At 63.8% G+C, this 112,151-nt stretch carries 102 protein-coding genes and 2 pseudogenes (2 of these 104 cut by a window edge); 35 read left to right on the plus strand and 69 right to left on the minus strand.

Features of this window, described 5'->3' with window-relative positions; translation table 11 throughout:
* On the plus strand, positions 1–57 hold the 3' portion of the coding sequence (locus tag TMS3_RS05920; protein ID WP_025164335.1) for a DksA/TraR family C4-type zinc finger protein. Its footprint begins 210 nt before the window's first position; 57 of the gene's 267 nt are visible here — the last part of the coding sequence; its start codon lies beyond the left edge, outside the window; its stop codon occupies positions 55–57.
* Positions 58–219: 162 nt separating this feature from the next.
* On the opposite strand, the gene TMS3_RS05925 is transcribed toward TMS3_RS05920, so the two are convergent.
* Entirely contained in the window at positions 220–555 is a 336-nt protein-coding gene (locus tag TMS3_RS05925) for a hypothetical protein (RefSeq protein WP_025164336.1), read from the minus strand.
* A gap of 250 nt (positions 556–805) precedes the next feature.
* On the opposite strand from TMS3_RS05925, the gene TMS3_RS05930 reads away from it, so the two are divergent.
* Complete coding sequence (locus TMS3_RS05930; RefSeq protein ID WP_025164337.1) at positions 806–1,252, plus strand: hemerythrin domain-containing protein; 447 nt, start codon at positions 806–808, stop codon at positions 1,250–1,252.
* 123 nt (positions 1,253–1,375) lie between these two features.
* Here TMS3_RS05930 and ureC read toward each other — a convergent pair whose 3' ends face one another.
* From ureC to TMS3_RS05990, 12 genes are all read right to left on the minus strand, one after another.
* Positions 1,376–3,076, minus strand: a complete 1,701-nt coding sequence (gene ureC, locus TMS3_RS05935; protein WP_025164338.1) for an urease subunit alpha — start codon at positions 3,074–3,076, stop codon at positions 1,376–1,378.
* 124 nt (positions 3,077–3,200) lie between these two features.
* Positions 3,201–3,506 carry an urease subunit beta gene (locus tag TMS3_RS05940; RefSeq protein WP_025164339.1) on the minus strand — a complete coding sequence of 102 codons (306 nt, stop codon included), beginning with the start codon at positions 3,504–3,506 and terminating at the stop codon, positions 3,201–3,203.
* Positions 3,503–4,039: a GNAT family N-acetyltransferase gene (locus TMS3_RS05945; RefSeq protein ID WP_025164340.1), complete on the minus strand. Its 537-nt coding sequence runs from the start codon at positions 4,037–4,039 to the stop codon at positions 3,503–3,505. The genes TMS3_RS05940 and TMS3_RS05945 overlap by 4 nt, the downstream gene beginning before the upstream one ends.
* Positions 4,040–4,055: 16 nt before the next feature.
* A complete protein-coding gene (locus tag TMS3_RS05950) occupies positions 4,056–4,574 on the minus strand; it encodes a GNAT family N-acetyltransferase (protein ID WP_029866146.1) in 519 nt (172 codons plus the stop codon).
* 2 nt (positions 4,575–4,576) lie between these two features.
* Positions 4,577–4,879, minus strand: coding sequence for an urease subunit gamma (gene ureA / locus TMS3_RS05955; RefSeq protein WP_025164342.1), 303 nt, complete (start codon positions 4,877–4,879; stop codon positions 4,577–4,579).
* On the minus strand, positions 4,879–5,724 hold the full coding sequence (locus TMS3_RS05960; protein ID WP_025164343.1) for an urease accessory protein UreD: 846 nt from the start codon (positions 5,722–5,724) through the stop codon (positions 4,879–4,881). Before TMS3_RS05960 ends, ureA begins: the two co-directional genes overlap by 1 nt.
* 210 nt (positions 5,725–5,934) lie before the next feature.
* The gene (gene urtE, locus TMS3_RS05965) at positions 5,935–6,633 is read right to left on the minus strand and encodes an urea ABC transporter ATP-binding subunit UrtE (protein ID WP_025164344.1); all 699 of its coding nucleotides are present in this window, start codon (positions 6,631–6,633) and stop codon (positions 5,935–5,937) included.
* 137 nt (positions 6,634–6,770) lie between these two features.
* Entirely contained in the window at positions 6,771–7,622 is an 852-nt protein-coding gene (urtD, locus tag TMS3_RS05970) for an urea ABC transporter ATP-binding protein UrtD (protein ID WP_025164345.1), read from the minus strand.
* On the minus strand, positions 7,619–8,716 hold the full coding sequence (urtC, locus tag TMS3_RS05975) for an urea ABC transporter permease subunit UrtC (protein ID WP_407691604.1): 1,098 nt from the start codon (positions 8,714–8,716) through the stop codon (positions 7,619–7,621). Before urtC ends, urtD begins: the two co-directional genes overlap by 4 nt.
* 5 nt (positions 8,717–8,721) lie before the next feature.
* Positions 8,722–10,293: an urea ABC transporter permease subunit UrtB gene (gene urtB, locus TMS3_RS05980; protein ID WP_025164347.1), complete on the minus strand. Its 1,572-nt coding sequence runs from the start codon at positions 10,291–10,293 to the stop codon at positions 8,722–8,724.
* A gap of 147 nt (positions 10,294–10,440) precedes the next feature.
* Positions 10,441–11,709 carry an urea ABC transporter substrate-binding protein gene (gene urtA, locus TMS3_RS05985; RefSeq protein ID WP_025164348.1) on the minus strand — a complete coding sequence of 423 codons (1,269 nt, stop codon included), beginning with the start codon at positions 11,707–11,709 and terminating at the stop codon, positions 10,441–10,443.
* 358 nt (positions 11,710–12,067) lie between these two features.
* On the minus strand, positions 12,068–12,664 hold the full coding sequence (locus tag TMS3_RS05990) for a MarC family protein (RefSeq protein ID WP_025164349.1): 597 nt from the start codon (positions 12,662–12,664) through the stop codon (positions 12,068–12,070).
* Positions 12,665–12,904: 240 nt separating this feature from the next.
* Here TMS3_RS05990 and TMS3_RS05995 point away from each other — a divergent pair, with 240 nt between their 5' ends.
* Together TMS3_RS05995 and TMS3_RS06000 are read left to right on the plus strand one after the other, a co-directional pair.
* Positions 12,905–13,174: a ubiquitin family protein gene (locus tag TMS3_RS05995; protein WP_025164350.1), complete on the plus strand. Its 270-nt coding sequence runs from the start codon at positions 12,905–12,907 to the stop codon at positions 13,172–13,174.
* 17 nt (positions 13,175–13,191) lie between these two features.
* Positions 13,192–14,268, plus strand: a complete 1,077-nt coding sequence (locus TMS3_RS06000; RefSeq protein ID WP_025164351.1) for a WD40/YVTN/BNR-like repeat-containing protein — start codon at positions 13,192–13,194, stop codon at positions 14,266–14,268.
* A gap of 6 nt (positions 14,269–14,274) precedes the next feature.
* Here TMS3_RS06000 and TMS3_RS06005 read toward each other — a convergent pair whose 3' ends face one another.
* The 13 genes from TMS3_RS06005 to TMS3_RS06065 form a co-directional block, all read right to left on the minus strand.
* A complete protein-coding gene (locus TMS3_RS06005; RefSeq protein WP_025164352.1) occupies positions 14,275–17,055 on the minus strand; it encodes a hybrid sensor histidine kinase/response regulator in 2,781 nt (926 codons plus the stop codon).
* 101 nt (positions 17,056–17,156) lie between these two features.
* Positions 17,157–18,446, minus strand: coding sequence for a phosphoribosylamine--glycine ligase (purD, locus tag TMS3_RS06010; protein WP_025164353.1), 1,290 nt, complete (start codon positions 18,444–18,446; stop codon positions 17,157–17,159).
* A 262-nt stretch (positions 18,447–18,708) separates the two neighbouring features.
* Positions 18,709–20,316 carry a bifunctional phosphoribosylaminoimidazolecarboxamide formyltransferase/IMP cyclohydrolase gene (purH, locus tag TMS3_RS06015; protein WP_025164354.1) on the minus strand — a complete coding sequence of 536 codons (1,608 nt, stop codon included), beginning with the start codon at positions 20,314–20,316 and terminating at the stop codon, positions 18,709–18,711.
* A gap of 77 nt (positions 20,317–20,393) precedes the next feature.
* Entirely contained in the window at positions 20,394–20,714 is a 321-nt protein-coding gene (fis, locus tag TMS3_RS06020; protein ID WP_025164355.1) for a DNA-binding transcriptional regulator Fis, read from the minus strand.
* Positions 20,711–21,709, minus strand: a complete 999-nt coding sequence (gene dusB / locus TMS3_RS06025) for a tRNA dihydrouridine synthase DusB (protein WP_025164356.1) — start codon at positions 21,707–21,709, stop codon at positions 20,711–20,713. The genes fis and dusB overlap by 4 nt, the downstream gene beginning before the upstream one ends.
* 181 nt (positions 21,710–21,890) lie before the next feature.
* Positions 21,891–23,273, minus strand: coding sequence for a DUF3426 domain-containing protein (locus TMS3_RS06030; protein ID WP_025164357.1), 1,383 nt, complete (start codon positions 23,271–23,273; stop codon positions 21,891–21,893).
* A gap of 90 nt (positions 23,274–23,363) precedes the next feature.
* Positions 23,364–24,242: a 50S ribosomal protein L11 methyltransferase gene (gene prmA / locus TMS3_RS06035; RefSeq protein ID WP_025164358.1), complete on the minus strand. Its 879-nt coding sequence runs from the start codon at positions 24,240–24,242 to the stop codon at positions 23,364–23,366.
* A 168-nt stretch (positions 24,243–24,410) separates the two neighbouring features.
* Positions 24,411–25,760, minus strand: a complete 1,350-nt coding sequence (gene accC / locus TMS3_RS06040) for an acetyl-CoA carboxylase biotin carboxylase subunit (protein ID WP_025164359.1) — start codon at positions 25,758–25,760, stop codon at positions 24,411–24,413.
* Between the two features lie 17 nt (positions 25,761–25,777).
* Positions 25,778–26,236: an acetyl-CoA carboxylase biotin carboxyl carrier protein gene (accB, locus tag TMS3_RS06045; RefSeq protein WP_025164360.1), complete on the minus strand. Its 459-nt coding sequence runs from the start codon at positions 26,234–26,236 to the stop codon at positions 25,778–25,780.
* Positions 26,237–26,258: 22 nt separating this feature from the next.
* Positions 26,259–26,708 carry a type II 3-dehydroquinate dehydratase gene (gene aroQ / locus TMS3_RS06050; RefSeq protein WP_025164361.1) on the minus strand — a complete coding sequence of 150 codons (450 nt, stop codon included), beginning with the start codon at positions 26,706–26,708 and terminating at the stop codon, positions 26,259–26,261.
* Positions 26,709–26,882: 174 nt separating this feature from the next.
* Positions 26,883–28,661: a protein-disulfide reductase DsbD gene (locus TMS3_RS06055; protein ID WP_025164362.1), complete on the minus strand. Its 1,779-nt coding sequence runs from the start codon at positions 28,659–28,661 to the stop codon at positions 26,883–26,885.
* Between the two features lie 114 nt (positions 28,662–28,775).
* The gene (locus TMS3_RS06060) at positions 28,776–30,740 is read right to left on the minus strand and encodes a methyl-accepting chemotaxis protein (RefSeq protein ID WP_025164363.1); all 1,965 of its coding nucleotides are present in this window, start codon (positions 30,738–30,740) and stop codon (positions 28,776–28,778) included.
* 137 nt (positions 30,741–30,877) lie between these two features.
* Positions 30,878–32,494, minus strand: a complete 1,617-nt coding sequence (locus TMS3_RS06065) for a response regulator (protein WP_025164364.1) — start codon at positions 32,492–32,494, stop codon at positions 30,878–30,880.
* Positions 32,495–32,772: 278 nt separating this feature from the next.
* On the opposite strand from TMS3_RS06065, the gene TMS3_RS06070 reads away from it, so the two are divergent.
* The 4 genes from TMS3_RS06070 to speA all read left to right on the plus strand — a co-directional run bounded on the left by TMS3_RS06070 (position 32,773) and on the right by speA (position 37,099).
* Entirely contained in the window at positions 32,773–33,840 is a 1,068-nt protein-coding gene (locus TMS3_RS06070; RefSeq protein ID WP_025164365.1) for a DUF2333 family protein, read from the plus strand.
* Positions 33,841–33,843: 3 nt separating this feature from the next.
* Complete coding sequence (locus tag TMS3_RS06075; protein WP_025164366.1) at positions 33,844–34,371, plus strand: NUDIX hydrolase; 528 nt, start codon at positions 33,844–33,846, stop codon at positions 34,369–34,371.
* Between the two features lie 256 nt (positions 34,372–34,627).
* On the plus strand, positions 34,628–34,999 hold the full coding sequence (locus TMS3_RS06080; RefSeq protein WP_025164367.1) for a translation initiation factor Sui1: 372 nt from the start codon (positions 34,628–34,630) through the stop codon (positions 34,997–34,999).
* 189 nt (positions 35,000–35,188) lie between these two features.
* Positions 35,189–37,099 carry an arginine decarboxylase gene (gene speA, locus TMS3_RS06085; protein WP_025164368.1) on the plus strand — a complete coding sequence of 637 codons (1,911 nt, stop codon included), beginning with the start codon at positions 35,189–35,191 and terminating at the stop codon, positions 37,097–37,099.
* A gap of 132 nt (positions 37,100–37,231) precedes the next feature.
* On the opposite strand, the gene TMS3_RS06090 is transcribed toward speA, so the two are convergent.
* Both TMS3_RS06090 and TMS3_RS06095 read right to left on the minus strand, forming a co-directional pair.
* Positions 37,232–37,687: a DUF2214 family protein gene (locus TMS3_RS06090; RefSeq protein ID WP_025164369.1), complete on the minus strand. Its 456-nt coding sequence runs from the start codon at positions 37,685–37,687 to the stop codon at positions 37,232–37,234.
* 57 nt (positions 37,688–37,744) lie between these two features.
* Positions 37,745–39,118, minus strand: coding sequence for an MATE family efflux transporter (locus TMS3_RS06095; protein WP_025164370.1), 1,374 nt, complete (start codon positions 39,116–39,118; stop codon positions 37,745–37,747).
* A 193-nt stretch (positions 39,119–39,311) separates the two neighbouring features.
* Here TMS3_RS06095 and TMS3_RS06100 point away from each other — a divergent pair, with 193 nt between their 5' ends.
* From TMS3_RS06100 to TMS3_RS06110, 3 genes are all read left to right on the plus strand, one after another.
* Positions 39,312–39,776 (plus strand): aminoacyl-tRNA deacylase, encoded by a 465-nt coding sequence (locus TMS3_RS06100; protein ID WP_025164371.1) that lies wholly within the window; start codon positions 39,312–39,314, stop codon positions 39,774–39,776.
* 103 nt (positions 39,777–39,879) lie between these two features.
* Entirely contained in the window at positions 39,880–44,784 is a 4,905-nt protein-coding gene (locus TMS3_RS06105; protein WP_025164372.1) for an alpha-2-macroglobulin family protein, read from the plus strand.
* 190 nt (positions 44,785–44,974) lie between these two features.
* On the plus strand, positions 44,975–45,505 hold the full coding sequence (locus tag TMS3_RS06110) for an REP-associated tyrosine transposase (protein WP_025164373.1): 531 nt from the start codon (positions 44,975–44,977) through the stop codon (positions 45,503–45,505).
* A gap of 127 nt (positions 45,506–45,632) precedes the next feature.
* On the opposite strand, the gene TMS3_RS06115 is transcribed toward TMS3_RS06110, so the two are convergent.
* The gene (locus tag TMS3_RS06115; RefSeq protein WP_025164374.1) at positions 45,633–45,926 is read right to left on the minus strand and encodes a hypothetical protein; all 294 of its coding nucleotides are present in this window, start codon (positions 45,924–45,926) and stop codon (positions 45,633–45,635) included.
* Between the two features lie 412 nt (positions 45,927–46,338).
* Complete coding sequence (locus tag TMS3_RS06120) at positions 46,339–46,641, minus strand: hypothetical protein (protein ID WP_025164375.1); 303 nt, start codon at positions 46,639–46,641, stop codon at positions 46,339–46,341.
* 1,343 nt (positions 46,642–47,984) lie between these two features.
* On the opposite strand from TMS3_RS06120, the gene pbpC reads away from it, so the two are divergent.
* Positions 47,985–50,321, plus strand: coding sequence for a peptidoglycan glycosyltransferase PbpC (pbpC, locus tag TMS3_RS06125; RefSeq protein WP_029866147.1), 2,337 nt, complete (start codon positions 47,985–47,987; stop codon positions 50,319–50,321).
* 130 nt (positions 50,322–50,451) lie between these two features.
* On the opposite strand, the gene TMS3_RS06130 is transcribed toward pbpC, so the two are convergent.
* Positions 50,452–50,775 (minus strand): AzlD domain-containing protein, encoded by a 324-nt coding sequence (locus tag TMS3_RS06130; protein ID WP_025164378.1) that lies wholly within the window; start codon positions 50,773–50,775, stop codon positions 50,452–50,454.
* Between the two features lie 2 nt (positions 50,776–50,777).
* Positions 50,778–51,512 carry an AzlC family ABC transporter permease gene (locus tag TMS3_RS06135; protein WP_025164379.1) on the minus strand — a complete coding sequence of 245 codons (735 nt, stop codon included), beginning with the start codon at positions 51,510–51,512 and terminating at the stop codon, positions 50,778–50,780.
* Positions 51,513–51,817: 305 nt separating this feature from the next.
* On the opposite strand from TMS3_RS06135, the gene TMS3_RS06140 reads away from it, so the two are divergent.
* The 7 genes and pseudogenes from TMS3_RS06140 to TMS3_RS25910 all read left to right on the plus strand — a co-directional run bounded on the left by TMS3_RS06140 (position 51,818) and on the right by TMS3_RS25910 (position 58,871).
* Positions 51,818–52,711: an EamA family transporter gene (locus TMS3_RS06140; RefSeq protein ID WP_025164380.1), complete on the plus strand. Its 894-nt coding sequence runs from the start codon at positions 51,818–51,820 to the stop codon at positions 52,709–52,711.
* 155 nt (positions 52,712–52,866) lie between these two features.
* Positions 52,867–53,790, plus strand: a complete 924-nt coding sequence (gene osmF, locus TMS3_RS06145; protein ID WP_025164381.1) for a glycine betaine ABC transporter substrate-binding protein OsmF — start codon at positions 52,867–52,869, stop codon at positions 53,788–53,790.
* A gap of 12 nt (positions 53,791–53,802) precedes the next feature.
* On the plus strand, positions 53,803–54,969 hold the full coding sequence (locus tag TMS3_RS06150) for an ABC transporter permease (RefSeq protein ID WP_025164382.1): 1,167 nt from the start codon (positions 53,803–53,805) through the stop codon (positions 54,967–54,969).
* Between the two features lie 32 nt (positions 54,970–55,001).
* Positions 55,002–55,955 (plus strand): ABC transporter ATP-binding protein, encoded by a 954-nt coding sequence (locus tag TMS3_RS06155; RefSeq protein ID WP_235576609.1) that lies wholly within the window; start codon positions 55,002–55,004, stop codon positions 55,953–55,955.
* A gap of 17 nt (positions 55,956–55,972) precedes the next feature.
* A complete protein-coding gene (locus TMS3_RS06160) occupies positions 55,973–56,704 on the plus strand; it encodes an ABC transporter permease (RefSeq protein ID WP_025164384.1) in 732 nt (243 codons plus the stop codon).
* A 280-nt stretch (positions 56,705–56,984) separates the two neighbouring features.
* Positions 56,985–58,004: pseudogene (locus TMS3_RS25905) on the plus strand (cache domain-containing protein); the annotation flags it as partial.
* A gap of 138 nt (positions 58,005–58,142) precedes the next feature.
* Positions 58,143–58,871 (plus strand): methyl-accepting chemotaxis protein, encoded by a 729-nt coding sequence (locus TMS3_RS25910; RefSeq protein WP_407691605.1) that lies wholly within the window; start codon positions 58,143–58,145, stop codon positions 58,869–58,871.
* Between the two features lie 119 nt (positions 58,872–58,990).
* Here the strand turns inward: TMS3_RS25910 and TMS3_RS06170 are convergent, their stop codons facing one another.
* From TMS3_RS06170 to TMS3_RS06220, 11 genes are all read right to left on the minus strand, one after another.
* Complete coding sequence (locus tag TMS3_RS06170) at positions 58,991–60,115, minus strand: GGDEF domain-containing protein (protein ID WP_025164386.1); 1,125 nt, start codon at positions 60,113–60,115, stop codon at positions 58,991–58,993.
* 128 nt (positions 60,116–60,243) lie between these two features.
* Complete coding sequence (locus tag TMS3_RS06175) at positions 60,244–61,374, minus strand: GGDEF domain-containing protein (protein ID WP_025164387.1); 1,131 nt, start codon at positions 61,372–61,374, stop codon at positions 60,244–60,246.
* A 116-nt stretch (positions 61,375–61,490) separates the two neighbouring features.
* Positions 61,491–62,342 carry a universal stress protein gene (locus TMS3_RS06180; RefSeq protein WP_025164388.1) on the minus strand — a complete coding sequence of 284 codons (852 nt, stop codon included), beginning with the start codon at positions 62,340–62,342 and terminating at the stop codon, positions 61,491–61,493.
* Between the two features lie 264 nt (positions 62,343–62,606).
* Positions 62,607–64,094, minus strand: a complete 1,488-nt coding sequence (locus TMS3_RS06185) for a SulP family inorganic anion transporter (protein ID WP_025164389.1) — start codon at positions 64,092–64,094, stop codon at positions 62,607–62,609.
* A gap of 259 nt (positions 64,095–64,353) precedes the next feature.
* Positions 64,354–64,803 carry a DMT family transporter gene (locus TMS3_RS06190; RefSeq protein WP_025164390.1) on the minus strand — a complete coding sequence of 150 codons (450 nt, stop codon included), beginning with the start codon at positions 64,801–64,803 and terminating at the stop codon, positions 64,354–64,356.
* 95 nt (positions 64,804–64,898) lie between these two features.
* Entirely contained in the window at positions 64,899–65,471 is a 573-nt protein-coding gene (locus tag TMS3_RS06195; RefSeq protein WP_025164391.1) for a DUF4136 domain-containing protein, read from the minus strand.
* Between the two features lie 56 nt (positions 65,472–65,527).
* Entirely contained in the window at positions 65,528–66,124 is a 597-nt protein-coding gene (locus TMS3_RS06200; protein WP_025164392.1) for a DUF4136 domain-containing protein, read from the minus strand.
* 273 nt (positions 66,125–66,397) lie between these two features.
* On the minus strand, positions 66,398–67,147 hold the full coding sequence (locus TMS3_RS06205; RefSeq protein ID WP_025164393.1) for a methyltransferase: 750 nt from the start codon (positions 67,145–67,147) through the stop codon (positions 66,398–66,400).
* Between the two features lie 142 nt (positions 67,148–67,289).
* A complete protein-coding gene (locus tag TMS3_RS06210) occupies positions 67,290–67,595 on the minus strand; it encodes a nucleotide pyrophosphohydrolase (protein WP_025164394.1) in 306 nt (101 codons plus the stop codon).
* Between the two features lie 103 nt (positions 67,596–67,698).
* Entirely contained in the window at positions 67,699–68,553 is an 855-nt protein-coding gene (locus TMS3_RS06215; RefSeq protein ID WP_025164395.1) for a MaoC family dehydratase, read from the minus strand.
* 62 nt (positions 68,554–68,615) lie between these two features.
* On the minus strand, positions 68,616–69,968 hold the full coding sequence (locus TMS3_RS06220; RefSeq protein ID WP_025164396.1) for a 3-oxoacyl-ACP reductase: 1,353 nt from the start codon (positions 69,966–69,968) through the stop codon (positions 68,616–68,618).
* Positions 69,969–70,258: 290 nt separating this feature from the next.
* On the opposite strand from TMS3_RS06220, the gene TMS3_RS06225 reads away from it, so the two are divergent.
* The gene (locus TMS3_RS06225) at positions 70,259–71,536 is read left to right on the plus strand and encodes an acetyl-CoA C-acetyltransferase (RefSeq protein WP_025164397.1); all 1,278 of its coding nucleotides are present in this window, start codon (positions 70,259–70,261) and stop codon (positions 71,534–71,536) included.
* An 89-nt stretch (positions 71,537–71,625) separates the two neighbouring features.
* Here the strand turns inward: TMS3_RS06225 and TMS3_RS06230 are convergent, their stop codons facing one another.
* The 5 genes from TMS3_RS06230 to TMS3_RS06245 form a co-directional block, all read right to left on the minus strand.
* A complete protein-coding gene (locus tag TMS3_RS06230; RefSeq protein WP_029866149.1) occupies positions 71,626–72,642 on the minus strand; it encodes an ABC transporter substrate-binding protein in 1,017 nt (338 codons plus the stop codon).
* A gap of 338 nt (positions 72,643–72,980) precedes the next feature.
* Entirely contained in the window at positions 72,981–74,345 is a 1,365-nt protein-coding gene (locus TMS3_RS06235; protein WP_025164399.1) for a purine-cytosine permease family protein, read from the minus strand.
* A 5-nt stretch (positions 74,346–74,350) separates the two neighbouring features.
* A complete protein-coding gene (locus TMS3_RS06240) occupies positions 74,351–75,025 on the minus strand; it encodes an isochorismatase family cysteine hydrolase (protein WP_025164400.1) in 675 nt (224 codons plus the stop codon).
* A 127-nt stretch (positions 75,026–75,152) separates the two neighbouring features.
* Positions 75,153–75,308 (minus strand): hypothetical protein, encoded by a 156-nt coding sequence (locus tag TMS3_RS25435; RefSeq protein ID WP_200929600.1) that lies wholly within the window; start codon positions 75,306–75,308, stop codon positions 75,153–75,155.
* 67 nt (positions 75,309–75,375) lie between these two features.
* A complete protein-coding gene (locus TMS3_RS06245; RefSeq protein WP_025164401.1) occupies positions 75,376–76,419 on the minus strand; it encodes an LLM class flavin-dependent oxidoreductase in 1,044 nt (347 codons plus the stop codon).
* A 212-nt stretch (positions 76,420–76,631) separates the two neighbouring features.
* Here TMS3_RS06245 and TMS3_RS25915 point away from each other — a divergent pair.
* Together TMS3_RS25915 and TMS3_RS25920 are read left to right on the plus strand one after the other, a co-directional pair.
* A pseudogene (locus TMS3_RS25915) lies at positions 76,632–77,723 on the plus strand (HAMP domain-containing protein); the annotation flags it as partial.
* A gap of 126 nt (positions 77,724–77,849) precedes the next feature.
* Entirely contained in the window at positions 77,850–78,578 is a 729-nt protein-coding gene (locus TMS3_RS25920) for a methyl-accepting chemotaxis protein (RefSeq protein ID WP_407691606.1), read from the plus strand.
* Between the two features lie 265 nt (positions 78,579–78,843).
* Here TMS3_RS25920 and TMS3_RS06255 read toward each other — a convergent pair whose 3' ends face one another.
* Positions 78,844–79,329, minus strand: coding sequence for a flavin reductase family protein (locus TMS3_RS06255; protein ID WP_025164403.1), 486 nt, complete (start codon positions 79,327–79,329; stop codon positions 78,844–78,846).
* Between the two features lie 432 nt (positions 79,330–79,761).
* Between TMS3_RS06255 and TMS3_RS06260 the strand changes: the two genes are divergently transcribed.
* Positions 79,762–80,205: a hypothetical protein gene (locus TMS3_RS06260; protein WP_025164404.1), complete on the plus strand. Its 444-nt coding sequence runs from the start codon at positions 79,762–79,764 to the stop codon at positions 80,203–80,205.
* 257 nt (positions 80,206–80,462) lie between these two features.
* Here the strand turns inward: TMS3_RS06260 and TMS3_RS06265 are convergent, their stop codons facing one another.
* The 5 genes from TMS3_RS06265 to ribBA all read right to left on the minus strand — a co-directional run bounded on the left by TMS3_RS06265 (position 80,463) and on the right by ribBA (position 85,872).
* Positions 80,463–81,614, minus strand: a complete 1,152-nt coding sequence (locus tag TMS3_RS06265; protein WP_025164405.1) for an ABC transporter ATP-binding protein — start codon at positions 81,612–81,614, stop codon at positions 80,463–80,465.
* Positions 81,615–81,631: 17 nt separating this feature from the next.
* Entirely contained in the window at positions 81,632–82,441 is an 810-nt protein-coding gene (locus tag TMS3_RS06270) for an ABC transporter permease (RefSeq protein WP_025164406.1), read from the minus strand.
* Between the two features lie 6 nt (positions 82,442–82,447).
* Positions 82,448–83,299, minus strand: a complete 852-nt coding sequence (locus tag TMS3_RS06275; protein WP_025164407.1) for an ABC transporter permease — start codon at positions 83,297–83,299, stop codon at positions 82,448–82,450.
* A gap of 64 nt (positions 83,300–83,363) precedes the next feature.
* Positions 83,364–84,389, minus strand: coding sequence for an ABC transporter substrate-binding protein (locus TMS3_RS06280; RefSeq protein ID WP_025164408.1), 1,026 nt, complete (start codon positions 84,387–84,389; stop codon positions 83,364–83,366).
* A 373-nt stretch (positions 84,390–84,762) separates the two neighbouring features.
* The gene (gene ribBA, locus TMS3_RS06285; protein ID WP_025164409.1) at positions 84,763–85,872 is read right to left on the minus strand and encodes a bifunctional 3,4-dihydroxy-2-butanone-4-phosphate synthase/GTP cyclohydrolase II; all 1,110 of its coding nucleotides are present in this window, start codon (positions 85,870–85,872) and stop codon (positions 84,763–84,765) included.
* A 94-nt stretch (positions 85,873–85,966) separates the two neighbouring features.
* On the opposite strand from ribBA, the gene TMS3_RS06290 reads away from it, so the two are divergent.
* Positions 85,967–86,260 (plus strand): DUF1330 domain-containing protein, encoded by a 294-nt coding sequence (locus TMS3_RS06290; RefSeq protein WP_025164410.1) that lies wholly within the window; start codon positions 85,967–85,969, stop codon positions 86,258–86,260.
* A gap of 153 nt (positions 86,261–86,413) precedes the next feature.
* On the opposite strand, the gene TMS3_RS06295 is transcribed toward TMS3_RS06290, so the two are convergent.
* The 8 genes from TMS3_RS06295 to TMS3_RS06330 form a co-directional block, all read right to left on the minus strand.
* Entirely contained in the window at positions 86,414–86,977 is a 564-nt protein-coding gene (locus tag TMS3_RS06295) for an NUDIX hydrolase (RefSeq protein ID WP_025164411.1), read from the minus strand.
* Positions 86,978–86,981: 4 nt separating this feature from the next.
* Positions 86,982–87,734: a GntR family transcriptional regulator gene (locus TMS3_RS06300; protein WP_025164412.1), complete on the minus strand. Its 753-nt coding sequence runs from the start codon at positions 87,732–87,734 to the stop codon at positions 86,982–86,984.
* Positions 87,735–87,825: 91 nt separating this feature from the next.
* Positions 87,826–88,218, minus strand: a complete 393-nt coding sequence (locus TMS3_RS06305) for a carboxymuconolactone decarboxylase family protein (RefSeq protein WP_025164413.1) — start codon at positions 88,216–88,218, stop codon at positions 87,826–87,828.
* A gap of 23 nt (positions 88,219–88,241) precedes the next feature.
* Positions 88,242–89,693, minus strand: coding sequence for an NAD-dependent succinate-semialdehyde dehydrogenase (locus TMS3_RS06310; protein WP_025164414.1), 1,452 nt, complete (start codon positions 89,691–89,693; stop codon positions 88,242–88,244).
* A 224-nt stretch (positions 89,694–89,917) separates the two neighbouring features.
* Complete coding sequence (locus TMS3_RS06315; protein ID WP_025164415.1) at positions 89,918–90,403, minus strand: flavin reductase family protein; 486 nt, start codon at positions 90,401–90,403, stop codon at positions 89,918–89,920.
* Between the two features lie 34 nt (positions 90,404–90,437).
* The gene (locus tag TMS3_RS06320) at positions 90,438–91,919 is read right to left on the minus strand and encodes an aldehyde dehydrogenase (protein WP_025164416.1); all 1,482 of its coding nucleotides are present in this window, start codon (positions 91,917–91,919) and stop codon (positions 90,438–90,440) included.
* Positions 91,916–92,749, minus strand: a complete 834-nt coding sequence (locus TMS3_RS06325; protein ID WP_025164417.1) for an alpha/beta fold hydrolase — start codon at positions 92,747–92,749, stop codon at positions 91,916–91,918. The genes TMS3_RS06320 and TMS3_RS06325 overlap by 4 nt, the downstream gene beginning before the upstream one ends.
* 25 nt (positions 92,750–92,774) lie before the next feature.
* Positions 92,775–93,365: an amino acid synthesis family protein gene (locus TMS3_RS06330; protein WP_025164418.1), complete on the minus strand. Its 591-nt coding sequence runs from the start codon at positions 93,363–93,365 to the stop codon at positions 92,775–92,777.
* Positions 93,366–93,746: 381 nt separating this feature from the next.
* Here TMS3_RS06330 and TMS3_RS06335 point away from each other — a divergent pair, with 381 nt between their 5' ends.
* On the plus strand, positions 93,747–95,318 hold the full coding sequence (locus TMS3_RS06335) for a BCCT family transporter (RefSeq protein ID WP_025164419.1): 1,572 nt from the start codon (positions 93,747–93,749) through the stop codon (positions 95,316–95,318).
* A gap of 116 nt (positions 95,319–95,434) precedes the next feature.
* Here the strand turns inward: TMS3_RS06335 and ada are convergent, their stop codons facing one another.
* The 3 genes from ada to TMS3_RS06350 all read right to left on the minus strand — a co-directional run bounded on the left by ada (position 95,435) and on the right by TMS3_RS06350 (position 97,654).
* Positions 95,435–96,478, minus strand: a complete 1,044-nt coding sequence (ada, locus tag TMS3_RS06340; protein ID WP_025164420.1) for a bifunctional DNA-binding transcriptional regulator/O6-methylguanine-DNA methyltransferase Ada — start codon at positions 96,476–96,478, stop codon at positions 95,435–95,437.
* Positions 96,479–96,624: 146 nt separating this feature from the next.
* Positions 96,625–96,906, minus strand: coding sequence for a DUF2218 domain-containing protein (locus TMS3_RS06345; protein ID WP_025164421.1), 282 nt, complete (start codon positions 96,904–96,906; stop codon positions 96,625–96,627).
* Between the two features lie 106 nt (positions 96,907–97,012).
* Entirely contained in the window at positions 97,013–97,654 is a 642-nt protein-coding gene (locus TMS3_RS06350; RefSeq protein ID WP_025164422.1) for an NAD(P)-dependent oxidoreductase, read from the minus strand.
* 101 nt (positions 97,655–97,755) lie between these two features.
* Between TMS3_RS06350 and TMS3_RS06355 the strand changes: the two genes are divergently transcribed.
* Together TMS3_RS06355 and TMS3_RS06360 are read left to right on the plus strand one after the other, a co-directional pair.
* A complete protein-coding gene (locus tag TMS3_RS06355) occupies positions 97,756–98,646 on the plus strand; it encodes a LysR family transcriptional regulator (protein WP_025164423.1) in 891 nt (296 codons plus the stop codon).
* Positions 98,647–98,754: 108 nt separating this feature from the next.
* Positions 98,755–99,642 (plus strand): PA4780 family RIO1-like protein kinase, encoded by an 888-nt coding sequence (locus TMS3_RS06360; protein WP_025164424.1) that lies wholly within the window; start codon positions 98,755–98,757, stop codon positions 99,640–99,642.
* 91 nt (positions 99,643–99,733) lie between these two features.
* Here TMS3_RS06360 and ypfJ read toward each other — a convergent pair whose 3' ends face one another.
* Positions 99,734–100,609 (minus strand): KPN_02809 family neutral zinc metallopeptidase, encoded by an 876-nt coding sequence (ypfJ, locus tag TMS3_RS06365; protein WP_025164425.1) that lies wholly within the window; start codon positions 100,607–100,609, stop codon positions 99,734–99,736.
* 84 nt (positions 100,610–100,693) lie between these two features.
* Complete coding sequence (locus TMS3_RS06370; protein WP_025164426.1) at positions 100,694–101,128, minus strand: DUF411 domain-containing protein; 435 nt, start codon at positions 101,126–101,128, stop codon at positions 100,694–100,696.
* A 133-nt stretch (positions 101,129–101,261) separates the two neighbouring features.
* Between TMS3_RS06370 and TMS3_RS06375 the strand changes: the two genes are divergently transcribed.
* From TMS3_RS06375 to TMS3_RS06410, 8 genes are all read left to right on the plus strand, one after another.
* Positions 101,262–101,663 carry a DUF4345 domain-containing protein gene (locus tag TMS3_RS06375; RefSeq protein WP_025164427.1) on the plus strand — a complete coding sequence of 134 codons (402 nt, stop codon included), beginning with the start codon at positions 101,262–101,264 and terminating at the stop codon, positions 101,661–101,663.
* A gap of 123 nt (positions 101,664–101,786) precedes the next feature.
* A complete protein-coding gene (locus tag TMS3_RS06380; protein ID WP_025164428.1) occupies positions 101,787–103,064 on the plus strand; it encodes a cation:proton antiporter in 1,278 nt (425 codons plus the stop codon).
* Between the two features lie 447 nt (positions 103,065–103,511).
* Positions 103,512–104,375, plus strand: a complete 864-nt coding sequence (locus TMS3_RS06385) for a LysR family transcriptional regulator (protein ID WP_025164429.1) — start codon at positions 103,512–103,514, stop codon at positions 104,373–104,375.
* A gap of 260 nt (positions 104,376–104,635) precedes the next feature.
* Positions 104,636–105,532, plus strand: a complete 897-nt coding sequence (locus tag TMS3_RS06390; RefSeq protein WP_029866153.1) for a LysR family transcriptional regulator — start codon at positions 104,636–104,638, stop codon at positions 105,530–105,532.
* A 151-nt stretch (positions 105,533–105,683) separates the two neighbouring features.
* A complete protein-coding gene (gene speB / locus TMS3_RS06395) occupies positions 105,684–106,661 on the plus strand; it encodes an agmatinase (RefSeq protein WP_025164430.1) in 978 nt (325 codons plus the stop codon).
* Positions 106,662–106,717: 56 nt separating this feature from the next.
* Positions 106,718–107,737 (plus strand): TRAP transporter substrate-binding protein DctP, encoded by a 1,020-nt coding sequence (gene dctP / locus TMS3_RS06400; protein WP_025164431.1) that lies wholly within the window; start codon positions 106,718–106,720, stop codon positions 107,735–107,737.
* An 82-nt stretch (positions 107,738–107,819) separates the two neighbouring features.
* Positions 107,820–108,476: a TRAP transporter small permease gene (locus tag TMS3_RS06405; protein ID WP_025164432.1), complete on the plus strand. Its 657-nt coding sequence runs from the start codon at positions 107,820–107,822 to the stop codon at positions 108,474–108,476.
* Entirely contained in the window at positions 108,476–109,756 is a 1,281-nt protein-coding gene (locus TMS3_RS06410; RefSeq protein WP_025164433.1) for a TRAP transporter large permease, read from the plus strand. Before TMS3_RS06405 ends, TMS3_RS06410 begins: the two co-directional genes overlap by 1 nt.
* 201 nt (positions 109,757–109,957) lie before the next feature.
* On the opposite strand, the gene trmA is transcribed toward TMS3_RS06410, so the two are convergent.
* Together trmA and TMS3_RS06420 are read right to left on the minus strand one after the other, a co-directional pair.
* Positions 109,958–111,046, minus strand: a complete 1,089-nt coding sequence (gene trmA, locus TMS3_RS06415) for a tRNA (uridine(54)-C5)-methyltransferase TrmA (protein WP_025164434.1) — start codon at positions 111,044–111,046, stop codon at positions 109,958–109,960.
* A gap of 153 nt (positions 111,047–111,199) precedes the next feature.
* Positions 111,200–112,151: the 3' portion of an NCS2 family permease gene (locus tag TMS3_RS06420; RefSeq protein WP_025164435.1), read on the minus strand. Its footprint extends 341 nt past the window's final position; 952 of the gene's 1,293 nt are visible here — the last part of the coding sequence; its start codon lies beyond the right edge, outside the window; the stop codon is at positions 111,200–111,202.

A 112,151-nucleotide genomic window follows, 5' to 3' on the forward strand; every position in this document is an offset into this window, starting at 1 on the left:
CAGAAGGCGGGCGGCGGTTACAACCGGCGAGGCAGCAAGGATAGCCAGTTGCGCTGAGCGAGAAGCTGGGTTTCCACCATCCACAAGAGCCTTCGACTACTTCGCCACGCAACCCTGAACGGATTGCGGCGGTGACTGAACGTGAGGGCGGAGCTGCGATATCTCGGTTTGCTGCAAGGCTGCCAGACCGACTGTTTGGAGACGGTCTGGCAAGACCGCTTACTGAACGCTGTTCAGCTTCACCACGTCGCCGGAAACCGTGGTGGTGTAACCGGTCAGGACCCATGCCCAGAACCAGTTTTCCTGAACCTGAGTATTGATCAGCGCATCGCCGCCCTTGGCCTTGATGGCTGCGTTTTGTGCACGGACGAAGCGGTTGTTCTGCTGAATAGGGATCACGCCGAACAACAACAGGCCGGTAGCGCTGGCCTGGCTGTGGCCGACTACGGTGTATTGCTCGTTGTCCAGATTCTGGGTTTTCATCGGGGTACCCGTGCAGCCGGTGATGGCCAGGGCGAACAACAGGGTAGCGATGACTTTGCTAGCGTATTTCAAAGGTATTACTCCATAGGGTGCGATCCTGAGCGTCATTTCTCAGGGGGCAGCAATGTAACGGCTGCGATTTCAAAATGGAATCATTGCGCTGAAAACCTGCAGGCTGGCTGGGCTCTCTTGATATTCGACAGGTAGTCATTGACCTCTGCGACCTGTGTCTTCTCGTTCGATTCATCCAAGTGGGGCACTTCGCCGGTCCGAGCGGGTCACATCACTCACAACGTTTCTTGCCAAGGAAGAGGTTTATTCCATGACTATTTTTGAAGCCTTGCGCTTAAGCCACGAGACGCAGCGTGAGCTGTCGACAAAACTGATCGATACCAGTGGCGATACCTCAGAGCGTCAAGCGCTGTTTACTCTGCTGAAGTCGGAGTTGGCGGCGCACTCGGTTGCCGAAGAGCGGAATTTCTATATTCCGTTGATGCAGGACGACCTCGGCGTGGACCTGTCGCGCCATGCGATTGCCGAGCACCATGAAATGGACGAGATGATTGAAGAGCTCGAGGAAACCGAGCTCAGCAGCCCGAGCTGGCTGGCTCAAGCCAAGAAGTTGTCGGAAAAGGTGCATCACCATCTGCAGGAAGAGGAACAGAAATTCTTTCAGATGGCCGGCAAGCTGTTGAGCGATACGCAGAAAGAGCAATTATCCGGCGCCTACCTGCGCGACTATGAGTCACTTAAGCAAGCCGACGCTTAAGGGCTAATGCGTCTGCCCAGCCGCCTTTGTTTTACAGGGCTTGGCCAATCTGCACGCCTCCACGCTCTGTGTGAAAGCCTGCGCAGGCTGCTGGTGCGTGAAGCGCAGCAACGAACTGTCGCATCAGAACAGAAAATAGCGCTGCGCCAGCGGCAGCACCTCGGCAGGCTCACACCACAGTAGTTGGCCATCGGCCTTGACCTGATAGTTCTGCGGGTCGACCTCGATATTGGGCAGGTAGTCGTTGTGGATCAGGTCGCTTTTCTGCACCGCGCGGCAACCTTTGACCACGCCGATTTGCTTCTTCAAACCCAGCTGTTCGGGAATGCCGGCGTCCAGCGCCGCCTGGCTGATGAAGGTCAGGCTGCTGGCGTGCAGCGAGCCGCCGTAGCTGGCGAACATCGGCCGATAATGCACCGGCTGCGGCGTGGGAATCGAGGCGTTGGCGTCGCCCATCAGGCTGGCGGCAATCGATCCCCCTTTCAGAATCAGACTCGGCTTGACCCCGAAGAAGGCTGGACGCCAGAGCACCAGATCGGCCCATTTACCCACCTCGATCGAGCCCACCTCATGGCTGATGCCGTGGGTGATCGCCGGGTTGATGGTGTACTTGGCGATGTAGCGTTTGGCGCGGAAGTTGTCATTGCCGGCACCGTCCTCGGGCAGGGCGCCGCGTTGCTGCTTCATCTTGTCGGCGGTCTGCCAGGTGCGGGTAATCACCTCGCCAACGCGACCCATGGCCTGGCTGTCGGAGCTGATCATGGAGAAGGCGCCGAGGTCATGCAGGATGTCTTCGGCGGCGATGGTCTCGCGGCGGATGCGGCTCTCGGCGAAGGCCACGTCCTCGGCGATACTCGGGTCCAGGTGATGGCAGACCATCAGCATGTCCAGGTGTTCGTCGATGGTGTTTCGGGTGAACGGCCGGGTCGGGTTGGTCGAGCTGGGCAGCACGTTGGCGAAGCCACAGGCTTTGATGATGTCTGGCGCATGACCGCCGCCGGCGCCCTCGGTGTGATAGGTGTGGATGGTGCGGCCCTTGAAGGCGGCCAGGGTGGTTTCGACGAAGCCGGATTCGTTGAGGGTGTCGGTGTGGATCGCCACCTGCACGTCGTACTGGTCGGCCACGTTCAGGCAGTTGTCGATAGCGGCCGGGGTGGTGCCCCAGTCTTCGTGCAGTTTCAAGCCAATCGCCCCGGCCTTGACCTGCTCGATCAGCGGTTCCGGCAGCGAGGCGTTGCCCTTGCCGGTAAAGCCCAGGTTCATCGGGAAGGCGTCGGCGGCCTGCAGCATGCGCATCATGTGCCAGGGGCCGGGGGTGCAGGTGGTGGCGTTGGTGCCGGTGGCTGGACCGGTGCCGCCGCCGATCATGGTGGTCACCCCGCTCATCAACGCTTCTTCAATCTGCTGCGGGCAGATGAAGTGGATATGGCTGTCGATGCCGCCCGCGGTGAGGATCATGCCCTCGCCGGCGATCACCTCGGTGCCGGCGCCTATGGCGATGCTCACGTCGGGCTGGATATCCGGGTTGCCGGCCTTGCCGATGGCGGCGATGCGCCCGTCCTTGAGGCCGACATCGGCCTTGACCACGCCCCAGTGATCGAGGATCAGCGCGTTGCTGATCAGGGTATCGACCACCTCCGCCGCGCACAGCTGGCTCTGGCCCATGCCGTCGCGAATCACCTTGCCGCCGCCGAATTTCACTTCCTCACCGTAGGTGGTGAAATCCTGCTCCACCTCGATCCACAGTTCGGTGTCGGCCAGGCGCACCCTGTCGCCGACGGTGGGGCCGAACATGTCGGCATAGGCTTGGCGGGATATTTTCATCGGCACTCCTCGAATTTGATCCTTCCCATGCTCTGCGTGGGAATGCGGCTGGCGACGCTCTGCGTCGCAGGGACGCGGCGCGCCCCGTCATGGGTTCCCTCGCGGAGCATGGGAACCAGCGGCGTTACAGATTGCCCATCACGCGCCCAGCGAAGCCGAACACCCGGCGCTGACCGGCGAGGTCGACCAGTTCGACTTCGCGGCTCTGCCCCGGTTCGAAGCGCACGGCAGTGCCAGCGGGAATATTCAGGCGCATGCCACGGCTACTCGCCCGGTCGAAGCTCAGGGCATCGTTGGTCTCGAAGAAATGAAAGTGCGAGCCGATCTGGATCGGTCGGTCGCCGCTGTTGGCAACCGTGAGGGTCAGGGTGCGCCGTCCGGCGTTGAGCTCGATCTCACCGGGCTGGATCTGGTATTCGCCGGGAATCATACGCTCGCTCCGTGCAGGCTCTTGAAGTAGATGGCGGTCGAGTGATAGTCGTCGTTCGGGCCGCTGGTGTAGTCCGGGATCTCGCCCACCCGCGTGTAGCCCTGCGCGCGGTAGAACGCCTCCGCCGGGGCGCCGGCCTGGATATCGAGATGCAGCAGGCCGCGTTGGTGTTGGCGCGCCCCTTGTTCCAGGGCGGTCATCAGCTGCTGACCGAGGCCGTGGCGTTGTGCCTGTTGCTGCACCAGCAATTTCTGCACTTGCGCACGATGGCGACCGTCGAGCTTCTGGCACAGCGCCAATTGCACGCTGGCCTGCACCTGTTCGTCCCTGACCACCACCCAGAGCAACAGGTTGCCCTGCTCAACGTCGCTGAGCACCTCGTCGAAATAGCTCCGTGCTTGCGCGGCATCCAGGTCGGCCTTGAACCCTAAAGACCAGCCCTGGCCCACGGCATCGAGCAGCAGTTCGATCAAGCCGGGGCGGTAATGGGCGAAGCTTTCGGCGGTGACGCGACGCAGTTGGGCAGTGTTCATGGTGATGTCACTCCGTTCAGGCGATTGGCGGCTCCGCGCCCGGATTGAGGGTCAGTTGCATAAGGGTCAGGTCGAGCCAGTGGCCGAACTTGCAGCCGACCTGGGGCATCTGCCCGCTGATGATGAAGCCCAGGCGTTCGTGCAGGCGGATCGACGCGGCGTTACCGCTTTCGATGGCGGCGACCATCATGTGCAACCCGGCGGCTTGCGCTCGTTCGATCAGCGCTTGCATCAGCAGTGGACCGAGGCCCTGGCCGCGTTGGTCGCTGCGCACATACACCGAATGCTCGACCGTGTGGCGAAAGCCCTCGATGCTTCGCCAGGTGCCGTAGCTGGCATAGCCCAATACTTCGCCTGCGGCGTTACGTGCTACCAGCACCGGGAAGCCGGCGGCGTTGCGCTCGGCCAGCCAGGCTTGGCGGTTGGCCAGGTTGACCAGGGTTTCGTTCCAGATCGCCGTGGTGTTGAGCACGGCATCGTTATAGATCACCAGGATGCCGGGCAGGTCGGCTGGGGTCGCGTCTTGAATAGTCATGTTCAGGCTATCGGTTGGTGGACGGTGACCAGCTTGGTGCCGTCGGGGAAAGTGGCCTCGACCTGGATCTCCGGGATCATCTCCGCGATGCCGTCCATCACCTGCTCGCGGCTCAGCAATGTCGTGCCGTAGTGCATCAATGCCGCTACCGTCTGGCCGTCGCGGGCGCCCTCGAGCAGGGCCGCGGAGATATAGGCCATGGCCTCCGGGTAGTTGAGCTTCACCCCGCGGGCGAGGCGGCGTTCGGCGACCAGACCAGCGGTGAAGATCAGCAGTTTGTCTTTCTCGCGGGGGGTGAGGTCCATCAGGTACTCCAAATTCGTGGGGGTAGCGCGGTGCGCCCGAGCAGGGCGGGGCGCAGCAGGCGCCACAGCTCGATCAACCAGGCGCGCGCGTGCAGGGCTTCAGTGGCCAGACAGCGAGCCACCAGCAGGCCGGGCAGTTGGCTCAGGTCGCCGCGTACCTGACCTTGCACAGCAGCAGGCAGTTCGCGGCAACGCTGCAGCAGTTCGTGGTCGATTTCGCCGCTGAACAGCAGGGTGGCGAACACCGGCTGGCCATTCAGGCCGATCGGCGAGTCGAGCAGACCATCGTCTCCGGTTATCCGCTGGCGTTCGTGCCAGAGCAGCTGGCCGTCGCGGCGGATATTCAGCTGCGCCTGAAAGTGGCCCTGGTCGAAGCGTTCGCCACTGGCTGGGCGGCCGAGGGCGACCATGTCCCAGTAGCACAGGCGCGCATCGCCGAGCAGCTGGATCTCGGTGTGCAGCTCAGCCTGGGCGCCGCAGTAGACGATGGTCTCCTGCGGCAGCCACTCCAGGGTGGCGCCGGCTTCGACGCGCAGCGTCAGTTGCTGATGGGCCGGACCGGCGGCACGGTACCACTTGGCGGCGCCAGGGCTGGTCAATTGCGCCCAGGCGTGCTCGCCGACTGTCGCGCTGATCTCCAGGCGGTCGCCGCCGGCGATGCCGCCCGGTGGGTGCACGATGATGTGCTGACAGACTTCGGGGCCTTCGCCGTAGAGGTGCTTCTGCACCCGCAACGGGCCCTGGTGGCGGCGCAGCACCGGGCGCGTGCTGTCACCGCAGCGGGCATAGGCGAGCTCTAGCTCGGCATGCCAGCTGGGGGTGAACAGGGCGGCAGGTGCGTTCATGGGCGGTCCGGAATCAGCGTCATGGCTGGGACAGAGCAATTGCCGTGCCTCTTGCGCCAGGGCAGTGCGCGTGCTCGCGGCGGCAGAGGTTTGCTGTCGTATGCGGCGGGTGCAAGCACCTCAGGCTTTGCTCGGTTTTGGTGCGAGGCAGCGTGCGCTTGGCTTGGTTTGCCTGCTGCTGGTGCGGGGGGGGCACCCATCCTGCATCTATCAGATGGCCACCAGCCCGCGCACCCCATCGACGTGCATGCTGTCACCACGGCCCTGCTGGATGATCTCGCCGCGGCTCATCACCAGGTACTGGTCGGCCAGCTCGGCGGCGAAGTCGTAGAACTGTTCGACCAGCAGGATGGCCATGTCGCCACGCTGGGCGAGCTGCTTGATAACCGCACCGATCTCCTTGATCACCGAGGGCTGGATGCCTTCGGTGGGCTCGTCGAGGATCAGCAGTTGCGGGTTGCTGGCCAAGGCGCGGCCGATGGCCAGCTGTTGTTGCTGGCCGCCGGACAGGTCGCCACCGCGGCGCTGTTGCATCTCCTGCAGCACCGGGAACAGCTCGTAGATAAACGTCGGCACCTGCTTGGCCTGTTGGGCGCTGAAGCGCGACAGTCCCATCAACAGGTTTTCCTCCACCGTCAGCCGCGGGAAAATCTCCCGCCCTTGCGGCACGTAGGCGATGCCGCTGTGCACGCGCTGGTGTGGTTTGAAATGGCCGATGCTCTGGCCTTGCCATTTAATTGCGCCCTGCTTGGCCGGAATTAGGCCCATCAGGCATTTCAGCAGGGTGGTCTTGCCCACCCCGTTGCGCCCAAGCAGGCAGGTGACTTCGCCGACCTTGGCGTCGAACGACAGGCCACGGAGGATATGGCTGCCGCCGTAGTACTGGTGGAGCTGTTCAACTTGCAGCATGGTTCTGTCCTTGTAGAGCGGGCCCTGATCGTTCCCACGCTCTGCGTGGGCATGCATCTGGCGGCGCTCTGCGTTGCTGGGACGCAGAGCGTCCCGGTAGGGGTTGCCACGCCGGAGCGTGGCAACCATCAGCGTAATCAGCGGCCCAGGTAGACTTCGATCACCCGCTCGTTGGTCTGCACCTCTTCCAGCGCGCCTTCGGCCAGCACGCTGCCCTGGTGCAAGACCGTGACGTGGTCGGCGATGCTGCCGACGAAGCCCATGTCGTGTTCCACCACCATCAGCGAGTGCCGGCGTGCCAGCGACTTGAACAGCTCGGCGGTGAACTCGGTTTCGGCGTCGGTCATGCCCGCCACCGGCTCGTCGAGCAGCAGTAGTTGCGGGTCCTGCATCAGCAGCATGCCGATCTCCAGAAACTGCTTCTGGCCATGCGAGAGCAGGCCGGCCTGACGATTGCGCGCGGCCTCCAGCTTGATGGTGTGCAGCACCTCGTCGATGCGTTCCTTCTGCGCGCTGCTCAGTGTGGCGCGCAGGCTGGCCCACACCGATTTGTTGGTCTTCTGCGCCAGTTCGAGGTTCTCGAACACCGTCAGCGCCTCGAACACCGTGGGCTTCTGGAACTTGCGGCCGATGCCGGACTGGGCGATTTCGACTTCGCTCATCTGCGTCAGGTCGAGGGTTTCGCCGAAGTAGGCGACGCCGCTGTCGGGGCGGGTCTTGCCGGTGATCACGTCCATCAGGGTGGTCTTGCCGGCGCCATTGGGGCCGATGATGCAACGCAGCTCGCCAACGCCGATATACAGGTTGAGGTTGTTCAGCGCCTTGAAGCCGTCGAAGCTGACGTTGATGTCTTCCAGGGTCAGGATGGTGCCGTGACGCACATTGAGGCCCTGGACGGCGGCCTGACTGGCGCCAATGGCGTCGCGGGCGCTGCCGGCTGGGTCGAAGGCGGGTTCCAGCATCAAGTCAGGGGTTGGCGTGGCTCTCATTGCGCCTTCCTTTTAAGTAGGCCGATCACGCCCGCCGGCAGCAGCAGGGTGACCAGGATGAACAGCAAGCCGAGGGCGAACAGCCAGTACTCCGGGAAGGCCACGGTGAACCAGCTCTTCATGCCGTTGACCAGGCCAGCACCGAGTAGCGGGCCGATCAGGGTGCCGCGTCCGCCGAGGGCGACCCAGATGGCGGCTTCGATGGAGTTGGTCGGCGACATCTCGCTGGGGTTGATGATGCCCACCTGCGGCACATAGAGCGCCCCGGCGAGGCCACAGAGCACCGCGCTCAAGACCCAGATGAACAGCTTGTAACCGCGCGGATCGTAGCCACAGAACATCAGGCGGTTCTCTGCGTCGCGCAGCGCGGTGAGTACGCGACCGAATTTGCTGCGCGCCAGTTTCCAGCCCAGGTACAGGCTGCCGAGCAGTAGCGTGACGGTGGCGAGGAACAACACGGCGCGGGTGCCCTGAGCGGTGATGTCGAAGCCGAGGATGCGCTTGAAGTCGGTGAAGCCGTTGTTGCCGCCGAAACCGGTTTCGTTGCGAAAGAACAGCAGCATGGCGGCGAACGTCAGCGCCTGGGTCATGATCGAGAAGTACACGCCCTTGATTCGTGAGCGGAAGGCGAAGAAGCCAAACACCAAGGCCAGCAGACCGGGCGCCAGCACCACCAGGCACAGGGTCCAGAGGAAGCTCTGGGTGCCGCTCCAGTACCAGGGCAGTTGGCTCCAGGAGAGGAACTGCATGAAGGCCGGCAGGCCCTCGCCGGCGCTCTGGCGCATCAGGTACATGCCCATGGCGTAGCCGCCGAGGGCGAAGAACAGGCCGTGGCCGAGCGACAGCAGGCCGGCGTAACCCCAGACCAGATCCAGGGCCAGGGCGACGATGGCATAGCAGAGGATCTTGCCGACCAGGGTCAGGGTATAGGCCGACACCTGCCAGCTGTTGTCTGCCGGCAGCAGGTGCAACAGCGGCAGGGCCAGCAGCACGGCGAGCGCGATCAGGCCGAGGCCGAGCGACAGTTGCGGGCCGAGCCTGGCGCTGGCGCGCGCCAGCAGGGTCTTGTTCAGAGGCGTGGGATTGAGGGGCATAGTCATCAGTCGATCACCCGTCCTTTCAGTGCGAATAGACCTTGCGGGCGTTTCTGAATGAACAGAATGATCAGCGCGAGGATGAGGATCTTGCCCAGCACGGCGCCGATCTGCGGCTCGAGGATCTTGTTGGCGATGCCCAGGCCGAAGGCCGCCATCACGCTGCCGGCCAACTGACCGACGCCACCGAGCACCACCACCAGGAAGGAGTCGATGATGTAGCTCTGGCCGAGATCCGGGCCGACGTTGCCGATCTGACTCAGGGCCACGCCGCCGAGGCCGGCGATACCCGAGCCGAGACCGAAGGCGAGCATGTCCACCCGTCCGGTCGGCACCCCGCAGCAGGCCGCCATGTTGCGGTTCTGGGTGACCGCACGGACATTCAGACCGAGGCGGGTCTTGTTCAGCAACAGCCAGGTCAAGGCCACCACGAACAGGGCGAAGCCGATGATCACGATGCGGTTGTAAGGCAGCACCAGGTTGGGCAGTACCTGAATGCCGCCGGACAGCCAGTAAGGGTTGGCCACCTCGACGTTCTGCGCACCGAACAGCATGCGCACCAGTTGGATCAGCATCAGGCTGATGCCCCAGGTGGCCAGCAGGGTTTCCAGCGGTCGGCCATACAGGTGGCGGATCACCGTGCGCTCCAGGGCCATACCGATGGCGGCGGTGACGAAGAAGGCCACCGGCAGCGCCAGCAATGGGTACAGCGCCAGGTAGTCCGGTGCCAGGCGCTGCAGGCCGAGCTGCACCAGGTAGGTGGCGTAGGCGCCGAGCATCAACATCTCGCCATGGGCCATGTTGATCACCCCGAGCAGGCCGAAGGTGATCGCCAGACCGAGCGCGGCGAGCAACAGGATCGAGCCCAGGCTCATGCCGCTGAAGGCCTGGCCGAGCAGTTCGCCGAGCAACAGGCGGCGTTTGACCTGGGCCAGGCTGGTTTCGGCGGCGGTGCGCACCCCTGCATCGGGTTCCACGTCGGGCGCGAGCAGGGTTTCCAGGCGGGTGCGGGCCAGCGGTTGGCCGGTCTCGCCGAGCAGGCGCACTGCCGCCAGACGCACCGCCGGGTCCTTGTCGACCAGTTGCAGGTTGGCCAGGGCCAGGCTCAGCGCCTCGCGCACTGCCTCATCCTGCTCGTCGGCGACGCGCGCGTTGAGCAGGGCCAGCTGGGCCGGCTTGGCTTTTTTCTGCAGCAGTTGCGCAGCCGTCAAGCGCAGGGCCGGATCATCGGCGAGCAGCTGGTGGCTGGCCAGGGCCGTGGCGATCAGGCCGCGCAGGCGGTTATTCAGGCGTAGTTTGCGCGGGCTGCCGATGGGCTCGGCGTCGCCTTCGACGGCCTGGTAGGCACCGGCGCTCTCGATGAATGGGGTCTTGTTGCGGTCGGCGACCACCCGGCCCTGGTGCAAGGCCTCGAGCAGTGGCAGACGTGCGGCATCGGGCGTGGCGGCCCAGCGTTCCAGCAGCTTGGCTTGTTGGCTGGAGCTGGCCGCGGCGAAATCGCTGGCGTCGCCGGCCTGGCTGGTGAGCGGCAGCGACAACGCCAGAAACAGGAGAAAGCGGTACAGGGCAGTGGGCATAGGTAGGTCCTAAGTATCCCGATCGTGGTGCGGGACGCCGTAGGAGCGAGCTTGCTCGCGATCGCGGTCGATCAGCATGACCGCGTCGAGATGATAGTCAGCAAGCTGACTCCTACAGGATTGCGTCAGGGGCGAGCCCCCGTCAGATCAGTTGCTCTTCACCGCGTAGTCCGGCTTCTGCTCGTTGCCCTCGATGTACGGGCTCCACGGCTGGGCGCGGAGCGGACTGTCGGTGGCCCAGACCACGTCGAACTGACCGTCTTCCTGGACTTCACCGATCATCACCGGCTTGTGCAGGTGGTGGTTGGTCGCATCCATGGTCAGGGTGAAGCCGCTCGGCGCGGCAAAGGTCTGCCCGGCCATGGCCTCGCGGACCTTGTCGACCTCGGTGGTGCCGGCCTTTTCGACCGCCTGGGCCCACATGTTGATGCCGACGTAGGTGGCTTCCATCGGGTCGTTGGTCACGGCCTTATCGGCGCCCGGCAGGCCCTTGGCCTTGGCATAGGCCTTCCACTTGGCGACGAACGTGCTGTTGACCGGGCTGTCCACCGACTGGAAGTAGTTCCAGGCGGCGAGTTGGCCGACCAGGGGCTTGGTGTCGATACCGCGCAATTCTTCCTCGCCGACCGAGAAGGCCACCACCGGCACGTCGGTGGCGTCGATGCCCTGGTTGGCCAGTTCCTTGTAGAACGGCACGTTGGAGTCGCCATTGACCGTGGAGATCACCGCGGTCTTGCCGCCGGCGGAGAACTTCTTGATATCGGCGACGATGGTTTGATAGTCGCTGTGACCGAAGGGGGTATAGACCTCTTCGATGTCCTGGTCGGCCACGCCCTTGCTGTGCAGGAAGGACCGCAGGATCTTGTTGGTGGTGCGCGGGTAGACGTAGTCGGTGCCGAGCAGGAAGTAGCGCTTGGCGGCGCCGCCGTCCTCGCTCATCAGGTACTCGACCGCCGGGATGGCCTGCTGATTCGGTGCAGCGCCGGTGTAGAACACGTTCGGCGAGAGCTCTTCACCTTCGTACTGCACCGGGTAGAACAGCAGGCCGTTGAGTTCTTCATAGACCGGCAGCACCGACTTGCGCGACACGCTGGTCCAGCAACCGAAGGTCACCGCTACCTTGTCCTGGGTCAGCAACTGGCGGCCTTTCTCGGCGAACAGCGGCCAGTTGGATGCGGGGTCGACCACCACCGGCTCCAGCTGTTTACCGAGCACGCCGCCCTTGGCGTTGATCTCGTCGATGGTCATCAGCGCCATGTCTTTCAGCGAAGTTTCCGAGATGGCCATGGTGCCGGATAGCGAGTGCAGCACGCCGACCTTGATGGTTTCGGCGGCCTGCAGGCTGAACGGGAACAAGCCGCTGACGATCAGCGCGCTGGCGGCGAGTGAGGATTTCAGAAAGGGACGGCGTTTCATCGATAGGGCTCCATGCGCAACTGTTGGGTGGGACCTAGGAGCCTGTTGGGCTTAACCGTTCGTAGCGAGGGGAAGTCGGGTGAGGCAGTTTTGCTGCTTTTCCGCGGCGAATAGCCGGTTATTCAATGAGGGAAAGCAGCAAAAATGACCAAGTCCGGTTTTTCCGCAGTAGAACAGCGTTAAGTCCGACAGGCTCCTGGAGGTCGCCAGTCCAGTGGCAGCATCCGTGCCAAGCGGCGCAAAGCCTCGAGCTAGAAGGGTTCGCCGGGTTTTTCGGCGGGCTTGCGCAGAGCCCGCCTGCGCGGCTTTGGTGCGGATGTGTCGCTGCAGGCGGTCGATAGGCCTGCTCTGCACCGCTTCAGAGCGCGAGGTAGTTCTTCACCCCGGTGAAGATGATCTGTGCCGCCAGGGCGCAGACGAACAGGCCCATCAAGCGGCTGACGATCTGCAGCCCCTGGTCACCGAGCAGGCGTTCGAACTGGTTGGACAGGTACAGCACCACGCCGACGGTGAGGCTGGCCAGGGCGATGCCGACCACCGCCAGCAGTTTGTCGTCCCAGTGTGGCTGGCCAGCGCCCATCAACAGCAGCGCCCCGATGGTGCCGGGGCCGACCGTCAGCGGGATAGTCAGCGGCACTATGGTCACGTCCTGCTGCACGTTGTCGGTTTGCACCGCCGACTTGCCCTGAGCCATGCCCAGCGCCGAGATAAACAACACGCTGCCGGCGCCGATACGGAAGGCGTCGATGGTGATACCGAACAGGGTGAAGATGTGCCTGCCGAACAGGTACAACAGCAGGCTGGCGATCAGTACGCCGACCGCGACCTTCCAGGCCAGGCGCTTGCGCTCCTTGACCGTGTAACCGCGGCTCAGGCCGATAAAACAGGACAACACGAAGAACGGGCTGTAGAGCACCAGCAACTTCAAATACAGACTGAACAGCTCGGACGCCATGGGAGACTCATCTCAGAAAAAGTTGGGCTGAGTGTAGGTGCAGGCCTGGCATGTGCGTCGTGGCTGCTCCTGGGTGGACGCGCATGATCCGGGATTGTCGGGCCGATCGCCAGTGTCTGCGCCGCAAAAGCAGCGACCAGTGGCGCGACCGCTGGGCGGGAGAGACGAGCTCACTGGGCGAGATCGTCTATACCTGTTGCGCTAACGCTTGTTTACCTTCGGTGCCAGTCAGGAGCGGCGATGGCGCGCATCAGTTTCACCCCCAACCTGCAACGCCACCTCGATGTGGCAGCGCTCCGGGTCAGCGGCACCACGGTCGAGGCGGTGCTGCTGGAGGTCTTCGCGGTCAACCCACGGCTGCGCAGCTACCTGCTGGACGATCAGGGGCGACTGCGCCAGCACGTGCTGATCTTCGTCGACGCCGAGCAGATAGTCGACCGCCAACGACTGAGCGACAGGGTCACCGCCAACAGTGACATCTACGTGGTGCAGGCGCTTGCCGGCGGCTGAGAAACCAGGAGATGACTATGTCCGAGTTACTTTATGTGGCGACGCGCAAGGGCTTGCTGAGCTTTACCCAGGGCCAGGGGGGCTGGCACATCGCGCGTACGGATTTTCTCGGTGAGCCGGTGAGCATGGTCTTGCTCGATCGGCGTGATGGTTACCTATATGCCGCCCTGCATCTGGGGCATTTCGGGCCCAAGCTGTGGCGCTCGGCGGATGCCGGGCAGAACTGGCAAGAGATCGTGGCGCCGGCCTTCGTCGCCGAGCCAGGCACAGAGGGGCCCACGGTGGAGATGATCTGGTCGCTGGAAAGCGGCGGCGTGGATCAGCCGGGCACGCTCTGGGCCGGAACCCTGCCCGGTGCCTTGTTCCGCTCGCGCGATCACGGCGACTCTTGGGAGTTGATCGACGCGCTCTGGCAGCGCCCGGAACGGGCGCAGTGGTTCGGCGGCGGTTATCCGCAGCCCGGCATTCACTCGATCTGCGTCGACCCGCGCGCCAGTGAACGGCTCAGCGTGGCGGTGTCCTGTGGCGGCGTATGGTACAGCGAGGATGACGGGGCGAGCTGGGCCTGCCGGGCCGAAGGGATGCGCGCGGCCTATATGCCACCTGAGCTGCAAGGCGCCCCAGAGATTCAGGACCCGCATCGCATGGTGGCCTGCCCGGCGCAGCCCGACACCCTGTGGGTGCAGCACCATAACGGAATTTTCCTCTCGACCGATGGCGCCGTGCACTGGCAGGAAATTCACGACGTCGCGCCTTCGAGCTTTGGTTTCGCCGTCGCGGTGCACCCCGTGGAGCCGGGAACCGCCTGGTTCGTGCCGGCGGTCAAGGATGAGTGTCGGGTACCGGTGGGCCAGCGTCTGGTGGTGACCCGCACCCGCGATGCGGGGCGTAGTTTCGAGACGCTGAGCCGGGGGCTGCCGCAGACCGACTGCTTCGACCTGGTCTATCGGCACGGACTGGCGATCGACACGAGCGGGCAATGCCTGGCGATGGGCTCGACCACCGGCCACCTGTGGCTGTCGGATGACCAGGGTGACAACTGGCAGGCGGTGGCCGGCAATCTGCCGCCGATCTACGCGTTGCGTTTTGCCTAGCGACGATCAGGACGGCATGACATGGCGCTGACGCTGGCTTTCTCGCTGGGCGACCCAGTATTCGATCAGTTCACGCAACTGCGACAACTCCACCGGTTTGGCCATGTGGCCGTCCATGCCCACCTGCCGCGCGCGCTCCTTGTGTTCGCTGAGAATATGCGCGGTCAGGGCCACCACCGGGGTACGCTCGCGCCGTTCGACGGTTTCCCATGTGCGTAGCTGTTCGGTGGCGGAGAAACCATCGAGCACCGGCATCTCGCAGTCCATCAGCACCAGGTCATAGTGCTGTTCCTTCATCGCCGTGAGCGCCTCTTCGCCGTTGCTGGCCGTGTCCGGTTTCAGGTTGAGCTTGCCGAGCATGCCGCGGATCACCTTGGTCGAGATGGTGTTGTCTTCGGCGACCAGGATGCGGAAGTCGCTCGGCACGCTCAGGGGGGCGTTGACTGCAGCTGGGGTGAACAGCGGTGACGAACCATCGCCGCTTTGCGCCAGTTCGTCGGCCAGGGTGGCTTTCAGGGTGTAGCCGGCTACCGGTTTGGCGAGGATGCGTTTGATCCCGGCGTTGCGCGCGATGATCTTGCTCGGCGCGTTGCTGATACCGGTCAGCATGATCAGCAGGATGTCGTGGTTGAGGTTGGGGTCTTCCTTGATCTTCGCCGCCAGCTGCATGCCGGTCATGCCGGGCATCTCCTGGTCGAGCAGGACCACATCGAAGTATTCGCGCAGGTTTGCCTTGGTGCGCAGCAGCGCCAGGGCTTCCTTCCCAGAGGGCACGGCACTGACGTTCAGACCCCAGGCTGCGCATTGTTGCACCAGTACTTTGCGGCAGGTGTCATTGTCATCGACCACCAGCAGGCGTGCGCCTTGCAGGGGGCCGTCGAGGTCGGCGGTCGGTTGCTCCAGGCGCTGGCTGTCCAGCGGCAGGCTCAGCCACAGGGTCGAGCCTTGATTGCCGCCACTCTGGATGCCGAACTCACCGTCCATCAGGCGCACTAGCTGGCGGGCAATGATCAGGCCGAGGCGGCCACCGAGCTTGGTCGCAGCGAGAAAGTCCTTGCTGTGCAGTTCGGTATTGAGCAGGGCATCGCGCTCGCTGGCGTGCAGCGGCTGACCGCTGTCCTGCACGGCAATGCGCAGACGTGGTTTGCCGCTGCTGGTGTCGAGGGCGGCGACCAGGAGGATCTCACCTTCGTCGGTCTGCTTGAAGGCGTTGTCCAGCAGGCTCAGCAAGGTCTGGCGCAAGCGCGTCGGGTCGCCGCTGATTACGCGTGGGACTTGCGGTTGCATGAAGCTGATCAGTTCGATTTTCTGTTGTTCGGCCTTGGCGCGGAAGATGTCCAGGCAGTCTTCGATCAGCGCGTTCAGGTCGAATTGCACGTCGTCCAGCTCGATTTGCCCGGACTCCAGCTTGGAAATGTCGAGGATCTCGTTGATCAGGGTCAGCAGTTCGTTGCCGGAGCTGTGGATGGTCTGCACGTAATCGCGCTGCTTGGCCGACAGCGGGGTGCCGAGCAGCAACTCGGTCATGCCCAAAACGCCGTTCATCGGCGTGCGGATTTCATGGCTGATCTTGGCCAGGAACTCTGCCTTGGCCTTCAGCTCCGCGGAGCTGGCGGCCAAGGCGCTGCTGGTGCTGTGCTGATCCTGGACGATGTGTCGCTGGCGTTCGCTCGCGGCCATGCTGAGGACAAAGCCGCTGGCTACGATGACGGCCAGCAGGCCATAGGCCAGCCAGTCGGATGGCGCCGACCAGTAACCGAACAGTATCGGTAGGGCGCCGACAAAGGCCGCGCAAAACAGCAGCAGCGCCACACTGAACAGGCGTGCCGGCCGATAGCCATGGTGCCAGTGGTACAGCGCCACGAGCAGAATGCTCAGCCCGGTCACGGCGGTGAGCCCGTAGACCATCTGGTTGAACTGCAGGTTGGTGGCGATCAGCAGTACCAGGCACAACAGGCCAATCAGCGCGAACTCGACGACCAGCAGCCGGGTCAGCGGTGTCTCGGGACAGACCTTGTGGAAGAAACTGGCGGTAAAGCCCAGGGCGCACAACATGGCCAGCAGCATCGAGAAGTTGGCGATCTGCGGCTGCCAGGGCAGCCAATCACCGAGCCAGGGTGAGCTGATGCCCAGCAGGCTGAGCGTCGCCAGTAGCTGGCAGGTTTGGGTCGCCGCCAGCCACAGACTGCTGCTGGCACGGCTGTAGGCGAAGCGCACGAGGTTGTAGATCGCTAGCATGCCGAGGGCGCCGAGCAGCAGGCCGAACAGCAGTGGCCGGTCATCGTCGGCGGCCATGGCGTTGGCGCTTTGCAGGCTGATGGTCGGGCGCAGCGCGTGCTCCGAAGCGAGCCGCAGATAGATATCCAGCGGTACGTCGGCTTGCGGCAGCGGCAAGAGCAGGTCGCGACTGGCCAGCGGCCGGCTGGAGAAGGGCAGACCGTTACCGGTGCGGGTATGAGCGAGCAGTTCATCGCCCTGCAACACGTACAGGTCGAGGTAAGTCAGGTAGGGGGCGAATACCCGCAGTAACTGCGGTTGCGTGCGTGCCGGTAAGCGGTGATGCAGCCAGAGGGTGGTATCGCCGCCGGAGGTATACAGCTGGGTCAGTTCGCTGGCGCCGAATTGTGCTTGGTAGCGGGGGGAACGGATGTCGTCCAGTTGCAGGGTGCTGCCGGCCTCGCTGAATTGCGACCATAGCTCGGCGTAAGCCCTTTGTGCCGGCAGTACAAAGAGCGCCGCGAGCACAAGGCAGAGAAACAATCCATTGGCAGTCCTGAGCCAGCGCACTATGAATTCCCTTCGCAAGTAAGTGGCCCGATTATAGCCAAGCTGTTATGCAGCGGAATATGACAAAGGCGGTCAAATGACCGCCCGTCGGCTACTGCCGCTTAATCGTCGCCGCGCTCGCGGGCAATCGCACGATAGCCGATGTCCTTGCGGTAGAAACAGCCATTCCAGTTGATCTTTTCGGCGAGCTGGTAGGCCTGTTGCTGAGCCACTCCGACGCTCTCGCCGAGGGCCGTGGCGCACAGCACGCGGCCGCCGGAGGTGACCACCTGGCCGTCCTTGAGCGCCGTGCCGGCGTGAAACACCTTGCCTTGCGGACTGACGGCGGCGTCCAGACCATGGATCGCATCGCCCTTGGCGTAGTCGGCCGGGTAGCCACCGGCGGCCAGAACCACGCCGAGGCTCGGGCGCGGGTCCCACTGCGCTTCAATCTTGTTCAGGGCCTGGGCCAGGGCGGCCTCGACCAGCAGGATCAGGCTTGACTGCAAGCGCAGCATGATCGGCTGGGTTTCCGGGTCGCCGAAACGGCAGTTGAACTCGATGACTTTCGGCATACCAGCCTTGTCGATCATCAGGCCGGCGTAGAGGAAGCCGGTGTAGACATTGCCTTCGGCGGCCATGCCCTTGACCGTCGGCCAGATCACCTGATCCATCACCCGCTGGTGCACCTCTGGGGTGACCACCGGTGCCGGAGAGTAGGCGCCCATGCCACCGGTATTCGGGCCGCTGTCGCCGTCGCCGACGCGCTTGTGGTCCTGGCTGGTGGCCATCGGCAGCACGTTGTGGCCGTCGACCATGACGATGAAGCTGGCTTCCTCGCCGTCGAGAAACTCCTCGATCACCACCCGCGAGCCCGCATCGCCGAAGGCGTTACCGGCGAGCATGTCGCGCACCGCGTCTTCGGCTTCGGCCAGAGTCATGGCAACTATCACGCCCTTGCCGGCGGCCAGGCCGTCGGCCTTGATCACGATTGGCGCACCCTTCTCACGCAGGTAGGCCAGCGCCGGCTCGATCTCGGTGAAGTTCTGGTAATCGGCGGTGGGAATCTGGTGGCGGGCGAGGAAGTCCTTGGTGAAGGCCTTGGAACCTTCCAGCTGAGCCGCGCCGGCGGTGGGGCCGAAGCAGTCCAGGCCGCGGGAACGGAACAGATCGACCACACCCGCCACCAGCGGCGCTTCCGGGCCGACGATGGTCAGTTGCACGTTCTGCTCGGCGAAGTCGGCCAGTTGCTCCAGAGCCAGCACGTCGATGGCGACGTTCTCGCACTTGGCTTCGATGGCGGTGCCGGCATTGCCCGGGGCGACGAAGACCTTCTCGACGCGCGGGTCCTGGGCGACTTTCCAGGCCAGGGCGTGTTCGCGACCGCCGCTGCCGATGATCAATACGTTCATGAAACTCTCCTAACCGTAGCCCGGAGCAGGTCCGGGGCTTCGAATATGACGGTCCCGGATTGCATCCGGGCTACGGGATTGCTGGGTATCGCTGCGCTCAACCCAACCTACGAATCAAAAAACTGGCGACCCCTATCGAGGTCGCGATCAAGCCGGTAGATGCAAGGCGCCCGGGGTTTCGACAAGCGCAGTTGCCTGATGGCAATGAGCATTGGCGCAACCCTGGGCAACGCAGCAGGTGCCGGCTTCAGCGCGGCCGGAATCAATGCCTAAAGTGGCGCATAGAGGTGAAGACCATGGCAATCCCCGCTTCGTCGGCCGCGGCGATCACTTCATTGTCGCGCATCGAGCCGCCCGGCTGGATCACCGCGGTGATGCCATTCGCCGCGGCGTTATCCAGGCCGTCACGGAACGGGAAGAAGGCGTCCGACGCCATGACCGAACCGGCTACCTGCAGACCGGCGTGCTCGGCCTTGATCGCGGCGATGCGGGCGGAGTTGACGCGGCTCATCTGGCCGGCGCCGACACCGACGGTCTGGCGGTTCTTGGCGTAGACGATGGCGTTGGATTTGACGAACTTGGCCACTTTCCAGGCGAAGATCAGGTCATGAATTTCCTGCTCGCTCGGCGCGCGCTGGGTGACGATCTTCAGGTCTTCGGCCTTGATCATGGCGATGTCGCGGCTCTGTACCAGCAGGCCGCCGTTGACCCGCTTGAAGTCCCAGCCCGCCGCACGTTCGGCCGGCCATTCGCCACACTCGAGCAGACGTACGTTGGCCTTGGCGGCGACGACTTCGCGCGCCGCGGCGCTGATTTTCGGGGCAATGATCACTTCGACGAACTGACGCTCGACGATCGCTTTAGCGGTTTCGCCGTCCAGTTCGCGGTTGAAGGCGATGATGCCGCCGAATGCCGACTCGGTGTCGGTGGCGTAGGCCAGTTCGTAGGCCTGGCGGATGCCGCCTTCGGCGTCGGTGGCCACGGCCACGCCGCAGGGGTTGGCGTGCTTGACGATGACGCAGGCCGGTTTGACGAAGCTCTTCACGCATTCCAGGGCGGCATCGGTGTCGGCGACGTTGTTGAATGACAGCTCCTTGCCTTGCAGTTGCACGGCGCTGGAGATGCTGGCTTCGCCTTTCTTGGCTTCAACGTAGAAGGCCGCGCTCTGGTGCGGGTTCTCGCCGTAGCGCATTTCCTGGGCCTTGACGAACTGGCTGTTGAAGGTGCGCGGAAAGCTGCCGCGTGCTTCGGTGCTGAGGGTCGTGGCGGCCTGGTCGATGGTGCCCAGGTAGTTGGCGATCATGCCGTCGTAGGCGGCGGTGTGCTCGAAGGCCTTGAGCGCCAGGTCGAAACGCTGGGCGTAGGTCAGGCCGCCGGCCTTGAGACCGTCGAGGATGGCGGCGTAGTCGCTGGTATTGACCACGATGGCCACGTCTTTGTGGTTCTTCGCCGCGCTACGGACCATGGTCGGCCCGCCAATGTCGATGTTCTCGATGGCGTCGGCCAGGTCGCAGTCAGGCTTGGCCACCGTGGCTTCGAACGGGTAGAGGTTGACCGCAACCAGATCGATCGGCTGGATACCGTGCTGCGCCATGACTTCGCCGTCGATCGCGCGACGACCGAGGATGCCGCCGTGGATCTTCGGGTGCAGGGTCTTCACCCGGCCGTCCATCATTTCCGGGAAGCCGGTGTAGTCGGCCACTTCGACCGCGGCCACACCGTTGTCCTTGAGCAGCTTGTAAGTGCCACCGGTGGAGAGGATTTCCACGCCGAGGGCAGACAGTTCACGGGCAAATTCGAGGATGCCGGTCTTGTCGGAAACGCTGATCAGCGCGCGGCGAACGGGGAGGCGGGTGGTCTGGTCGGTCATTTCAGAGTCCATCAGAGCAGGGAAATCAACAAAAAAGGCGGCGCTGGATGAGGCCGCCCTCTTTGGGGGAATACGGGTTAGAGCAGATCGTACTGCTTGAGTTTCTTGCGCAGGGTGCCGCGATTCAGGCCGAGCAACTCGGAGGCCTTGGTCTGGTTGCCCTTGACGTAATTCATCACGGTTTCCAGCAGTGGCGCCTCCACTTCGGTGAGCACCAGGTTGTACACGTCGGTGACATCTGCGCCCTCAAGATGGGCGAAATAGTTATGCAGCGCTTTCTCGACACTGCCGCGCAGGGTTTGCCCTTCTTCGCTCGGTGCATTGAGGTGCTGTTTCAAGCTGGTGTTGTCACTCACGGGAGCCATTTCACTCTCTAAAGTCTCGGTCAACATCGTCATGCGGCCACCCCTTCTCCATCGTTATGCCGTTCGCCGAAAAACTCGCGAACGTTGGCGCACTGCGCGTCCGTACTGTCCAGACGATTGAACTGGGCGCGAAACTCCCTGGCGCCCGGCAGGGTTGCGAGATACCAGCCGACATGCTTGCGGGCGATACGTACGCCCATCACGTCGCCGTAGAAGGCGTGCAGTGCGGCCAGGTGCTCAAGCAGGATGCATTCCACTTCAAGCAGGCTCGGTGCCGGGAGTTTTTCCCCGGTACGCAGGTAATGCTCGATTTCACGAAAAATCCATGGGCGCCCCTGGGCGGCCCGTCCAATCAACAAGGCGTCGGCGCCGGTAGCGGCGAGCACGGCCTTGGCTTTTTCCGGCGAGTCGATGTCGCCATTGGCGAACACCGGAATTGACACCGCCTGCTTGATCGCGGCGATGCTGTCGTACTCGGCGTCACCGGTGTACAGGTCGGCACGGGTGCGGCCATGCACCGCCAGCGCGACGATGCCCGCTTGTTCGGCGATCTTTGCCACCTCAATGCCGTTCTTGTTCTGTCTATCCCAGCCGGTGCGAATTTTCAGGGTCACCGGCACATCGACCGCGGCGACCACCGCCTGCAAGATCTCGCGCACCAGCGGCTCGTCCTTCAGCAGGGCGGAGCCGGCGGCCTTGTTGCAGACCTTCTTCGCCGGACAGCCCATGTTGATGTCGATGATCTGCGCGCCCAATTCGACATTGCGTTGCGCCGCCTCGGCGAGCATCTGTGGGTCGCCGCCGGCGATCTGCACCGAACGTGGCTCGGGATCGCCCTCATGGGGCAGGCGCAGGCTCGACTTGCGGGTGTTCCACAGGCGTACGTCACTGGTGATCATCTCCGACACCACCAGGCCTGCGCCCAAGCGGCGACAGAGCTGGCGGAACGGCCCGTCGGTGACCCCGGCCATGGGCGCGAGAATCAGCGAGTTGGGTAATGTATAGGGGCCGATGCGTAGCGCCGACATAGGGCTTCCCTGCTCAAGAGACCTGCTGTTGAGGCGAATAGGAGAGTGCAAAAAAGGCTGGGAATGATACCCGCTCTAGGTGAACGGTTAAAGGTTGTTTTGAACAAAATCTGAACAGCTGCGGGTTTATAGCGAAGTGTTCTCTTGACCGGGGATTGCCAGGCAGGCCGCCGTGTGCAGGCTATTCCGGTGAATGGAAACTGAGGCTGTAGTTCACGGCGTGGGTGCCGGGGTCGAGGATGTCCAGGGACACGTGAATCGGTGTTTGCGGTGGCATTTCCGTCTGTCCGGCCAGCTCGCCGGCGAGGTACTCACTGGGTTTGAAGCGGCGGCTGGCGAGTAATTGACCGTTGATATCGGCAAAGCGCATTTCCAGCAAGGGGAAGGGCTGGGTGAAGGGCGCACGGTTGTAGAGGATTGCATCGACCACCAGGGCGCCGCTGAACTCCGGGTGGCTGCGCACCACCAGATTGCTGCTCTTGATCTGGCTGATGTCAACCTTGGACGGTAGCTGGCAGCCAATGCTCGGGCAGAGTTGTTCGAACCAGGGGCGGTATTGATCCTGGCGCGCCAGTTCGTCGAAGTGATAGTTCAGGTACTGGCCGCTCAGGGCGATGACGCCGAGCAAATTGAGCAGGCCCCAGCCGAGCCAGCGGCCCCAGGACTTGCGCGGTCGTTGCCAGTCCAGTTGCAGCGGTTCGTCATCCAGCTCGTACAGGTGATCGTCGCGCAGGCCAGGCTCATTGCGCGCGGCCCTGCTGCTCGACTGCTCCGGGATAAGGTCGGCCTCAGTCTCGTTCGCTTCGTCCAGGGCATCCCGTTCGGCGTCTGTTTCGCTGATATGCTCATCGCGCTCGGCGCTCAAGTGCAGCTCGTGCCCGGGTTGCGGGTCATCGTCCTCATGGTGATCGTTCAGGTCGAGCACCGGTTCGTGGCGCGAGCGCTTGCCGGTTGACGTTGATGTGCTTGGCGATAGTGGTGGGAGCGTTTCCTTATGCGGGGTGAACACCGCGGCAGGCGGAAGGCTTGAGGGGGGGCTGCTCAGTGGGGGCGCAGGTAGGTCATCGCGCAGCAGGGCTTCGGCCCATTGCTCGTCAGGCTCCTCATGTTCCGCGTCTGCTGGAGCGGGAAAGCTTTTGGTTTGGTTGGCGGTGCGCTCGAGGTCGAGGAACTGTTGCGACAGTTGCTGCTCCTGCTCCTCCAGCTTGGCCAGCTCTTCGTCTAGATCGAGGCCCTCGAGGTCCAGGTCGTCGTGAATCCACAGCGTGTCGTCGCTGTGCTGCGCTGGCGAGTGGCTCGTCCTTACTGGTTGGGGCGGTTCGGCGGAGTGTGCTGCGACCGGGCTGCTGAGTACCTCGTTGTTCGGCGAGGCGGGGGCAGGTGCTGCTATGGGTTGGGCTGCAGCGGGCAAATTGTGGCCTTGCTCCAGCAGTTGCCGCGCCGCATTGAACACGTGCAAGCAGGCCCCGCAGCGCACGGCTCCATGGGCTGCGGCCAGCTGTGCGGGGTTGACCCGAAAGCTGGTGCGGCAATGGGGGCACTGGGTGACGAAGCTTTCGATCATGCGGGGATCCGGCGGCCTGCGCTCAGGTCAAACAAGGCAATTAGTCTAACGCAACTGTTTGCGAAAGTAGCAGCGACGCTGCGTCGAGGCTTAGCGGCGCACGCCGCTGATGCGCACCCAGCCGTCCTTGGTTGCGGTCGGGTCGAGGTCGAAGGCGTCGCTGTAGGCTGCGCGGACCTCCTCGGCCTGCTCGGCGAGGATGCCTGACAGCGCCAGGCGACCGCCAGGCTTGACCAGGCTGGTGATCTGCGGCGCCAGGGCCACCAGTGGTCCGGCGAGGATGTTGGCGACCACCACCTCTGCCTGATCCTGCGGCATGTCGGCCGGCAGGTAGACCGGGAAGCGTGCCGGGTCGATGCCGTTACGCCCGGCGTTATCGCGCGAGGCTTCCAGAGCCTGCGGGTCGATATCGGTGCCGACCGCTTGAGGGGCGCCGAGCAGCAGCGCGGCGATCGCCAGGATGCCCGAGCCGCAGCCGAAATCGATTACGCTGCAGTTGTCCAGCGTCTGGCCGTCGAGCCATTCCAGGCACAGCGCGGTGGTCGGGTGGGTGCCGGTACCGAAGGCCAGGCCCGGATCAAGCAGCAGATTGACCGCGTCCGGCTCCGGCGCGGCGTGCCAGCTCGGTACAATCCACAAACGCTGGCCGAAGCGCATCGGCTCAAAGCCGTCCATCCAGCTGCGCTCCCAGTCTTGATCAGCGATCACCTCGGCGTGGTGCTCCGGCAGTTCAGTGCCGGTCAGCAATTGCAGGTGGGCGAACACGGCTTCGGCCTGAGTGTCGGCTTCAAACAGTGCCAGCAGGTGAGTGTGCGACCAGAGTGGAGTGGTGCCCAGGTCCGGTTCGAAGATCGGCTGATCCTCGGCGTCCATAAAGGTTACCGAGACGGCGCCGACTTCGAGTAGCGCGTCTTCGTAGGTTTCCGCCTGATCCGGGGTGATGGCGAGACGGACTTGTAACCAGGGCATGGGGAAACCTCATTAGCGATAAAGCGGCCAGCGGATAAACGCCGCTGGCGATTGGCGGGCAAGCTTACTTGAGGGGCGGGCGGCCTTCCACCGCTATGGGCCGGGCGGGGGCTGCAGAAGCGACAAGGGCCGCCCGTGGGCAGCCCTTGTCATGTGGCAGCACTAGACTCAGTGCTTGTCCATACCCAGTTTCTTTTCCAGGTAGTGGATATTCACGCCGCCTTCGCAGAAGCCCTTGTCGCGCACCAGCATGCGGTGCAGCGGGACATTGGTCTTGATGCCGTCGACCACGATTTCGTCCAGGGCGTTGCGCATGCGTGCCATGGCCTCCTCGCGGGTGGCGCCGTGAGTGATCACCTTGCCGATCAGCGAGTCGTAGTGCGGCGGCACGGTGTAGCCGCTGTACAGGTGCGAGTCGACCCGCACGCCATTGCCGCCAGGGGCATGGAAGTGCTTGACCTTGCCCGGGCAGGGCATGAAGTTGTCAGGGTCTTCGGCGTTGATCCGGCATTCCAGCGAGTGGCCACGAATGACAACGTCGTCCTGGGTGAACGACAGCTTGTTGCCTGCCGCGATGCTGAGCATCTCCTTGACGATATCGATGCCGGTGACCATCTCGGAGACCGGGTGCTCGACCTGGACCCGAGTGTTCATCTCGATGAAGTAGAAGCCGCCGTCCTCATAGAGGAACTCGAAGGTGCCGGCGCCACGGTAGCCGATCTCGATGCAGGCATTGACGCAGCGTTGCAGCACTTCGGCGCGCGCCCGCTCATCGATGTACGGGGCCGGGGCTTCTTCCAGGACCTTCTGGTGGCGGCGCTGCAGCGAGCAGTCGCGGTCGCCCAGGTGGATGGCATTGCCCTGGCCGTCGGACAGTACCTGGACTTCCACGTGACGCGGATTACCGAGGAACTTCTCCAGGTAAACCATCGGGTTGCCGAATACCGAGCCGGCTTCGCTGCGGGTCAGCTTGGCCGACTTGATCAGGTCTTCTTCCTTGTAGACCACGCGCATGCCGCGACCACCGCCGCCGCCGGCAGCCTTGATGATCACCGGGTAACCGACTTCGCGGGCAATCGCCAGGGCAGTTTCCTCGTCTTCCGGCAGCGGGCCGTCGGAGCCGGGCACTACCGGCACGCCGGCACGCTTCATTGCGTCCTTGGCCGAGACCTTGTCGCCCATCAGGCGGATGGTCTCGGCTTTCGGGCCGATGAAGGCGAAGCCGGAGTTTTCCACTTGTTCGGCGAAGTCGGCGTTTTCCGCGAGGAAGCCGTAGCCGGGGTGGATGGCGGTGGCGCCGGTGACTTCGGCGGCGGCGATAATCGCCGGAATCTGCAGGTAAGACAGGGCGCCGGAGGCAGGGCCGATGCACACCGACTCGTCGGCCAGGGCCAGATGCATCAGTTCGCGGTCGGCGGTGGAGTGCACCGCAACGGTCTTGATGCCCAGCTCTTTACAGGCGCGCAAGACGCGCAAGGCGATCTCGCCGCGGTTGGCGATCAGAACTTTTTCCAACATCGCTGGCTCTCCGCGGTTCAAACGATTGTGAACAGGGGCTGATCGTATTCCACCGGCTGGCCGTTTTCGCCCAGGATGGATTCGATGGTGCCGCTGGTCTCAGCCTCGATGTGGTTCATCATCTTCATTGCTTCGACGATGCACAGGATGTCGCCTTTCTTCACGCTCGAACCCACTTCGACGAAGTTGCCCGAAGTCGGGGAAGCGGCGCGGTAGAAGGTGCCGACCATCGGCGAGCGCACCACGGTGCCGTTCAGCTTGGCTGCGGCCGGGGCGGCGGTTTCGGCTGTGGCGGCCGGAGCGGCAGCAGGCGCTGCCGGAGCAGGTGCCTGAGCATAAACCGGTTGCTGAGCATAGGCGGGTTGCTTGCCATGCCGGCTGATGCGCACGGACTCTTCGCCTTCGCGAATCTCCAGTTCGTCGATGCCGGATTCTTCCAGCAGTTCGATCAGCTTTTTGACTTTACGGATATCCATAGGTGTTCAACTCCCAGTGAGGTCAGGGTCGTTCGAGTTCAAGTTGTTCTAGCGCAGCCTCCAGGGCCAGCCGGTAACCGCTGGCGCCAAGGCCGCAGATCACTCCCACGGCAACGTCGGAAAAGTAGGAGTGATGGCGAAAAGGTTCACGCTTGTGCACGTTGGACAGGTGCACTTCGATGAATGGGATGCTCACCGCCAGCAATGCGTCACGTAATGCGACGCTGGTATGCGTGAACGCGGCGGGATTGATCAGAATAAAGTCGACACCTTCGCCTTTTGCGGCGTGAATACGCTCGATCAATTCGTACTCGGCATTGCTTTGCAGATACAGCAGATGATGGCCGGCTTCGCGGGCGCGGCGCTCCAGATCCTGGTTGATCTGCTCCAGGGTGATGGCGCCATAGACGCCAGGTTCACGGGAGCCCAACAAATTGAGGTTGGGGCCGTGCAGTACCAGTAAGGTAGCCATGATCGTCTGTTCCTGATTTCTCACGCTGCGCCGGACTATGCCGGAGAAGTCTTATGGCTGTCCAGTTATCAACAGTAGCCGACACGATGCCTGCACTTTGCGGCAAATGTATGACGCTGAAGCCAATAGATCGACGGCTCGCGCAGTGTGCGTAGTGAGTGGATTAATGACGGCTTAAAAGCGTGTGCGTGCCTGTTGCAGTCGTGCGGCAAAGGTCGCGGCATCGACTTCACCTACGACACGTAAATCCAGCCATTCGTCACCCTTTTCGTCGAACAGCAGGATCGCCGGTGGGCCGAACAGTTGGTAGCGGTCGAGCAGCGCGCGCTGGGCGGCATTGCTCTCGGTGATGTCGAAGCGCACCAGGCGGTAGTCGCCCAGCTGACTGCCGACCTCCGCAGCCGCGAGTACTTCGCGCTCGATCACCTTGCAACTGATGCACCAGTCGGCGTACCAGTCGAGCAGCAACGGTTGGCGACTGCTTTTGGCGGCGGCAAAGGCGGCGTCCAGCTCGGCGGGGCTGCTGATGACCTGCCAGCTGCCGGGGTTGACCTGGCTCGCCTGGGTGCCGGCCATGGCCATGCGCCCGAGCGGACGCAGCGGATCATCCTGGCCTTGCAGGGCGCCGGTCCAGGCCGCCAGGGCATACACCAGCAGTGCCAGGCCGGTCAGCTGGGCGAGTTTCTCCTTCGGCGTTTTCGTGACGAATTCCAGGGCACCGAGAAAAAGCGCCACACCGGCGGCGAGCAGTCCCCACAGCGCCAGGGTCAGCGGACCCGGCAGGACCCGTTCGAGCAGCCAGACGGACACTGCCAGCAACAGTACGCCGAAGGCGTTGCGCACGGCGATCATCCAAGTGCCGGATTTTGGCAGCAGGGCCCCGCCGCCGGTGGCGAACAGCACCAGAGGGGCACCCATGCCGAGGCCTAGGGCTAGCAGGCGCAGACCTCCGCCCAGGGCGTCTCCGCTGGCGCTGATGTAGAGCAGAGCGCCGACCAGAGGGGCCGACACGCACGGCGATACCAGCAGGCTGGAGAGTACGCCGAGTAATGCTGCATTGGTGTGGGAGCCGCCATGGGTCTTGTTGGCCCAGCGATTAAGCGGCTCGCTGACCAGGCGTGGCAGGCGCAGTTCGTAGACGCCGAACATGGCCAGGGCAAACAGCGCGAATAGCGTCGCGAAGGGCACCAGAACCCAGGCCGACTGCAGCCGTGCCTGCAGGTTCAGGCTGGCGCCGAACACGCCCATCAAAGCGCCGAGTACGGCAAAGCTGGCGGCCATCGGCAACACATAGGCCAGAGACAGGCTGAGGCTGCGCAGTCCGCCGAATTGCCCGCGCAGCACCACGCCGCTGAGGATCGGCAGCATCGGCAGCACGCAAGGAGTGAAGGTCAGGCCGAGGCCGGCGAGGAAGAACAGTGCCAGGTCGCTCCAGTTCCAGCTGCTGGCAGGGGTCGTCGGGCCCGGCGTAGCGGCTGCGCCCGGCAGGTCACCGCCGATGCTCAGCTGCTCGGTTTCCGGCGGATAGCACAGGCCTTTGTCGGCGCAACCCTGGTAGGTGACGCTCAGGTTGAACGGGCGGCTGAGCGGCTTATCCAGTGGTAGCTCGACATCCAGCACACCGTAGTACACCTCGACGTCGCCGAAGTATTCGTCGGTCTTTTGCTTGCCTGCCGGCAACCGGGCGGGGCCCAGGCCCATGTCGGCGGGCTCGCTGACGAACTTGAAACGGTGCTTGTAGAGGTAGTAACCCTCGGCAGGGACGAAGCGCAGCTTGATCGAATCGCCCGAGCTGTCGATCAGGCTCAGCTTGAAGGCCTCGCGCACGGGCAGGAAGTCCGCACTGTTGTTCAGTGCCGTGCCCAGTGGGGCCGCCTCTGGTCGGTTGTCGAGCAGGCCGGCGCTGGCCGGCAGGGCGATGAGCAGCAGGATCAGGCTGAGTAAGCGGCGCATGGGGGTCTCATCGGGCAGAAGTACCGTCATCATAACGGAGCCTTGTGCCTCAGTGCATGGGCCAGGCTGTAAGCGGTTTTTTCGGACGACGAAAGGCGGCTGCAGCGTGCTGGCCTACACGCGAAAGGCCTGTACCGCCCGGTGCAGCTGCCCGCCCAGTTGCAGCAAGTGTTCGCCTTGGTTGCGTCCTTCGCCAATCCGCGCCAGGTTGTCGCCACCGAGTTGGTGGATGCGCTCGCTATGCCCGCGTATCTCGCCGACCGCCCCGCTCTGTTGCGCGGTGGCCTCGGCGATGCGCTCGGCCATGCTGGCGATGGTGCCAATCGCCGCGACTATTTCGTCCAGCGCGCCATCGGCGGCCTCGGCCTGGCCTGCCGTCGCCTCGGCGTGTTCGACCTGGGCGCGCATGGCGCTCACCGATTGCCGGGCGGCTTGCTGCAGGCGACCGATCAGCTCCTGAATCTGCTCGGTGGCGCCGCTGGTACGTTGCGACAGTGAGCGCACTTCTTCGGCGACCACGGCAAAGCCACGCCCCATCTCACCGGCACGGGCGGCTTCGATGGCGGCGTTGAGGGCGAGCAGGTTGGTTTGTTCGGCGATGCTGCGGATCACCGTCAGCACCGTGCCGATGGTCGCGGTTTCCTCGGCCAGGGATTCGATGGCCTGGGCGTTGCCCTGCACTTCATCGACCAGCGCGTGCAGGCCGCTGAGGCTCTGGCCGATCACGTGTTGACCTTGTTCGACGGCGCGCCCGGCGTCGCGGCTGGCGTCGGCGGCCTGACTGGCGTCGCCGGCGACCTGTTGGATGGTCGACTGCAGTTCGCCAAGGGCATCGCGGATCTGTGCGGTATCGCCGACCTGGCGTTCGGCGCCCGTATGCAAGCCGCCACTGAGGTCGGCCAGGGTGCGGCTGGAGCCCGCGACCTGCTCGGCATGCAGGCGAATGGTGCCGACCAGATCGACCAGGTAGACGCGCAGGTGATTCAGTGAGGACTCGATATCGCGTAGCTCTCGGGTGCGTGAGGCCAACTGGATGTCTTCGCCGAAATCGCCCTGAGCCCAGGCCGAGAGGGCCGGAGCCAGGTGATTGAGGACACGGGTCAGGCGCCGCTGCAGGGTGTCGATGATCAGGGCAATCAGTAGGATCAGGCCAATCATCAGGCCCTGCATCAGGCGCACTTCGCCCTGGATGCGGCCGTGCTCGGCCCGCACGGCCGGCTCCAGCGCGGCCAGGGCTTGCTGCACGCTGTCGACCTGCGTACGGGTGGCCTGGGCTAGTTCACTGCGTTGTTCGATCAAGGCGCGGGTACGGCTCAATTCCGCCGGGTAGCGGCGGGTCAAGCTGGTCAGGTCGCGTTTCAGCGCGATGCCGCGGTCTTCTGCTAGCGCGCCTTCATCGTCATTGGCCAGGCCGAGCATGGCGGCGAAGCCAGTGCTGGCGGAGCTGCTGTCTTCTGTCACGCCCAGCAGGGGCAGGGCAGCGAGAGTCTTGACCTGCTGCTCGAGTGCGGCCAGCTCGCGCTCGACGTCGGCGGCCAGCTCACTGCGTCCGCTGCTGACCAGTTTGGCGCGGGCATGGGCCAGGCGGGTCAGGTGTAGTGCGGCCGCGAATAGCGCCGGACGGTAGCCGTTTGCGCTGGTCTCGGCGCTGCTGTCTACGTACTGGGCGAGCTGTTCAAGGGTGCCGAGAACTTCCCGTTCGGCCTGGATCAGTAAACCCTGTGGGTCGCCGGCGAGCTTGCCGGCCGCCAACAGTTGGCTGGCGCTGAAGGCACGCAGTTGACTCAGGCTGTCGCGCAACGGCTCGCCCAGTTCGGTTGGCAGCGCGTCGATGGTTTGCGTCAGACCGTCGAGCGCCTGCAGGGCGCGGCGATGGCGCAATGCGTCACCGCTGTCGAGGTAGGCCTGGATGTTGCCCGCGACATCTCGCTGGAACTGCTGGGACAGGCTCAGGTAACGCTCCATCAGCAGGTAGGGGCGTTCCAGGGCGCGTTGCGACCACCAGAGTGTGCTGCCCAGGGCGATGCAGACGGTGACCAGCAGCAGGGTATTGAGATTGGTAAGTGATTTCAGGCGCATAGGGCTCGACCGACGACGAAACGGTGCTGAGCCGCGCCTGATAAAGATCGGGTGCGGCCCCGGAGCCCTGAAGTTATTGCGTTTTCATTGCGAAATTATGACTACGTGCAGGCCGTCACAATTTTCGCTACAGCGGTTTAGGCGCCATACATCGCGACCCGGTTGCGCCCGCCGTGCTTGGCTACGTACAACGCTTCGTCGGCCTGCTTGGAGAGGTTCTTGCTGTCCAGGTCACTGCTCAGCTCGGCGATGCCGGCGCTGAAGGTACAGGACAGGTCCTGTGGCTGCGCCGGGTAGTGGATTTCCGCGAAGCGTCGACGCACCTCGTCGAGTACATGGGCGGCCGTCTTGGCGTCGGTGTTGGGCATGACCACGGCAAATTCTTCGCCGCCGTAACGGCCGATCAGATCGCTCTTGCGCAAGCGCTGTTTGAGGAACAGCGCCAGGCTCTTGATTACCCGGTCGCCCATGGGGTGGCCGTAGTTGTCGTTGACCTTCTTGAAGAAGTCGATGTCGAGCATGGCGAAGCTCAGTGGCTGGCCATCGCGCTGGGCGCGATAACGGGCATCTTCCAGCAGTTGCAGGGTGTGGGTGTGGTTGTACAGGCCGGTCAGGCTGTCACGTACCATGCGCGCCATGAGGTCGCGAGCGCGGGCGGCGCGGTTGCGCACGGTGGCGATCAGGTGGCGCGGTTTGATCGGTTTGGTGAGAAAGTCGTCGCCGCCTTCACTCATCGCATCGAGCTGTTTGTCCAGGTCGTCCTCGGCGGACAGGTAGATGATCGGCACGCTGACGTAGCGATCATTGTGGCGAATCACCTTGGCCAGTTCGGTGCCGTTGCAGTCCGGCATGTACATGTCGAGGATGATCAGGTCGGGTTGAAACTCGGCCAGCTCGGCCATCGCCTGGATCGGCTCGATCAGCGTGCGGGTAACGATCCCGGCGCTGTTCAACACGCGTTCGGTGTGGGTGGCCTGGGCCCGTGAGTCATCGATGATCAGCACTTTATAGGGCTCGTACTGCGCCACGTGGGTGAGCACTTCGATGCGTTCGAGCAGACTGGAGGCGTCCAGCGTGCCGGTGAAGAACTCCTGGCCACCGGCGCGCACGGCGGCCAGGCGGGTCGGGGTATCGGTGTCGTCGTGGCTGAAGAACAGCAGGGGGATCTTGTGCTGCAGGCCCTGTTGCACCGTTTCGGCCAGTTGCAGGCCCGCGCCGGGACCCGAGAAGTCCACCTCCATTAGAATCGCCGCCGGATGACGTTCGAGCATTGCGGCGCGAAAGGCGTTGGCCGAGTCAAACGGCTTGGCGCTCATGCCGAAGAACTCCAGCTGCTGAGCCAGGCGTTCGGCGCGATCGAGGTGCTGCAGGGCCAGGTAGACCGGTTTGCGCAGCGGCGGCAGTACGGTCTGTTCGAGGCGATCGCCATGGCGCAGGCCGGTACGTGACAGGCGCTGCATGAGCAGGTTGAGTTCGCTGATCAGGCCGCTGTTAAGTCGACCGCGGTTATCGGCTACCCCCTGCAGGCACTGGCCGATCGCCTTGGCCAGTTGCAGGTGTTCAGTTTGCTCGAAGCGTTCAGCGTAGCGCTGCAACAGCGATGTGGCATCGCCAAGTTCCTGCATGCCAACGCCGTTCCACTCGTTACGTTGCAAGCGCTGCCAGGCTTCCAGCACCTGTCGGGCCTGATGGATGACGCGCTGGGCAAAATGCTGCTTGAGTCGGTCGCTGCTGGGGTCTTCGTGCTCGGTCATGGCCCGGGTTCTTTTTCAGTAGGGACGGCGGGGAGCAGCCTGGGGTAGTGGCTTCATGCTACCACTGCTATGTGGCTACGCCAGCGCCGTCGATCCTTCGACACCGGCCTTCCATCCATCTTACTGACCATGATTCGCGTCCAGGGTTGCAGCAGCGCTAAGTTTGCTGATCGACGCTGCGCTTTGCCATGCGCTTAACTTATAGTGCAAGGCCGTTGTGCAACCCTGCTAGCGAGTTGCAGTCGAACAACCGAATGCCGTAGATGAAGGACATTGCCATGCTGGATTGGAAGAATCGCGCGACCACCGTGCGCGACAGCGCCGATAACTCGGTCGACAACATGAGCAGTCACCGGGGGGGCGGCTGGCTTGGCCGTGTGCTGGGTGGCTTGTTGGTCATTTACTTGTTGCTGACGCTGGTAGTCGGTTGGTACTGGAGCCAGGAACCCGAGTTGTTTCCAGTACAGGAGCGTGCTCAGGCGGCGGCGCAGAAAGCTCAGCGGCAGATGGTCAATGGCTACACCACGGTGGAAACCTTGAAACAGGTAGCCAGCACCTTGCTCGATAAACCGGGCGGTTATCTGTCTAACGACCTCGCTCCGCCAGGCTTGTGGCTGGACAACATGCCGAGCTGGGAATATGGCGTGCTGGTCCAGGTTCGCGATCTGGCTCGCGCCATGCGCAAGGATTTTGCCCGTTCGCAATCGCAATCTACTGAAGATCCGGACCTGGCCAAAGCCGAGCCGCGTTTCAACTTTGACAACAAGAGTTGGGCGCTGCCGGCATCCGAATCGGAATACCGCGAAGGGATCAAGCTGCTGGATCGCTATCTGAAGCGGCTGGCCGACCCAAGCCAGCGCAATGCGCAGTTCTACACCCGCGCCGACAACCTGAATAACTGGTTGGGCGATGCCGCGACACGTTTAGGCTCGCTGTCGCAGCGCTTGTCCGCCAGTGTCGGTCAGGTGCGCCTGAGCGATGGTGTGAAGGATGCGGCGCTGGATGCAGACGGCCTGCCTCAGGTGAATGAGGGCAACTACGAGACGCCGTGGCTGCAGATCGACAACGTGTTCTACGAGGCCCGTGGTCAGGCCTGGGCACTGTCGCATCTGTTGCGCGCCATCGAGGTGGACTTCGCCGACGTGTTGGCGAAGAAGAACGCGGCAGTCAGCGTGCGCCAGATCATTCGTGAACTGGAGGCCGCCCAGGAAACCCTGTGGAGCCCGGTGATCCTCAACGGCAGCGGCTATGGTCTGTTGGCCAACCACTCGCTGGTGATGGCCAACTACATCTCGCGGGCCAACGCGGCGATTATCGACCTGCGTACGCTGCTGAGTCAGGGCTAAAGGATGGCGGTGTCCGATGCCGAGGTGGTGCACCGCGCCGCCTCGGATGCAGAACTGGTCGCCTGGGTCGACGAGCAGGATCGTCTGCTCGGCAGCCTGCCGCGCGCCGAGCTGTGCGAACGCGGCCTGATCGGTCGCGGCACCTTTATCCTGCTGTTCAACTCCGTCGGTGAACTCTGTGTGCACCGGCGCACCCTGAGCAAGGCGCTGTATCCCGGCTACTGGGATGTGGCAGCCGGCGGCATGGTGCAGCAGGGCGAAAGCTACGCCGAGTCTGCCGCCCGTGAGCTGGAGGAGGAGTTGGGCATAGCGGCTGTCGCGCTCCATGAGCATGAGCGCTTTTTCTTCGATCAGGCAGGCAACCGGTTGTGGTGTGCGGTGTTTTCCGCGGTGTCCGATGCCCCCTTGCGCTTGCAGCCCGAAGAGGTGCTGGAGGCGCATTTCATGTCGCCACGGCAAGCGCTGGACGAGGCCTTCGAAAAGCCCTATTGCCCTGACTCGTTGGAGGCGCTACGGCGCTATCTTGGCTAGTGCGCTGCGGGCTGTGAACTGCCAGTAATGCTGCGCAAGGACCGGGGAAATGTCGCCTGGTTGCCGATTAATGGCGCAATTTCGCACTTAGCATTCGCCGTCTTTGCCGTTACACTGCGCGCCCTTTCAAGCCCGAGCCGCCCAGCTCGGGTGCGCTGCCCCTGCCAGAGTGGGGCTTCGCGGCTGATTTTTTCAGCCAGTCGCTTTCAGCGTGCCGATCGCTCGGTACGCTCCTGACCCCTACGAGGATAAGCCGGTGGTCAAGAAAGCTTCGCCATTCGCCGCCCTCGGCGGCCTGGTGTATTCCACCGACAGCGGCCGGCATTGCCCGGACTGTGGCCAGCCGGTGGACGCCTGCACCTGTAAGCAACAGCAGATCCCTGCCGGAGATGGCATCGCCCGTGTGCGCCGCGAAAGCAAAGGCCGTGGCGGCAAGACGGTGACCACCATCAGTGGCGTGCCGCTGGCCGAAGATGCCCTGAAAGAGCTGGCCACTGCGCTGAAGAAGCGCTGCGGCTGCGGCGGCGCGCTGAAGGACGGGGTGATCGAGATCCAGGGCGAGCACGTCGAACTGCTGCTCGAAGAACTGCTCAAACGCGGTTTCAAGGCCAAGAAGTCCGGCGGCTGATTGCACTTTCCCTACACGTTCTCGGCAGTTGGCCTGTTCACTGCCGGGTCCTGCTCATTGCCAAAATTAATACCGGTCGTTGAGTCCGTATGCGCGCAAAGCCCGCAGGAATGGCTCAATGGCTGCTAATCTGCTCTCGCCCTGACCGATTGGCTTCAGGGCTTTTTATCGCTAGCAAGGGAGACCTCGATGTCTGTACGACGCACACGCAAAGATGACGGCAGCCAGTGGACAGTGGCGGACAGTCGCAGCGTCTATGGCATTCGCCATTGGGGCGCGGGTTATTTCGCGATCAATGACAGTGGCCGCGTCGAGGTGCGTCCTAATGGCCCCGACAGCACGCCCTTCGACCTGTCAGCGCAGATCGATGAGCTGCGTCAGAGCGGTCTCAGCCTGCCATTGCTGGTGCGTTTCCCTGACATCCTGCAGGACCGAGTGCGCCAGCTGACCGGCGCCTTCGATGCCAACATCGCGCGGCTCGAGTACCAGAGCCAATACACCGCGCTGTACCCGATCAAGGTCAATCAGCAGGAAGCGGTGGTGGAGAACATCATCGCCACGCAAAACGTCTCGATCGGCCTGGAAGCCGGCTCCAAGCCGGAATTGATGGCGGTGCTGGCGCTCGCGCCGAAGGGCGGCACCATCGTCTGCAACGGCTACAAGGATCGCGAGTTCATCAAGCTGGCGCTGATGGGGCAGAAGCTCGGGCACAACGTGTTCATCGTCATCGAGAAGGAATCCGAGGTGCAGTTGGTGATCGAGGAGGCGGCCGAACTCAAGGTCGCCCCGCAGATCGGCCTGCGCGTGCGCCTGTCTTCGCTGGCCTCCTCCAAGTGGGCCGATACCGGCGGCGAGAAGTCCAAGTTCGGCCTGTCGGCGGCGCAGTTGCTGTCGGTGGTCGAGCGCTTCCGCGCGGCCAAGCTGGATCAGGGCATCCGCCTGCTGCACTTCCACATGGGTTCGCAGATCGCCAACCTGGCCGACTACCAGCACGGTTTCAAGGAAGCCATCCGTTACTACGGCGAATTGCGCGGTCTCGGTCTGCCGGTCGATCACATCGACGTCGGTGGCGGTCTGGGGGTGGACTACGACGGTACCCACTCGCGTAACGCCAGCTCGATCAACTACGACATGGACGACTACGCCGGTGTGGTGGTCGGCATGTTGAAAGAGTTCTGCGATGCCCAGGAGCTGCCGCATCCGCATATCTTCTCCGAGAGCGGCCGCTCGCTGACCGCGCACCACGCCATGCTGGTGGTGCAGGTCACCGACGTGGAGAAGCACAACGACGAGGTGCCGCTGATCGAGGACAAGGCCAGCCTGCCGGAGACCGTGCAATACCTGGTCGAACTGCTCGGCCCGACCGACATCGAGATGGTCACCGAGACCTACTGGCGCGCCACCCACTACATGAGCGACATCGCCAGCCAGTATGCCGAGGGCAAGATCAGCCTGCGCGAGAAGGCCCTGGGCGAGCAGTGCTACTTCGCCCTGTGCCGGCGCCTGTACAACTCGCTGAAGGCGCGTCAGCGTTCGCATCGCCAGGTGCTCGACGAGCTCAACGACAAGCTGGCCGACAAGTACATCTGCAACTTCTCGGTGTTCCAGAGCCTGCCCGACACCTGGGCCATCGGCCAGGTGCTGCCGATCCTGCCGCTCAATCGCCTGGACGAAGAGCCGATGCGCCGCGCGGTGCTGCAGGACCTGACCTGCGACTCCGACGGCAAGATCCGCCAGTACGTCGACGAGCAGAGCATCGAAACCAGCCTGCCGGTGCATGAGGTGCGCGAGGGCGAAGATTATCTGCTGGGAATCTTCCTGGTCGGTGCCTATCAGGAAATCCTCGGCGACATGCATAACCTGTTTGGTGACACCGATTCGGTGAACATCTACCAGAACCAGGACGGCAGCGTGTACCACGCTGGCATCGAGACCCACGACACCATCGAGGACATGCTGCGCTACGTGCACCTGTCGCCGGAGGAGTTGATGACCCACTACCGCGACAAGGTCGCCAGCGCCAAGATCAGCGCTCGCGAACGCACCCAGTTCCTCGACGCCCTGCGCCTGGGGTTGACTCGGTCCTCCTATCTGTCCTGACTGTTGCTGCTACACAGACGCCCGGTTGTCACCGGGCGTTTTCGTTTCTGCGGCAGACTCGTAGCCCGGATGAAATCCGGGACTGGGTTAGCAGTGTTCCCGGATTGCATCCGGGCTACGTCGGGCGAGTGTTTAGCCCGTCACTCCAAAGCCCCGGGCCATCAGCGCCGCCAGCAGCGGAATGATCAGCAGCAACAGCAGCTCCAGGCGAATGGTCATGATCACCAGTTTGCCCTGGCGCGCGCTGACTTGCGGAACCTGTCCGGCTTTCAGGGTATTGCGCCAGTTGAGGAATACGAAGGTCGGCAGGCCCGACAGCAGGGCAACCAGAATGAACAGGCCGAGCTTGGCGTGGAACAGGCTGTTGTGCAGGTAGTAGTCCAGCCCCTTGGCGTACCAGAACACCCGCGCGGCGCCGGTGGCCAGCACCAGGCCGGCGCTCAGGCCGTAGGCGATGTCGATGCGGATCAGGCTGCGCGCCCGCTCCAGATCCAGCGGCAGCTTGAACAGGCGGTGTTCGAGGGTCAGCAAGGCGAATAGCAAGAAGATCGACAGGTAATGCAGGTACGCGGCGATGGCTGCGGCCATGGGGACTCCTTTCTGGTGCGAGGTTAGCGGGTTATTAGCTGTCGGTGGCAGGGCCCCTCAGGGCCGATCCTGGGCCGCCTGTCGCGGGTTGCAAGGGCCGAACCACAGGTCGTGACGACTCAGGTAGTGAGCATAGGCGCCCAGGCAGAGGCTGCGCAGGGCCATGAAGCAGAGAAAGGTCAGCCACAGGCCGTGATTGCCCAGGCCCTGTAACAGCCAGGCCAGTGGCAGGCTCAGGACAACGGCCAGGAGCATGGCGTCGCGCATCTCGCGGGCCCGGGTGGCGCCGATAAACAGGCCGTCGAGCAAGTAACTCCAGACCGCCACCAGTGGCAGCAGGGCCAGGTAGGGCAGGTACTCGAACGCCGTCTCGCGCACCGTGGCGATGTCGGTCTGCAGCTGGATAAAGCTCTGCCCAGCGATCAGGAAGAACAAGGCGAAGCCCAAGCTGGCGAGTAGCGACCAGCCGCCGGCGACTATCAGGTTGCGGCGCAATGCGTCGCGATCGCGGGCGCCCAGGGCATGGCCACACAGCGCTTCCACCGCATGGGCGAGGCCATCGAGGGCGTGGGCGGTAAGCAGCAAGCCGTTGAGCAGCAGGGCATTGGCTGCGACCGTGGCATCGCCCAGGCGGGTGCCCTGCACGGTGATCAGAAAGAACACCGCCTGCAGCGCCAGGGTGCGGATAAAGATGTCGCGGTTCACCGCCAGCAGCGGCCGCCAACTGAGCCAGCGGCGCAGCGCCGGCCAATCGATCTGGCCGGCATAACGGCGCAAGGCGCGCCGCGCCAGCCACAGACCGAGCAGGGCGCCGCTCCATTCGGCGATCACCGAGGCCCAGGCCGCGCCGGCCACACCCCAGTGCAGGCCGAGGACGAACAGCAGGTCGAGGGCCACGTTGAGCAGATTGGTGGTCAGCAGGATCGCCAGTGGCCCGCGGGCGTTCTGGGTGCCGAGCAGCCAGCCGATCAGCGCATAACTGGCCAGCGCCGCCGGCAGGCCGAACAGGCGGATCTGGAAATAGCCGCGGGCCAGCTGATCGAGCTCCGTCGAGGGTTGCATCAGGCTCAGTGCCAGGCTGCTGAAGGGCAGCGCGATGAGGATCAGCAGCAGGGCCAGGCCGCCGCCGAGCAACAGTCCTTGCAGCAGTACCTGACGCAGGGCGCCGCCATCGTCGCGGCCGGCGGCCTGGGCGGCGAAGCCGGTGGTGCCCATGCGCAGGAAGCCCATGGCCCAGGTCAGCAGGGTGTACAGGCTGGCGCCGACCGCCACCGCCGCGAGCTGGTAAGCGTGGGGCAGGTGGCCGACCACCGCGCTGTCGACCAGCGCCACCATCGGCACCGAGATGTTGGACAGGATCATCGGCGCGGCCAGCGCCCATACCCGCCTATGGGTCGGGCTGTGCTGCCAGGCGTCGCGTAGCAAGGACATGAAGGCTCCGGAAAATGCCGAATTATAAGCGCGGTTCCCGGCTGAGGAGCAGCTCCGATGTGGATGGCGCGTGCGCGACTATAGCGCCCACAAGGTCAGCGCAGATGTTGCGTCATGCCGCGTCCGGGGCTGACTAAACTCATACTCAGGGGGATCGGCAATGGCCGCACACGGGCGGTCGAGGAGGTGGATCATGCACATGGCGCAAACCTTGGAACGCAGCCTGCAACGGGCGCATTGTCAGTTCGAGTTGGTCGAGCATACGCACTCGGCAACCAGTCTGGAGTCGGCGCGCAAGGCCGGTATTCCCGCCGCGCGCATGGCCAAGTCGGTGATCCTCGATGATCGGCGTGGGCATTACCTGATGGCCGTGTTGCCGGCCGACCGCCAGTTGGACCTGAGCAAGGTGCGCAAGGGGCCGCGGCGCTGGCAGCTGAGCGGCGAACAGAGTCTGGCCAGACTGTTCAAGGACTGCGAGCACGGCGCGGTGCCTGCTTTGGGCGAGGTCTACGGCATCGACATGCTGATCGATCCGCTGTTGGTTCGTCAGCAGGACATCTACCTGGAGGCGGGTGATCACGAAAGCCTGGTGCATATGCCGATCGACGAGTTCTTCAAGCTGGCACCCAACGCTAAAGTCTGCGAGCTCTGCCATTGAGTTGAGGCCGGAGGCGCGGCGGCTTCGTCCTGCCGGCCTCGTCGCTCCAAGGGCGCTCGGCTATAGTGTCTGGCCTCTGCGCCCATCACTTTTGGAGCCTGCAATGCCGATCAAAGGATTGTTTCTGGCACTTGTCCTGAGTTTGCTCAGCGCCTGTGACTCCTCCACGCCCGAACCGGCCAAGGTCTCCCAGTCTGAGCCTGTTGCGGCTCAGCAAAGGCTCAAGCCGGTCGTCGATCGCGCCGCCCTGGCCGAGCGCTATGCCGACCGTGAGTTGAGCGTGGTGGATGTCTCAGAGGTGCAGCAGGATGGTGCCAGCGCGCTGTCCGTGAGCTTTTCGGTGCCGCTCGATCCGGAGCAGAACTTCGCCGAGCGACTGCACCTGGTCGATAGCAAGAGTGGCAAGGTCGATGGCGCCTGGGAGTTGGCCGACAATCTGATGGAGCTGCGCCTGCGCCATCTGCCACCACGGCGCAAGCTGGTGCTGACCGTGGATGCCGGGCTGCGCGCGGTGAACGGCCAGGCGCTGGCCGCCGAGCACGTCAGTCGCCTGCAGACGCGCGACCTGCAAGCCAGCGTCGGCTTCGCCAGTCGTGGTTCGCTGTTGCCGACTCGCCTGGCCGAAGGCCTGCCGGTGATCGCGCTGAACGTCGATCGGGTCAACGTCGAGTTCTTCCGCATCAAGCCGCAGGCGCTGCCGAGCTTTCTCGGCCAGTGGGGGCGCAGCAGCAACCTCGACACCTGGGAGGCGCAGCAACTGCTGCCGATGGCCGAGCTGGTGTATGGCGGGCGTTTCGAACTCAACCCCGCGCGCAATACACGGGAAACCCTGCTGCTGCCGATTGCCGGGCTGGAACCGTTCAAGCAGCCTGGGGTGTACCTGGCGGTGATGCGTGCGGCGGGCAGTTACAGCTACTCGCAACCGGCCACGCTGTTCAGCCTGAGCGACATCGGTCTGTCCGCGCACCGCTATCGCCAGCGTCTGGATGTATTCACTCAGGCGTTGGCCGGCGGCCAGGCCTTGGCCGAGATCCAGCTGGAACTGTTGGACGGCAAGGGCCAGGTGCTGGCCGAAGGCAAGACCGATGGCGCTGGGCATGCCGAGCTGCCCCTGCCGGCCAAGGCCGAACTGCTGCTGGCGCGCCAGGGCGAGCAGACCAGCCTGCTGCGTCTCGGCGGGCCGGCCCTGGACCTGGCCGAGTTCGATATCGCCGGGCCCAAGGCGCACCCACTGCAGTTCTTCGTGTTCGGTCCGCGTGATCTCTATCGCCCTGGCGAAACCGTGTTGCTCAATGCCCTGCTGCGTGACGCCGATGGCCGCGCAGTCAAGCCACAGCCGGTGAATGTCGAAGTGCGCCGGCCGGACGAGCAGGTCAGCCGCAAATTCGTCTGGCAGGCGGATGACAGCGGTCTTTATCAATACCCGCTGCACCTGGCCGAGGAGGCGCCGACCGGGCGCTGGCAGTTGCTGTTCGACCTCGGCGACGGTTCGCCGCAGTTGTATGAGTTTTCGGTGGAGGACTTCCTGCCCGAGCGTCTGGCGCTGGAACTGAAGGGTCGCGATACCCCGTTCAAACCGGGCGACAGCGCGCGCTTCGAGGTCAGCGGACGATACCTGTATGGCGCTCCGGCGGCCGCCAACCGCCTCAGCGGCCAGCTCTACGTGCGGCCGCTGCGCGAGGCCGTTGCCAGCCTGCCGGGCTATCAATTCGGTTCGGTGATCGAGAAGGAGCTGAGCCAGGACATCGAACTGGACGAGGTCGCCCTGGATGAGCAGGGCAAGACCACGTTGAACATCGACAGCCGCTGGGGCGAGGTCAAGTCGCCGCTGCAGCTGATCCTCCAGGCCAGCCTGCAGGAGTCCGGCGGCCGGCCGATCACCCGGCGCCTGGTTCAGCCGGTGTGGCCGGCCGAGCGCTTGCCCGGTGTGCGTGGGCTGTTCGACGGCGAGCAGGTCGACGCCGACAGCCTGGCCGAGTTCGAGGTGCTGGTGGCCGATGCCGCCGGCCACAAGCTGGCCGCCGAGCAGCTCAGCGTGCGCCTGATCCGTGAGCGTCGCGACTACTACTGGAACTTCTCCGACAGCGATGGCTGGAGCCACAACTACAACGAGAAGTACCTGACCCTCAACGAGGAAACCCTCAAGGTCGCGGCCGGCGGCACGGCGAAGATCAGTTTCCCGGTGGAGTGGGGACCGTACCGGGTCGAGGTGATCGACGCTCAGACCGGCCTGCTCAGCAGCCTGCGGTTCTGGGCCGGTTACCGCTGGCAGGACAATGCCGACGGCGGCGCGGTGCGTCCGGACCAGGTCAAACTGGCGCTGGATAAGCCGGCTTACCATGAGGGCGAGACAGCGCAGATCACGGTCACGCCGCCGGCCGCCGGCAACGGCTATCTGCTGGTCGAGTCCAGCGATGGTCCACTGTGGTGGCAGGAGATCGAGGTGCCGGCCGAGGGCAAGACCTTCGCCATTCCCATCGACAAGACGTGGGCGCGACACGACCTGTACGTCAGTGCCCTGGTGATCCGCCCCGGCGAGCGCAAGAGCAACGCCACGCCGAAGCGCGCGGTCGGCCTGCTGCACCTGCCGCTGCAGCGCGCGTCACGCCAGTTGGCGCTGACCTTACAGGCGCCGCAACAGATGCGCCCGAACCAGCCGCTGAAGGTCAAAGTGCAGGCGCGCAATGCCGACGGCAGCGCAGCGAAACAGGTGCAGGTGCTGGTCGCCGCCGTGGATGCCGGCATCCTCAATATCACCGACTACCCCACGCCCGATCCCTACGCCGCGCTGTTCGGGCGTAAGGCCTACGGCGCCGACCAGTTGGATGTGTATGGCCAGCTGATCGAGGCCGGCCAGGGGCGGGTGGCCAAGCTGGCCTTCGGTGGCGACGCGGCGCTGGCGGCCGGCGGTAAGCGCCCGGATACCAGCGTGCTGATCGTCGCCCTGCAGAGCCAGCCGCTGCAGTTGAACGAGCGGGGCGAGGGCGAAGTCAGCCTGGATATTCCCGATTTCAACGGCGAGCTGCGGCTGATGGCCCAGGCCTGGACGGATCAGCGCTATGGCATGGCCGAGGCCAAGAGTCTGGTGGCCGCGCCGCTGATCGCCGAGCTGTCGATGCCGCGCTTCCTCGCCGGTGGCGATGAAACCAGCCTGGCGCTGGACCTGCACAACCTGTCCGGCCAGGCTCAGCAGCTCGAGGTGCAGCTCAGCGTCGACGGCCAGCTGAGTCTGAGTGAGCCCGCTTCGGCGCAGTCGACGATCAGCCTGGCTGATGGCGAACGCCGCAGCGTGCACATCCCGGTGCGCGCCCTCGGCGGGTATGGCCAGGGCCGGATCGCGGTCGCGGTACAAGGCTTGTCGCTACCCGACGAACAACTGCCGCCATTCAGTCGCGAGTGGACCCTGGGCATTCGTCCGGCCTATCCGGCGCAGCTGCAACACTTTCGTACGGTGCTCAAGGGCCAGCCCTGGAGCCTGCCGGCCGGCACCCTGGAGGCCTTCGAACCGGCGGGGCTGCAAGCGCGCCTGGCCATCTCCAGCCGGCCGCCGCTCAACCTTGGCGAGCAGATCCGGGCGCTCAAGGCCTACCCCTATGGCTGCCTGGAGCAGACCACCAGCGGCCTGTATCCGTCGCTGTATGCCGACGCGGCCACCCTCAAGCGACTGGGCCTGGAGACCGAGCCGGACGAGCAGCGCAAGCGCGCCATCGAACTGGGTATCGAACGCCTGCTGAGCATGCAGCGCTACAACGGCAGCTTCGGCCTGTGGGGCGCCGATGGCGAGGAGGAGTACTGGCTGAGCGCCTACGTCACCGACTTCCTCCTGCGCGCCCGCGAACAGGGCTTCGGCGTGCCGGCCGAGGCGCTGAAGAAGGCCAGCGAACGGCTGCTGCGCTATGTGCAGGAGCGCCAGTTGATCGAACTCAACTACAGCCAGAACGCCAACCACAGCCGCTTCGCCGTGCAGGCCTATGCCGGCTACGTGCTGGCGCGCAGTCAGCAGGCGCCGCTCGGCGCGCTGCGCAGCCTGTTAGAACGCCGCGCCGATGCGCAGTCCGGGCTGCCGCTGGTGCAGCTGGCCATCGCCTTGCAGAAGATGGGCGATCAGCCGCGCGCCGATCAGGCCCTGGCCGCCGGCCTCGCGCGCGGTCGCGACAGCGAGGGCTGGCTGGCCGATTACGGCAGCCCGCTGCGCGATCAGGCGCTGATCCTGGCGCTGCTGGAGGAGCATGACCTGGCCGCCAGCAGTCGCGAACAGCGCCTGTTTGCCCTGGCCGACGAAGTGGCCAGTCAGCAGTGGCTGTCGACCCAAGAGCGCAATGCGCTGTACCTGGCCGGGCGCAACCTGCTGAGCAAACCCGAGCCGGCCTGGCGCGCCGAGCTGAACAGCGGCAGCTTCGCCTTCGCGCTGAGCAACGGGCAGGCGGGTATCAAGCTGGACGGTGGCGAGCTGGCCGAGCCGCTGAGCATCAGCAACTCGGGCGACGAACCGCTGTATCAGCAGCTGACGCTGTCCGGCTTCCCGCTCAAGGCGCCAGTTGCTGGCGGCGAGAACCTCAGTATCCAGCGCGAATACCTGGGCATGGACGGTCGCCCGCTGGACCTCGGCGCGCTGCACAGCGGCGAGCTGGTGCTGGTGCACCTGACGCTGGCGGCCAAACAGCGGGTACCGGATGCGCTGCTGGTCGACCTGTTACCGGCCGGGCTGGAGCTGGAAAATCAGAATCTGGCGCAGAGCGCCGCCAGCCTGGCCGATGCCGGCACGGCGGTGCAGGCGTGGCAGAAGTCGATGGCCAACGCCAACCTCAAGCACCAGGAGTTTCGTGCAGACCGTTACGTCGCGGCGCTGGACCTCGGTGCTTACGGCAGCACCCACCTGCTCTACCTGGCGCGCGCCGTGACCCCGGGCAGCTACCGGGTGCCGCCGCCGCAGATCGAGTCCATGTACCGGCCGAACTGGCAGGCGCTGGGCGAAACCCCGGGGCGCTTGGTGGTCAAACCGCGTTGAGTGCGCATTCCCGGATTGCATCCGGCTACGAAAGCAACCCGTAGCCCGGATGCAATCCGGGGTAATCCAACAGTGAGTCGGCGCCAAGTATTTCCTGGATTTCATCCAGGCTACGAGAACTCCCGGAGCGCCTGTATAGGTGTAGCCCGGATGTAATCCGGGGATCGACCGGACAAGGAGGTCTGGAACCATGGTGAATTACCGCAGGGCGAGAGCGCCGGGTGCTTGCTACTTTCTTACGTTGGTGTTGCAGGACAGAACCGCCGATGTCTTGGTTCGACACGCTGCCCTGCTGCGTGAGGCCTTACGCCATGTGCAGCGACAAAAGCCCTATCGCCTGCCGGCAATAGTCGTGCTGCCGGATCATGTGCATATGCTGATGGCGCTGCCCGAAGACGATGCCGATTTTTCATCGCGTATCCGCATGCTCGAATCGGCGTTCGTGACGGCGTTGCAGGTTCAGCCGGGTAGTTCCATTACCCTCAACGACAAAGGCGAAGCCAATCTCTGGCAGCGGCACTTCTGGGAACACCTGATTCGCGATGAGCAGGACTACGCCGCGCATGTGGATTACATCCACATCAACCCACTGAAACATGGGTTGGTCACACGGGTTCGCGATTGGCCGTTGTCCAGCTTTCACCGTTACGTGCAGCGTGGCACGTTACCCATCGATTGGGCGGGAGGAGGCGAGCAGGCGGTGAGTCGGGCGGGGGAGTGAGGGCGCTCCCGGATTGCATCCGGGCTACAAGAGCAATCCGGGTTTGATGTCTGGTGAATCATCGACCCGTAGCCCGGATGAAATCCGGGGTGGATACCCAACGAAGCAGTAATCCGTGGATTGCTGCTCAGCGAATCAGTCCACTGAGTAGCCACAGGCCGAGAAACAGCCAGATAAGCCCACCGATGATCGAACGGCGCATAAAAGCGCGCACGGCGGCGTAGAGCAGCAGCAGGCCAATCACCAGCACGGCGATGCCGAGTAATGAAGGGGCAATGCCCAGCGCCTTGGACATACCATCGATAAAGCTGCCGATGGCATTGCCAAACAGGCTGAGAAAGCCGCTCATACCCTCGACGATAAAACGGATCAGTTTGCCAAAGGCCTGGCCGAGCCATTCGAAGAAGCTTTCTACCTGCATGTAAAGGATCCTGTCAGCCGAGCGGTGCAGTGGGTTATTGCCGGCGATCACCGGCGGCAAGGGGCGTTAGTGTGCCATCCCTTGGTCTATCCCGCAGGCGTATCGGCCGGAAACTCGATGTCCGACCTACTGCAGCGCACGGATCAAGCCCACGCCGCCGATTGCTGGCGTCAGGCAGCGGTAGCCCGGATGTAGTCCGGGGAAAGCGTCCACCGCACTCCCGATGCGCAGTCCGTTCGGCGCGCCAGGAGCAAGCAAGGCGGCTTAGCGTCTAGGCTTGGATTGTTTCGGCTGCGTTACGCAGGCGATAGCAGGGCATCGGCAGAATCGGATGCTCGGGGTGTATCTGGAGGGCGGGAAATGGGTGTGCTCCCGGATGGCAGATACGCCAGCCGGGAGCATGTTGCGTGGGCTATTGGCCGTTCAGCAGATCGGCGGCGTTGATCAGCATGGATTGCCCGACCGATACATAGTCTGGCGCGAGCATCGGCGAACCTGATTCCGCGCCGGTCATCGCCAGTTCTTCCTTGCCGCAGGCCTCTAAGGCCGCGGGGACCAGTGCTTCGACCGCACTCAGTACGTTGGGCTGGACAGAGGGCGCCTGGTTGGCCGCGTTCTGAACGCTGGCAAGGTTCGTTGCACAGTGGTCGGCCTGGGCGTAACCGGTTACCACTAATGCTGCAACCGCCCAGAATTGAAGTGGAAGCTTGTTCATGGCTAGTACCTCCTCGGTCAGTCAGGCTAGTTGGTGTTGGCGCAGAGGGCGTAGGTGGTGACGGTGGTTGTCGTATTCCCATTGAGCCGGGTCAGCGTCGCTGTCCAGCTCGTATCGGATAGCGGAAAGCTTTGAATAACCTGCCAAACGGCACCGGTGTTGCTTACGCCGCCGCCAAGCACCTTCTTGGATCCAGAACAGGTTGCCGTACAGCTGACGGAGTCAACGCTGGCAGCGCCACTTGCGCATGTGACTGAGCGGCGCTCCCAGTTGGCCAAGCCAGTTGTCCCAGGATCTCCCCTGTCACCCTTCGCGCCAGCAACACCGATCTCGCCTTGCGGCCCGACCTCGCCCTGGCTGCCTTGCGGTCCCTGAGGTCCGGTGGCACCGGTTTGGCCTTGCGGTCCGACCTCGCCCTGTATGCCTTGCGGTCCCTGAGGTCCGGTGGCACCGGTTTGGCCTTGCGGCCCGNCCCATAGGTCCGGTGGCGCCGGTTTGGCCTTGCGGCCCGGCCTCACCCTGGTTGCCTTGCGGTCCCATAGGTCCGGTGGCGCCGATTTCGCCTTGCGGCCCGACCCCGCCCTGGATTCCTTGTGGTCCGGTGGCGCCTGTCTCTCCTATCGGACCCTGTAATCCGGTATCGCCCTTCTCGCCCTTGGCACGGACGCAGCCTCCGCGACCATTTTCGCAATCCCAGATGCGCTGTTCGAGGGCGCCTACCCCGCCCTTGAGGTTGGCTACGGCATGAGTCACATCATGATCGGCCAGCGCCGCTCCGCTGATGCCGAGCAGCGTGATTGATATAAGGGCAGCAGGCACAGCCGCTGCGGATCTGTGGACAAGCCTGGCCAGTGTCGATCTCGCCACCGGGTACTGCGAATCAACCGGATAACTTTTTTCCATGATCAATGTCCTGTCGAAAGTTGGGAGGAAACTGCTCCACTCGAATCTGCCGAGTTCACCACCGATCGCCCTGATCAGCCTTCCGTGAGGCGAAGTCGTACCAAGGGCTGCCGCCTTCGCGGTAACCTCTGCTGTCGTGTTATGAGAGTGATGCTTGTGTTTGCGTGGCAACTGATCCAGGTGAGCGGCCTACTTGCCCTGATGTCAGTGTGATATTGGTTTAGGTGGGCGGCGATGCCTTGTAAAGGCGCGACCTGAGCGAAAAATCACTTTGTGACAGTAATCCGACGATCGGTTGGTTTCGCGTTTTTCAATTGTGGTTTGACGTCATTCTTATGGCTTGTCGTGGTGGTGGCTGATTGCCGCTAAAGGCTGGATAAATATTTCTATTTCAGGGGGTTAGCCCGTTGAGCAAGTGGCCGGTATGGAGGCGGGCGGCACTGTTCGGCAAGACGCGTCGCCGTTCTTTGCTGGTAGTTGCGTTGCCGCTACTGGTGTTGGCGACGCTGTGGCTGGCCGACCGGTTGTTCCCCTTGCCCCTGCCCGAGGACGACTTGGCCCGCGTGGTACTGGCCGAGGACGGTACGCCGCTATGGCGTTTCGCCGACAGTGACGGTGTGTGGCGTTATCCGGTCAGCCCGGCCGAGGTCTCACCCTATTACCTGGAGGCGCTGCTGACCTACGAAGATCGCTGGTTTTACCGCCATCCCGGAGTCAATCCCCTGGCCCTGGTCCGCGCCACCTGGCAGAACCTCGCGGGCGGGCGGCTGGTCTCCGGCGGCAGCACCCTGTCGATGCAGGTGGCGCGGCTGCTCGACCCGCATTCTCGCTCGCTGCCCGGCAAGCTCAAGCAGCTATGGCGTACCCTGCAGCTGGAGTGGCACCTGTCCAAGGAGGAAATCCTCAGCCTCTATCTCAACCGTGCGCCCTTCGGCGGCACCCTGCAAGGCGTGGCGGCAGCCAGCTGGAGTTACCTGGGCAAGTCGCCGGCCAGCCTGACCCGCGCCGAAGCCGCCCTGCTCGCGGTACTGCCCCAGGCGCCCAGCCGCTTGCGCCCGGATCGCCACCCCGAGCGGGCCCAGGCGGCGCGCGACAAGGTGCTCAGGCGTCTGGCCCGCTTCGAGGTGTGGCCGCAGTCGCGGGTCAAGGATGCCCTGGAGGAAGCGGTGATCCTCGCCCCGCGCCAACAGCCACGGCTGGCACCCCTGCTGGCGCGACGCCTGAACACGGCCGGCAGTCCGCCGCTGATCCGCACCACTATCGATGCCGCCCTGCAAAGGCGCCTGGAGGACTTGCTGCTGGGCTGGCGCGCGCGGTTGCCGGAGCGCACCTCGGCGGCGATTCTGGTGGTCGAGCAGCCGAGCATGGCGGTGCGCGCCTACTTGGGCTCGGTGGACCTCGGTGATGCCCGTCGCTTCGGCCACGTCGACATGGTCAGCGCCCTGCGTTCGCCAGGCTCGACCCTCAAACCCTTTCTCTACGGCATGGCCCTGGATGCCGGCTTGATCCATTCCGAGTCGCTGTTGCAGGACGTGCCACGGCGTTACGGCGATTACCGCCCGGGCAACTTCGCCGCCGGTTTCAGTGGCGCGGTGTCGGCCAGTCAGGCTTTGGCCAGCTCGCTCAATCTACCGGCGGTGCAGTTGCTGGAGGCCTACGGGCCCAAGCGTTTCGCCGGCGAGCTACGCGCGGCCGGCGTGCCCCTGGCCCTGCCGCCGCTGGCCGAGCCTAACCTGGCGCTGATTCTCGGTGGCGCCGGCAGTCGCCTGGAGGAGCTGGTCGGCGGCTACAGCGCCTTCGCCCGCAGCGGCAAGGCCGCGCGCCTGCGTTTCCAGCCGCAAGACCCTCTTTATGAACGGCGCCTGCTGTCGCCCGGTGCCGCCTGGATAGTCCGGCGCATCCTCAGCGGTCAGGCGCGACCGGATCGCGACCCGCGTGCGCAGCTGGTGCAGCGCCCCAGCCTGGCCTGGAAGACCGGCACCAGCTATGGCTTTCGCGACGCCTGGGCGATCGGTGTGGCGCCGCGCTACGTAGTCGGAGTGTGGATAGGCCGACCCGACGGCACCCCGGTGTCTGGCCAATTCGGCCTGGCCTCGGCCGCGCCACTGTTGCTGCAAGTACATGACCTGCTGAGCAACCGCGACAGTCAGCGTGGCCTGGCTGTGCCGGCCGACCCGCAGCCGGCCGAGGTTGGCGTGGCGGCGATCTGTTGGCCTCTGGGCCAGCCGTTGGCCAAGGACGACGATAACTGTCGCCGCCAGCGTTTCGCCTGGACCCTGGACGGCACCACGCCGCCGACCTTGCAGGCGTTGGATCAGCCGCTGGGCCTGGGTTTGCAGGAGAACGTCTGGCTCAACGACAAAGGTCTGCGAGTGGATGCCAGTTGCCCAGGCGCCGAAGCGCAGCGCGTGGCACTGTGGCCGGCCCCCTTGGAGCCCTGGTTGCCCCGTCGCGAGCACCGCAGCACGCGCCTGCCGGCCGTTGACGCCGCCTGCCCACCGCTGCGCGCACCGGTTGCCGCGCCCTTGTCGATTGTCGGCATCCGCGAAGGCGACCGCCTGCGTCGCCCGGCCGGGAGTGCCGAGCCACTACGCTTGCGCCTCTCTGCCCTGGGCGGTAGCGGTCGGCGCTGGTGGTTTATCGATGGTCGACCCATCGATGAAACCGCCAACGAAATCGAGTTCACCCATGTCTTTACGCACAGCGGCCAGTACCAGCTCAGCGTGCTGGATGAGAGCGGGCAGACTGCGCGGCTGGCGTTCAGCGTTGGCGAATGAGGCGCATGGGTTGTCATACGCCTGCTCGTCTCCTTCCAGGCACTGCGCCGTCGGGATTATCTCTACCGGACTGCCGTGCCGGAGCGGACGGTGTCAGCAGGCGTAACCAAAACGCAGTCACACCCAAGCCTCAGCCATAGGCCTGCAGCAGCCAGAGCGCCGCCATGCCCACCGCCAGGGTCAACAGGACCTGGCGGGTGCGCCAGGCGACGAATGCGGCCAGGGCGCCGGCCAGCAATCGTTCGTTGCCCAGGGACAGATCGATCGCGCCGTTGACGTTGACCAGGGCCGGTAGCACCAGCGCGGCCATCACTGCCGCCGGCACGAAGCGCAGGGCGCGTTGCAGGTATGCAGGAGGGCTGGCCCGCCCCAACAGCTGGATGAACGACAGGCGCAGGGCGAAGGTGCCGATGCCGATGGCGAGAATGATCAGCCAGGCGGTGCTGCTGGACATGGTCAATCCTCCCCGGTTGGCGAGTTGGTCAGCATGGGAACGGTTTTGGGCGGCTGCAGGGCCTCGACCAGCAGGCCGGCGCCGATGCCGCTGGCGGCTGCCAGAAACAGGCCCAGGTTGTAGGGCAGGCCGGCGGCCGCGACAGCCACTATGCCACCGGTAACGGCGGCGGCCAGGGTCGCCCGGTCGATGATTGAGGGGATCAACAGCACCAGGAAAGACAGTGGAATGGTGAAGTCCAGCGACCAGCTCGCGGGTACCCCGGCGCCGAGGAAGATCCCGGCGGCGCAGGCCCCCACCCAGGTCAGCCACATCGGCAGCGCCGTCCCCAGGTAATACAGGTGCTTGGCCGGGGCCTGAGGGTCGAGGGTATAGCGGGTGATGCTCAGCGCATAGGCCTGGTCGGTGAGCAGGTAGGCCATGGGCCAGCGCCAGCGCCAGTTCAGACCCTGGAAGTGAGGCGCGATCGAGGCGCTGTACATGGTGAAACGCAGGTTGATGACCAGAGCGGTGAGGATGACCACCAGCGACAAGGTATCGACACTCATCAACTGGGCGGCCACCAGCTGCGCCGAACCGGCGAAGATGACGACCGACATGGCCAGTGCGGCACTGGGTGACAACCCCGCGTCGATGGCGGCGATACCGGCGATCATGCCGAATGGAATCATCCCCGGAAGCAGTGGTGCGACCGCCTTGGCCCCGGCGCTGAAGGCCGGGTGTGCTGTAAGGGCCATGGAGTCTCCTGACTATGCCTGTCTGTATGTGCATGGCGGGGCAGGTGTCGGCGCCCCAAACGGCGAAATTGACTAATTGAGCTAGCCACACAAGCCACTAGGTTCAGCCAGACCGCCGGCACAAGCTTAATGCGCCGGTCGCATCGCGGGTGTTCCATTCACGACCCTGAAATGTACCCGGCCAAGTCAGTCGCCGTCCCCCCTTAGACCAACTGTGCAGCCCGATTAAGCCCGGACTGTATTGGCGGCTGCATGCCCGCGAATGTTTTTATAAAGGCTTTCTCGCCCGTCCTGGAGTCAGCGGCATGTCACCGAAAGATTTGTGCCTCGCCGTGGTGGTGATCGTGGCCTGGGGCCTGAATTTCGTGGTCATCAAGGTCGGGCTGGACGGTGTGCCGCCGATGCTGCTCGGGGCGCTGCGTTTCACCTTGGCGGCGCTGCCGGCGATCTTCTTCATCAAGCGTCCCGCGCTGCCGTTGCGCTGGTTGCTGGCCTATGGCTTGACCATCTCGCTGGGTCAGTTCGCTTTCCTGTTCTCGGCGATGGCGGTCGGCATGCCGGCGGGGCTGGCGTCATTGGTGCTGCAGTCCCAGGCCTTCTTCACCCTGTTCCTGGCGGCGTTGCTGCTCGGCGAACGACTGCGCGCGAGTAATCTGCTCGGTCTGCTGGTCGCTGCCTCCGGACTGCTGCTGATTGGCCTGCAGAGTGGCGGGGCGATGACCCTGGCCGGTCTTGCGCTGACTATCTGTGCGGCGGCCATGTGGGGCATGGGCAATATCATCACCAAAAAAGTCGGTCGGGTCGATCTGCTCGCGCTGGTGGTGTGGGGCAGCCTGATTCCGCCGCTGCCGTTTTTCGCCTTGTCCTGGCTGCTGGAGGGCCCGGCGCTGATCGAGAGCTCCCTCAGAGGCATCGGTCTGTCCTCGATTCTGGCAATCGTTTACCTGGCCTTTGTGGCGACCTTGCTCGGTTACGGCTTGTGGAGTCGCCTGTTGTCGCGCTACCCGGCCAGCCAGATTGCGCCGTTCTCGATGCTGGTGCCGGTGATCGGGCTGAGTTCGTCGGCGTGGCTGCTCGACGAACAACTGAGCCAACTGCAAATGGCCGGGGCGCTGCTGGTCATGGTCGGGCTGCTGGTCAACGTGTTCGGCGCGCGGCTGTTCGGCCGCTTCCTTCAGGTGCAAGGCCGGCCTTTGTAACCTGCGCCCTCGGCGGGTGCCGCGAAAGGCTGCACAGGGGCGATCAGCCCGGACTGATGTGCGGCAGCGCTTGGACGCCAGGGCCGGGCTGTCTTACCCTTCTATCCAGACGCTGTTTAGTGCCGCGCCCGCCATCACTGCTCACGAGGTCATCCATGTCTCTGCTCTCTCGTTGCCAACGCCTGTTGTTGCCCTTGTTCGCCGGTTCGCTGTTCGGTCTGGGCAGTGCTTTCGCTGCCGAGCCGGTGGTGGTGTCGTCGAAGATCGATACCGAAGGCGCGGTGCTCGGGAATTTGATCGCCCAGACGCTGGCGCGCGGCGGAGTGCCGGTGACCGAGCGGATTCAGTTGGGCGGCACCAGCATCGTGCGCACGGCGTTGATTGCCGGTGAGATCGACATCTACCCGGAGTACACCGGTAACGGCGCGTTCTTCTTCGACCTCGGCGACAGCCCGGTGTGGAAGGATGCGGCCAAGGCCTACGCTACGGTCAAGCAGCTGGATCAGGAGCAGAATCAGCTGGTCTGGCTACAGCCTGCCAACGCCAATAACACCTGGGCCATGAGTGTGCGCGGGGACCTGGCGCGGGCCAACCAGTTGGCCACCCTGGATGACCTGGCCCGTTACCTGAAGTCCGGCGGCGAGTTCAAGTTCGCCGCCAGCGCCGAGTTCGTCGAGTCGCCCAGTGCCTTGCCGGCCTTCCAGGCGGCCTATGGCTTCAGCCTGAGCCCAGAGCAGCTGGTGATTCTCTCCGGCGGCAACACCGCCGCCACCCTGCGCGCCGCGGCGCTGCAGACCAATGGGGTGAATGGCGCCATGACGTATGGCACCGACGGTGGTCTGAGCGCCTTGGACTTGCAGGTGCTGGAGGATACGCGCGGCGTGCAGCCGGTGTATCAGCCGGCGCCGCTGGTACGCGCCGACACCCTGAAAGCCTACCCGCAGATAGAAAGCCTGCTGGCGCCGGTGTTTGCCGCGCTGAACCTGCAGGTGCTGCAAAAACTGAATGCCGAGGTGGCGGTCAATGGTGCCGATCCGCGTCTGGTGGCCACGGCCTTTCTGGATAGCCTGAAGCCCTAAGCCCGCACGCTCATGCGGCTGCTATCGAGCGCGAGCAACCGGGTGGTGCTGACCCTGGTCACGCTGGCCATTGGCAGCCTGCTGCTGGGCGACTTCGCCAGCGTGCAGGCCAATCGCATCGTGCCCGGCAGCGGCTTCGGGCTGTTTGCCGCCCTGGGCTCAGCCTGGGCCGTAGCGCTGTTGGCGGCGCTGGTGACGCTTGCGGCGCTGGCGCTGCACCCCTCGCCGGCAGGCTATCGCGGCATGCTGCTGTTGATCAGCCTGCTGTTGCTGCAATGGCCGGCGAGCCTGGCCTGGTTCATCCATACGCAGATTCCAGCTGATCAAGCCCAGGCGCGCGCCGGACTGGCGACGGGCTGCTGGAGCCTGCTGTTTTTCGCCCTGTTGCTGCTGATCGAGGTGCGCCAGCGCCTGGCGCCTGCTGCTGGCTGGTGGCGCCTGGGCCCGCTGGGGTTGTTGCTGGTCACGGGATTATTGATCTACAGCGGTTATCTGGAGCCGCTGGCTTTGTTGCGCGAGTACAGCAGCCGTAGCGCGCAGTTCTGGCAGGCGTTGCGCGGGCACTTGGGCCTGGTTGGCGGCGCCCTGGGTTTCAGCCTGCTGTTCGGTGTGGCCCTGGCCTTGCTGATCCGTCGCCAGCCGCAGTTGCAGCGCTCGGTGTTCGGTGTGCTGAATTTCTTCCAGACCATCCCCAGCCTGGCCCTGTTCGGTCTGTTGATCGCGCCGCTCAGCTACCTGGCGGCGCACTCGCCGTTGCTGCAGCAACTGGGTATTCGCGGCATCGGCTGGGCGCCGGCACTGCTGGCGTTGGTTGCCTACAGCCTGCTGCCGATCGTACGTAACACCAGTGTGGCCCTGCAGGCGGTGGCGGCCGAGGTGATCGAGTCGGCGCGCGGCATGGGTATGAGCCCGTGGCAGGTGTTCAGCCAGGTGCGCCTGCCACTGGCCCTGCCGGTGATTCTCGAAGGCATGCGCATCACCAGCATCCAGGCCATCGGCCTGACCGCGGTGGCGGCGTTGATCGGCGCCGAGGGCTTCGGCAGTTTTATCTTTCAGGGCCTGGGTCAGGGCGCCATGGATCTGGTGTTGCTCGGCGCGCTGCCGACCATCGTCCTGGCGTTGCTCGCCGATGCGCTGTTCAGTGCCCTGGCCCGTTATTTTCAGCCTGGAGTGGGCTGAGTGAACGGCCGAGTTCAGCCTGGAGGGGCAGCATGAGTGCACGACCGATGATCGAGCTGGACAACGTCAGTCGCTTGTTCGAAGGCGTGGCGGCGGTGGACGGGATCTCCCTGCGGATCGACAGCGGCGAAATCTGCGTGATAGTCGGCACCTCGGGTTGCGGCAAGTCCACCACCCTGCGCTTGCTCAACAAGTTGATCGATTGCTCCAGTGGCGATATCCGTATCGACGGGCAAGCCATCGCCCAGCTGGATGCCCAGCGGCTGCGTCGGCGCATGGGCTATGCGATCCAGAACACCGGGCTGTTTCCGCACTGGACGGTGGCGCGCAATATCAGCGTGGTGCCGCGCCTGCTGAATTGGCCGACTGAGCGCATCGAGGCGCGGGTGCATGAGCTACTGGAGCTGCTGGGCTTGCCCCACGCCGACTTCGCCCACAAGTTTCCCAGCCAGCTGTCCGGTGGCCAGGCCCAGCGGGTCGGGGTGGCGCGGGCGCTGGCCGGCGACCCGGATATCCTGCTGATGGACGAACCCTTCGGCGCGCTCGACCCGATCACCCGCGACAGCCTGCAGAACGAACTGCTGCGCATCCAGTCGCGGATCCACAAGACCATCGTCTTCGTCACCCACGACATCGACGAGGCGCTCAAGCTGGCGACGCGCATCGTGGTCATGGACCAGGGCCGCATCGTCCAGCACGACACCCCGGTCAACCTGCTGAATCACCCGGCCAATGCCTTTGTCGAGAGCCTGCTCGGCCAGGGCGAGCGCGGCCTCAAGCGCGCCAGCCTGCAGCGGGTCGCCGAGCGCATGCTGCCGTTGCAGGGCACGCCACCGGCCTTCTCGGTTGCTGCTCAGGACAGCCTGCGTCAGGCCCTGTCGCTGATGCTCTGGCACCGTGTCGGCGAACTCTGTGTGCGCGATAACGAGGGTCGTGCGGTCGGGCTGTTGCCGATCAGCGCGTTGCTGCACGGCGCGACGGCATGACGGCAGGGTTATCCGGGTTGAGGCCCTGGCTGGCGCCGCTGGCCTGGTCGCTGCTGTTGCTGGCGGCAGTGCTCGGCATGGCCGAACTGGAGGCGCTGTTCCGGCAGATTCAGCCGGGCACGGGGGCGGTCATCTACCAGCGCGACAGCTTTGCCCAGCTGCTGCTTAATCACCTGCTGATCGTCGGCGTGGCAGCGCTGGTGTCGGTCAGCCTGGGTGTGGCGGCGGGGATTCTGGCGACCCGCGCCTGGGGCCGGGACTTCCTGCCGCTGGTCAGCCAGGTCGCCTCCATCGGCCAGACCTTCCCTCCGGTCGCAGTGCTGGCGCTGGCGGTGCCGCTGCTCGGTTTCGGCAGCCTGCCGACCATCGTCGCGCTGGTGCTCTACGGTCTGCTGCCGGTACTGCGTAATACCCTGGCCGGTTTGCAGGGCGTGCCGCCGGCGGTGCTGGAAGCCGCGCAAGGCATGGGTATGGCGCCGCGGCAGGTGTTGTTCGAGGTGGAGCTGCCACTGGCGGCGGCGGTAATTTTTGCCGGTATCCGCACCACGGTGACAGTGACCATCGCCACCGCGGCAATTGGCTCGACCATCGGCGCCAGTACCCTGGGCGATCCGGTGATCGCCGGGTTGGTCAATGGCAACACCGCCTATGTGCTGCAGGGGGCGCTGTTGATCGGCTTGCTGGCCGTCAGCGTCGACAGCGGCTTCGAGCGCTTGCAGCAACTGATTGCCGAGCGTCAGGGCCTCTGACGAGAGAGGCGCACGGGCGGGGGCGCTCCAGCCTTTGGCCAGACCGAGTCGGCTAACCCGTGCTCAGGGTAGGCGCATAACTGCCGTTGGTCGGCTTGAGGCCTGGTTGTTGATGGTCGTGCTCAAGGGTCTGACTCCTGAGTCGATAAGTGAGTGGAATTGCCAGTAGTTGTGTGAACAGTTTTGTATACAATTATCGGCTCGACACTCTGAGAACAACAACAGGAGACTCTCCATGCGCCTCTGGCAACGTAGCATTCAATGGCAGTTGATCCTCAGCATGGGCGCGGCCCTGCTCGCCAGCATCCTGATCGTGGTGGGCATTTATTCGGCGGTGGTCAATCGCCTGACCGAGCGCTACTTGGTCGAGGAGGCATTGCCGGCGCGGGTGCTGGCGATCCGTAACGATCTGGAACGGGTGCTTGCCGCGCCAATTACCGCCAATGCCGGGATTGCCGAGAACAGCCTGGTGCAGGATTGGTTGGCCGCAGGCGAGGATCCGGAGCGGCGCGATGAGTTCGCCCGCTACCTGGAGGGGGTGCGCGTTCAGCAGAACGCCATGACCACCTCGATTGCCGTATTGGCGAGCGGCAACTACACCACCGGCGCCGGTCTGGTGCGCACGATCAACCGTAACCAGCCGGAGAACCAGTGGTTCTATAAACTGGTCGATAGCAATCGCGACCAGGTGCTGGAGATAGACATCGACAAGGGCACGCGCCTGCCGACGCTGTTCATCAACCAACGGATCAAGCGCGACGGCAAGACCCTGGGGGTGTCCGGCTTGGGCTTCAGCCTCAAGGCGATGTCGGAAATGATCCGCGACTTCCGGTTCGGTGAGCAGGGCCAGGTGTTTCTGGTCGATGGGCAGGGCAATATCAAGGTCCATCCGCAGGCCGAGATGAATGGCAGTGGGCGCCTGTCGCAATTGTTGGGCGAAGCCCCTGCGGTCGAGTTGCTCGGCGCCGCGGGCAAGGTCGTACGCTTCGAGCGCGACGGGGAAACGTATCTGGCCCTGGCGCAGCAGTTCAACAGCCTGGACTGGCTGCTGGTCAGCGAGGTGCCTGAGGCGGAAATCTATGCCGAGGCGCGCCAGGCGCTGCTGATGAGCAGCCTGATCGGCGTCGGCGTGGCCCTGGTGTTCCTCTGTCTGGTGGTGTGGCTGGCCCGTGGTCTGGTCAGGCCGATCCGTCAGGTGACTGCCGCACTGGTCGAAATCGGTGGCGGTGGCGGTGACCTGACCCGCCAGCTGGACGAGTCGCGGGCCGATGAACTGGGCGATCTGGCGCGTGGCTTCAACCGCTTTATCGGCAGCCAGCGCAGCCTGATCGGCGAGGTGCTGGCCACCAGCGAACGTCTGCGCAGTGCGGTAGGCCAGGTCGCTCAGGTGGTCGAGAACACCGCCGGGCGCTCCGGCCAGCAGCAGGAGATGACCGATATGGTCGCCACGGCGGTGCATGAAATGGGCCTGACCGTGCAGGAAATCGCCCGCAACGCCAGCAGTGCCGCCGATGCCTCGCACAGCGCCCGCGATGAGGCTCAGCGAGCTGGGCTGGTGGTTGGTCAGTCGATTGAGCATATCGAACGGATGTCCACCGACATTGGCGGCGCGGCCGCGGCGGTCAGCGAGCTGGCCGAGCAGGTGGCGTCAATCGATCAGGTGCTGGCGGTGATCCGCGGGATTTCCGAGCAGACCAATCTGCTGGCGCTGAATGCGGCCATCGAGGCCGCGCGTGCCGGCGAGCTGGGCCGCGGCTTTGCCGTGGTGGCCGACGAGGTGCGTACCCTGGCCAGCCGGACTCAGGCCTCCACCGATGAAATCCAACAGATGATCCTGCGCTTGAAGCAGGGCGCGGACACGGCGGTCAGCTCGATGCATGCCGGGCAAGCGGCGACCAGCACGGGGGTCGAGGCCAGCCAGCGTACGGGGCAGTCGCTTGGCGCGATTACCACCCAGGTGGAAAGCATCAGCGACATGAATACCCAGGTGGCGGCGGCGACCGAGGAGCAGTCGTCGGTGACCGAAGAAATCAACCGCAACGTGCAGGGCATCGCCGACCTGGCCCATGCCACTGCCGCCGAGGTGCGTGCCTGCCGCGCGGATTGCCAGACCCTGAGTGGCTTGGCCGATGACCTTGCCGGGCAGATGGGTCGGTTCAGGCTCTAAGCGATCAGCACAGACCAGTCGCAGTCGCGAGTGGTCTGTGCGTCGGCTGGGTGCTGCAACCTCTTCTGCTCGAAGAGTGGCAACCATAGGCGCCTACTGGGTTTCTGCGCGTGGGCGGGTCATTCTGCCAGCTCCAAGCGATTACGGCCGTTGGCTTTGGCCCGATACAGCGCGTCGTCGATGCGTTTGTAGAAGCTCTCGGTCGAGTCATCGCTCAGCGGCAGGTAACTGCCCACCCCCAGGCTACAGGTCAGCGGCAGGGCCTGGTCATGCAGTTGCAGGGGGTGGCAGACCAGATCGTTGCGAAAGTGCTCTGCCAGTTGTACGGCCTGCTCCAGCGGGGTGTTGGGCATCAGTACGGCGAACTCCTCGCCGCCAACGCGCATCAGCACATCGCTGTCGCGGCGGAACACCTGGCGCATGCGTTCGGCAAAGGCGTGCAGGCAGAGGTCGCCGGCACTGTGGCCGAAGCGGTCGTTGACCTGCTTGAAGTAGTCGATGTCCATCAGGATCAGCGACAGCGGGCTGTTCTGCCGGCGCGCATTTGCCTGCCAGCTGGGTAAAAGTGAATTGAATTGCAGGCGATTGCCCAGCGCGGTCAGCGCGTCGGTGCGACTGAGCTCCTCCAACTCTTCGCTGTGTTGAATCAGGCGCAGCTCACGCTTGAGTCCGATACGGTATTCACGGTTCCAGCGATAGAGAAACAGCCCCAGGTAACCCAGGTAGATCGCCAGAGCCACGGATTCGCCAATTTCGCTGGTGCCCTGCTGGTACTTGACCACATTGCTGGGCAGGTAAACCAGGAGTATCGCCAGGGCGCAGGGCAGCATGCGCATGGGGTAGGTGAAGGCGAGGGCAGTACTGAACACCACCACGATCAGCATGACCAGAAAGTGCGAGGCAACTATATCCGGGTGATACAGGATGCCCGCCAGCATCAGGCCCCAGGCCAGTGAGTGCAGGAGGATGATCGTCCATTGCAGCCTCAGCCAGTGTTGCAGCTGGGCCGCCACCTGCTGTTTGCAGGGACGGCTGAAGTTGCGCAGGAAGAAGAAGGTCAGCAGCACAACGCTACCGCCGCCCCAGACCCAGAGATTCTGCCAGGGTTGGGCGCTGGTCAGCCACAGCAGCGCCCAGGTCAGCAGGTAGTAATAGCCGGCGAACCGGGAGCGAATATACACATCGTTGACTTCGCGCCAGAGCGGGAAACACGAGCTGGAAATGGCGGGGGGCTCGGCTGGCATGAACTGCAGACTCCAGGGATCACTCGTTTAGCCTAGCGGAATGATGGCATTTTGGTATGCCTGATAGGTGCAGGCGTCAGCTGGATGAGCGGCGGCTGGCGGGTCAACGCGCCGGTGCCACGCCTGGCTCACGCCACGGACGCCAGGATCAGGCAGTTGCGTCCGGCACCCTTGGCCCGGTACAGCGCGTCGTCGACACGCTTGAAGAAGGCTTCGGCACTGACGTCGCGGTTCTTGTCGAAGCAACCGACCCCCAGGCTGGTGGTCAGCGGCAGGTTCTGCCCGTGTACGCTGAAGCCGTGTTGCTCCAGTTCCAGGCGGAAGCTTTCGGCCAGCAGGTGAGCCTGTTCCAAGGTGGTGCCGGGCATCAGTACGCCGAACTCTTCACCGCCCAGACGCAGCAATGCATCGCTGTCGCGGCGGAAGACCTGGCGCATCAGTTCGGCAAAGGCGCTGAGGCAGGCGTCGCCGCAGGCGTGGCCGTGGGCATCGTTGACCTGCTTGAAATAGTCGATATCCAGCAGCACCAAAGAGAGCGAATTACTCTGCCGCTGAGCGTTGGCAACCATCGCCGGAAACAGGCTGTTGAAGTGATAGCGGTTGCCCAGCTGGGTCAGGCTGTCGGTACGGCTGAGCAATTCCAGGTTTTCCTGCTGTTCGAGCAGTTTCAGTTCCAGGGTCAGGGTGTTGCGATACTCGCGGTGGCTGCGATTGAGCGCGAGGAGCAGGTAGCTCAGGTAGAACGCCAGGGTGATCAAGGTGGCGCGCTGTTCGTTCCACAGCAGCGTCAGGGCGAGCAGGCCCGGCAGATACAGCAGCAGCAAGGCGAGGTAGGCATGGCCCTTGCGCATCGAGAAGTTGAAGGCCAATGCAGTGCTGAAGGCGATGGTACTGAGGGTGGCGATGAGGCGCGAGTCGCTGAACAGCGGATCGTGCAGTACCCAGGCATGGGTGAACCCCCAGGCCAGTGCCGTCAGCAGGATCAGCGCCCAGTGCCGGTCGAGCCAGGTACGCAGCGCTTGTGGGGCTTGTTCGGCCGGTAGTCGGTTGAGCAGACGCAGGGTCAGCATCAGGGTGAAGAAACCTACTCCGGCCAGGCCCCATTCGAGCATTTCTACCGGCGCGGCGCTGAACAGCCAGGTGAGCAGCCAGGCGAGCAGGTAATAGGCGCCGCCCAGTCGGGTGCGCAGACTGGTGTCCTGGGCTTCTCGCCAGAGGGCGAAGGTCTCTGGCTGGCGGGGTAACTCGGTGTCGGCCATGAGCGTGTGATCACAAAGACAACTGGGTTAAAGCATAGTGCTTCTGCCAGAGGGAAATTGACAGTCCAGTTGCGACCCGCTCTGGCCCGCATGGCGCGGGCCTGGGGTTCGGGCTGTTAGCGCAGGATCAACAGCGGACCAGTGCTGGACCGCAGCAGGTGGCTGGTGGTGCTGCCGACCAGAAACTGGCGAATCCGCGAGTGGCCGTAGGCGCCCATCACCAGCAGATCGATGTCGTGCTCGGCCTGATAGGCGTGCAGGCTCGATTCGACCTCGCCGGCGCATAGCGCGATGTGCACTTCGCTGGCCGATTCCTGCAGGACCCGCTGGGCGGACTTGAGCTGTTCCCAGGCCTCGTCGCTCTCGCTGCCAACCATCACCAGATGACAGACCAGTCCCTTGAGCAGTGGACTGGCGGCGATCATCTCGATGCTTTTGCGTGCGGTGGCGCTGCCGTCGAAGGCGAACAGGTAGCTCTGTGGCGCCTTGAACTCGCCGCAGCTGACCAGCACAGGGCGCTGCAGGGTACGGATGACGTTCTCCAGGTGGCTGCCGATGTGCTGGCCGAGGCTGGCACTGGCCTCGCCCTGGCGACCGATTACCAGCAGGCGGATGTCTTCTTGCAGTTCGCCCAGGCTGTCGACCAGGTCGCCGTGACGCTGACGCAACTGCGCATTATCGACCCCGGCGGCAGTGGCGCGCGCCTTGGCCGACTCGAGCATCAGGTGACCCTGCTCCAGGGCCAGCTTGCTGCGCTTCTCATCCAGGGCCGCCAGCTCATCGAGCAGGTGCTCGCGACTGCCCAGGCCGATGGCGCCACTCAGGTCGCTCGGCTGTGGGTACTGGGCGTGATCCAGCACATGCAGCAGACTCAGCGGCGCCTGCAGGCGCAGGCTGGCCCAGGCCGCGTAGTCGCATACGGCGGGAGCGGCGGGGGAACCGTCGATACAGGCGAAGACATGCGGCATGGGTGTTCTCCTTAACAGGCTGTTGAAAAATGTAGCGAGCGACGGCTAGGGCCGTACCCGTTCCCTACGGGTAACGGCATTTCCCACATCCATGTGGGTCACAAGGCGAAAGCGGCCGCAACGTAGCGAAGCGGAGTAACAGCCGCAGGCTGGCCCATAGGGCGAACGTAGTGAGTCAAAAGAGCAGTTTACGCGTTGTAAATGAGCATTTTTAGGCCGCTTTCAACGCCGCTTAGCCTAGCGCAGTAGTTTTGCAACGGCCTGTTAGTGGTCCATCAGGCTGTCGACGGCATCGGGCTTATCGTGCACGCCAAAGCGGTCGACGATGGTGGCGCTGGCCTGGTTGAGGCCGAGCACTTCGACCTCGGTGCCCTCGCGGCGCAGCTTGAGTACCACCTTGTCCAGGGCGGCGACCGCGGTGATGTCCCAGAAATGTGCGCGGGACAGGTCGATGACGACCTTATCAAGCGCTTCCTTGAAATCAAAGGCAGCGGTGAACTTGTCCGCGGAGGAGAAGAACACCTGGCCGACCACGCGGTAGGTGCGCAGGCTGCCATCGTTATCGACTTCGGAGTCGACGTACAGGAAGTGACCGATCTTGTTGGCGAAGAACATCGCCGCCAGCAGCACGCCGACGAACACCCCGTAGGCCAGGTTGTGGGTATAGACGGTGACCGCGACGGTAGCGAGCATGACGATGTTGGTCGACAACGGGAAGCTCTTCAGGTTGCGCAGCGAGTCCCAGCTGAAGGTGCCGATCGACACCATGATCATCACCGCGACCAGCGCGGCCATGGGGATCTGGCTGACCCAATCGCTGAGGAACACCACCATCAGCAGCAGCACCGAGCCGGCCACCAGGCAGGACAGGCGGCCACGGCCGCCGGATTTAACGTTGATCACCGACTGGCCGATCATCGCGCAGCCAGCCATGCCTCCGAGCAGGCCCGAGGCGATGTTGGCCACGCCCTGGCCCTTGCACTCGCGGTTCTTGTCGCTGCTGGTGTCGGTCAGGTCGTCGACTATGGTCGCGGTCATCATCGACTCGAGCAGGCCGACCACCGCCAGCGCGGCGGCGTAGGGGAAGATGATCGCCAGGGTCTCGAGGTTCAGCGGCACTTCGGGCCAGAGGAAGATCGGCAGGGTGTCCGGCAGCTCGCCCATGTCGCCGACGGTGCGGATATCCAGGCCGAGGTACATGGCCACGGCAGTCATGGACAGGATGCACACCAGCGGCGAGGGGATCAGCTTGCCGATCTTGGGCACATAGGGGAACAGGTAGATGATGCCCAGGCCCGCGGTGGTCATGGCGTAGACGTGCCAGGTGACGTTGGTCAGCTCCGGCAGCTGGGCCATGAAGATCAGGATCGCCAGGGCGTTGACGAAGCCGGTGACCACCGAGCGCGAGACGAAGCGCATCAGGCTGCCGAGCTTGAGGTAGCCGGCGCCGATCTGCAGCACCCCGGTGAGCAGGGTGGCGGCCAGCAGGTACTGCAGGCCGTGCTCCTTGACCAGGGTCACCATGACCAGGGCCATGGCCCCGGTGGCGGCGGAGATCATCCCCGGACGACCGCCGACGAAGGCGATCACCACGGCGATGCAGAAGGAGGCGTAGAGGCCGACCTTGGGATCGACTCCGGCGATGATCGAGAAGGCGATGGCTTCCGGGATCAGCGCCAGGGCGACCACCAGACCGGCGAGCACGTCGCCGCGAATGTTGAAGAACCAGGTGTTTTTCAGGCTGTGCAGCATGGCGTGTTCCCGATGGCGATGATCCGCTGGCGCATCGAGTGCGCGGCGGCAGGGGCGAATGTCAGATGAGCAAGGTAGCGCGGTGCAACACGAGTCCGGCGACTTTGGGCCGGTTCGCACACGCAAAAAAGGGCGCACAAACTAACACAGCGGGGCCTGACGCGCACTCGGCTTGGCGGCTTTGGCGCGGCGCGTGGGCAAGCGGGGCGTTAGCCGGAGCAGGTCTTTAGCGGCGCCTGAGCACACCTGCGCAGGCGCTTCAGCCGCGCCGAATCAGCCAGATGCCGACGATGATCAGCAGCAAGCCGCCGAGCTTGCCGAGGCTGATCGGCGCCTCGCGAAAGCCGGCCCAGCCGAAGTGATCGAGCGTCAGCGCCATGCCCAGCTGGCCGGCGAGTACCAGCGCCATCAGCAGTAGGGCGCCGATGCGCGGTCCGGCGAAGGCGGCGATGAAGATGAAAAAGGCGCCGAGCAGACCGCCGCTCCAATGCCACCAGGTCAGGCCCTTGAGGGCGCTGAGGGTAGGGGCCTCGCGCTGCACCAGGACCATTACCAGCAGCGCCAGGCTGCCGACCAGAAAGGAGATCAAGGCGGCGCTGAGAGTGCTGGACACGTGCTTGGCCAGCTGGCCGTTGATCCCCGCTTGCAGCGGCAGGCAGGCGCCGGCGATAAAGGGCAGGGCGAATAACCACCAGATCGGGGCGGGCATGGGCATCTCCAGCAGGGCAAGCGCGCAAGTATGCCGCAAAAGCTGTCTGCACTGTCAGGACTGCTGGCGCCGCTGGTGATTGCGGATACCAGACGTTAACGGGGCGGGTATTGGCTGAGGACCTTGACCACCGTTTCACGCAGCGCCGCGCTGCGCTCGGCCGGACTTGCCTGGCTACTGCGCAGGGTTTGCTCGGCGCTGCCGCGCCATACCAGCTTGCCGTCCTTGCCGTCGAACAGGTCGATCTGCAGGGTGCCGACCTGGTAGTCCACGGTGCGGGTCTCGACATAGGCCGGGCCGCCCCAGACGCCGCCCCACTGATGGCCCCAGCCCGCGCCCCAGCCACCGCCGTAGCCGGTGCTGATCTGCTGCTGGCGGTTATCGACGATCAACCAGGCCTGCACCTTGAGGTCGGCCGGGGTGTTGCCGGGTGCCGGGCGCAAGCCGTGTTGATCCAGTTGCTCGCTGACTGCGGTGCGCAGGCGCTGCTCGGTCAGGTCGCTGTTGATCCGCGGATCGTCGGGGCGGTATTGCACCGCCGGTTCCTGCCAGCTCCAGCTGCGGTAGGCGGCGAAGTCGCGGTTCGGATCGAAGTCGCGATTGAGCTGCGCGGTCTGGCAGGCGCTTAGCAGCAGGGTGGAAAGCAGTAACAGGTGCAGGCGCATGATCGAGCCTCCCGAGATTAAGGTGCCGCAGGCACCGAGCGTTTGAGGCAGAGTTGTGTTCAGTTCGGTGGGTAGTTCTCCAGTGCGCGCTTGAGCGCCGCGCGCAAGGCGTCGGCACGCTCGGCCTGGCTGCCGTCGCTGAGCATCTGCGCGCTGCCGCGCCACACCGCTTGGCCATCGTGGGCGTCAAACAGCTCGATGCCCACCACGACCACCTCTTCTTCATAGGTGCGCACCAGTGGCGTGCTGCCCCACATGCCCAGGTTGTCACCGTAAGGATCATGCCGGTAACCGCTGGCATAGCGGTCGGCGACCTGGCGAATACGCCGCTCCAGGCGCAAGTCGGTGCTGACCCTGAGGTCGGCCGTGCCACCAGCTTGAGCCGGGCGCAGGCCGCGTTGGTCGAGCGCATTGCTCAGCGCTTCCTGCACCAGGGCCGAGCTGGCCCAGGCGCTGCCGGTTGGTAGACGGTCGTTCAGCCAGGCCCAGCGCTGGTAGCGGGAGTAGTCGCGCGGCGCCGCCGGATAGGCGCTGAGGTCCAGCTGATTGGCCGCCTGTGGCGGGGCGGGCGGAATGGGCCTGGAGTCCGCGGTGTAAGGGTTGCTGCTCTGGCAGGCGACCAGTAAGGGCAACAACAGCAGGGGCAAGCTCTTCATCGCATTCTCCGCCAGCGCCTCGCAGCGCCGCTGTGTAGCCCGGATGCAATCCGGGGCTTTGCCAGCTGTACAGGCCAGGTTGGCTCCCCGGCTCACTCCCGGATTGCATCCGGGCTACGCTCACGTCAGTTGTCCTCAGCGTGGCGATGGGCCAACTCCATTTCCAGCTGTGTAGCCCGGACGCAATCCGGGGCTTTGCCGACTTTACAGGCCACCGTGAGTCCCTGACTCAATTCCCGGATTACATCCAGGCTACGGTTATGTCAGTTAACCTTAACGTGGCCGGCAGACCCAGTGCAGGTAGCGACCGAGGCCGGCAAAGCTTGGATGGCGACGGTAGGCCAACTCCATTTCCAATAGGTCGATCAGCTCGGCCTTGAGCTGAAATTCCGGCGGCATGTAGTCGTGAAAAACCCGCACGCCACTCTGACTTTCGACCTGCCAATGGCCGTCGAGTTGCGCCGCCAGCTCGCGCGGGTCGAGCGGCCGCTGCGGCGTCAGGCTCTGCTTTTCGCCGGCGAACTCGGCTTTGCGCAGTTTGCGAAAGTGGCCCTTGAGCAGGTTGCGGTAGATCAGCGCGTCCTTGTTGTAAAAGGCCAGCGACAGCCAGCCCTCGGGCGCGGTGAGCTGATGCAGCACCGGCAGGATGCTGTGCGGCTCGGCCAGCCACTCCAGCACCGCGTGACAGATCACCAGGTCATAGGGCTCGGTGAGCTGGCCGAGCAGGTCCTGCCAGGGCGCCTGGATAAAGGTCGCCGCTTGTCCTGCGGCGGCAAAGCGCTCGCGGGCGCCTGCCAGCATCGGCTCGGCCGGCTCGGCCAGGGTCACCTGGTGTCCGCGTTCGGCCAGCCACAAGGACATATGGCCGAGCCCGGCGCCGACATCCAGCACCCGTAGCGGGCGATCCGGCAGGGCTTCGGCGAGGTCGGCCTGGAGCACCGCCAGGCGAATCGCGCCCTTGGCCCCGCCATAGATTTTCTCGGCGAAGCGGGTCGCTAGTTCATCGAAATGCCGATCGCTCAAGAAAGCCTCCAGTATCTGCTGCGCGACGCAATAGCGGCGTCAGGTCCTTGCTCGAACCTCGCCCTACCGGTCTGTACTGCCTCGGTTCTCGCTGCGGTCCTTCCTGGCTCTCGAGCCGCTCGCGACGATTCTGCAAGCGTTCTCATTTGCTGAAACGCCGTTCGCTGTCGGCCAGCTTGGCCCGTACCGCCTGCTCCATGTCGATCCCCAGTTCGCTGCACATCAGCAGCAGGTAGAGCACGATGTCGCCGACCTCCTGACCGGCATGCGCCAGTTGCTCGGGGGCGAGCTGGCGCGACTGGTCTTCGCTCAGCCACTGGAAGATTTCCACCAGCTCGGCCATCTCCACGCTGGCGGCCATGGCCAGATTCTTCGGGCTGTGAAATTGCCGCCAGTCGTTCTGGTCGCGGATGGCGTGCAGACGGGCGGTGAGTTCGGTGAGGTTCATGGGCAGCTCCTTTCAGCCGCATAGCTTCGGCCGGAAGTCGCCCCCTTGCAAGCCAGCACAGCGACGATCCGCGCGGCATGCCGGCGAAACCCGCGGCGGACAGCTAGTCCAGCGCTCGCCAGCTGCCGGCCATGTGTGCCAGCTCGTCCTGACCGAGCAATTGAAACTGGCCGCTGGGCGCCTTGGCGCTGGCCAGCAAGCTGAGCGAGCTGGGCAGCAGCACCGGCTTCTGGAAGCGAACCTGTACCTGATAACCGGCGCTGGGCAGGCGCTCGCCCAGCTCGGCCAGGGCGCGACCCTTGTTCCACAAGCCGTGGGCGATGGCGCGGGGGAAGCCGAACAGCTTGGCGGTCACGCCGAACAGGTGGATCGGGTTGTAGTCGCCGGCGATTTTCGCGTAACGCCGGCCGATGTCGCTGGGCGCCTGCCAGTGGGCGATGGTGGTCAGCGGCAGTTCGCCCTGCTCCTCGCGTTTGGCCACTGGGCCATCGAGGTGCACGGCGCGGCAGAGGATGCGGCTGTCGCCTTCCCAGAGCAGACCGAGCTGGTCTTGCAGACGGGTGATCAGGCTAAACTGCGCGCCCTTTTCATGGGCCTGCAGGTTCTTCACCTGCACGCTGACCTCGAACGGTCCCAGGCCGCCCAGCGGGCGCAGCACGCGGATCTGATTTTCCAGGTGGACCAGGCCAAGCAGCGGAAAGGGGAAGCGCTGGTCGGTCAGCAACTGCAGTTGCAGGGCGAAGGCCAGCAGATGCGGGTAGGTCGGCGGCAGCAGGCCGTTGTCGGCGAAGCCGCAGATCTGCCGGTAACGCGCCAGGTGCTCGGGGTCGACGCTGATCTGGCAGCGCAGACCATGGCTCGGCAGGGTTTTGCCGGTGACGCCACGGCGGACCAGAGCGCGCGCGAACAGGCCGGGCAGGGCTGGCGGGGCGAGCAGGTCGTGCCAGTCGTGGGTCATGGGTGAACTCCTCTGCGTGAACAAGCCGGGTGGGTGAGCGGCTGGGGCGGATGAGGGACGCATCAGGCCCCCAGCAGGCTTTGTCCGCAGACTCGCAGCACTTGTCCGCTCAGCGCCCCGGAGCCGGGTTGGGCGAACCAGGCCACGGCTTCGGCGACGTCCTGGGGCAGGCCGCCCTGGCCCATGGAATTCATCCGCCTGCCGGCCTCGCGCAGGGTGAAGGGGATGGCGGCGGTCATCTGGGTTTCGATGAAGCCGGGCGCCACCGCGTTGATGCTGATGCCGCGCTTGCCCAGTGCCGGTGCCAAGGCCTGAGCCAGGCCGATCACCCCGGCCTTGCTGGTGGCGTAATTGCTCTGGCCGAGGTTGCCGGCGATGCCGCTGATCGAGGCGATCAACACCACGCGGCCGTTGTCCTGCAGGGTGCCGGCATCCAGCAGCGCCTGAGTCAGCAGTTGCGGGGCCTTGAGGTTGACGTCGATCACCGAGTTCCAGAAGCCCTCGCTCATCTTCGCCAGGGTCTTGTCGCGGGTGATGCCGGCGTTATGCACGACGATGTCCACGCCATCGGCCAAGGCCGCGACCAGTTGTGCGGGCGCATCCTCGGCGCAGATGTCCAGCGCCACGCTGCGCCCACCCAGGCGTGCGGACAGCGCATCGAGGGCATCCTTGACCGCCGGCACGTCCAGCAGCACGACCTCGGCGCCGTCGCGTGCCAGGGTCTCGGCAATCGCCGCGCCGATGCCGCGCGAGGCGCCGGTGACCAGGGCCTTCTTGCCGGCCAGTGGGCGGGTCCAGTCCGTGACCTGTTCGCCGCAGCGCTCGAGGCGTACGACCTGGCCGGACACGTAGGCACTCTTGGGCGAGAGGAAGAAACGCAGTGCACCTTCCAGTTGATCCTCGGCGCCCTTGCCGACATAGATCAGCTGGACGCCGCCGCGGCGGATCTCCTTGCCCAGCGAGCGGCTGAAGCCTTCCAGCGAGCGCTGCACGCTGGCCGCTATCGGGTCTTTCAACGACTCCGGGGCGCGTCCCAGCAGTACTACGCGCGGGCAATTGGCCAGGCCCTTGAAGGTCGGCTGGAAGAAGTCACGCAGCTCGATCAGTTGCTCGAAACGAGTCAGGCCGCTGGCATCGAACACCAACGCCTTTAGCTTGGGCCCGTGCTCGGCGGTCCAGCGCGGCAGCGCGTGCTGGCCTTCGTGGGCGGCGTACAGCGCATCGGTGAGTTTATGGGCGAAGGGTACTACGGCCTGGCCCAAAGCGCCCTCGCCACCGAGCAGCAGGGCGCCGTCGACCGGTCGCGTGCGCCCACCGCGCCAGCGCTCCAGGGGCAGGGGCGCGGGCAGACCGAGGGTTTTGACCAGGCGCTGGCCGGCCGAGGAGTTGGCGAAGGCGAGATAACGATCGGACATGGAACGGGCTCCAGGTTGCTGACTCCAAGAGTGGACCACAAGACTCGCCTGCAGGTTGCAGGTTGCAGGTTGCAGGTTGCAGGCTCGGCTGGCTGGCGAGCCGGCCCTGTGGGTTATAGGCGCTAGTGGCCGCTACGGCCAGTGGCGTCGCTCAAGTTCGGGTGGCCAAGTTCGGGCGGCCTAAGGTCCGAAGAATTGAGTTTCGATGATCCAGGTTCCGAGCCAGGGCGTCGCCATTGTTCATTGAGCTAGCCTTGGGGCTAGCCCATTCATTTCGCAAGGAGTCCAGCATGACCCAGCTGCGTCGGGTCGCCATCGTCGGCGGCAACCGTATTCCCTTCGCCCGCTCTAATGCGGCCTATGCCACGGCCAGCAATCAGGAGATGTTGACCAGTGCCCTGGAAGGCCTGATCGAACGCTTCAACCTGCATGGCGAACGCATGGGCGAGGTGGTCGCCGGTGCGGTCATCAAGCACTCGCGGGACTTCAACCTGACCCGCGAATGCGTGCTCGGTTCGCGTCTGGCGGCGCAAACCCCGGCCTATGACCTGCAGCAGGCGTGCGGTACCGGCCTGGAAGCGGCCTTGCTGGTGGCCAACAAGATCGCCCTCGGGCAGATCGAGTGCGGCATCGCCGGCGGGGTGGACACCACCTCCGACGCGCCGATCGGGGTCAGCGAAGGGTTGCGGCAGGTTCTCCTGGAGGCCAATCGCGGCAAGACCACCGGCGACAAGCTGAAGACCCTGCTCAAGTTGCGCCCGCGCCACCTGGTACCGTCGCTGCCGCGCAACAGCGAACCGCGCACCGGGTTGTCGATGGGCGAGCACTGCGAGCTGATGGCGCAAACCTGGGCCATCCCGCGTGACGAGCAGGACCTGCTGGCCGTCGCCAGCCACCAGAAGCTGGCTGCGGCCTATGCCGAAGGCTGGCACAGCGACCTGATCTCCCCCTTCAACGGCCTGACCCGCGACCAGAACCTGCGCCCGGACATCGATCTCGACAAACTGGCCAGCCTCAAGCCGGTGTTCGAGCGTGGTCCGCGCGGCACCCTGACCGCGGCCAACTCCACCCCGCTGACCGATGGCGCCTCGCTGGTGCTGCTGGCCAGCGAAGACTGGGCCAAGGCCCGTGGCCTGCCGATTCTCGCTTACCTCAGGGATGGCGAAGCGGCGGCGGTGGATTTCGTCGACGGCGCCGAGGGCCTGCTGATGGCGCCGGTCTATGCCATGCCGCGCCTGCTGGCGCGCAACAACCTGAGCCTGCAGGACTTCGACTACTACGAGATCCACGAAGCCTTTGCCGCGCAGGTGCTCTGCACCCTCAAGGCCTGGGAGGATGCCGAGTACTGCAAGACCCGTCTGGGCCTGAGCCAACCGCTGGGCGCCATCGATCGGAGCAAGATGAACGTCAAGGGCAGCTCGCTGGCCGCCGGTCACCCTTTCGCCGCCACCGGTGGGCGCATCGTCGCCAACCTGGCCAAGCTGCTTGCGGTGGCGGGAGAGGGGCGCGGGCTGATCTCGATCTGCGCGGCTGGCGGTCAGGGGGTGACCGCCATTCTGGAAAAATAACGCCTTGCTTGGCTTACAGGCGGGGCGACACCCCGTGCAGTCGCGCCTGCTGGCCCGTTTGGCCGCGAGCCGCAGGATTCGTCGCGGGTCTACTGCTGCTGCCAGGCGTACCAGCGCTTGGCGATGGCCTCGCCGTGCTTGCCCCAGTATTTGAAGTCCAGGGTCACCTGGCCGTCGGTGTGAGCGCTGGGCAGGTTGTCTGCCAGGACCGCGGGCACCAACGCCGCGCTCTCGAGATTGACCGGCGCGTAGCCGGTGAGGATGGCCAGGTCGGCCTGGGCCTTGGGGCTGCTGGCAAAGCCGAGGAACCGCTTGGCCGCATCGGCGTTCTTGGCCCCGCGCGGGATCACCAGAAAATCACCGGTCACCAGATTCTGCCGCCAACTGATGCCCACCGGCGCGCCACTCTGCTGCAGGGCGTTGACCCGGCCGTTCCAGAACATCCCCAGGCTGATTTCGCCTGAGCTCAGCAGGCGCTGGGACTCGTCACCGCTGTCCCACCAGACGATATCGGCTTTGATGCTGTCGAGTTTGCCGAAGGCGCGGTCGAGGTCCAGCGGGTACAACTGCTCTGGAGCAACCCCGTCGGCGAGCAACGCCATCTCCAGCACCCCGGGGCTTGGCCACTTGTAGAGTGAGCGCTTGCCGGGGTAGTTCTGGGTGTCGAACAAGGCGCTCCAGCCGGCCGTGGGCTGCTGCACACTGTCGCTGTTGTAACCCAGCACGAAGGAGAAGTAGAAGGAGCCGACGGCGTAAAGGGTGACGAAGCGCGGGTCGATGCTGCGCTGGGCGATCTGCTTGAAGTCCATCGGTTCGAGCAGGCCTTCACGCCCGGCGCGCAAGGCGAAGTCCGGTTCGACGTCGACCACATCCCAGGTGACGTTGCCGCTCTCGACCATGGCCTTGAAGGCGGCATAGTCGGTTGGACCGGCCTGTTTGACGGTGATCCCAGTGGCTTGGCTGAACGGGTCCGTCCAGGCCCGCTGCTGGGCCGCCTGGGTGGAGCCGCCCCAGCTGACGAACGTCAGGCTTTCTTGGGCATTTGCAGCGTGCGTGCCCAGGCACAAACAGCCCAGCAGGGCGACAACCGACCGTGCGAAAAACATAACCAACCCCTTGCTTGTTCTTGTATGAGCGTCCAGTGGTTCAGCGCGACTCGTTATCGGTATTCGGTATACCTGATTAGTCGTGCGCCGGTATACCAAGATGTCTGTGCTCGTGCATAGGCTCACCGTTCATTTTTGCTGTCGAGTTATAAGTATTTCGCGGGTGCCGTAGCTGGCGTAGGGGCTGAACGCAAAAAGCCAGATCATCACTGAGCTGGCGTCTCTTAATGCATGCGTAGCTGGACATTGAACGGTGTGATTTACGCAGACCCGGCCCAGCCCCTCTTCTTGCAAAAGAAGGGCTGGGCGAATGGTGAGGGTGGAGTCCCTGACCCTGCTTAGGAGGACAACTCCTGTTCGAGTTTCACCACTGAGCTGCGCTTCATCGCGAAGTAATAGGTCAGGCCAGGAACCAGCAGGCCGATGATCCAAGCCAGGTCGATGCCATCCAGGGCATTGGCGATGGGGCCGACATAGAGGGTCGTATTCATAAACGGCACTTCCAGCAGGATGGCCAATATAAAGCTGCCGCAGGCGACCAGGTTTACCCGTCCATAGCGACCGTTCAGGTCGAAAATGTCTGGCACGCAGTAGTTGCCTTTCCTCACCAGGTAGTAGTCCACCAGGTTGATGGCAGTCCAGGGAATGAGGAAGTAGCTCATGAAGAAGATGAAGTTGAGGAAGTAGTCGATGAAGTTATCTTGGCTGATGGTGCACAGAGCTGTGGCGATGACGCTGATGAGGAACATGAACACGCCCCGCACGGTGGGCGTCACGCGCAAGCGCGAGAAGGGTTCGATCACCGTGACAGTCGACATGAAGGCGCCGTAGAGATTGAACACATTGATCGCCACCTGGCCGTAGACGATGAAGATGAACAACAGCACCGCAGCAGGCCCGAATAGCTGCGCCAGATGGCTACCGACATTGTCGGAGAAACCGCCGATGGCCACGCTGAGGACTGCGCCGAGGATCATCATCCAGGCCCCACCTGCCACGGTACCGGCGTAGCTGTACCAGAACACCTGAGACGTTGGCGTCGAAGTCGGCAGGTAGCGCGAGTAGTCCGCTACATAAGGTGCATAGGAGAGCTGCCAGGTGACGGCGATGCTCACTGCCACGAGGAATTTCGCTAGCGAGAAACCGGCCGGTGACCATTGCTCGGCGGGGATCGGCAGGCCGAGGGCGAGCGCCGAGGCGATCAGAAATACCAGGATGGAAAGGAACGACAGCACCTTTTGCAGGCGGTGAATCAGCCGGTAGCCGTAGAGCGCAACGACGAAGCACAACGCACCGATCAGGTAGATGTTGCCATTACCGTCCAGCGGGCTGACCGATTCGATGGCCTGGGCGGCCAGCAAGGTATTACTGACGAAGAAGCCCAGGTAGATGAGCATCACGAACAGCAATGGCAGCACTGCGCCGATCACGCCGAACTGGGCACGGCTCTGGATCATCTGCGGAATTCCCAGCTTGGGCCCTTGTGCAGAGTGGGAGGCCATGAAGATGGCGCCGATCAGGGAGCCGAGGATGATCGCTACGGCGCTCCAAAACAGGTTCAGACCGATGGCCACGGGCAACACGCCGGAGGCTATGGTGGTGATATTCATGTTGGCGCCGAACCAGATGTAGAACAACGAGCCGGGCTTGCCATAGCGCTCGTTTTCGGGAATGAAATCGATGCTGCGTTTTTCGACATTCATGATGGTCACTCCTGTGGCTCAAGGCTGGCTTCGAGGCGGGCGATGGCCTGCGCAAGCATGTCGGTTTGATGGGCGAAGAGGTCTGGAACGGTTGGCTTGCAGGAGCAGAACGCTTCCCCACGCAAGGCGCGCAGGTATTGCTGGCAACTGAACAGTTCGATGGCGTAGACCCAGTTGGCCATGATCAGCAGTGAGGAGTAGTGCGCCGCACTCGTGGTGGAGGTGCAGGCATCGACGATCAGGTCGACCCGATAACCGAGGGCAAAGGCATCGAGCACCGTGGAAAGTACGCAGACGTCGGTGAGCACACCGGAGACCATTAGTCGGTCAACCCCGAGCTGCTTTAGCTGTGCATCTAGTTCGGTGGCGTGAAAGGCGCTGTAGCGGGGTTTGTCGATCAGGCGGTCGCCAGCTTGAGGCGCCAGGCGCGGGAGGATTTCAACCTGACGGGTGCCGGCGCAATAGCTGGCCGGGCGTCCGCTGCTGTTCAGCGGCTCGCCGGGCGGTAAGTTGGAGGCGTCGGCGTTGTTGACGTGCCGTGTGTAGATCAGCGGAATGCCGGCGGCGCGCGCAGCAGCGATCAGCGCGGCGCTGTTGTCGATCACGGTCTCGACGTTGTGCAGGGGAAAGCCATCCTCCTGCTGCATGTCGATGATCAGGTAAGCGATATTAGTTCGCATGAGCAACTCTTGTTGTTGTGCAGAAAAGCTGGTGGCGTGCGGCAGGACGTCGTAGAGGCACGGACGCCATGGCCGGGAGCTCGAGTGATCGAGTCGGCTACCAGGTGAGTTCAGCGGGGGGAGTTGCTCAGTTGGCTAATTGCCAGAAGCCATTTTGCTTGGCCGAGACAGAGGCGCGCAGGCGCTTGAGATGAACATGCCCAGGGGTCCATTTGCCGCGCAGGTAAGCCATGGCGGCTCCGGGCAGTGGTTGGGCGTTGCAGGTGATCAGGCCTTTGTTCATGGGGCTGTCAACCAAATTTATGGAATGCGCGGCCGAATCGCCCGATCCGGCCGCGTAACGCGATGACTCAGCGGAAAGCCGGCACCACGTGCTTGATGAACAGCTCCAGGGACTTCTTCTTCTCGGCGTGAGACAGGCCGTTGTCGGCCCAGAAGCTGAATTCGTCGACGCCCAGTTCCTGGTAATGCTTGATCCGCGCGATGATTTCTTCGGGGGTGCCGATCATGGTGTTCTTGTGGATGTTCTCCAGTTCGAACTCCGGGCGCTCCTTGAACTTCTCTTCCGGGCTTGGTGCCAGCAGGCCGTTGACCGGGGTCTGCTTGTTGCCGAACCAGGCGTCGAAGGTGCGGTAGAAGCGCGAGATCGCCTTGGCGCCAACCTTCCAGCCCTCGGGATCGTCGTTGCTGTGGACGTGGGTATGGCGCAGCACCATCAGTTGCGGGCGCGGCACCTCGGGGTTGTTGGCCAGGGCGGTTTCGAACTTGTTCATCAGGTCGACCACTTCTTCGTCGCCCTTCATCAGCGGGGTGACCATCACGTTGCAGCCGTTTTTCACCGCGAAGTTGTGCGAGTCGGGGTCACGCGCGGCGATCCACACGGGCGGGCCGGGCTGCTGGATCGGCTTGGGCGAGGAGGTGGCGGTGGGGAACTTCCAGATCTCGCCATCATGGGCGTAGTCGCCCTTCCATAGAGCCTGTACCACCGGGACCATCTCACGCAGGTGCTGGCCACCGGAGGAGGCCGGCATGCCGCCCGCCATGCGGTCGAATTCGTACTGGTAGGCGCCGCGGGCCAGGCCCACTTCCATGCGCCCGTTGCTGATCACATCGAGCAGGGCGCATTCGCCGGCCACCCGGATGGGGTGCCAGAACGGCGCGATGATGGTGCCGGCGCCGAGGCGGATGGTCGTGGTCTTGCCGGCCAGGTACGACAGCAGCGGCATGGGGCTCGGCGAGATGGTGTATTCCATCGCGTGGTGTTCGCCGATCCATACGGTGCTGAAGCCACCGGCCTCGGCCATCAGGGTCAACTCGGTGAGGTTCTCGAACAGTTGACGATGGCTGATCTGCTGGTCGTAGCGCTCCATGTGCACGAATAAAGAAAATTTCATGACGCTTACCTCGAACCTGGGTGTATTCGGCCTCAGCGCTGGGCTGGCCACGTGGGTAAAGAGCGCTGTGCGCTGTATCGATGTGAATCGGCGGTGACGCCAGAGCAACCAATGATAAGGCTCCGCACATCGCGTATTATTGGTATACCATAATACGGAATATCTGCAAAATATTTCTGCCCGTCGGACAGCCCTCACAATAAGGATAGAGGATGAACATCAAGCAAAAACTCACCCTGGCATTCGCGGTAATCGCCTGCGTACCAGTCGTTCTGGTCGCCGTGCTGATCATCCTCAATTTGCGCAGCGAGGCGCGCACGGACTTCCTCGACAGCAGTGGCCGGGAAATCCGCCAGGTCGACAATGCCATGCAGCTGTTCTTCCAGGGCATCAGCCAGAACGTCGAGTTCCTCGCCGGCCACCCGCAGTTGCAGGCCATCGACGGCGATCTGAAAAGCTATGTCGCGGCGGACGCCGCCGGCACGCCGATGGGCGAGCAGGACCAGCAAGTGTTCGACCTGTTCGCCGGCCTGGCCTCCAGCCACCCGGCCTATGCCTACCTGTCGCTGGGCACCCTTGAGGGTGGTTATGTGTTCTGGCCGGGCGATCCCAAGCTGAACAGCTACGACCCGCGCAGTCGCCCCTGGTATCAGCGCGCCATGGCCCAGCCGGGCAAGACCCAGCGTACCGAGGCCTATTACTGGGCAGATGACGACGTGGTGCTGGTCAGCACAGTGCGCAGCTTCGCCAATCGCTTGGGCAGCCTCGGCGGGGTGGTGAATATCGACGTGTCGCTGAAGCAGCTCACCGACATCGTCAAGCAGATCAAGCTGGGTGACAGCGGCTACCTGATGCTGATGGAACACAACGGCACGGTGCTGGTGGACCCGAGCGATCCCGCGCACAACTTCAAGAAATTGGCTGAGCTGGGCACTGCTTATGCGCAGCTCGGCAGTGCCGACAAAGGCCTGGTGGAGATCGAGCTGAACGGCGAGCGCTATATGGCCAACATCTGGCCTTCCGAGCAGTTGGGCTGGCGTTTCGTCGGCCTGATTCGCGAGAGTGAGGTGATGAGTGCCGCGACCCGCCTGACCTGGGTGATCGCCGTCATCGCACTGCTGCTGGCGCTGCTGTTCGCCTGCGTCGGTGCCTGGTTCGCCGGGCTGATCGTCCGGCCGATCCGTGCGGTGGCCGGCGGTCTGGAGAACATCGCCCAGGGCGAGGGTGACCTGACCAGCAGCCTGGCGGTGCGCGGCAGCGACGAAACCGCGCAACTGGCCGGTTGGTTCAATCAGTTCCTCGGTGCCATCCGCGAGCTGATCCAACGTATCGGCCAGGCAGCGGTGCAGATCCACCGAGCCTCTGGCAGCTCCAGCGCGGTCGCCCAGGAAATGGCCGAGGCCGCCGGGCGCCAGCGTGAAGCGGTGGACATGGTCTCCACCGCCTTCCATGAAATGGTCATGACCTCCAATGAGGTGGCGCGCTCCTGCAGCCAGGCCGCCGAGTCCGCCGATAGCGGCCAGCGCCAGGCGCATGACGGCCAGCGGCAGATCGATGCGGCGGTCACCAGCGTCAACCAGCTCAGCCATGAGATCGAGCACTCGGCCAACGCCATGCAGCAGCTGGAGCAGGACAGCAGCGAGATTCAGTCGATTCTCGGCACCATCCGCTCGATTGCCGAGCAGACCAACCTGCTGGCGCTCAACGCCGCCATCGAGGCGGCGCGGGCCGGCGAGCAGGGTCGAGGCTTCGCCGTGGTCGCCGATGAGGTGCGCGCCCTGGCCAAGCGCACCGCCGACACCACCGGCGAGATCGATGGCCTGCTCGGCAAGCTGGCCCAGCGTACCCAGCAGATGGGCAAGCAGATGCACGGCAGCCTGGACGTGTCGCAGCAGACCGTCAGTTCGATCAATGCGGCAAGTGCCAGCTTCGAGTTGATCCGCGAGTCGGTGGATGTGATTCGCGACATGAACACCCAGATCGCCACCGCCGCCGAAGAACAGCATCAGGTCGCCGAGGACATCAACCGGCACATCAGCCAGATTCACGGCGATGCGCAACTGGTGGCCAAACTGGCCAGCTCCACCAGCGATGACGCGCAGAAACTAACCGGCCTATCCGATGAGCTGAACAGCCTGGTCCAGCGCTTCAAGACCTGATCGAAAGCCGCCTGCGCCCCGGCCAATGCGCCGAGGCGCAGGGCGTCGCGAGCACAGCAGACTTTAAACAGGCGTAACGCCGCTTAAGGTGGGTGTAACTCGTGTGCTAACGGCCACAGTCAGGCGCGCGCCGCCGGCAACTGGAGCGCGGCGAAACAGATCAAGGCATTCAGATAGGCGAGAGGGAGAGCGCTGGTATTACGAGTAATTACGAGGGATTGCAACGCCAGCAGCCGCGTAAAACTGCTGGCGAGTGCTGCGGTCGTTAAGCGAAGGCTTGCAGGGCGCCCATCTTGCCGCGGCAATAGATCATCGGCATCACGTCCTGCTCCGGCACGATCAGGTTCTTCACCGCGCCGACCAGGATGGCGTGGTCGCCGCCTTCATATTCACGCCACAGCTCACACTCGATGATCGCCGTGGCGTTGCGCAGCACCGGGTTGCCCAGCTCGCTGAGGCTCCACTCGATACCCTGCGCCTTGTCGCTGCCCTTGCGGGCGAAGGCATAGGCCTCGCTCTGCTGCTCGGCAGACAACAAATGAATAGCGAACTTCTTGCTCTTGATCAGCGCCGGGTAGGAGTCCGAGCTGTAGTTGGGGCAGAACAGCACCAGAGGCGGGTCCATCGACAGCGAGCTGAACGCGCTGGCAGTCATGCCGACGATGTCACCGTTATCGTCCAGGGTGGTGATCACGGTCACGCCAGAGGGGAAAGAGCCCATGACTTGTTTATAGGCATTTGCATCGATCATCAGGAACACCTCAGCAGAGCGTGGCTGCACCCGGCAGCACTGTGGAACGAAAGAAGACCGGCCGACGGGGATGACGGCGAGGTTGTGTCTGATGGTATACCGTAATATTGGCTATGCAAGTGGTTTTTCAGTGGGGCGAATGGTTGCCGACAGGCGTAGCAGGATCAGGGGACTTGGCTGAGTGGGCTGGCGGGCTGCTGCCGAGTAGCGGCCAGCGGTTACGGTGCGGTGCCCGTGTAGATGGACTTGGCAGGCGTGAATGCCCTAGTCTCGAAATTTTGCTGGCGAAGCGCCCGGTCTAGAGAGGGAGAGGCGATAGGACAAGGAATGTTATCCAGCGCACCCGCAAAAGCGTTATCAGGCACCAATTGGTGTCTATTTATAGTTATGCAGCATAGAAATATTCATCGCGATTTAACGCGGGGTATCTGAATGAGTCTTTTTGATCGCCTGTTTAAGAAGGCAAGCCCTTCGTTCAGGAAAGAGAATGGCGAAACCAAAACTAGTGGAGAGTTGATCGCCGAGGTTACCAACGGCGCTAACCTGGTTGATGGGAAGCAAACTTGGGAGCACGCTGAAACTCACAAGGATGACGTTGAGTACATGAAGCGCTGCTGTGACGCAGAGCTTAAGACTATGGCGGCGGCGGGTACTGTTGCAGTGCCATTCTATTTTGAGCGTGTTGCCATTCTCTCAAGAAAGCAGAAGAACTTCCGTCAGGAAGTTGAGTACTGTGAGCGGTACATTCAGGCCGTGAAAGAGTTCTATCGTATGTGGGGTCACGACGGGCACGCCGACGTCCGAAAAGGGCCTCGCTACAAGGCAATAGCTGAGCGGCTGCCAAAAGCGAAAGAGTTGCTTGCCGCGAATCAGTAAATCACGGCGATCGTGAAATTGGCACGCAGCCCGTAGGGTGGGTTAGCCGTAGGCGTAACCCATCAATTCTGATGAATGCTCAGCTTCTGCACGACACTGTTGCCGGCCGTGTCCGTCGCAGCCTGATGCTGGGTTACGCCGCTGCGCGGCTAACCCAGCGAAGGCGGTTCGGCTCAGCGGTTAACCAGTCCAATACAAACAAAACCCCTTGTCTTCGCACGGAAGAGCAAGGGGTTTTGTTTGTATTGCGTCGGGGCTTAGTGCGCGCCGGCGGTCTTGCTCAGGTCGCTTTCGCTCCATTCGCTGTACACACAGGCGTCGGCGGCAGCCCAGCGTACGCGCACCTCGGCGCCGGCTTGCAGCGGCAGCAGGTTGCCGGACAGGGCCTTGACCGTCAGCGACGTGCCGCCGGCGGTGACCACGTTGTAGGTCAGGCTTTCGCCGAGGAATACCACCTCGTTCACAGTGGCGCCGATCTCGTTCCAGCCGGCCGCCAGGGGCTCCTGCATCGCCTGTTGGCTGGTCAGGGCCTGGGCTTTTTCCGGGCGCACCATTAGCAGCAGGTCTTGCGCGGCCTGCAGGCCGGCGGTCGGGCGCATGGCCAGGGACTGGCTCTCGAACTGTGCGGCGGCATCGCCCTGGGCCTTGACCCTGAGGAAGTTGGAGTTGCCGAGGAAGGCGGCGACGAAGGCGTTCGGCGGGTTCTGGTAGAGGTCGTAACCGCTGCCCAGGCCGACGATCTTGCCGTGACTGAAGATGGCGATGCGCTGGGACAGGCGCATGGCTTCTTCCTGGTCGTGGGTCACGTAGACGATGGTGATGCCGAGGCGCCGGTGCAGGTGGCGCAGTTCGTCCTGCAGTTCTTCACGCAGCTTCTTGTCCAGAGCGCCGAGCGGTTCGTCCATCAGCAGGATGCGTGGCTCGTAGACCAGCGCGCGGGCAATCGCCACGCGCTGCTGCTGGCCGCCGGAGAGCTGGGCGGGGCGGCGATGGGCGAAGTCATCCAGTTGCACCAGCTTGAGCATGGCGTCGACCTGGCGCTCGCGTTCGGCGGTTTGCAGCTTGCGCAGGGTCAGGGGGAAGGCGATGTTGTCGCGCACCGAGAGGTGCGGGAACAGCGAGTAGCGCTGAAACACCATGCCGATGTCGCGCTTGTGTGGCGGCACCTTGATCAGCGACTTGCCCTCGACCTGGATTTCCCCGGAAGTGGGTGTTTCGAAGCCGGCGAGCATCGACAGGGTGGTGCTCTTGCCGGAGCCGCTGGAGCCGAGGAAGGTGAGGAATTCGCCCTCCTTGATGTCCAGCGAGATGTTATCGACGGCGGCGAAGTCGCCGTAGTACTTGTTCAGGTTGCGCAGGCTGACCAGGGGTTGATCGGCTTGGGCGGACTCTTTGATCACGGCACTCATGTCGTTCTCCTCGGCGCTCAGGCGCTGACTTCATTGCGCCGGCGCAGGGCGGCGGCGATCACCATTATTAGGACGGACAGACCGATCAGCAGCGTCGAGGCGACGGCGATCACCGGGGTCAGGTCCTGGCGTAGGGTGGTCCACATTTTCACCGGCAGGGTCTGCAGGGTCGGGCTGGCCATCATCACGCTGAGTACCACCTCGTCCCACGACACCAGGAAGGCGAACAGGGCGCCGGCCACCATGCCCGGGCGGATCGCCGGAAAGGTCACCTTGTACACCGCCTGCATGCGCGAGGCCCCGCAGATCACCGCGGCATCCTCGATCGACTGATCGAACAGCTTCAGCGAGTTGATGATCGAGATGATGGTGAACGGCAGCGCGACTATCACGTGGCTGACCACGAAGGAGAACAGCGTGCCGGTGTAGCCCAGCTTGAGAAACAGCGCATAGACCGCCACCGCGATGATCACCAGGGGCACGATCATCGGCAGGGTGAACAGGGCGTAAAGCAGCTCGCGCCCCGGAAAGCGCCCGCGCACCAGAGCGAAGGCGGTCGGTAGGCCGAGGGCCACGGCGCACAGGGTGGTCAGCACGGCGACCTTGAGGCTGGTCAGTACCGAGGCCATCCACTCCGGGTTGGCGAAGAACTGCTCGTACCATTTCAGGGTCCAGCCCGGCGGCGGGAACACCAGCCACTGGGAGGAGCCGAATGACAGCAGCACGATGAACACAATCGGCAGCAGCAGGAACAGGGCGATCAAGCCGGTGGTCAGGTAGAGACCGATGCGCAGGCGCGGCCCCATGGCATTGGGTGTCAGCAACATGCTCGGTTACCTCGCATTGCTGGCGCCGACCGGGGATTCCGGCTGGAGCTTCAGGTAGAAGTAGAGCAGCACCAGGGTGATGCCGATCAGCAGCGCGGCGGCGGCGCTGGCGATGCCCCAGTTGAGGAAGGACTGCACCTGCTGAATGATGAATTCGGGCAGCATCATGTTCTGCGCGCCGCCGAGCAGCGCCGGGGTCACGTAGTAACCGAGCGACATGACGAAGACCATCAGTCCGCCGGAGAACAGGCCGGGGCGGCACAGCGGCAGGAACACCCGGAAGAAATTGCGCCACGGGCTGGCACCGCAGATGGCGCCGGCCTGCAACACCATCGGGTCGATGGCCTGCATGGTCGCCTGCAGCGGCAGGACGATGAACGGGATCATGATGTAGCTCATGCCGATCACCACGCCGGTGAGGTTGTGCACCATCTCCAGCGGCTGATCGATGATGCCCATCGCCATCAGGGTCTTGTTGATCACCCCGGAGGCCTGCAGCAGCACCAGCCAGGAGTAGGTGCGCGCCAGCAGGCTGGTCCACATCGACAGCAGCACGATGTTCAGCAGCCAACGGCCCCAGCCGCGCGGCACCAGGGTGATCGCCCAGGCCAGGGGAAAGCCCAGCAGCAGGCTGATCACCGTGACCAGACCGGCCACCGAGAAGGTGTTGAGCAGCACGCGGGTGTAGGCCGAGTTGGCGAACAGTTGTTCGTAGTTGCCCAGTCCCAGGCTGGGTTCCAGTACACCGCGCATGAGCAAACCGATCAACGGCGCGAGGAAGAACAGACCGAGGAACAGCAGCGCCGGCAGCAGGTTGGAAAACCCCCGCCAGCGCTGTGCAGTCGAGCTGCTCGCCATGCCGGCGGCGCGCGGGGCGGCGCCGGCAACGTGGGTCGATTGACTGGACTGGGCGGTAGTCATGTTATTTGACCAGCCACTCGTTCCACTGGGCGGAGATGGCTTCGCCATTCTTGGCCCAGTAGGCGTAGTCGAGGTTGACCTGATCCTTGACGTGGGCGGTCGGCAGGCTTGGCGCCAGATCGCTATTCAGTTGCTCGACACTGCCGACGTTGACCGGTGCATAGGCGGTGAGGTTGGCGAAGTCGGCCTGGCCCTTGGCACTGCTGGCGTTGGCCAGGAACTTCATGGCGGCGTCCTTGTTCTTCGCGCCCTTGGGGATGACCAGAAAGTCGGCCATGACCAGGTTCTGCTTCCAGCTCACGCCAACCGGCGCGCCATCCTGTTGCAGGGCATAGACGCGGCCGTTCCAGAACTGGCCGAGGCTGACTTCGCCGGAGGCCAGCAGCTGCTGCGACTGCGCGCCGCCGCCCCACCAGACGATGTCCTGTTTGATGGTGTCGAGCTTCTTGAAGGCGCGTTCGAGATCCAGCGGATAGAGCTTGTCGGCCGCTACGCCGTCGGCGAGCAGCGCCAGTTCCAGCACGCCCGGACTGGCCCACTTGTACAGCGCGCGCTTGCCGGGGTAGGTGGCGGTGTCGAACAGCGAGGTCCAGTCCTGCGGCGCATTGCCACCGACCTTGCCCTGGTTGTAGCCGAGCACGAAGGAGAAGTAGAAGGAGCCGACGCCGTGGTCGGAAACGAAGCGCGGATCGATGCTGTCCCGCTGGATCACGCCGAAGTCCAGTGGTTCGAGCAGGCCTTCGCTGGCGGCGCGCAGGGCGAAGTCGGCTTCAACGTCGACCACATCCCACTGCACGTTGCCGCTTTCGACCATGGCCTTGAGCTTGCCGTAGTCGGTCGGACCGTCCTGCACCACGCGGATGCCGCTGGCCTCGGTGAAGGGTTCGGCCCAGGCCTGCTTCTGCGCATCCTGGGTACTGCCACCCCAGCTGACGAAGTTCAGGCTGTCGGCGGCGACAGCGGTGCTGGCGCTGGCCACCAGGGCCAGGGCGGCGAGAGTGGCGGTGACGGGGTTTCTCTGCAACATGCTGTAATCCTCGATTTTGTAGTTTTTTTCGAGCCGCTATGCATGAACGTAAAGCTGGGGTTGCTGTGGCTCGGGGTCTGCCAACGTGCCTAGATCGTCCACTGGAATGGTCGGCCTATGGAATATCATATTATGGTATTCCAAGATATCTGCAAGTCTTGCGTGACTGCTGGGTCGTGACGCGCGGATTGAATCGACTGATGGTCGTGGGCGGTTCGCCACGCGAGTGGTGCATGCACTGGCTTGAGCGTGGGGCCCTGACTGCGGTTGGGGTTGCGGCTGAGATAGCGGAGCGGGGCGTGCGGGGAGGGTGTTGCGGGTAACGCGAGGATGCGGGGATGCCGGAGGGACGTGGTCCCCCCTGCTGGTGGGATTACTCGCCGAAGCTGAGGGTTTCCACGACTTCCAGGTCATAGCCGGTGAGGCCGGCGTATTTCAGCGGGGCGCCGAGGTGGCGCAGCTTGCCGACGCCTAGATCCTTGAGGATCTGCGCGCCGGTGCCGACCTCGGAGTAGATGCGCGACTGCGAACGGTTGAACTGCTGGCGCGGCTGGGTCAGTTGCGGCACGCGTTCGAGCAGGGCCTGGGACGACTCGTTGTTGGCCAGCACCACGACCACGCCGCGGCCTTCTTCGGCGACCTTCTGCAGCGCCGCCCACAGTGTCCAGTTCTGCGGGCCGGTGTACTCGGCGCCGACCAGGTCGCGCAGCGGGTCGATCACGTGGACGCGGACCAGGGTCGGCTCGTCGCGCTTGATCTCGCCCATCACCATGGCCATGTGCACGCCGCCTTCGATGCGGTCCTCGTAGGTGATCAGGCGGAAGTCGCCGTGCACGGTGGGCAGCTCGCGCTCGCCGATGCGGGTCACCGTGTGTTCGGTGCTCAGGCGATAGTGGATCAGGTCGGCGATGGTGCCGATCTTGATCCCGTGCTGGGCCGCGAAGCTTTCCAGGTCGGGGCGGCGGGCCATGCTGCCGTCCTCGTTCATCACCTCGACTATCACCGCCGCCGGGCTGTAGCCGGCCAGGCGCGCCAGGTCGCAACCGGCTTCGGTGTGCCCGGCGCGGTTGAGCACGCCGCCGTCGCGGGCGCGCAGGGGGAAGATATGTCCCGGCTGCACCAGGTCTTCGGCCTTGGCGTCTGCCGCCACGGCGGCCAGCACGGTGCGCGCGCGGTCGGCGGCGGAGATGCCGGTGGTCACGCCAGTGGCGGCCTCGATGGAGATGGTGAAGGCGGTGGAGAAGGCGCTGCCGTTGCTCGGCACCATCTGCTCCAGGCCGAGGCGCTGGCAGTGCTCGTCGGTCAGGGTCAGGCAGATCAGGCCGCGTGCTTCGCGGGCCATGAAGTTGATCGCGGCCGGTGTGCAGGCTTCCGCGGCCAGCAGCAGGTCGCCCTCGTTCTCGCGGTCTTCGTCGTCGACCAGCAGGACCATCTTGCCCTGGCGGAAGTCTTCGATGATTTCTTCGATGCTGTTGAATGGCATGCCAGTGCTCTCACTGTTAGCGATGGGTAGCGGTTGCTTGGAAACTTTTATGGTATACCATAATACGAATAACTGACGAGTAACGGAGCGAGCGATGAAAGCCTATTGGATTGCCCATGTCGAGGTCACTGATCCCGAGCAGTACGGCGAATACACCCGGCGGGCGCCAGCGGCGTTCGCCAAGTATGGCGGCACCTTCCTCGCCCGTGGCGGTCGCGCGCAGGCCATGGAAGGTCGGGCTACGCCGCCGCGCAACGTGGTGATCGAGTTCGACTCCTACGAGCAGGCGCTGGCCTGTTACAACTCGGCGGAGTACCAGGACGCCTGCGGCCACCGGCAGGGCGCGGCTATTGCCGAAGTGATCATAGTCGAAGGTTGCGCGCCCTGAGCGGAGTCGGTTGGGCTATGCCCCAGTCATGTGTTGGTCGCTGCACCGTGTCTGTAGGAGCCAGCCTGCTATGGTTCGGCACACCGACGATGCTGGTGCCGCGCTTGATCGCCAGCAAGCTGGCTCCTACGAAGGCGTCGGCGCGGTGCAGGCTTAGCGGATGAAATGCACCTTGCCGGTGTCGTCATTGCCGATATAAATGCCGTAGACCCCGGCCTGGCGCTCTTCGATATAGCGTTCGAGAATCTGCCGGATAGCCGGGTAATACATGCTCTCCCAGGGAATCTCCTCGGGCGCGAAGAAACGGTAGTCGAGGGTCTCCGGGCCGAAACTGCCGGTCACTTCGATCGCCACCGCGCGGAAGATGATGTACACCTCGCTGATCTTCGGCACGCTGAAGATCGAGTAGGGCGAGACGATATCGGCGCGTACCCCGGTTTCCTCCCACACCTCGCGCAAGGCCGCCTGCTCGGTGGTTTCGCCGCTCTCCATGAAGCCGGCCGGCAGGGTCCAGGTGCCGGGGCGCGGCTCGATGGCGCGCTGGCACAGCAGGTACTTGCCGTCCTGCTCGATGATGCAGCCGGCGATGATCTTCGGGTTTTCGTAGTGAATGTAGTCGCAGCCCGCGCAAACCAGGCGCTGGTGGGTGTCGCCGGCCGGCACCTGACGGCTCAGGCGGTCGGCGCCGCAGTTGGGGCAGAAGCGCGGGCTGGGCATGGCGTCAGCGTCCTATGCGGGGCTCTTTGAGGGCAATCGGTGTGGCGATCTCGCGCACCGTGCCGGTCTCGTCCTGCTTGGACTTGAGGTAGTCCAGGGCCACCTTGGCGGCGGCGCGCACATGGTCGACCGAGGCCTGGTGCGCGGCGAGCGGGTCGCCGCTCTTGATCGCCTCGACGATGCGTTCCATTTCCTGATTGCTGTTGCCACGGCGATTGGCCTGCGACACCGAGGTGGCGCGCAGGTAGCTGATGCGCGCCTGCAACTGGCGCAGCTGGGTCGCGGCGATGTGGTTGCCGGAGCCTTCCAGCAGCACATTGTAGAAACCCTGCACCGAGTCGAGTACCTGTTGCAGCTCGCCTTCTTCGAGGACCTTGCGGTTTTCCTCGAGGGCGCGCTCCAGGGCGCGGATGTCCTTTGCCTTGGCGTTGAGGGTGAACAGTTGCACGATCAGGCCTTCGAGCACGCAGCGCAGCTCGTAGATATCGCAGGCGTCTGCCAGGGTGATGATGGCCACTCGCGGGCCTCTGGCATCGGCGAACTCGACCAGCCCTTCAGACTCCAGGTGGCGCAGGGCCTCGCGTACCGAGGTGCGGCTGACGCCGAGACGATCACAGAGGTCGCGCTCCACCAGGCGATCGCCGGGCAGCAGCTGGAAGTTCATGATGGCGCTGCGCAGTTTATCCAGCACGATTTCGCGCAGGGTAATGGGGTTGCGATTGACCTTGAAGCTGTCGTCGAGAGGCAAGCGTTTCATGGGGTCCGCTCTGGTTGGGCTGTCCGAAGAAAAAGCAAAAAAGCACCCCGATCAACGGACCAAGGGTGCTTCGCTCACTTTGCGCCGCCCGCTATTGAGGTTGGCCTTCGGCATCGGCTTCCGCGAAGGCTTCGCGGGCGATGCGAAAACTGTCCACGGCCGCAGGCACGCCACAGTAAATACCGACCTGAAGCAGGATCTCGCGTATCTGCTCACGGCTGAGGCCGTTGCGCAAGGCTCCACGAATATGCAGCTTCAGTTCATGCGGCCGGTTAAGTGCCGAAATCATCGCCAAGTTTATCATGCTGCGTTCCGCCAGCGACAAACCCTCCCGGCCCCAGACATGGCCCCAGCAGTACTCGGTGACCAGCTCCTGCAGCGGGCGGTTGAAGTCGTCGGCATTCTCGATCGACTTGTTGACGTAGGCCTCGCCCAGCACCTGGGTGCGGATCGCCAGGCCTTTTTCGTACTTGTCGTTGCTCATGGTCTTCTCCTTGGGTGCAGGCTTTATAGCCCGCCCATCAGGGTGTATTTGATCTCGAGGTAGTCCTCGATGCCGTACTTGGAGCCTTCGCGGCCGAGGCCGGAGGACTTGATCCCGCCGAAGGGCGCGACCTCGGTAGAGATCAGCCCTTCGTTGATGCCGACCATGCCATATTCCAGCGCCTCGCTCATGCGCCAGGCGCGGCCCAGGTCGCGGGTGTAGCAGTAGGCGGCCAGGCCGTATTCGGTGTCGTTGGCCAGTTGCACGGCCTCGGCTTCGCTGCCGAAGCGGAACACCGCGGCCAGTGGGCCGAAGGTTTCCTCGCGGGCGACCTTCATCTCCAGGGAGACGTCGGCGAGTACCGTCGGCTGGAAGAAGCCGTTACCCAGGGCATGGCGTTCGCCGCCACACAGCAGGCGCGCGCCTTTACCCAGGGCGTCCTGCACATGGTCTTCGACTTTGGCCACGGCGCGCTCGTTGATCAGCGGGCCCTGGGTCACGCCGGCGGCGAAGCCATCGCCCACCGTGAACTCGGCCACGCGCTCGGCGAGACGGCTGACGAAGGCGTCATAGATGCCGTCCTGCACCAGGAAGCGATTGACGCAGACGCAGGTCTGCCCGGCATTGCGGAACTTGGCGATCAGTGCGCCCTCGACCGCGCGCTCGAGGTCGGCGTCGTCGAAGACGATGAACGGCGCGTTACCGCCGAGTTCCAGGGAGACTTTCTTCAGGGTCGCGGCGCACTGGGCCATTAGCAGTTTGCCGATGGCGGTCGAGCCGGTGAAGGACAGCTTGCGCACGTCGGCGCTGGCGGTCAGCTCGCCGCCGATGGCCACCGCGTCGCCGGTGATCACGTTGAAAATGCCCGCCGGGATGCCGGCCTGTTCCGCCAGTGCGGCCATGGCCAGGGCGGAGAACGGCGTTTCCGGCGCCGGCTTGACGATGCACGGGCAACCGGCGGCCAGGGCCGGACCAGCCTTGCGGGTGATCATCGCGGCGGGGAAGTTCCACGGTGTGATGGCGGCCACTACGCCGATTGGCTCCTTGCTCACGACGATACGCGCGTCGCCCTTGTGGCTGGGGATGGTGTCGCCGTAGATGCGCTTGGCTTCTTCGGCGAACCACTCGATAAAGCTGGCGGCGTAGAGGATCTCGCCCTTGGCTTCGGCCAGCGGCTTGCCCTGCTCCAGGGTGAGAATCTCGGCCAGGGCGTCGGCGTTTTCCAGCATCAGCGCATGCCAGCGCTTGAGAATGTTGCTGCGCTCCTTGGCGGTGCGTGCGCGCCAGGCCGGCCAGGCGGCAGTGGCGGCGGCTATGGCGCGCTGGGTTTCCGCTGTGCCCATGTTCGGCACTTGGCCGATTGTTGCGCCGTTGGCCGGGTTGAAGATGTCCTGGGTGCTGGCGTCCTGGGCGTCACACCATTGGCCGTCGATAAAGGCCTGTTGGCGGAACAGTTGTGCGGCTGCTGGGGTCATGTGGGCTCCGAAAATAAAAAAGGGGCCGCCACCAGCATGTGTGGCAGGCGACCCCGAAAAAGACTGTGTGGTGATCTCGCAGGCGGTTGAAAAACTACCTGCGTTGCCGATGCGTCGTTAAAAACAGGCTCAAAATGCTCATTTACAACACGTAAACTGCGCTTTTTCGCCTGTTTTCGCCTAGCCTCGGCTGCCTCGCCTACGCTTTTCAACGGCCTGCTTGCTCAGGCGATAGCGGGCAGGGCGCCCAGCTTGCCGCGGTGATAGACCATGGGCGTGACTTCGCTCTCGGGAAGAATCAGGTTCTTCACCGCGCCGACGATGATCGCGTGATCGCCGCCGTCGTATTCGCGCCACAACTCGCATTCGATGATCGCGGTGGCCTTGCTCAGCAGCGGGTTGCCGCGTTCGCTGAGGTGCCAGTCGATGCCCTTGGCCTTGTCCTTGCCCTTGCCGGCGAAGGCATAGGCTTCGGCGGTCTGCTCGGCGGACAGCAGGTGGATGGCGAACTGCTTGCTGGCGCAGAGCACCGGGTAGGAGTCCGAGGCGTAGTTGGGGCAGAACAGCACCAGTGCCGGGTCAATCGACAGAGCACTGAAGGCGCTGGCGGTGATGCCGACGATGCCGCCTGCTTCGTCGAGGCAGGTGATTACCGTGACCCCCGAGGGAAACGAGCCCATCACCTCTTTGTAAATGCCTGGTTCGATCATCTTTGCTACCTCTGAAATTCTCGCCGTGGGCGGCTCAACGCATGACGAAGGGGTCGGCCATCGGCTCTTGCGAGAGATTGATCCACACGGTTTTCTGTTCGGTGTAGGCCAGTACCGAGTCGATGCCGCTCTCGCGACCGTAGCCGCTGTTCTTGAAGCCGCCGATCGGCGCCATGGCCGAGACCGCGCGGTAGGTGTTGACCCAGATGATGCCGGAACGTACGTCGCGGGCCAGACGGTGGGCGCGGCCGAGGTCGCGGGTCCAGATGCCGGCGGCCAGGCCGAACTGCGAGTCGTTGGCGATGGCCAAAGCTTCGGCCTCGTCCTTGAAGCGGATCACCGAAGCGACCGGGCCGAAGACTTCTTCCTGCATGATCTTCATCGAGTTGCTGTCGCACTCGAACAGGGTCGGCTCGTAGTACCAGCCGTTGCCGTCGATCTCGGGGCGTTTGCCGCCCAGGCGCAGCTTCGCGCCTTCGGCCAAGGCGTCGGCGACCAGGCCTTCGACCACGGCCAGTTGCTGCGCGGTGGCCATGGGGCCCATCTCGCTGCTGTCGTCCTGCGGGTTGCCGATGCGGATGCGTTGGGCGCGGGCGACCAGGCGGTCGACGAATTCGTCGTAGATTTCGTCCTGCACCAGCAGGCGCGAGCCTGATACGCAGCTCTGCCCGGAGGCGGCATAGATGCCGGCGACCGCGCCGTTGACCGCACTGTCCAGGTCGGCGTCGGCGAAGATGATGTTCGGCGACTTGCCGCCCAGCTCCAGCGACAGCTTGGCGAAGTTCTCCGCGCTGCTGCGCACCACATGGCGGGCGGTGGCGGCGCCGCCGGTGAAGGCGATCTTGCGTATCAGTGGGTGACGAGTCAGGGCGGCGCCGGTGCTGGCGCCGTAACCGGTGATGACGTTGACCACGCCCGGCGGAATGCCGGCTTCGAGGGCCAGGCGGGCCAGCTCGAGAATGGTCGCCGAGGCGTGCTCGGACGGCTTGATGACCATGCAGTTACCGGCGGCCAGGGCCGGTGCCAGTTTGATCGCGGTCAGGTACAGCGGGCTGTTCCAGGGAATGATCGCGGCCACCACGCCCAGCGGTTCGAGCACGGTGTAGCCGAACATGTCGGTCTTATCCAGCGGCAGGGTGCCGCCTTCGAGCTTGTCGGCCAGGCCGGCGGTGTAGTGAAAGAACTCCGGCAGGTAGCTGACCTGGCCGCGGGTTTCGCGGATCAGCTTGCCGTTGTCGCGGCTTTCCAGCTGGGCCAGCTGTTCCTTGTTCTCGGCGATCAGGTCACCCAGGCGGCGCAGCAGCTTGCCCCGGGCGGTGGCAGTGAGGCCGCGCCAGGCTGGGCTTTCAAAGGCTTTTTGCGCGGATTGAACCGCGCGCTCGACGTCGGCTTCGTCGGCATCGGGCAGCTCTGCCCAGGGCTCGGCGAGTGCCGGGTTGAGGCTGTGGAAGGTGTTGCCGGAAAGGGCATCGACCCACTGGCCGTCGATGCACATCTGAAAGCGGGTGAGTGTCATGCAACGATCCCCTTTGCTGGGTTCTCTGAGGTCTGGGCGCGGTTGAGGAAGTCGAGCAGCACCTGATTGACCAGGCGCGGCGACTCCACCGGCATCATATGCCGCTGCTCGGCGAGCACGGCAACCTGCGCACCGGGAATGAGTTCGGCCAGCTCTTTGGCCATTTGCGGGGTCGAGCCGGGGTCCAGCTCGCCGGTGCTGATCAGGGTCGGCACACGGATGCTGTCCAGCTGATCCACCTGGTACATGTCCTGGGTGGCGAACAGTTCGTAGGTGGTCAGGTAGCCCTCGGGATCGTTGCTGGCCAGGGTCTGACGTAGCGCGGCGATCTGCGCTGGGTTGGCGGCCTGGTATTCGTGGCTGAACCAGCGCGTCAAGGCCGCTTCGGCGTTGGCGTTGGGTCCGTACTGGGCGACCTGGCGAGTCCGCTCGATCACCGCGGCGCGTTGTTCCGGGCTGCGATTGAATACGCTGTTGAGCACCACCAGGCCCTGGGTGTGCTGCGGATAGTGCAGGGCAAAGGCCCGCGCTATCAGGCCGCCCATCGAGAAGCCGATGATGGTGGCCTGCGGCAGATGCAGGTGTTCGAGCAGTTCACGCAACTGCTCGGCATAGCCGAGCAAGTCGGTGCCGGTTGCCGGGCGCGGGCTGGCGCCGTGACCGAGCATGTCGTAGGCGATGACCCGGTAGTGCGGAGCAAGACCGACGATCTGGCCGCCCCACATCTCTTTATTCAGGCCGACGCCATGGATCAGGACCACGGGTTGGCCCTGGCCGGTCGCCAGGTAACTGGTGCCGGCGGGGGTGCGTTCAGCGGTGAGTAACATCATGGCTTGCTCCTGCACTGACCGGGGTTTACTGAGCCTGCTCGGCGGCCAGCTCTTCCAGGTCGATGTAACGGCTGCCGATGCGCGGGTGCAGGCGGCCACCGTCGGAGGCGCCCAGGACCACGACGATTTCGTCGGCACGCGGGGCGTCTTCGATGTGCATTTCCAGGGTGACGTAGTGCGAGCGCGCGCCTTCGTCATCCTTATGCATCATCGGCACCTGGATCGAGGTGCCCGGACCGCCGCGCTTGTTGGTGAAGCTCAGGTAGCTCTTGGCGTTCACCGCCTGGCGATAATGGTTGCCGAAGCGCAGGTTGTGGATCACCGCGGAAGCGTGTTCGATCTCGCCGTCGGCACCGACCACGGCGGCCTTGCCATAGGCTTCGATCTTGTCTGCGCCACCAATGGCGTCGATCAGGCGCTTGACCATCAGCTCGCCCAGTTCGGAGGCGTGGGGGTTGAGCTCCGAGCGGATGTCTTCGACGAAGCCGCGGCCAGCCCAGGGATTTTTCATTACTACGGCCAGACCTACCATGGTCACCGGCTTGTCAGTCGCCTTGCCGCCTTCGATAAGGGTTTCTTCCACGTAGCTGACGATCTTGCGTATTTCAAAACTCATGAGGCTCTCCTGAATGGATGAGGCAGTGTGAAGCGCATCGCGCTGGCCTGGTATCATGGTATACCATAATACGACTCGTGCAAGTCAAGCTTTTCAAGCACGCCGCTGGTCGGCCTCAAGGCTTGAGGCTCTAGGCCTGCGAAGGTCGCACCGGGTTACCGACTAGCGGGCTTTGCTTCCGTGTTTAGGTTTATGGTATACCGTAATACAAGCAAATGCTGCTGCCCATTCCAGGTTGGTTGACGGGCGGTTGCAGCCCTAGGTCGCAGGCTCGTATTAGAGTCTCCGGCAGCTACTAGGTGCAGGCAGGGCGGGGTGCCCGGCATTGGCGATGAACACTACTTTGTGTGCCCACTACAAAAATAAGGAGGAGACGCGCCCGTGAGCGAACATCCTATGCAAGGCTCCCAGCGTCTGTTCGCAGGCGTTAACCCGACGATGGCCATCTCATCCCTGGTGATGGTGGTGGGGTTCGTGCTGTTCACCGTGCTCTTCGGTGAGCTCGCCAATGGCCTGTACACCGGCATCAAGCAGTGGATCGAAGGCTCCCTGGGTTGGTATTACGTGGCGGTTGTCAGCAGCGTGTTGTTCTTCACCTTCTGGGTGGGGCTCAGCCGTTTCGGCAACCTGCGCCTGGGTCGTGACGATGAGCGTCCCGAGTTCAGCAACTTCTCCTGGTTTGCCATGCTGTTCAGTGCCGCGGTCGGTACCGGCCTGCTGTTCTGGAGCATTGCCGAGCCGCTGATGCACATGCAGGGCAACCCTTTCATGGACATGGCCGGGGTGGCTGCCAACAGCCCGGAAGCGGCGCAGATTGCCTTGCGCGTGACCATGTTCCACTGGGGGCTGCACGGCTGGAGCATCTACATCATCGTCGGCCTGATCCTGGCCTATTTCGCCTACCGTCGCGGCTTGCCGCTGACTATCCGTTCGGCGCTCTATCCGCTGATCGGCGAGCGCATTTATGGACCGATCGGCCATGCCGTCGACCTGCTGGCGATCTTCAGCACCCTGTTCGGCACCGCCACTACCCTGGGCCTGGGCGTGTCGCAGATGAATGCCGGGTTGAACTATATGTTCGGCATCGAGATATCCACCACTAACCAGTTGATCCTGATCTCTGGCACGGCGGTGGTTGCCACCCTGTCGGCGGTGTCGGGTGTGCGCAAGGGCATCCTCTGGCTCAGCGAGTGGAACATTCGCCTGAGCGGCATCCTCTTCCTGTTCCTCCTGCTGGCCGGGCCGACCGTGTTCCTTCTCGGCTTGTACGCCACCAGCATCGGCGACTACCTGGCCACGTTCATTCCGATGGGCATGTGGACCGACTCCAACCCCGAGCGTCAGTGGCAGGGCTGGTGGACCATCTTCTATTGGGGCTGGTGGCTGTCCTGGGGCCCGTTCGTTGGCATGTTCATCGCGCGTATCTCCCGTGGCCGCACCGTACGCCAGGTAGTGCTGGGCGGCATGCTCGCCGCGACTCTGGGCGCGTTCCTGTGGATCGTGATCATGGGCGGTACCGGGGTTTACCTGCAGCTGGCCGGCGTCATCGACCTGAATGCCGTGGCCAACTCTGATGTCACCATGGTGTTGTACAAGACCATCGAAGGCCTGAACGTGCAGTGGGCAACCATGGCCATGGCCGGCCTGGCGACCCTGATGATCGTCAGCTGGTTCGTCACCTCGGCCGACTCGGCCACTCTGGTGATCTGCACCATCCTGTCGATGGGCGATCAGAACCCGCCGCAGCGCTTCCGCATCATCTGGGGCCTGGGGCTCGGCGCGCTGGCCGGCGTGTTGCTGCTGGCCGGTGGGCTGAAAGGCTTGCAGGCGGCTACTATCGCCGCAGCGCTGCCGTTCTCCGTGGTGCTACTGGTGATCTGTTACAGCCTGGTGCGCGCCCTGCACCAGGAAGAGGGCGAGCGCCTGGGTATAGAAAGCGCTCAACGAGCGTAAGCCCAAGGTTGTCGTAGCGACTCACCAGCGCTGCGGCTTCGCCCCCTTAGTTACCGCCGCCCATTGGGCGGCGGTTGCGTTTCTGGCTTGCGGGTGTGGTCAGATGGCAGATCGCTCTAGGACGGTGCTGCACCGGGCTCCTGCTCGCGGCGTAGCAGCGCGGCCTTGCGCTCCACGCCCCAGCGGTAGCCACCCAGGGCACCGTTGGCGGCGACCACCCGGTGGCAGGGTATCAGCAGGCCCAGCGGGTTGCTGGCGCAGGCGCGGGCCACCGCACGTGGGTGGCTGCCGATGCTGGCGGCCAGTTCGCCGTAGCGCCGGGTCTGGCCCACCGGGATCTGCCGCAAGGCGCGCCACACCTGTTGCTGGAAGGCCGTACCGCGCAGGTCCAGCGGCAGTTGCGCGGCGCGTTGCGGCTCCTCGATCTGGGCGACCACCTGCTGCAGCCAGTCACCCAGCTCGGCATCGTCACGTTGCAACTGGGCGGCGGCGAAGCGTTGCTGCAGTTCGTCTTCGAGCTGCTCGACAGCGTCGCCGAACAGCAGGGCGCAGACGCCTCTGGCGCTGCTGGCCAGCAGCAGTTGACCCAATGGGCAGGCGGCGATGGTGTAGCGCAGTACTTCACCGGCCGCTTGCTGGCGGCGCTGCGTAGGTGTCAACGCATCATTGTGCTCATACAGCGCGCGGGTGCCGGAATAGCCGGCGGCCAGTGCGGCATCCAGCACCGAGCCTGCCTGGGGCAGCTGCGTTTCCAACTGCGCGCGGCGCTGGGCGCTGACCCAGGCTTTCGGCGTCAATCCGGTGCGGGCCTTGAAGGCGCGCACCAGGTGCGAGGGCGACAGGCCGATGCGCGCGGCAAGTTGTTCCAGGGTTGGTGTCGGTTGCAGTTCGGCGAGCAGGCGGCAGGCGGCCGTCACCAGTTGGTCGAGCTGCTCGGCCGGGCTGGCGCCCTGCGGCGAACAACGCTTGCAGGCGCGAAAGCCCGCGCTCTCGGCGCTGGCGGGACAGGGATGAAAACTGACGTTGTGGCGCAGCGGCCGGCGCGCCGGACAGCTCGGCCGGCAATAGATGCCGGTGGAGCGGACGGCGAAGACGAACTGGCCATCGCGCGCGGCGTCGCGGGCGCAGACGGCTTGCCAGCAGAGGTCGGGATCGAGCATGGCGCGGCTCCGGTGGACGATAAGTCGATTGTCGGCGCTTGCGCCGGCGACGCCAATCCGAATCGCGCTTTCAAACTGGCCGGTCCTGCAACGCAAGGTTCGGCAGGCGCCGAATACCTTGCGAGTGCAACGGTTGTCAGGGTGGGTTATTGCCAGTCGAGGGTCAGGGCTTCCTGCCAGGCGAAGCGCTCGAAGTGGTTGGCGACCACCTGCTTGAGTTTATCCAGGTCGTCCCGGTTGGCACTCTCCACGCTTAGGCGCAGGCCAGTCGGTTCCGCGTGCAGGAGCGACAGGCCGAAGGCGAATTCGATACGGCCCTGCTGCTCGTCGAAAGTGACGGGAATCTTGTGGGCGAAGTGTTTGCACAGACGGCCGATATAGCGCGCGGGTGTTGCCGTGGGCACAAAGGCGTTAGCGGTCAGGGTCATGTCGTCTCCAATGTTTGGAAATTGCGGGGAAGTGATCGTGAAAGAACTCGCTCAAGGTGCGTTGCGGGAAAGCCGCTGGGCCGCACCTGCGCAGCTGTGCGCCGCTTCAGTAAGCGACGGTAAAGCGCTGGCGGATATGCTGCGGATTTTCCAGCTCATCGATGATCGCCACCGCCAGATCGGTCACGGCGATTCCTGCGGGCGCTTCACCGGACATCAGCAGTTGATCGCCACCGAGGCGGAACTGTCCGGTGCGTTTGCCTGGATGAAGGTGCGCCGGCGGCGAGATGAAGCTCCAGTCCAGCGCCGTTTCGCTCTGGATCAGTTGCAGCGCCTGGCGTGCGCCTTCTGCACCTTCTTTGTAGTCGGCGGGGAAGTCCGCAGTGTCGAGCAGTTGCAGGCCGGGCGCGACGTAAAGGCTGCCGGCACCACCGACCACCAGCAGGCGTTTGACTGCGGCCTGTTTGACCGCCGCGTAAATGGCTTGGGTGCCCTGGACAAAGCGCTGACGAATATCGGCTGTGCCCCAGCCCGGGTTGAAGGCATGAATGACCGCGTCGTGCTCAGCCAGTTGGCCGCTGAGCGCCTCGGCATCGTAGGCGTCTGCGGCTACGGCGGTCAGTGTCGGCTGTGGCAGCAGTTTTTCCGGGTGACGGACGATACCGGTGACCCGATGGCCGCGGTTCAAGGCTTCTTGCAGGACGGCGCTGCCGACGAAACCGCTGGCGCCTATCAGGGCAATTTTCATGGGTGTCTCCAGGTGAGCGATTGGTGGGACATATAATTGCAGCTGGATAAAGGCCGGAAAAATAGGCTAAAAAGGCTTTCACTATTAAGTAGGGCTTACTAATGGAGCAGCTCAAGCGCATGGCGGTCTTCGCCACCGTGGTCGATCGCGGCTCCATGGTCGCGGCCGCCGAGGTTCTCGGCATGACGCCGTCGGCGGTCAGTCAGCAGATCCGCAAGCTGGAAGACAGCACCCAGGTCAGCCTGTTGCATCGCACCACGCGCAAACTGACCCTGACCGAGGCCGGGGCTGTCTTCTACCAAAGCTGCGCCCAGGTGCTGGCATTGGCTGAGCAGGCCGAGCAGCGCCTGGCCGAACTGCGCGACGCGCCGGTGGGCGAGTTACGCATCGCCGCCCCCGTTGGGTTTTCCGGGCGCCCGATCTGTGCGGCTCTGGCACCGCTGCTGCAGGCGCACAGGGGACTGAGTCTGCAGCTGTTCTTCCAGGACGAGCAGATCGACTTGATCGAGCAGCGCATCGATCTGGCGATCCGGGTTGGCAAGCTCGAGGACTCCAGCCTGGTGGCGCGGCATATCGGCGAGACGCGCATGCTGCTGTGCGCTGCGCCCAGTTACCTGGCGCAGCGCCGGCCTATCAGTCATCCGCAAGACTTGATCGGCCTGGACTGGCTGACGATGAATGGCGAGCTGTCGCACAAGTTACTGACCCTGCATGGCCCGGATGGCGATGTGCAGCGCCTGCGCATCGAGAGTCGGGTGGGGTGCAACAACATCGTGGCCTTGCGCAACTTCACTCTGGGCGGCATGGGCGTCTCCCTGCAGCCCGCGCATGAGGTGCGCGAAGAACTGGCCACGGGCGATCTGCGCGAGCTGCTCGCCGACTGGCAATTGCCGGCATTCGGTATCTATATTGTGACCCCGCGACGTGACGCCCAGCCGGCCAAGGTGCGCTATGCCATCGAGGCATTACGGCAACATTTGTCCATGCGATAGCGACACTAAACGCTGCAATGGTCGGTATAGGCTGGGCGCTGCCGGAGGATTGCCGTATAACGGGCTGCTTACGCGCAATAGGCAACACAGGACCCCTAGTTAAAGCTGATGAAGACGCCAAAACGCATTGAACCCCTGGTCGAGGCTGGTCTGGTCGACGAGGTGATACGCCCGCTGATGAGCGGTAAGGAAGCCGAGGTATTTGTAGTGCGCTGCGGTACTGAGCTGCGCTGCGCCAAGGTCTACAAAGAAGCCAACAAGCGTAGCTTCCGCCAGGCCGCGGTCTACCAGGAAGGCCGCAAGGTGCGTAACAGCCGTGACGCACGGGCCATGACCAAGGGCACCAAGTACGGGCGCAAGGGTCAGGAAGACTCCTGGCAGAACGCCGAAGTGGCGGCCCTGTTCCATCTGGCCGGTGCCGGGGTGCGGGTGCCCAAGCCATATGACTTCCTCGAAGGCGTATTGCTGATGGAGTTGGTCACCGACGAGGAGGGCGATGCGGCACCGCGCCTGAATGACGTCGACCTGCACCCGGAGGATGCTCGCGAGTTCCACGCCTTCATGATCGAGGAAGTGGTGAAGATGCTCTGCGCCGGCCTGGTGCATGGCGACTTGTCCGAGTTCAACGTGTTGCTCGGCCCCGAGGGCCCGGTGATCATCGACCTGCCGCAGGCGGTGGATGCGGCCGGTAACAACCATGCGTTCACGATGCTTGAACGCGACGTCGGCAATATGTCCGCCTACTTCGGTCAGTTCGCCCCGGAGCTGAAATACAGCAAGTACGCCAAGGAAATGTGGGCGCTGTATGAGGAAGGCAAGCTGACCCCGGCGAGCAAGTTGACCGGTGAATTCGCCGACCCGGAAGAGGACGCGGATGTCGATGCGGTGCTCAATGAAATCAAGGCGGCCCTGGCCGATGAGGCGCGCCGCCAGGCCTTGCTGAATGCCGAGGACGCGCCCAAGGGCGAAGAGCCGCCACCGCCCTGGATGCAATAGCCAGTAGCAAGCAAAGGTGGGCCTCGGCCCGCCTTTTTTGTTTGCGTCTTATGGTGCTGTAGTCGCGCTGTAGTAGCGCGGCAGACCCGGCCTACAGCCGTGCGGTCTGGAAGGTATCGCAGCGGCTCACTTGACCCTGTTCGAAACCCGCCTTGAACCAGCGCACGCGCTGCGCCGAGGTGCCGTGGGTGAAAGAGTCCGGCACCACCTGGCCGCGAGCCTGTTTCTGCAGGCGGTCATCGCCGATGGCATTGGCGGCATTCAAGGCTTCTTCCAGATCGCCACTCTCCAGCCAGTCCAGACGGCGCTGGGCGTGATGCGCCCAGACTCCGGCCAGGCAGTCGGCCTGTAACTCCTGGCGCACCAGCAAGCCGTTATCGCCTTCCAGTCGTTCGCCGCGCTGCCGCGCGGCATTGACCTTGGCCGAGACGCCGAGCAGGGTCTGTACGTGGTGGCCGACTTCGTGGGCGATCACATAAGCCTGGGCAAAATCGCCAGCCGCGGAGAAACGCTGCTCCAGCTCGCGGAAGAACGCCAGGTCGAGATAGACCCGCTGATCGCCAGGACAGTAGAAGGGGCCGACTGCCGAGTTGGCGAAGCCGCAGGCGGAATCGACCCCGCCGCGAAACAACACCAGAGTCGGGTCGCGGTAGTGGCGGTTGGCGCTCTGGAAAATCGCGCGCCAGGTGTCTTCGGTGTCGCCGAGGATGGCGCGGACGAACTCCGACTGTTCATCATTGGTCGGCGGTGCGCTGTTCTGCGGCTGGTCTAGCGAGCTGCTCTGGGTCGCCTGGCCGGCCAGCTGACCGAGGATCTGCAGCGGGTCCTGGCCCATCAGCAGGCCGATCACCACCACCGCAGCGATACCGCCGAGACTCAAACCCTTGCCGCCAGCGAAGCGTCGGCCGCCGCCACTGCTGCGCGCATCCACTACGTTGTCACTGCGTCGTGCCCGTTTCCAGCGCATGGTTTGATTCCTTCTGTCAGGCCAGCGATTGAGTGTCGTCGCTCTGCTGCGCCACGGCCAGTCCGGTCGTCAGCTCGGGAGTGATCAGTTAGCCGGATAGTCGGCCAGCACTTGCTCGTCGCCATTCGGGCCGAGGCCGATGACCTGGTAGGCATCGCGAATGTCGCCGCGCTCCATGCCGGGCGAGCCGGTCGGCATGCCCGGCACAGCGGCGCCGAGCAGGTCCGGTTGCTGGCGCAGCTTGAGGATGTCGGCGGCCGGTACGTGGCCCTCGACGAAGCGGCCGTCGATCACCCCGGTATGACAGGAGGCCAAACGTGGCGGCACTCCGAGGCGCTGTTTGAGCGCCGGCATATCGGCTTCGAGGTGGTCGTTGACGCTGAAGCCATTGTCTTGCAAGTGGCTGATCCAGGCCTTGCAACAGCCGCAGTTGGGGTCGCGATAGACGTCGATGGTCAGTGGTTCGGCGGCATGAAGCAGGCCGGCGAAGAGTCCGCCGAGCAGGAAAAACAGGCGCATTAGAGAGGCTCTCGCTAGAGGTGTTGCCGCGAGCATAGCGTCGCTGCACAGCCAATCCAATTCATCGAGTGTTTCCGGATACGCGAGCGGCGGCCTATGCTGGCCTGATCGCACTACGGGAAGGAAGCTGTCGATGCTGCTTGCACGCGTCATTCTGGTCATCCAGCTGCTGGCCCTGGCTGGCCTGGGCCTGGTTTATTTCATTCGCCCGCACGAGATGAGCAACCTTAGCGGCATGCTGCTGATGGCGCCGGCTGCGGCGACCGATGTGCGCGCCTATTACGGGGGGCTGCAGCTGGGGTTGGCGGCTTTCCTGGGCTTGGCGCTGATTCGTCTCGACCTGACCCACGCGGCGCTGACCCTGCTGGTACTGCTCTACAGCGCTATGGCGTTGGCGCGGATCGGCGGCCTGTGGCTGGACGGCGGCGCCCAGCAGACCTTCAATCTGGTGGCGCTGTTGCTCGAAGTGGTCTCCGCCGGGCTGGCCTTCTGGGCGTTGCGCGGCTTGTCGCAGCCAGTGTTCGATGCCGATTGATGCGACCTGGATCGACGCGCTTGAGTGTGAGAGCCGCTAGGGTGCGGCCCGCAACCAAGACGCCGAGTGCGCGTCTGCACATTCCCTCGAACCTCTGCGCCGATGCACCGGTAAGGATACGTAATGCTTGAACTCGCGGCGGCGTTCATCTGCCTGACCACGCTGATGACTTACGTCAGCTATCGCTTCACCAATCTACCGCCGGCGATCGGGGTCATGGCGACTGCCTTGATCTTCTCGCTGGTGCTGCATGGGGTGACCCTCGCAGGCTACCCGGTGCTTGAGGATCAGGTCGGCGACCTGATTCGGCAGATGTCATTCCAGAGCCTGTTGATGGACTGGATGCTGTCGTTCCTGCTGTTCGCCGGTGCCCTACACGTCAAGCTCGGCGACCTGCACAGCTATAAGTGGCCGATCGGCTTGCTGGCGACAGTCGGCGTGCTGCTCTCGACTCTGATGATTGCAGGCATGGCCTACTGGATGTTGGGGCTGTTTGGTTGGTCGGTGAGTTTCCTCTATTGCCTGCTGTTCGGTGCGCTTATCTCGCCGACCGATCCGATTGCGGTGCTCGGCATCCTGCGCAGCGCGGGGGCGCCCAAGCCGCTGGAAACCACCATAGTCGGTGAGTCGCTGTTCAACGACGGCACCGCCGTGGTGCTGTTCACCGTGCTGCTGACCATCGCCCTGCAAGGCCAGGCGCCGACGACCCTGGGCATCGTCGAACTGTTCGCCACCGAGGCGCTGGGCGGCATCGTCCTGGGCTTGCTGCTGGGGTTCGGGGTGTACCTGATGATGCGTTCGATCGACCAGTACCAGGTCGAGGTCATGTTGTCGCTGGCCCTGGTCATCGGCGGCTCGGCGCTGGCGGCGGGCGCGCATGTCTCGGCACCGATCGCCATGGTGGTGGCCGGGTTGATCATCGGCAACCAGGGGCGCAGTCATGGCATGTCCGACCAGACGCGGCTGTATGTCGACAAGTTCTGGGAATTGATCGACGAGATGCTCAACGCCTTCCTGTTCGCCTTGATGGGCCTGGAAATCCTGCTGCTGCCGTTCTCCTGGCTGAATGTCGCCGCTGGAGCGGTGATGGCCCTGCTGGTGCTGGGCTCGCGCATCGTCACCATCGCCCCGGCCATCCTGTTTCTGCGCCGCAGCGTGGCCGGACGCGAAGCGATACCCAAGGGCGCTATCCGCATCCTCTCCTGGGGTGGCCTGCGCGGCGGTATCTCGGTGGCCCTGGCGCTTTCCCTGCCAGCGGGCGCGGAGCGTGACCTGCTGCTGAGCATCACCTACGTCATCGTGCTCGGCTCGATCCTGATCCAGGGCCTGACGATTGGGCCGCTGGTGAAGCGAATCTATGGCGACACGGTAACGTCGGATGCTGCGCCGACTCATGAGTGAGTCAGCGCTATTTGCGTTGCCGCTGTTATGGGACTGCCCGGTTTTGCACGGGAGTGGGTTTGACGGTTTCGGTCATCCCGAGCGATGAGGTGCACAACTCCACCCCGTTGCATCGCGTGACTTTGCCGCTCGCGTATTGTCAGCCGACAGTCACTGCGATCGCGATCAATAGGCCGATAAGCAGCAAGAAACCCATCAGTACAAAGCCGATAGTGCGCAGCGATTGTCTATCTTCCGAACCTAACAAGTGCATCTTGACCTCCTCGGCGAAGCCTCTTGGCTACCCCAACTCCGACGCTACTCGGCCTTTATGCAGTTGAATAACGATAAATAATTGACTTTAGTATTGGTAATTCCGATTTGAATTACGGCGAGTCCACTTCGTCGGCCTTGAGCACCAGAAGCTCGAACAATTGATGCACCTGCTTACTGCGGGGCTAGCTGCTTATGGATACTGAACTCGCGCGCACCTTTCTGACGGTCATCGCCGCAGGAAACTTCAGCAGTGCGGCATCGCGGCTGTTCGTGACGCAGTCGACCGTCAGCGCGAGAATTGCCGCCCTGGAAGAACAGTTGGGCTGCATTCTGTTTGTTCGCAATAAGGCCGGCACGGCGCTGACCCCGGCGGGTCAGCGCTTTCAATCCTATGCCGCCACACTTGTGCGCACTGTGGAGCGGGCTCGCCATGAGATAGGCGTGGCCAAGGGCTTTCGGGCATCGCTGACCATAGGCGGACGTTTCGGGCTCTGGGAAGAGCTGCTGTTCGTCTGTCTGCCGCGTATCCGCCACGCGGCACCCGATATCGCGGTACATGCCGAGATCGCTTTTGAAGATGAACTGATTCAGGGGCTGGTCGAAGGGCGCACCCACATCGGTGTGATGTACACCCCCCAGAACCGCCCTGGACTGATGGTGGAAGCGCTGCTCGAAGAGCAGTTGGTCTATGTATCATCCAGCAACGCCGAACCCCCACTCGGCGAAAACTATGTGTACATCGACTGGGGCCCAGAGTTCGCCAGCAAGCACAGCGCTGCTTTCCCAGATTTTCTCGGCCCCGGACTGAGCGCCAATATCGGTTGGCTGGGCCTCAACCACATTCTTGCCTACGGTGGCGCCGGGTACTTTCCGTTGCGCCTGGTCAGGTGTCAGCTGGCCGCTGGGCTATTGCACCGGCACCCTCAGGCGCCGGATTTTTTGCTGCCGGCTTATCTGGTCTATCCGCTGGATCCGCAGCCAGGAACAGTGGGGCTGGCCCTGCGGATTCTGCGTGAGACCACGGCAGAAATCCTGCTAGGTGCCGCAGGTGCTTAGTTGCCTCGATGGATCGAGGCGCTGCAGTTTTCAAGCAGGTGGCTTAAGGTGTGGCTGGCGGTGCATACCGCGACCCTTCGGGTCACCAGCGCGGCTGCAAGGATATCTGTCCCCGTTCCGGGCTTATCGGCGCGGGAAGGCTCCGCAGGCTGGACCCGTCGGCGTAATGGCTGTATGCCTAGGCAAGGGCCAGGAGGGCTGCGGGCCTGACCGCCCGGCTCAGCGAAGCCGGTCCTTTCATTCCGACAGATGACAGCGCCATGAACCAACTGCATACCATCGACCTGAAGCTGCTGCGGGTCTTCGAGACCATCGTCAAGCACGGCGGCTTCGCCGCGGCCCAGGCGGTGCTGAATATCGGCCAGTCGACCATCAGCGAGTACGTCAGCCAACTGGAAGGGCGCCTCGGCGTGCGTTTGTGCGAGCGCGGGCGTGGCGGCTTTCGCCTGACCGAGCAGGGCGAGGCGCTGTACCTGTCGTCCAAGCGTCTGCTGGCGGCGCTGGATGATTTTCGCTCGGACGCGGAATTGATCCGCCGCACGCTCGGCGGCTGGCTGAACCTGGGGCTGATCGACAACACCATCACCGATACCCGCTCGCCGGTGGCCGGGGCGATTCGGCGCTTCTCCGACCGCTGTCAGGACGTCTACCTGAACGTGCAGATCGGCACCCCGGCCGAGCTGGAGAAGGCGGTGCTGGAGGGCACCCTGCACCTGGCCGTGGGCCACTTCCACGCCCATGTGCCGGGCCTGCTGTACCGACCGCTGTATGACGAGGAGCAGGGGCTGTACGGCAGTGCCCTGGCCGCCGGCCGCTACCCCACGCTCGAGGCGTTGCGCGCGGCGCTGCCGAGCCTGAAGGTGGTGGCGCGGTCCTACATGCGCCGCGGCGATCTGGAGGCTCTGGGAGTCACCGAGGCAGCGGCCCTGGTGGCCAACGTCGAGGCCCAGGCGCTGCTGATCCTCAGTGGCAACTACCTGGGTTTTCTGCCAACCCACTATGCCCAGCGCTGGGTCGAGTCCGGGGCGCTGCAACGGCTGTTTCCACAGCAGATCGTGATCGCCTCACCGTTCGAGATCGTCATGCGCCGGGGACAGGATCACAGCCTGTTGGTGGAGACCATCCTCGACGACCTGCAGGCCGAGCTGGCCGGCTGAGCAGCGCGCGGCCCCGGCCGGTGCCGCGCGGATAGATCGGTAATCCCCGATCTGAACATCCGATACCCAATATTGCTTGGTTTTTCCGCGGCTCTTAACAATGGGGCGTCGTCGATTATTGCTTCGATGAAGCCGATTCCAGGAGATAACCGTGAGCAAAAACAATTACGAAGCCGGTCGCCTGAACCTGCCGTTCGTGGGTCATTGCACCTTCGCCAAATCCCCGGTGTGCACCGACTGGGATAGCCTGAATGCCGATGTGGCGATCCTCGGCGCGCCCAACGACATGGGCACCCAGTGGCGCTCCGGCGCACGCTTCGGACCGCGCGGTATTCGCGAGGCCTCCACCCTGTTTTCCTTCGGCCACGCTGGCGCCTACGATCACGAAGACGACGTGATGTACCTGACAGCCGAAGACGTGCGCATGGTCGACGTCGGCGACGCCGACATCGTGCATACCGATATGGCCACGAGCAACGCCAACACCGAGTTCGCCGTGCGCAAGATCCTCGAGGCTGGCGCCATGCCGGTGGTGCTGGGCGGCGACCACTCGGTGCATGCGCCGGTGATCAAGGCCTTCGAAGGGCGCGGGCCGATCCATATCATCCATGTCGATGCGCACCTGGATTTCGTCGACGAGCGCCATGGCGTGCGCTATGGCCATGGCAGCCCTCTGCGCCGTGCCTCGGAGATGAACCACATCGTCGGCATGACCCAGATGGGCATCCGCAACGTGTCCTCCTCCAACCGCGACGACTACGACGCGGCGCGCAGTGCCGGCTCGCATATCCTGTCGGTCCGCGATGTGCGTCGCCTCGGCACGCAAGGCGTGCTGGAGCTGATTCCCAGCGGCGTGCCCTACTACATCACCATCGACATCGACGGCTTCGATCCGTCCATCGCGCCGGGCACCGGCACCCCGAGTCACGGCGGTTTTCTCTACTACGAAGTACTGGAAATCATCCAGGCACTGGCCAAGCGCAGCCAGGGCAATATCGTCGGCATGGACCTGGTCGAGGTGGCGCCGGTGTACGACCCCACCGGGATGACCTCGATTCTCGCCGCGCAACTGCTGCTCAACAGCATCGGTTTCATCTTTCACGAGCGCGCCCAGGCGAAGACGCAGTAAGTACGTTCAAACGGATATCCAGAACAATTACAACAACTGCGTACCGGAGAAAAACTATGACTCGTTTCAAAACACTGTTGAGTGTTGCTGCGTTGCTAGTGGCCAGTTCCAGCGCTTTTTCCGCCGAGGTGTGGAAGTACTCGATTGAAGAACCGCCGGAATCCTTGATGGATGTCTATGCCAAGGAGTTCAAGAACCGCATTGAACAGGCCACTAAAGGTGAAGTTGAAGTAAAGATCTACTACCTCGGGCAGCTCGGGACTTCGGCCGAAATGGTTGAGCAGACGGCTGATGGGGCGATCAACTTCGTCAACGTCGCGGTGGGAGCGCTGGGTACCCTGGTGCCCGAGTCGCAAGTGTTTCTGATGAATTATGTGCTGCCTGAGAACCCCGCCGCCGTAACCGAGTTACTCAATTCAGAGACGCTTTTGCGTGGTGATCTGGGCGCGGCATTTGCGGATAAAGGCCTGCGACTGCAGACGCTGTTTTCCGAGGGACCGCAGGTCTGGACTACGAATCGTCTGGTGCGCAGCCCCGCTGACCTGAAAGGCTTCAAGATGCGCGTCATGGTCTCGCCGGTACTGCTCGAGGCCTATGCGGACCTGGGCGCCAGCCCGACACCGATGCCATTTGGCGAAGTCTACGGTGGCCTGCAGTTGAAGCAAATCGATGGGCAAACCAATCCGGTCCCGGCCATCCAGGAGATGAAGTTTTACGAAGTGACTGACTTCATGATCTGGGCGGGAGAGCAGGAACTGGTGACGGCGATCATGACCGGCGACGACTGGTATCAGGGTCTCCCGGCGCAACGGCAACAACTGATCGACGAAACCATAGGCGGCATGAACGGTTATATCGCTGAGGCAGTGCAGCAATACAACGCCGAGCGTTTGCAGGCCATCAAAGCGGCCAAACCCGACATGCAGATGGTGCAGTTGAGCGAAGCCGAGCGGGAGGTGTTTCGCCAAGCCAGCCAGAAAACTCACGAGAAAGTTGGAGAGCACATCGGGGCGCGCGGCAAGAAGTTGCTTGCCTCGATCCTGCAAGAGGTCGCGAAAGGAGAACGCGCTAACTAAGGTACCGCAGCCTACAGCCAGGTGCGCTCCTGCCTGGCTGTAGGTGCTCGATCGGTTGAGTAAGCTGCAGATAGAGGCAACTATGCACAAGAATAAAATGTCGCCCGCCAATCACTCTCTTATTGGTCTGGATCGCCTGCTCGGGAAAGTCGAAGGCACGCTTTTGGGGTTGGCGATACTGGCCTTGGCGGCTTTTGCCTTCGCCAATGTTTTCGGGCGATTCGTGTTCAGCGAGAGCATCTATTTCGTCGAGGAGCTCAATGAGTTCCTGATGGTGCTGATTACCTTCCTCGGGCTTGGTTATGTGACCCGCAACGGGCGGCATATCCGGATGACAGCCATTTATGATCTGCTTCCGGCAGTTGCCAAGAAAGTGCTGATGATAGTGATCGCCCTGGTGACGGCCGCCATCATGTTTGCGCTGGCCTATTTCGCCTTTGAATACGTCGCCAAGACCGCCAGTCGTGGGCGCTTGACGCCTGCGTTGAAAGTCCCGCTGTACCTTTCCTATGTCCCGGTGGTGCTGGGTTTCGTGATCACCGGCATGCAGTATCTGCTGACTGCCTGGCGCAACCTCGATTTTTCCGATCCCGAAGTTTATGTCTCCTACAGCAAGCGTGATGAATACGAGGCGGTGGAACTCGCCGATGTTGCCGCGGTGGGCGACGCGGACCGCGATGAATGTAACGCGCCATCCGGCAGCGCGGCGCAGCATGCAGCGCTCAAGGAGACGAAGTAATGACTGCCTTAATGCTGACGATCATGATCATCCTGCTGCTCGCGGGGTTTCCCATGATGGTGCCGCTGCTGGGGGCGACACTGGGCGCTTTTATCTTCTATTTGCCGGACTTGAATCCGCAGCTGATCATTCAGCAGATGATCGGTGGGGTTAAACCAGCGTCGCTAATCGCCGTGCCGATGTTCATGTTCGCCGCGGACGTCATCACCAAGGGGCATTCGGCCGATCGCCTGCTTGACCTGGTGCTGCGGTTTGTCGGTCACCAGCGGGGCGGTTTGGCGGTGGCGGTGGTCAACGCCTGCGGCATGTTCGGTGCGGTCTCCGGTTCGACCCAGGCCACTGTGGTGGCGATCGGCTCGCCGATGCGCACGAAAATGCTCCAGTCCGGCTATGGCGACAGCTTCACCATCGCCTTGGCGGTCAACTCGGCCGGTCTGGCCTGCCTGATCCCTCCGTCGATCGGGATGATCGTGTTTGGTGTGGCTTCGGGTACTTCGGTCTCTGAACTGTTCATCGCCGGCATCGGGCCCGGGCTGTTGCTGCTGCTGGCGTTCTCCTGCTACAGCTTCTTCTATGCGGTTCGCCGCAACATCCCGACCGTCGAGAAAGCCAGCTGGTCTGAGCGTTTCCTGGCCATGCGCCGAGCGCTCTGGCCCGCGGGTTTTCCGGCAATCGTCATCGGCGGGATCTATGGCGGCATTTTCAGCCCGACGGAAGCCGCGGCTGTTTGCGCGGTCTATGCCATTGTCCTTGAAGTGGTGGTCTTCCGTTCGATCAAACCGAGTGAACTGCTAGGCATTGCGCGCTCCACAGGCATGATCACCTCGGTGGTATTTATCCTGATTGCGGCAGGAGCGGCTTTTTCCTGGGTGCTGGCCTATGCGCAAATTCCGCAGGGGATCATCCAGTCGTTCGGCCTTGATGCGGCCGACCCTTATGTCATTTTGTTTGCGATCACTCTGGCGTTTTTCATCGGCTGCATGTTCGTCGATTCGATCGTGGTGATCTTGGTGCTGACGCCGATATTTATGCCGCTGATTGTCGCCTCTGGGCTGGATCCGGTGCTGGTGGGGGTGGTCGTCATCTTGCAAGTGGCAATTGGTGGTGCGACGCCGCCGTTCGGTTGTGACATCTTCACCGCGACCGCGGTGTTCCGTCGGCCCTATATCGATTGTATTCGCGGCTCCTTGCCCTTCTTCCTGATCAAGGTTGGCGCGGCTGTGGCGCTGATCTATTTTCCGCCGATCGCGCTCTTCCTCAGGGATCTGGTGTTCAGGTAGCTCTACCTCGAGCACGTCTGAGGTCGCCACTGGCCTGACTGCTGCCGCTCGCGGCAGCAGTCAGGCCCAGATTGGTGGCTAACGAGTCTGCGGACTCGGCTCCGTGAGTAAATCGACTGTTACGCCGTCCCCAAACAACTCTGGGTTCTGAGTGGTTACTCATGCTCCGCCAGTGGGCTTCGGAGTAGCGCTTGGCGGTGGCTACTTGCGGGTCAGCAGCACGCCCGCTTCCATGTGGTGGGTGTAGGGGAACTGGTCGAATAGCGCGCAGCGCTCGACCCGGTGGGTGTCGCTGAGCTGGCTGATGTTGGCGGCCAGGGTCTCCGGGTTGCAGGAAATGTAGAGGATGCGTTCGAAGCGTCGGGTCAGTTCGCAAGTGTCCGGGTCCATGCCGGCACGTGGCGGGTCGACGAACACGCTGCCGAAGGCGTAGCTCTTCAGGTCGATGCCAGCCAGGCGGCGAAACGGCCGCACCTCGTTGAGCGCCTGGGTCAGCTCCTCGGCGGACAGGCGCACCAGGGTCACGTTGTCCACGCCGTTGCCTTCCAGGTTGGCCAGGGCGGCATTCACCGAGCTCTTGCTGATCTCGGTGGCCAGCACCTTGCGCACCCGGGTAGCCAGTGGCAGGGTGAAGTTGCCGTTGCCGCAGTACAGCTCCAGCAGGTCGTCGTCGCGTTGGCCGAGCGCTTCATAGGCCCAGCCGAGCATTTTCTGGCAGACCGCGCCGTTGGGCTGGGTGAAGGCGCCTTCGGGTTGGCGATAGCGGAAGGTGCGACCGGCGACTTGCAGTTCTTCCTCGGCAAAATCACGACCGATGACGATGCGCTTGCCGCGCGAGCGGCCGACCAGATTGACCCCCAGTTCGGCGGCGAGCTGCTCCGCCTCGGCCTGCCAGGCTGCGTCCAGTGGGCGGTGATAGCACAGGGTGAGCAGCGCATCGCCGGCCAGGGTGGTGAGGAACTCGACCTGGAACAGCTTGAAACTCAGCACCTGGCTGGCCTGCCAGGCGGCTTTCAGCTGTGGCATCAGCTGATTGATCCGCGTACTGGCGATGGGGAAATCGTCCAGCAGAATCGGTGTGTGTTTGTCGCCTGGGGCGAACATGGCGTAGTGACGCTGCTCGGCCTCGCGCCACAGGCGGAACTCGGCGCGCAGGCGGTAATGCTCGCGCGGCGAGTCGAACACCTCGGGCTCGGGGGCGTCGAACGGCGCCAGCAGTTCGATCAGGCGCTGTTTCTTCTCTGCAAGCTGGCTGGTGTAGGTAGCGGGATCGAACTGCGAAAGACTCATGAATCACTCTGAAGTTGGACAATTGGAATGATGTATCTGATCCGGCATTTACGCCGGCTCAGGGTAGCCTGGATGAAATCCAGGGAGGGTTAAGAGTTGCCCCGGATTTCACCCGGGCTACGGCAAACCCTCCCTAGGTTTGGACGGTCAGTCTCAGGCAAACCAGCCCAACTTGACCACAAACAGCAGCGAGAGAATCACCAGCGCCGGGTTGAGGTCGCGCCAGCGTCCGGCCAGCACCTTGACCAGGGTCCAGGTGATGAAGCCGAAGGCGATACCGTTGGCGATCGAGAAGGTCAGCGGCATGGCCAGCGCAGCGACGGCCACGGGGGCGGCAACGGTCAGGTCGTCCCAGTCTATCTGCGCCAGGCTGCTCATCATCAGCACCGCGACGAACAGCAGGGCCGGCGCGGTGGCGTAGGCCGGTACGGCGCCGGCCAGTGGGGCGAAGAACAGGCTGAGGAGGAACAGCAGGGCGACCACGCAGGCAGTCAGGCCGGTGCGCCCGCCGGCGCTGATGCCAGCGGCCGATTCGATATAGCTGGTGGTGGTCGAGGTGCCAAGGGCGGCGCCGGCCATGGTCGCGGTGCTGTCGGCCAGCAGGGCGCGGCCGAGCTTGGGCATCTTGCCGTCCTTATCCAGCAGGTCGGCCTTCTGCGCCACGCCGACCAGGGTGCCGGAGGTGTCGAACAGGTCGACGAAGAGGAAGGCGAAGATCACGCTAAGCAAGCCGATGTCCAGGGCGCCTATGATATCCAGTTGCATCAGGGTCGGCGCCAGCGCTGGCGGCATCGACATCACGCCGTCGAGCTTGGACAGGCCGAGGGCGATCGACAGGCCGGTGATCAGCAGGATGCCGATCATCACCGCACCGGTGACGCGGCGGTAAGCCAGGGCGGCGATGAGGAAGAAGCCGAGGCAAGCCAGCAACGGGCCGCCCTGGCTCATGTCGCCGAGGCTGACCAGGGTGGCCGGATGGTCGACCACGATGCCGGCGTTCTTCAGCGCGATGATCGCCAGAAACAGACCGATGCCGGCGGCAATACCGGCGCGCAGGGCCATGGGGATGCTGTTGATGATCCATTCGCGGATCTTGAAGATCGAC

The sequence above is a fragment of the Pseudomonas taeanensis MS-3 genome (assembly GCF_000498575.2).
Classification (GTDB): Bacteria; Pseudomonadota; Gammaproteobacteria; order Pseudomonadales; family Pseudomonadaceae; genus Aquipseudomonas; species Aquipseudomonas taeanensis.

What these genes read in the sequence shown, in the direction of transcription:
- TMS3_RS06295 (WP_025164411.1), bottom strand. Translation starts at nt 86,977, where the DNA reads ATGCCCAGCCCGCGCTTCTGCCCCAACTGCGGCGCCGACCGCCTGAGC.
- TMS3_RS06180 (WP_025164388.1), bottom strand. Translation starts at nt 62,342, where the DNA reads ATGCCGCATGTCTTCGCCTGTATCGACGGTTCCCCCGCCGCTCCCGCC.
- TMS3_RS06150 (WP_025164382.1), top strand. Translation starts at nt 53,803, where the DNA reads ATGCGGCTGCTATCGAGCGCGAGCAACCGGGTGGTGCTGACCCTGGTC.
- TMS3_RS05950 (WP_029866146.1), bottom strand. Translation starts at nt 4,574, where the DNA reads ATGACTATTCAAGACGCGACCCCAGCCGACCTGCCCGGCATCCTGGTG.
- TMS3_RS06315 (WP_025164415.1), bottom strand. Translation starts at nt 90,403, where the DNA reads ATGATCGAACCAGGCATTTACAAAGAGGTGATGGGCTCGTTTCCCTCG.
- TMS3_RS06320 (WP_025164416.1), bottom strand. Translation starts at nt 91,919, where the DNA reads ATGACACTCACCCGCTTTCAGATGTGCATCGACGGCCAGTGGGTCGAT.
- TMS3_RS05995 (WP_025164350.1), top strand. Translation starts at nt 12,905, where the DNA reads ATGGCGCGCATCAGTTTCACCCCCAACCTGCAACGCCACCTCGATGTG.
- TMS3_RS06000 (WP_025164351.1), top strand. Translation starts at nt 13,192, where the DNA reads ATGTCCGAGTTACTTTATGTGGCGACGCGCAAGGGCTTGCTGAGCTTT.
- urtE (WP_025164344.1), bottom strand. Translation starts at nt 6,633, where the DNA reads ATGCTGCAAGTTGAACAGCTCCACCAGTACTACGGCGGCAGCCATATC.
- TMS3_RS06265 (WP_025164405.1), bottom strand. Translation starts at nt 81,614, where the DNA reads ATGAGTGCCGTGATCAAAGAGTCCGCCCAAGCCGATCAACCCCTGGTC.
- TMS3_RS06350 (WP_025164422.1), bottom strand. Translation starts at nt 97,654, where the DNA reads ATGAAAATTGCCCTGATAGGCGCCAGCGGTTTCGTCGGCAGCGCCGTC.
- TMS3_RS06215 (WP_025164395.1), bottom strand. Translation starts at nt 68,553, where the DNA reads ATGACCCACGACTGGCACGACCTGCTCGCCCCGCCAGCCCTGCCCGGC.
- TMS3_RS06330 (WP_025164418.1), bottom strand. Translation starts at nt 93,365, where the DNA reads ATGAGTTTTGAAATACGCAAGATCGTCAGCTACGTGGAAGAAACCCTT.
- TMS3_RS06190 (WP_025164390.1), bottom strand. Translation starts at nt 64,803, where the DNA reads ATGCCCGCCCCGATCTGGTGGTTATTCGCCCTGCCCTTTATCGCCGGC.
- ureA (WP_025164342.1), bottom strand. Translation starts at nt 4,879, where the DNA reads ATGGACCTCACCCCCCGCGAGAAAGACAAACTGCTGATCTTCACCGCT.
- TMS3_RS06065 (WP_025164364.1), bottom strand. Translation starts at nt 32,494, where the DNA reads ATGACCGAGCACGAAGACCCCAGCAGCGACCGACTCAAGCAGCATTTT.
- purD (WP_025164353.1), bottom strand. Translation starts at nt 18,446, where the DNA reads ATGAACGTATTGATCATCGGCAGCGGCGGTCGCGAACACGCCCTGGCC.
- TMS3_RS06110 (WP_025164373.1), top strand. Translation starts at nt 44,975, where the DNA reads ATGGTGAATTACCGCAGGGCGAGAGCGCCGGGTGCTTGCTACTTTCTT.
- prmA (WP_025164358.1), bottom strand. Translation starts at nt 24,242, where the DNA reads ATGCCCTGGTTACAAGTCCGTCTCGCCATCACCCCGGATCAGGCGGAA.
- TMS3_RS05930 (WP_025164337.1), top strand. Translation starts at nt 806, where the DNA reads ATGACTATTTTTGAAGCCTTGCGCTTAAGCCACGAGACGCAGCGTGAG.
- TMS3_RS25910 (WP_407691605.1), top strand. Translation starts at nt 58,143, where the DNA reads ATGGTCGCCACGGCGGTGCATGAAATGGGCCTGACCGTGCAGGAAATC.
- TMS3_RS06075 (WP_025164366.1), top strand. Translation starts at nt 33,844, where the DNA reads ATGGCGGTGTCCGATGCCGAGGTGGTGCACCGCGCCGCCTCGGATGCA.
- TMS3_RS06060 (WP_025164363.1), bottom strand. Translation starts at nt 30,740, where the DNA reads ATGCGCCTGAAATCACTTACCAATCTCAATACCCTGCTGCTGGTCACC.
- TMS3_RS06270 (WP_025164406.1), bottom strand. Translation starts at nt 82,441, where the DNA reads ATGTTGCTGACACCCAATGCCATGGGGCCGCGCCTGCGCATCGGTCTC.
- dctP (WP_025164431.1), top strand. Translation starts at nt 106,718, where the DNA reads ATGACTCGTTTCAAAACACTGTTGAGTGTTGCTGCGTTGCTAGTGGCC.
- TMS3_RS06240 (WP_025164400.1), bottom strand. Translation starts at nt 75,025, where the DNA reads ATGCGAACTAATATCGCTTACCTGATCATCGACATGCAGCAGGAGGAT.
- accB (WP_025164360.1), bottom strand. Translation starts at nt 26,236, where the DNA reads ATGGATATCCGTAAAGTCAAAAAGCTGATCGAACTGCTGGAAGAATCC.
- TMS3_RS06220 (WP_025164396.1), bottom strand. Translation starts at nt 69,968, where the DNA reads ATGTCCGATCGTTATCTCGCCTTCGCCAACTCCTCGGCCGGCCAGCGC.
- TMS3_RS06380 (WP_025164428.1), top strand. Translation starts at nt 101,787, where the DNA reads ATGCTTGAACTCGCGGCGGCGTTCATCTGCCTGACCACGCTGATGACT.
- accC (WP_025164359.1), bottom strand. Translation starts at nt 25,760, where the DNA reads ATGTTGGAAAAAGTTCTGATCGCCAACCGCGGCGAGATCGCCTTGCGC.
- TMS3_RS06100 (WP_025164371.1), top strand. Translation starts at nt 39,312, where the DNA reads ATGCACATGGCGCAAACCTTGGAACGCAGCCTGCAACGGGCGCATTGT.
- TMS3_RS06275 (WP_025164407.1), bottom strand. Translation starts at nt 83,299, where the DNA reads ATGGCGAGCAGCTCGACTGCACAGCGCTGGCGGGGGTTTTCCAACCTG.
- TMS3_RS06170 (WP_025164386.1), bottom strand. Translation starts at nt 60,115, where the DNA reads ATGCCAGCCGAGCCCCCCGCCATTTCCAGCTCGTGTTTCCCGCTCTGG.
- TMS3_RS06155 (WP_235576609.1), top strand. Translation starts at nt 55,002, where the DNA reads ATGAGTGCACGACCGATGATCGAGCTGGACAACGTCAGTCGCTTGTTC.
- TMS3_RS06070 (WP_025164365.1), top strand. Translation starts at nt 32,773, where the DNA reads ATGCTGGATTGGAAGAATCGCGCGACCACCGTGCGCGACAGCGCCGAT.
- TMS3_RS06135 (WP_025164379.1), bottom strand. Translation starts at nt 51,512, where the DNA reads ATGGCCCTTACAGCACACCCGGCCTTCAGCGCCGGGGCCAAGGCGGTC.
- TMS3_RS06230 (WP_029866149.1), bottom strand. Translation starts at nt 72,642, where the DNA reads ATGTTTTTCGCACGGTCGGTTGTCGCCCTGCTGGGCTGTTTGTGCCTG.
- TMS3_RS06370 (WP_025164426.1), bottom strand. Translation starts at nt 101,128, where the DNA reads ATGCGCCTGTTTTTCCTGCTCGGCGGACTCTTCGCCGGCCTGCTTCAT.
- TMS3_RS06375 (WP_025164427.1), top strand. Translation starts at nt 101,262, where the DNA reads ATGCTGCTTGCACGCGTCATTCTGGTCATCCAGCTGCTGGCCCTGGCT.
- TMS3_RS06405 (WP_025164432.1), top strand. Translation starts at nt 107,820, where the DNA reads ATGCACAAGAATAAAATGTCGCCCGCCAATCACTCTCTTATTGGTCTG.
- TMS3_RS06090 (WP_025164369.1), bottom strand. Translation starts at nt 37,687, where the DNA reads ATGGCCGCAGCCATCGCCGCGTACCTGCATTACCTGTCGATCTTCTTG.
- TMS3_RS06210 (WP_025164394.1), bottom strand. Translation starts at nt 67,595, where the DNA reads ATGAACCTCACCGAACTCACCGCCCGTCTGCACGCCATCCGCGACCAG.
- ureC (WP_025164338.1), bottom strand. Translation starts at nt 3,076, where the DNA reads ATGAAAATATCCCGCCAAGCCTATGCCGACATGTTCGGCCCCACCGTC.
- TMS3_RS06185 (WP_025164389.1), bottom strand. Translation starts at nt 64,094, where the DNA reads ATGCTGCACAGCCTGAAAAACACCTGGTTCTTCAACATTCGCGGCGAC.
- TMS3_RS06200 (WP_025164392.1), bottom strand. Translation starts at nt 66,124, where the DNA reads ATGAAGAGCTTGCCCCTGCTGTTGTTGCCCTTACTGGTCGCCTGCCAG.
- TMS3_RS06115 (WP_025164374.1), bottom strand. Translation starts at nt 45,926, where the DNA reads ATGCAGGTAGAAAGCTTCTTCGAATGGCTCGGCCAGGCCTTTGGCAAA.
- TMS3_RS05960 (WP_025164343.1), bottom strand. Translation starts at nt 5,724, where the DNA reads ATGAACGCACCTGCCGCCCTGTTCACCCCCAGCTGGCATGCCGAGCTA.
- TMS3_RS06105 (WP_025164372.1), top strand. Translation starts at nt 39,880, where the DNA reads ATGCCGATCAAAGGATTGTTTCTGGCACTTGTCCTGAGTTTGCTCAGC.
- speA (WP_025164368.1), top strand. Translation starts at nt 35,189, where the DNA reads ATGTCTGTACGACGCACACGCAAAGATGACGGCAGCCAGTGGACAGTG.
- TMS3_RS06245 (WP_025164401.1), bottom strand. Translation starts at nt 76,419, where the DNA reads ATGAAATTTTCTTTATTCGTGCACATGGAGCGCTACGACCAGCAGATC.
- TMS3_RS06255 (WP_025164403.1), bottom strand. Translation starts at nt 79,329, where the DNA reads ATGATCGATGCAAATGCCTATAAACAAGTCATGGGCTCTTTCCCCTCT.
- TMS3_RS25435 (WP_200929600.1), bottom strand. Translation starts at nt 75,308, where the DNA reads ATGAACAAAGGCCTGATCACCTGCAACGCCCAACCACTGCCCGGAGCC.
- TMS3_RS06055 (WP_025164362.1), bottom strand. Translation starts at nt 28,661, where the DNA reads ATGCGCCGCTTACTCAGCCTGATCCTGCTGCTCATCGCCCTGCCGGCC.
- TMS3_RS06355 (WP_025164423.1), top strand. Translation starts at nt 97,756, where the DNA reads ATGGAGCAGCTCAAGCGCATGGCGGTCTTCGCCACCGTGGTCGATCGC.
- osmF (WP_025164381.1), top strand. Translation starts at nt 52,867, where the DNA reads ATGTCTCTGCTCTCTCGTTGCCAACGCCTGTTGTTGCCCTTGTTCGCC.
- TMS3_RS25920 (WP_407691606.1), top strand. Translation starts at nt 77,850, where the DNA reads ATGGTCTCCACCGCCTTCCATGAAATGGTCATGACCTCCAATGAGGTG.
- TMS3_RS06260 (WP_025164404.1), top strand. Translation starts at nt 79,762, where the DNA reads ATGAGTCTTTTTGATCGCCTGTTTAAGAAGGCAAGCCCTTCGTTCAGG.
- urtD (WP_025164345.1), bottom strand. Translation starts at nt 7,622, where the DNA reads ATGAGAGCCACGCCAACCCCTGACTTGATGCTGGAACCCGCCTTCGAC.
- TMS3_RS05990 (WP_025164349.1), bottom strand. Translation starts at nt 12,664, where the DNA reads ATGGCGTCCGAGCTGTTCAGTCTGTATTTGAAGTTGCTGGTGCTCTAC.
- ada (WP_025164420.1), bottom strand. Translation starts at nt 96,478, where the DNA reads ATGCTCGATCCCGACCTCTGCTGGCAAGCCGTCTGCGCCCGCGACGCC.
- TMS3_RS06300 (WP_025164412.1), bottom strand. Translation starts at nt 87,734, where the DNA reads ATGAAACGCTTGCCTCTCGACGACAGCTTCAAGGTCAATCGCAACCCC.
- TMS3_RS06030 (WP_025164357.1), bottom strand. Translation starts at nt 23,273, where the DNA reads ATGATCGAAAGCTTCGTCACCCAGTGCCCCCATTGCCGCACCAGCTTT.
- purH (WP_025164354.1), bottom strand. Translation starts at nt 20,316, where the DNA reads ATGACCGACCAGACCACCCGCCTCCCCGTTCGCCGCGCGCTGATCAGC.
- TMS3_RS06360 (WP_025164424.1), top strand. Translation starts at nt 98,755, where the DNA reads ATGAAGACGCCAAAACGCATTGAACCCCTGGTCGAGGCTGGTCTGGTC.
- urtA (WP_025164348.1), bottom strand. Translation starts at nt 11,709, where the DNA reads ATGAAACGCCGTCCCTTTCTGAAATCCTCACTCGCCGCCAGCGCGCTG.
- TMS3_RS06345 (WP_025164421.1), bottom strand. Translation starts at nt 96,906, where the DNA reads ATGACCCTGACCGCTAACGCCTTTGTGCCCACGGCAACACCCGCGCGC.
- TMS3_RS06290 (WP_025164410.1), top strand. Translation starts at nt 85,967, where the DNA reads ATGAAAGCCTATTGGATTGCCCATGTCGAGGTCACTGATCCCGAGCAG.
- fis (WP_025164355.1), bottom strand. Translation starts at nt 20,714, where the DNA reads ATGACGATGTTGACCGAGACTTTAGAGAGTGAAATGGCTCCCGTGAGT.
- trmA (WP_025164434.1), bottom strand. Translation starts at nt 111,046, where the DNA reads ATGAGTCTTTCGCAGTTCGATCCCGCTACCTACACCAGCCAGCTTGCA.
- TMS3_RS06305 (WP_025164413.1), bottom strand. Translation starts at nt 88,218, where the DNA reads ATGAGCAACGACAAGTACGAAAAAGGCCTGGCGATCCGCACCCAGGTG.
- TMS3_RS06390 (WP_029866153.1), top strand. Translation starts at nt 104,636, where the DNA reads ATGAACCAACTGCATACCATCGACCTGAAGCTGCTGCGGGTCTTCGAG.
- TMS3_RS06325 (WP_025164417.1), bottom strand. Translation starts at nt 92,749, where the DNA reads ATGATGTTACTCACCGCTGAACGCACCCCCGCCGGCACCAGTTACCTG.
- TMS3_RS06140 (WP_025164380.1), top strand. Translation starts at nt 51,818, where the DNA reads ATGTCACCGAAAGATTTGTGCCTCGCCGTGGTGGTGATCGTGGCCTGG.
- TMS3_RS06310 (WP_025164414.1), bottom strand. Translation starts at nt 89,693, where the DNA reads ATGACCCCAGCAGCCGCACAACTGTTCCGCCAACAGGCCTTTATCGAC.
- dusB (WP_025164356.1), bottom strand. Translation starts at nt 21,709, where the DNA reads ATGTCGGCGCTACGCATCGGCCCCTATACATTACCCAACTCGCTGATT.
- TMS3_RS06095 (WP_025164370.1), bottom strand. Translation starts at nt 39,118, where the DNA reads ATGTCCTTGCTACGCGACGCCTGGCAGCACAGCCCGACCCATAGGCGG.
- TMS3_RS05940 (WP_025164339.1), bottom strand. Translation starts at nt 3,506, where the DNA reads ATGATTCCCGGCGAATACCAGATCCAGCCCGGTGAGATCGAGCTCAAC.
- TMS3_RS06225 (WP_025164397.1), top strand. Translation starts at nt 70,259, where the DNA reads ATGACCCAGCTGCGTCGGGTCGCCATCGTCGGCGGCAACCGTATTCCC.
- TMS3_RS06410 (WP_025164433.1), top strand. Translation starts at nt 108,476, where the DNA reads ATGACTGCCTTAATGCTGACGATCATGATCATCCTGCTGCTCGCGGGG.
- TMS3_RS06175 (WP_025164387.1), bottom strand. Translation starts at nt 61,374, where the DNA reads ATGGCCGACACCGAGTTACCCCGCCAGCCAGAGACCTTCGCCCTCTGG.
- urtB (WP_025164347.1), bottom strand. Translation starts at nt 10,293, where the DNA reads ATGCCCACTGCCCTGTACCGCTTTCTCCTGTTTCTGGCGTTGTCGCTG.
- ribBA (WP_025164409.1), bottom strand. Translation starts at nt 85,872, where the DNA reads ATGCCATTCAACAGCATCGAAGAAATCATCGAAGACTTCCGCCAGGGC.
- TMS3_RS06120 (WP_025164375.1), bottom strand. Translation starts at nt 46,641, where the DNA reads ATGAACAAGCTTCCACTTCAATTCTGGGCGGTTGCAGCATTAGTGGTA.
- urtC (WP_407691604.1), bottom strand. Translation starts at nt 8,716, where the DNA reads ATGCCCCTCAATCCCACGCCTCTGAACAAGACCCTGCTGGCGCGCGCC.
- TMS3_RS05945 (WP_025164340.1), bottom strand. Translation starts at nt 4,039, where the DNA reads ATGAACACTGCCCAACTGCGTCGCGTCACCGCCGAAAGCTTCGCCCAT.
- TMS3_RS06385 (WP_025164429.1), top strand. Translation starts at nt 103,512, where the DNA reads ATGGATACTGAACTCGCGCGCACCTTTCTGACGGTCATCGCCGCAGGA.
- TMS3_RS06280 (WP_025164408.1), bottom strand. Translation starts at nt 84,389, where the DNA reads ATGTTGCAGAGAAACCCCGTCACCGCCACTCTCGCCGCCCTGGCCCTG.
- TMS3_RS06235 (WP_025164399.1), bottom strand. Translation starts at nt 74,345, where the DNA reads ATGAATGTCGAAAAACGCAGCATCGATTTCATTCCCGAAAACGAGCGC.
- ypfJ (WP_025164425.1), bottom strand. Translation starts at nt 100,609, where the DNA reads ATGCGCTGGAAACGGGCACGACGCAGTGACAACGTAGTGGATGCGCGC.
- TMS3_RS06130 (WP_025164378.1), bottom strand. Translation starts at nt 50,775, where the DNA reads ATGTCCAGCAGCACCGCCTGGCTGATCATTCTCGCCATCGGCATCGGC.
- aroQ (WP_025164361.1), bottom strand. Translation starts at nt 26,708, where the DNA reads ATGGCTACCTTACTGGTACTGCACGGCCCCAACCTCAATTTGTTGGGC.